General features: G+C 69.6%; 77 protein-coding genes and 1 tRNA gene. 43 read left to right on the top strand and 35 right to left on the bottom strand.

Going from position 1 to position 84,935, the window contains the following annotated elements:
• Window positions 1-34: 34 nt before the first annotated feature.
• From ACFQ7F_RS12025 to ACFQ7F_RS12015, 3 genes are read right to left on the bottom strand one after another with little or no spacing between them, the layout of a single operon-like run.
• Window positions 35-799 (bottom strand): amino acid ABC transporter ATP-binding protein, encoded by a 765-nt coding sequence (locus ACFQ7F_RS12025; protein ID WP_383269511.1) that lies wholly within the window; start codon window positions 797-799, stop codon window positions 35-37.
• On the bottom strand, window positions 799-1,737 hold the full coding sequence (locus tag ACFQ7F_RS12020) for an amino acid ABC transporter permease (protein WP_383269509.1): 939 nt from the start codon (window positions 1,735-1,737) through the stop codon (window positions 799-801). The genes ACFQ7F_RS12025 and ACFQ7F_RS12020 overlap by 1 nt, the downstream gene beginning before the upstream one ends.
• Window positions 1,738-1,766: 29 nt before the next feature.
• Window positions 1,767-2,729, bottom strand: coding sequence for an ABC transporter substrate-binding protein (locus ACFQ7F_RS12015; RefSeq protein ID WP_383269507.1), 963 nt, complete (start codon window positions 2,727-2,729; stop codon window positions 1,767-1,769).
• 583 nt (window positions 2,730-3,312) lie between these two features.
• On the opposite strand from ACFQ7F_RS12015, the gene ACFQ7F_RS12010 reads away from it, so the two are divergent.
• The 4 genes from ACFQ7F_RS12010 to ACFQ7F_RS11995 all read left to right on the top strand — a co-directional run bounded on the left by ACFQ7F_RS12010 (window position 3,313) and on the right by ACFQ7F_RS11995 (window position 6,544).
• Window positions 3,313-4,527, top strand: a complete 1,215-nt coding sequence (locus ACFQ7F_RS12010) for an NADP-dependent malic enzyme (protein ID WP_383269506.1) — start codon at window positions 3,313-3,315, stop codon at window positions 4,525-4,527.
• A gap of 208 nt (window positions 4,528-4,735) precedes the next feature.
• A complete protein-coding gene (locus ACFQ7F_RS12005) occupies window positions 4,736-5,698 on the top strand; it encodes a zinc-binding dehydrogenase (protein ID WP_383269504.1) in 963 nt (320 codons plus the stop codon).
• Between the two features lie 70 nt (window positions 5,699-5,768).
• Complete coding sequence (locus ACFQ7F_RS12000) at window positions 5,769-5,978, top strand: helix-turn-helix domain-containing protein (protein WP_160507185.1); 210 nt, start codon at window positions 5,769-5,771, stop codon at window positions 5,976-5,978.
• Window positions 5,978-6,544, top strand: a complete 567-nt coding sequence (locus tag ACFQ7F_RS11995) for a Clp protease N-terminal domain-containing protein (protein WP_383269502.1) — start codon at window positions 5,978-5,980, stop codon at window positions 6,542-6,544. The genes ACFQ7F_RS12000 and ACFQ7F_RS11995 overlap by 1 nt, the downstream gene beginning before the upstream one ends.
• Window positions 6,545-6,676: 132 nt before the next feature.
• On the opposite strand, the gene ACFQ7F_RS11990 is transcribed toward ACFQ7F_RS11995, so the two are convergent.
• The gene (locus ACFQ7F_RS11990) at window positions 6,677-7,789 is read right to left on the bottom strand and encodes a helix-turn-helix transcriptional regulator (RefSeq protein ID WP_383269500.1); all 1,113 of its coding nucleotides are present in this window, start codon (window positions 7,787-7,789) and stop codon (window positions 6,677-6,679) included.
• A gap of 1 nt (window position 7,790) precedes the next feature.
• The gene (locus ACFQ7F_RS11985; protein WP_383269499.1) at window positions 7,791-8,693 is read right to left on the bottom strand and encodes a DUF4097 domain-containing protein; all 903 of its coding nucleotides are present in this window, start codon (window positions 8,691-8,693) and stop codon (window positions 7,791-7,793) included.
• Between the two features lie 134 nt (window positions 8,694-8,827).
• Between ACFQ7F_RS11985 and ACFQ7F_RS11980 the strand changes: the two genes are divergently transcribed.
• On the top strand, window positions 8,828-9,667 hold the full coding sequence (locus ACFQ7F_RS11980; protein ID WP_383269497.1) for a hypothetical protein: 840 nt from the start codon (window positions 8,828-8,830) through the stop codon (window positions 9,665-9,667).
• Window positions 9,668-9,815: 148 nt separating this feature from the next.
• The gene (locus ACFQ7F_RS11975; protein ID WP_383269495.1) at window positions 9,816-10,094 is read left to right on the top strand and encodes a hypothetical protein; all 279 of its coding nucleotides are present in this window, start codon (window positions 9,816-9,818) and stop codon (window positions 10,092-10,094) included.
• Between the two features lie 9 nt (window positions 10,095-10,103).
• Here ACFQ7F_RS11975 and ACFQ7F_RS11970 read toward each other — a convergent pair whose 3' ends face one another.
• On the bottom strand, window positions 10,104-10,286 hold the full coding sequence (locus tag ACFQ7F_RS11970) for a DUF6104 family protein (RefSeq protein ID WP_161252429.1): 183 nt from the start codon (window positions 10,284-10,286) through the stop codon (window positions 10,104-10,106).
• Between the two features lie 122 nt (window positions 10,287-10,408).
• Here ACFQ7F_RS11970 and ACFQ7F_RS11965 point away from each other — a divergent pair, with 122 nt between their 5' ends.
• From ACFQ7F_RS11965 to fxsT, 7 genes are all read left to right on the top strand, one after another.
• A complete protein-coding gene (locus ACFQ7F_RS11965; RefSeq protein ID WP_383269493.1) occupies window positions 10,409-10,759 on the top strand; it encodes a CU044_2847 family protein in 351 nt (116 codons plus the stop codon).
• Window positions 10,756-12,849, top strand: a complete 2,094-nt coding sequence (locus ACFQ7F_RS11960; RefSeq protein WP_383269491.1) for a trypsin-like peptidase domain-containing protein — start codon at window positions 10,756-10,758, stop codon at window positions 12,847-12,849. The genes ACFQ7F_RS11965 and ACFQ7F_RS11960 overlap by 4 nt, the downstream gene beginning before the upstream one ends.
• 120 nt (window positions 12,850-12,969) lie before the next feature.
• A complete protein-coding gene (locus ACFQ7F_RS11955; RefSeq protein ID WP_383269489.1) occupies window positions 12,970-13,983 on the top strand; it encodes an AAA family ATPase in 1,014 nt (337 codons plus the stop codon).
• Window positions 13,984-13,990: 7 nt separating this feature from the next.
• A complete protein-coding gene (locus ACFQ7F_RS11950; RefSeq protein WP_383269487.1) occupies window positions 13,991-17,143 on the top strand; it encodes an SAV_2336 N-terminal domain-related protein in 3,153 nt (1,050 codons plus the stop codon).
• 136 nt (window positions 17,144-17,279) lie between these two features.
• On the top strand, window positions 17,280-17,543 hold the full coding sequence (locus ACFQ7F_RS11945) for a hypothetical protein (RefSeq protein WP_383269486.1): 264 nt from the start codon (window positions 17,280-17,282) through the stop codon (window positions 17,541-17,543).
• Window positions 17,540-18,820 carry an aKG-HExxH-type peptide beta-hydroxylase gene (locus tag ACFQ7F_RS11940; protein ID WP_383269484.1) on the top strand — a complete coding sequence of 427 codons (1,281 nt, stop codon included), beginning with the start codon at window positions 17,540-17,542 and terminating at the stop codon, window positions 18,818-18,820. Before ACFQ7F_RS11945 ends, ACFQ7F_RS11940 begins: the two co-directional genes overlap by 4 nt.
• Window positions 18,821-18,874: 54 nt before the next feature.
• Window positions 18,875-21,901 (top strand): FxSxx-COOH system tetratricopeptide repeat protein, encoded by a 3,027-nt coding sequence (fxsT, locus tag ACFQ7F_RS11935; RefSeq protein WP_383269482.1) that lies wholly within the window; start codon window positions 18,875-18,877, stop codon window positions 21,899-21,901.
• Window positions 21,902-21,986: 85 nt separating this feature from the next.
• Here the strand turns inward: fxsT and ACFQ7F_RS11930 are convergent, their stop codons facing one another.
• From ACFQ7F_RS11930 to ACFQ7F_RS11915, 4 genes are all read right to left on the bottom strand, one after another.
• Window positions 21,987-25,790, bottom strand: a complete 3,804-nt coding sequence (locus tag ACFQ7F_RS11930) for a multifunctional oxoglutarate decarboxylase/oxoglutarate dehydrogenase thiamine pyrophosphate-binding subunit/dihydrolipoyllysine-residue succinyltransferase subunit (protein WP_383269481.1) — start codon at window positions 25,788-25,790, stop codon at window positions 21,987-21,989.
• 259 nt (window positions 25,791-26,049) lie between these two features.
• Entirely contained in the window at window positions 26,050-27,135 is a 1,086-nt protein-coding gene (locus ACFQ7F_RS11925) for an ATP-binding protein (protein WP_383269479.1), read from the bottom strand.
• Between the two features lie 13 nt (window positions 27,136-27,148).
• Entirely contained in the window at window positions 27,149-27,889 is a 741-nt protein-coding gene (locus tag ACFQ7F_RS11920) for a response regulator transcription factor (RefSeq protein ID WP_383269477.1), read from the bottom strand.
• Window positions 27,890-27,954: 65 nt separating this feature from the next.
• Window positions 27,955-28,659 carry a spermidine synthase gene (locus tag ACFQ7F_RS11915; protein WP_383269475.1) on the bottom strand — a complete coding sequence of 235 codons (705 nt, stop codon included), beginning with the start codon at window positions 28,657-28,659 and terminating at the stop codon, window positions 27,955-27,957.
• 180 nt (window positions 28,660-28,839) lie between these two features.
• Between ACFQ7F_RS11915 and ACFQ7F_RS11910 the strand changes: the two genes are divergently transcribed.
• Both ACFQ7F_RS11910 and lon read left to right on the top strand, forming a co-directional pair.
• Window positions 28,840-29,652, top strand: a complete 813-nt coding sequence (locus ACFQ7F_RS11910; protein WP_383269474.1) for a rhomboid-like protein — start codon at window positions 28,840-28,842, stop codon at window positions 29,650-29,652.
• 89 nt (window positions 29,653-29,741) lie between these two features.
• Window positions 29,742-32,156, top strand: coding sequence for an endopeptidase La (gene lon, locus ACFQ7F_RS11905; RefSeq protein ID WP_383269472.1), 2,415 nt, complete (start codon window positions 29,742-29,744; stop codon window positions 32,154-32,156).
• 84 nt (window positions 32,157-32,240) lie between these two features.
• Here lon and ACFQ7F_RS11900 read toward each other — a convergent pair whose 3' ends face one another.
• Complete coding sequence (locus ACFQ7F_RS11900; RefSeq protein WP_383269470.1) at window positions 32,241-33,083, bottom strand: lysozyme; 843 nt, start codon at window positions 33,081-33,083, stop codon at window positions 32,241-32,243.
• Window positions 33,084-33,361: 278 nt separating this feature from the next.
• Between ACFQ7F_RS11900 and ACFQ7F_RS11895 the strand changes: the two genes are divergently transcribed.
• On the top strand, window positions 33,362-33,886 hold the full coding sequence (locus ACFQ7F_RS11895; protein WP_383269469.1) for a MarR family winged helix-turn-helix transcriptional regulator: 525 nt from the start codon (window positions 33,362-33,364) through the stop codon (window positions 33,884-33,886).
• Between the two features lie 107 nt (window positions 33,887-33,993).
• Here ACFQ7F_RS11895 and ACFQ7F_RS11890 read toward each other — a convergent pair whose 3' ends face one another.
• On the bottom strand, window positions 33,994-34,839 hold the full coding sequence (locus ACFQ7F_RS11890; protein WP_383269467.1) for a protein phosphatase 2C domain-containing protein: 846 nt from the start codon (window positions 34,837-34,839) through the stop codon (window positions 33,994-33,996).
• Between the two features lie 356 nt (window positions 34,840-35,195).
• On the opposite strand from ACFQ7F_RS11890, the gene ACFQ7F_RS11885 reads away from it, so the two are divergent.
• The 5 genes from ACFQ7F_RS11885 to ACFQ7F_RS11865 are packed head-to-tail and all read left to right on the top strand — an operon-like array spanning window position 35,196 to window position 40,996.
• Window positions 35,196-38,162 (top strand): nitrate- and nitrite sensing domain-containing protein, encoded by a 2,967-nt coding sequence (locus ACFQ7F_RS11885; protein ID WP_383269466.1) that lies wholly within the window; start codon window positions 35,196-35,198, stop codon window positions 38,160-38,162.
• An 8-nt stretch (window positions 38,163-38,170) separates the two neighbouring features.
• Window positions 38,171-38,704, top strand: coding sequence for a roadblock/LC7 domain-containing protein (locus ACFQ7F_RS11880; protein ID WP_383269513.1), 534 nt, complete (start codon window positions 38,171-38,173; stop codon window positions 38,702-38,704).
• On the top strand, window positions 38,701-39,105 hold the full coding sequence (locus ACFQ7F_RS11875; RefSeq protein WP_383269464.1) for a DUF742 domain-containing protein: 405 nt from the start codon (window positions 38,701-38,703) through the stop codon (window positions 39,103-39,105). The genes ACFQ7F_RS11880 and ACFQ7F_RS11875 overlap by 4 nt, the downstream gene beginning before the upstream one ends.
• Window positions 39,086-39,715, top strand: a complete 630-nt coding sequence (locus ACFQ7F_RS11870; protein ID WP_383269462.1) for an ATP/GTP-binding protein — start codon at window positions 39,086-39,088, stop codon at window positions 39,713-39,715. The genes ACFQ7F_RS11875 and ACFQ7F_RS11870 overlap by 20 nt, the downstream gene beginning before the upstream one ends.
• A gap of 45 nt (window positions 39,716-39,760) precedes the next feature.
• Window positions 39,761-40,996, top strand: a complete 1,236-nt coding sequence (locus ACFQ7F_RS11865) for a styrene monooxygenase/indole monooxygenase family protein (RefSeq protein WP_383269461.1) — start codon at window positions 39,761-39,763, stop codon at window positions 40,994-40,996.
• Window positions 40,997-41,673: 677 nt separating this feature from the next.
• Here the strand turns inward: ACFQ7F_RS11865 and ACFQ7F_RS11860 are convergent.
• A complete protein-coding gene (locus tag ACFQ7F_RS11860) occupies window positions 41,674-43,074 on the bottom strand; it encodes a hypothetical protein (protein WP_383269460.1) in 1,401 nt (466 codons plus the stop codon).
• Window positions 43,075-43,334: 260 nt separating this feature from the next.
• Between ACFQ7F_RS11860 and ACFQ7F_RS11855 the strand changes: the two genes are divergently transcribed.
• On the top strand, window positions 43,335-43,487 hold the full coding sequence (locus ACFQ7F_RS11855) for a hypothetical protein (protein ID WP_383269458.1): 153 nt from the start codon (window positions 43,335-43,337) through the stop codon (window positions 43,485-43,487).
• 949 nt (window positions 43,488-44,436) lie between these two features.
• Window positions 44,437-44,769: a divalent-cation tolerance protein CutA gene (cutA, locus tag ACFQ7F_RS11850; RefSeq protein ID WP_383269456.1), complete on the top strand. Its 333-nt coding sequence runs from the start codon at window positions 44,437-44,439 to the stop codon at window positions 44,767-44,769.
• Between the two features lie 4 nt (window positions 44,770-44,773).
• Here the strand turns inward: cutA and ACFQ7F_RS11845 are convergent, their stop codons facing one another.
• Complete coding sequence (locus ACFQ7F_RS11845) at window positions 44,774-46,114, bottom strand: XRE family transcriptional regulator (protein WP_383269455.1); 1,341 nt, start codon at window positions 46,112-46,114, stop codon at window positions 44,774-44,776.
• Window positions 46,115-46,403: 289 nt separating this feature from the next.
• Between ACFQ7F_RS11845 and ACFQ7F_RS11840 the strand changes: the two genes are divergently transcribed.
• Both ACFQ7F_RS11840 and ACFQ7F_RS11835 read left to right on the top strand, forming a co-directional pair.
• A complete protein-coding gene (locus ACFQ7F_RS11840; RefSeq protein ID WP_383269453.1) occupies window positions 46,404-46,754 on the top strand; it encodes a hypothetical protein in 351 nt (116 codons plus the stop codon).
• The gene (locus ACFQ7F_RS11835) at window positions 46,751-47,017 is read left to right on the top strand and encodes a hypothetical protein (RefSeq protein WP_383269452.1); all 267 of its coding nucleotides are present in this window, start codon (window positions 46,751-46,753) and stop codon (window positions 47,015-47,017) included. Before ACFQ7F_RS11840 ends, ACFQ7F_RS11835 begins: the two co-directional genes overlap by 4 nt.
• A gap of 35 nt (window positions 47,018-47,052) precedes the next feature.
• On the opposite strand, the gene ACFQ7F_RS11830 is transcribed toward ACFQ7F_RS11835, so the two are convergent.
• From ACFQ7F_RS11830 to ACFQ7F_RS11815, 4 genes are all read right to left on the bottom strand, one after another.
• Window positions 47,053-48,237 (bottom strand): NlpC/P60 family protein, encoded by a 1,185-nt coding sequence (locus ACFQ7F_RS11830; RefSeq protein WP_383269450.1) that lies wholly within the window; start codon window positions 48,235-48,237, stop codon window positions 47,053-47,055.
• A gap of 160 nt (window positions 48,238-48,397) precedes the next feature.
• The gene (locus tag ACFQ7F_RS11825; protein ID WP_383269448.1) at window positions 48,398-48,685 is read right to left on the bottom strand and encodes a hypothetical protein; all 288 of its coding nucleotides are present in this window, start codon (window positions 48,683-48,685) and stop codon (window positions 48,398-48,400) included.
• 24 nt (window positions 48,686-48,709) lie between these two features.
• Entirely contained in the window at window positions 48,710-49,438 is a 729-nt protein-coding gene (locus ACFQ7F_RS11820; protein ID WP_383269447.1) for a TetR/AcrR family transcriptional regulator, read from the bottom strand.
• 93 nt (window positions 49,439-49,531) lie between these two features.
• Window positions 49,532-50,155 carry a TetR/AcrR family transcriptional regulator gene (locus ACFQ7F_RS11815; protein WP_383269446.1) on the bottom strand — a complete coding sequence of 208 codons (624 nt, stop codon included), beginning with the start codon at window positions 50,153-50,155 and terminating at the stop codon, window positions 49,532-49,534.
• 138 nt (window positions 50,156-50,293) lie between these two features.
• On the opposite strand from ACFQ7F_RS11815, the gene ACFQ7F_RS11810 reads away from it, so the two are divergent.
• Together ACFQ7F_RS11810 and ACFQ7F_RS11805 are read left to right on the top strand one after the other, a co-directional pair.
• Entirely contained in the window at window positions 50,294-51,340 is a 1,047-nt protein-coding gene (locus ACFQ7F_RS11810; RefSeq protein ID WP_383269444.1) for an aldo/keto reductase, read from the top strand.
• Window positions 51,341-51,426: 86 nt separating this feature from the next.
• Window positions 51,427-52,259, top strand: a protein-coding gene (locus tag ACFQ7F_RS11805; RefSeq protein ID WP_383269442.1) for an IS5 family transposase whose coding sequence is annotated in 2 segments (ribosomal slippage) — window positions 51,427-52,098 and window positions 52,101-52,259 — 831 coding nt in all. Because the reading frame shifts where the segments join, the coding sequence is not laid out codon by codon here.
• Window positions 52,260-52,275: 16 nt separating this feature from the next.
• Here the strand turns inward: ACFQ7F_RS11805 and ACFQ7F_RS11800 are convergent.
• Complete coding sequence (locus tag ACFQ7F_RS11800; protein ID WP_383269440.1) at window positions 52,276-53,214, bottom strand: diiron oxygenase; 939 nt, start codon at window positions 53,212-53,214, stop codon at window positions 52,276-52,278.
• Between the two features lie 218 nt (window positions 53,215-53,432).
• Here ACFQ7F_RS11800 and ACFQ7F_RS11795 point away from each other — a divergent pair, with 218 nt between their 5' ends.
• Window positions 53,433-54,545 (top strand): ferritin-like domain-containing protein, encoded by a 1,113-nt coding sequence (locus tag ACFQ7F_RS11795; protein ID WP_383269438.1) that lies wholly within the window; start codon window positions 53,433-53,435, stop codon window positions 54,543-54,545.
• A 52-nt stretch (window positions 54,546-54,597) separates the two neighbouring features.
• Here ACFQ7F_RS11795 and ACFQ7F_RS11790 read toward each other — a convergent pair whose 3' ends face one another.
• From ACFQ7F_RS11790 to ACFQ7F_RS11760, 7 genes are all read right to left on the bottom strand, one after another.
• The gene (locus tag ACFQ7F_RS11790; protein WP_383269436.1) at window positions 54,598-56,058 is read right to left on the bottom strand and encodes a penicillin-binding transpeptidase domain-containing protein; all 1,461 of its coding nucleotides are present in this window, start codon (window positions 56,056-56,058) and stop codon (window positions 54,598-54,600) included.
• Complete coding sequence (locus tag ACFQ7F_RS11785) at window positions 56,055-57,434, bottom strand: FtsW/RodA/SpoVE family cell cycle protein (protein WP_383269434.1); 1,380 nt, start codon at window positions 57,432-57,434, stop codon at window positions 56,055-56,057. The genes ACFQ7F_RS11790 and ACFQ7F_RS11785 overlap by 4 nt, the downstream gene beginning before the upstream one ends.
• Before the next feature lie 63 nt (window positions 57,435-57,497).
• Window positions 57,498-57,857, bottom strand: a complete 360-nt coding sequence (locus ACFQ7F_RS11780) for an SH3 domain-containing protein (protein ID WP_383269432.1) — start codon at window positions 57,855-57,857, stop codon at window positions 57,498-57,500.
• A gap of 176 nt (window positions 57,858-58,033) precedes the next feature.
• Window positions 58,034-59,335: an ATP-binding protein gene (locus ACFQ7F_RS11775; RefSeq protein WP_383269430.1), complete on the bottom strand. Its 1,302-nt coding sequence runs from the start codon at window positions 59,333-59,335 to the stop codon at window positions 58,034-58,036.
• Entirely contained in the window at window positions 59,332-60,129 is a 798-nt protein-coding gene (locus tag ACFQ7F_RS11770) for a hypothetical protein (RefSeq protein ID WP_383269429.1), read from the bottom strand. Before ACFQ7F_RS11770 ends, ACFQ7F_RS11775 begins: the two co-directional genes overlap by 4 nt.
• Before the next feature lie 99 nt (window positions 60,130-60,228).
• A complete protein-coding gene (locus ACFQ7F_RS11765; protein ID WP_383269427.1) occupies window positions 60,229-60,882 on the bottom strand; it encodes a class F sortase in 654 nt (217 codons plus the stop codon).
• A 77-nt stretch (window positions 60,883-60,959) separates the two neighbouring features.
• Complete coding sequence (locus ACFQ7F_RS11760; RefSeq protein ID WP_383269425.1) at window positions 60,960-61,295, bottom strand: hypothetical protein; 336 nt, start codon at window positions 61,293-61,295, stop codon at window positions 60,960-60,962.
• Between the two features lie 262 nt (window positions 61,296-61,557).
• Between ACFQ7F_RS11760 and ACFQ7F_RS11755 the strand changes: the two genes are divergently transcribed.
• Entirely contained in the window at window positions 61,558-62,361 is an 804-nt protein-coding gene (locus tag ACFQ7F_RS11755) for a nuclease-related domain-containing protein (protein ID WP_383269424.1), read from the top strand.
• Between the two features lie 29 nt (window positions 62,362-62,390).
• Here ACFQ7F_RS11755 and ACFQ7F_RS11750 read toward each other — a convergent pair whose 3' ends face one another.
• The 3 genes from ACFQ7F_RS11750 to ligD all read right to left on the bottom strand — a co-directional run bounded on the left by ACFQ7F_RS11750 (window position 62,391) and on the right by ligD (window position 64,730).
• Complete coding sequence (locus ACFQ7F_RS11750; RefSeq protein WP_383269423.1) at window positions 62,391-62,819, bottom strand: nuclear transport factor 2 family protein; 429 nt, start codon at window positions 62,817-62,819, stop codon at window positions 62,391-62,393.
• Between the two features lie 130 nt (window positions 62,820-62,949).
• Window positions 62,950-63,831: an ATP-dependent DNA ligase gene (locus ACFQ7F_RS11745; protein WP_383269421.1), complete on the bottom strand. Its 882-nt coding sequence runs from the start codon at window positions 63,829-63,831 to the stop codon at window positions 62,950-62,952.
• Window positions 63,828-64,730 (bottom strand): non-homologous end-joining DNA ligase, encoded by a 903-nt coding sequence (gene ligD, locus ACFQ7F_RS11740; protein ID WP_383269419.1) that lies wholly within the window; start codon window positions 64,728-64,730, stop codon window positions 63,828-63,830. The genes ACFQ7F_RS11745 and ligD overlap by 4 nt, the downstream gene beginning before the upstream one ends.
• Window positions 64,731-64,803: 73 nt before the next feature.
• Here ligD and ACFQ7F_RS11735 point away from each other — a divergent pair, with 73 nt between their 5' ends.
• The 3 genes from ACFQ7F_RS11735 (at window position 64,804) to ACFQ7F_RS11725 (ending at window position 67,907) form a co-directional block, all read left to right on the top strand.
• Window positions 64,804-65,817 (top strand): Ku protein, encoded by a 1,014-nt coding sequence (locus ACFQ7F_RS11735; RefSeq protein WP_383269417.1) that lies wholly within the window; start codon window positions 64,804-64,806, stop codon window positions 65,815-65,817.
• A 259-nt stretch (window positions 65,818-66,076) separates the two neighbouring features.
• Window positions 66,077-66,349, top strand: a complete 273-nt coding sequence (locus tag ACFQ7F_RS11730) for a type B 50S ribosomal protein L31 (RefSeq protein ID WP_383269416.1) — start codon at window positions 66,077-66,079, stop codon at window positions 66,347-66,349.
• A 178-nt stretch (window positions 66,350-66,527) separates the two neighbouring features.
• Window positions 66,528-67,907, top strand: coding sequence for a DUF1254 domain-containing protein (locus ACFQ7F_RS11725; RefSeq protein WP_383269414.1), 1,380 nt, complete (start codon window positions 66,528-66,530; stop codon window positions 67,905-67,907).
• Here the strand turns inward: ACFQ7F_RS11725 and ACFQ7F_RS11720 are convergent.
• The 4 genes from ACFQ7F_RS11720 to ACFQ7F_RS11705 are packed head-to-tail and all read right to left on the bottom strand — an operon-like array spanning window position 67,904 to window position 70,089.
• Window positions 67,904-68,521, bottom strand: a complete 618-nt coding sequence (locus ACFQ7F_RS11720) for a hypothetical protein (RefSeq protein WP_383269412.1) — start codon at window positions 68,519-68,521, stop codon at window positions 67,904-67,906. The genes ACFQ7F_RS11725 and ACFQ7F_RS11720 overlap by 4 nt on opposite strands.
• 56 nt (window positions 68,522-68,577) lie before the next feature.
• Entirely contained in the window at window positions 68,578-69,351 is a 774-nt protein-coding gene (locus ACFQ7F_RS11715; RefSeq protein ID WP_383269410.1) for a rod shape-determining protein, read from the bottom strand.
• Window positions 69,348-69,707: a TraR/DksA family transcriptional regulator gene (locus tag ACFQ7F_RS11710; RefSeq protein WP_383269408.1), complete on the bottom strand. Its 360-nt coding sequence runs from the start codon at window positions 69,705-69,707 to the stop codon at window positions 69,348-69,350. Before ACFQ7F_RS11710 ends, ACFQ7F_RS11715 begins: the two co-directional genes overlap by 4 nt.
• A 28-nt stretch (window positions 69,708-69,735) precedes the next feature.
• The gene (locus tag ACFQ7F_RS11705; protein ID WP_383269406.1) at window positions 69,736-70,089 is read right to left on the bottom strand and encodes a TraR/DksA family transcriptional regulator; all 354 of its coding nucleotides are present in this window, start codon (window positions 70,087-70,089) and stop codon (window positions 69,736-69,738) included.
• A 311-nt stretch (window positions 70,090-70,400) separates the two neighbouring features.
• Between ACFQ7F_RS11705 and ACFQ7F_RS11700 the strand changes: the two genes are divergently transcribed.
• Both ACFQ7F_RS11700 and ACFQ7F_RS11695 read left to right on the top strand, forming a co-directional pair.
• Window positions 70,401-71,408 carry a HAMP domain-containing sensor histidine kinase gene (locus tag ACFQ7F_RS11700; protein ID WP_383269404.1) on the top strand — a complete coding sequence of 336 codons (1,008 nt, stop codon included), beginning with the start codon at window positions 70,401-70,403 and terminating at the stop codon, window positions 71,406-71,408.
• A complete protein-coding gene (locus ACFQ7F_RS11695; protein ID WP_383269402.1) occupies window positions 71,408-72,100 on the top strand; it encodes a response regulator in 693 nt (230 codons plus the stop codon). Before ACFQ7F_RS11700 ends, ACFQ7F_RS11695 begins: the two co-directional genes overlap by 1 nt.
• A gap of 40 nt (window positions 72,101-72,140) precedes the next feature.
• Here the strand turns inward: ACFQ7F_RS11695 and ACFQ7F_RS11690 are convergent, their stop codons facing one another.
• Window positions 72,141-72,569: a VOC family protein gene (locus ACFQ7F_RS11690; RefSeq protein WP_383269400.1), complete on the bottom strand. Its 429-nt coding sequence runs from the start codon at window positions 72,567-72,569 to the stop codon at window positions 72,141-72,143.
• Window positions 72,570-72,700: 131 nt separating this feature from the next.
• On the opposite strand from ACFQ7F_RS11690, the gene ACFQ7F_RS11685 reads away from it, so the two are divergent.
• Together ACFQ7F_RS11685 and ACFQ7F_RS11680 are read left to right on the top strand one after the other, a co-directional pair.
• Window positions 72,701-73,693 carry a helix-turn-helix transcriptional regulator gene (locus ACFQ7F_RS11685; RefSeq protein ID WP_383269398.1) on the top strand — a complete coding sequence of 331 codons (993 nt, stop codon included), beginning with the start codon at window positions 72,701-72,703 and terminating at the stop codon, window positions 73,691-73,693.
• 146 nt (window positions 73,694-73,839) lie between these two features.
• Complete coding sequence (locus tag ACFQ7F_RS11680) at window positions 73,840-75,069, top strand: VanZ family protein (protein ID WP_383269396.1); 1,230 nt, start codon at window positions 73,840-73,842, stop codon at window positions 75,067-75,069.
• Window positions 75,070-75,195: 126 nt separating this feature from the next.
• Here the strand turns inward: ACFQ7F_RS11680 and ACFQ7F_RS11675 are convergent.
• Window positions 75,196-75,267: transfer RNA gene (locus ACFQ7F_RS11675), tRNA-Arg, on the bottom strand.
• A gap of 215 nt (window positions 75,268-75,482) precedes the next feature.
• Between ACFQ7F_RS11675 and ACFQ7F_RS11670 the strand changes: the two genes are divergently transcribed.
• The 7 genes from ACFQ7F_RS11670 to rho all read left to right on the top strand — a co-directional run bounded on the left by ACFQ7F_RS11670 (window position 75,483) and on the right by rho (window position 84,895).
• The gene (locus ACFQ7F_RS11670; RefSeq protein ID WP_383269394.1) at window positions 75,483-75,947 is read left to right on the top strand and encodes a response regulator; all 465 of its coding nucleotides are present in this window, start codon (window positions 75,483-75,485) and stop codon (window positions 75,945-75,947) included.
• A gap of 219 nt (window positions 75,948-76,166) precedes the next feature.
• Window positions 76,167-77,285, top strand: a complete 1,119-nt coding sequence (nrtL, locus tag ACFQ7F_RS11665; RefSeq protein ID WP_383269392.1) for an ArgS-related anticodon-binding protein NrtL — start codon at window positions 76,167-76,169, stop codon at window positions 77,283-77,285.
• 44 nt (window positions 77,286-77,329) lie between these two features.
• Window positions 77,330-78,721, top strand: coding sequence for a diaminopimelate decarboxylase (lysA, locus tag ACFQ7F_RS11660; protein ID WP_383269390.1), 1,392 nt, complete (start codon window positions 77,330-77,332; stop codon window positions 78,719-78,721).
• 138 nt (window positions 78,722-78,859) lie between these two features.
• The gene (locus ACFQ7F_RS11655; protein WP_383269388.1) at window positions 78,860-80,152 is read left to right on the top strand and encodes a homoserine dehydrogenase; all 1,293 of its coding nucleotides are present in this window, start codon (window positions 78,860-78,862) and stop codon (window positions 80,150-80,152) included.
• A 6-nt stretch (window positions 80,153-80,158) separates the two neighbouring features.
• Window positions 80,159-81,217 (top strand): threonine synthase, encoded by a 1,059-nt coding sequence (gene thrC, locus ACFQ7F_RS11650; RefSeq protein ID WP_383269386.1) that lies wholly within the window; start codon window positions 80,159-80,161, stop codon window positions 81,215-81,217.
• A gap of 287 nt (window positions 81,218-81,504) precedes the next feature.
• On the top strand, window positions 81,505-82,422 hold the full coding sequence (thrB, locus tag ACFQ7F_RS11645; RefSeq protein WP_383269384.1) for a homoserine kinase: 918 nt from the start codon (window positions 81,505-81,507) through the stop codon (window positions 82,420-82,422).
• A 373-nt stretch (window positions 82,423-82,795) separates the two neighbouring features.
• On the top strand, window positions 82,796-84,895 hold the full coding sequence (gene rho / locus ACFQ7F_RS11640; protein WP_383269382.1) for a transcription termination factor Rho: 2,100 nt from the start codon (window positions 82,796-82,798) through the stop codon (window positions 84,893-84,895).
• Window positions 84,896-84,935 lie beyond the last annotated feature (40 nt).

The following is an 84,935-nucleotide window of genomic DNA, read 5'->3' as shown; positions in this document are numbered from 1 at the left end:
TCCAAGATCCGTACCGCCCCTTCCTGTGACTGGACTACAGCACCTTTGACAGGAACGACTGCGTCCGCTCCTGCTGCGGGTTCGTCAGGACCTCGCGCGGGTGGCCGGACTCGACCACCACGCCCTCGTCCATGAAGACCAGGCTGTCGCCCACCTCGCGGGCGAAGCCCATCTCGTGCGTGACGACGATCATCGTCATGCCGGACTCCGCGAGATCGCGCATGACGTCGAGGACGTCACCGACCAGCTCCGGGTCGAGCGCCGACGTCGGCTCGTCGAAGAGCATCAGCTTCGGTTCCATCGCGAGCGCGCGGGCGATGGCCACACGCTGCTGCTGGCCGCCCGAGAGCTGCGAGGGGTAGCTCTTCGCCTTGTCGGCCAGGCCGACCCGCTCCAGAAGCTGCCCGGCACGCGCCTTCGCCGCCGACTTCGTCTCGCCCTTGACCTGGACCGGCGCCTCCATGACGTTCTCGAGGGCCGTCAGGTGCGGGAAGAGGTTGAAGCGCTGGAAGACCATGCCGATGTCCCGGCGCTTCAGGGCGACTTCGCTGTCCTTGAGCTCGTACAGCTTGTTTCCCTTCTGCCGGTAGCCCACCAGCTCGCCGTCGACGTAGAGCCGCCCGGCGTTGATCTTCTCCAGGTGGTTGATGCAGCGCAGGAACGTCGACTTGCCGGAGCCGGACGGGCCGATGAGGCAGAAGACCTCACCCGACTTGACCTCCAGGTCGATGCCCTTGAGGACCTCGACGTTGCCGAAGGACTTGTGGACGCCCTCGGACTTCACCATGGCGGTCGTCATCAGTGACCAACTCCCGAGCGGTTGCCAAGGGACAGCATGTTCGCCTTGATCTTCTGGAACGGCGTGTTCGGCAGGGTGCGCGACGAACCGCGAGCGTAGTAGCGCTCCAGGTAGTACTGGCCGACGCTGAGGATCGACGTCATGATCAGGTACCAGCACGCGGCGAGCAGCAGGGTCTCCACCGTCGCGCCGGACGATGTGCCGATGTCCTGGGCGTACCGCAGGAGTTCGTAGTACTGGACCGCGGCGACCAGCGAGGTCGTCTTCAGCATGTTGATGACTTCGTTGCCCGTCGGCGGCACGACCACGCGCATCGCCTGCGGAAGCACGATCCGGCGCAGTGTCTTGCCGTGGCTCATGCCGAGCGCGTGCGATGCCTCGGTCTGGCCCTCGTCGACCGAGAGCAGGCCGGCGCGGCAGATCTCCGCCATGTAGGCGGCCTCGTTGAGACCCAGGCCGAGCAGCGCCGTCAGGAACGGCGTCATGAAGTCCGACCACTCGTCCTTGTAGACGGGGCCGAGGTTCACGTAGTCGAAGACGAAGCCGAGGTTGAACCAGACGAAGAGCTGGACCAGGACCGGCGTACCGCGGAAGAACCAGATGTAGAACCAGGCGATCGACGAGGTCACCGGATTCCTCGACATCCGCATCACGGAGAGCAGGACACCGCCGACCACGCCGATGAGCATCGACAGGGCGGTCAGGATCAGGGTCTCGCGGACGCCCCGCAGGATGCGGTCGTCGAAGAAGTTGTCCGGAATCGCGTTCCAGTTGATGTCGCCCTGGGAGAACGCGTAGACGATCGCGGCGAGCGCGCCGATGGCGACGATCGCGGCGACATACCGGCCGTAGTGCCGGACGGGGATGGCCTTGATGGCCTCGGGACGGGAGGACGGGGGTGTGTCCTCCGGACCCTTCTTTGAGATGTCGGTAGTCACAGGAGTGGCCTTTCAGCGACGAGACGTGGTCACTTGCCGCCGTTGACCTTGGCTGCCTTGACCGAGCCGTCCTCGACGCCCCACTTCGAGATGATCTTGTCGTACTCGCCGTTCTTGATGATCGCGTCGAGCGCGGCCTTGATGGCGTCACGCAGCTCGGGGTTCTTCTTGGAGATCGCGATGCCGTACGGAGCGGCCTCGACCTGCTCGCCGACCAGCTCGAAGTCCTTGCCGCCGCCCGAGGTCTTCACCGCGTACGCCGCGACCGGGAAGTCCGATGAGCCCGCGTCCGCGCCGCCGGAGCGCAGCCGGGTCTGGGCCTGCTGGTCGTTGTCGAAGGACTCGATGGCGATCTTCTTGCCGCCCTTGCACTTCTTCGACTCGGCCTTGGCCAGGTCGTGCGAGACGGTGCCGCGCTGGACGACGATCTTCTTGCCGCAGAGGTCGGACCAGGTCTTGATGCCCTGGTCGTCACCCTTCTTGGTGTAGATCGAGACGCCCGCCGTGAAGTAGTCGACGAAGTCGACGCCGGTGCCGATCTTCTTGCCGGTCTCCTCGTCGACGCCTTCCTGGCGGTTCTTGGTGTCGGTCATGGCCGACATCGCGAGGTCGTAGCGCTTGGAGCGCAGGCCGCCGAGGAGGGTGTCGAAGGTGCCGTTGTCGAACTGGAACTCCACGCCGAGCTGCTTGCCGAGCGCGTCGCCGAGGTCGGGGTCGATGCCGACCGTCTTGCCGGACTTGTCCTTGAACTCGACGGGCGGGTAGGCGATGTCGGAACCGACCTTGATGACTCCGGCGTCACGGATGTCCTTGGGGAGCTTGTCGGCGAGCGGCGCGTTGCTCACCTTCTCGCCGCCCTCGTCCTTGCTCTTGGTCTGGTCGCCGCAACCGGACAGCAGCAGCGCGCCGGCGACCGCGATCGCGCCGACCGTGGCCGTCCGGGACTTCGCGGACTTACCTGCGGTGGTACGACAGATGAAGCGTGCGGTCATGAGGGTCCTCCGGCGGATGAGGGAGTTGCCGAGCGGTCGTGCACACACCTTCGGGTGTCGCGACCTCGTGTGATGACGGCATCTTGCCATTCGGGCCGTCCGATTCTGGGTGCCCGAGATGTCAAAATCGGATAACGGGTCATCCCGGAACCCAGACAGGTCGGGACAACCGGGCCGTACCGGCGCGGAACGTAGTACCGCCATTTGAGATCTTCCGTGAATCTCGGGTCAATCTCGCGATGCGGACCGGCTGCGTGCGCTCTTCGGAAATTCCGGGCATGGGGCCATCGTTCGTTCTCGTGACGGCGTCGTCCGTTCTTGCGGGACCACTGCTCCGTTCTTGTGGGACCACTACAAGGACCAGGGGCACCTCAGGTAACCAATCCCACTCGCCCGTGCCCGGCACCGTCAGGTAGAAAGGTGCGTTACACCCCTCATCCGGGGCCCAGAGCGCGTGTGCGGCGCGCTCGCGTGTCTGTACCTCCCTCCGCCGACAGGCGGGGAACAGATGCGGTGCCCGCCCACTTCTCAACCAGGAGTGGACACCCTCAACTGATGATTTAAGACTTAAGGGGTAAGACAAGTGGCAGCGGAGATCGTCAATCCTCGCAGCGACAGCAGTACGGGTCACGAAGGCGCTGAAGAGCCCTTCGATCCGGCGTTCGCGCTGCACCGTGGCGGCAAGATGGCCATTGAGGCCACTGTGCCGGTGCGGGACAAGGACGACCTGTCCCTGGCGTACACGCCCGGCGTCGCGAAAGTGTGCACCGCGATCGCCGAGCAGCCGGAGCTGGTGAACGACTACACATGGAAGTCGAACGTCGTGGCCGTGGTCACCGACGGAACGGCCGTGCTCGGTCTCGGTGACATCGGCCCCGAGGCCTCCCTCCCCGTGATGGAGGGCAAGGCCATCCTGTTCAAGCAGTTCGGCGGCGTGGACGCGGTTCCGATCGCGCTCGCGACGACGGACGCGGACGAGATCGTCGAGACCGTGGTGCGGCTCGCGCCGTCCTTCGGCGGCGTGAACCTCGAGGACATTTCGGCCCCGCGCTGCTTCGAGATCGAGCGCAAGCTCCAGGAGCGGCTCGACATTCCCGTCTTCCACGACGACCAGCACGGCACCGCGGTCGTGACGCTCGCCGCGCTGCGGAACGCGGCACGGCTGACCGGGCGCACGCTCGGCGAGCTGCGTGCCGTGATCTCCGGCGCCGGTGCGGCCGGTGTCGCCATCGCCAAGTTCCTGCTCGAAGCGGGCCTCGGTGATGTGGCGGTCGCCGACCGCAAGGGCGTCGTGAGCCGGGACCGGGACGACCTCACCCCGGTCAAGCGGGAGCTCGCGGAGATCACCAACAAGGCCGGTCTCAGCGGTTCGCTGGAGAGCGCGCTCTCGGGCGCGGACGTGTTCATCGGCGTCTCGGGCGGCACCGTCCCCGAGCCGGCGATCGCCTCCATGGCGCCGAACTCGTTCGTGTTCGCCATGGCCAACCCGAACCCCGAGGTGCACCCGGACATCGCCCACAAGTACGCGGCGGTCGTCGCGACGGGGCGTTCGGACTACCCGAACCAGATCAACAACGTGCTTGCCTTCCCCGGCATCTTCGCGGGCGCGCTGCAGGTGCGGGCCACGCGCATCACCGAGACGATGAAGATCGCCGCGGCTGAGGCGCTGGCAGGCGTGGTGGGCGAAGAGCTGTCAGCCGACTACGTGATTCCCTCGCCGTTCGACGAGAGGGTCGCACCGGCGGTCACCGCGGCTGTTGCGGCGGCCGCTCGTGCCGAAGGCGTGGCTCGCCGCTGATCCCTGGCTACCTGGATCTTTGGGCCCCGTCACTTTGTGGCGGGGCCCAAGCGTTTCCCGCCCGCTCACCCGTTCCGGTCTCTTGAACGGGTGGGCCTCTCCCGTTTCGGGCGGTCGCCGTCGGCGGCTGACGGTGTGATTCGGTGCGGGGTGTGTCACAGGCGCTCCTGGTTACGTGCGGGTAGGGCGCCCGCCTATCGTCTGCCTCATGTTCGCCGCCTACGCCGCCCGCATCGACCGTGACCAGCCGCTCAGTGGCCTTGAGTTGGGGGAGCGTCCCGCCCCCGATGCCAGGCCCGGCTGGTCGACCGTGAACGTCCGGGCCGCCTCCCTCAACCATCACGACCTGTGGTCCCTGCGCGGGGTCGGTCTCCCCGAGGGGAGGCTGCCGATGATCCTCGGCTGCGATGCCGCGGGCATCGACCAGGACGGCAACGAGGTCGTCCTGCACTCCGTCATCGGTCAGACCGGGTACGGGGTCGACCCCGGCGAGGGCCGCTCGATCCTCACCGAGAAGTACCAGGGGACCTTCGCCGAGCAGGTCTCCGTACCCACGTGGAACCTGCTGCCGAAGCCCGAGGAGCTGTCCTTCGCCGAGGCGGCGTGCCTGCCTACCGCGTGGCTCACCGCCTACCGCATGCTCTTCACCAATGCCGGTGTGCGCCCGGGGGATTCGGTCCTCGTCCAGGGCGCCGGTGGTGGCGTCGCGACGGCCGCGATCGTGCTCGGCAAGGCGGCGGGGCTGCGGGTCTTCGCCACGAGCCGCGACGAGGCAAAGCGGAAGCGGGCCCTGGAGCTCGGCGCGGTGGAGGCCGTCGAGTCCGGTGCGCGGCTTTCGCAGCGGGTGGACGCCGTCATCGAGACGGTGGGTGCGGCGACGTGGTCGCACTCCATCAAGTCCCTCAAGCCGGGCGGCACTCTGGTGATCTCGGGTGCGACCAGCGGGGACCGGCCCTCGCACGCGGAGCTGACGCGGGTCTTCTTCCTGGAGCTGAAGATCGTCGGTTCGACGATGGGGTCCAAGGACGAACTGGAGGACCTGCTGTCCTTCTGCGCCGCCACGGGCGTACGTCCCGTCATCGACGAGGTCCTTCCGCTGGACCGGGCGCGCGAGGGCTTTGAGCGCATGGAGTCCGGCGAGCAGTTCGGAAAGATCGTGCTTGAGGTCTGAGGCTCTGAAGCCATCACGCGATGTCAACTGCGGTTGACGTGTCCCCGGCTGTCAATGTAAGTTGACATGCATGACCGAAGCTACGGATCTCGCCGAGCGCGCGGGTGATCGCGATCCACGAGTCGGACTGCGGGCCGTCTCCGCGCTGCGGAGGCTGGTGGAGCAGTTGGAGGCCGTGCAGGTGCGCAGTGCGCGTCAGCAGGGCTGGTCGTGGCAGGGGATCGCCGCGGAGCTCGGAGTGAGCAGGCAGGCCGTGCACAAGAAGTACGGGAGGCAGTGATGTTCGAGCGGTTCACGAAGGACGCCCGCGCCGTGGTCAAGGGCGCGGGCGAGCATGCCGAGGGCGAGGGTGCCGAATCCGTCGACGACGGGCACATGCTGCTCGCGCTGCTCGACCGCGAGGCGAGCCGGGCGTCCTTCGCCCTGGCCTCGCTCGGGGCCACGCGCCGCCGGGAGTCGATCGAGGGGGCGCTTGGCGAGGCGCGGCGCCGCGGAGGCCTTTCGCAGGCCGACACGGAGGCGCTGGCCGGGCTCGGCATCGACGTGTCCGAGATCGTCTCCCGGGTCGAGGAGGCGCATGGCGTGGGTGCGTTGGCGGGCGGCGGGCGCAAGGCCGGGCGGCCCGGCCGCGGCTGGACCGGGCACCGGCCCTTCACCCGCGAGGCCAAGGACACCCTGGAGAAGTCCCTGCGCATCGCCACCGCCCGCCGGGACCGGCACATCGGCGACGAGCACATTCTGTTCGCCCTGACCGTCCGCCCCGGGCCCGTCGGTGAGGTGCTCGCGGACCACGGGGTGACCCATGAGTCGGTGGAGAGGGTGCTGTACGGCGCGGGCGCCGCGTAGACCGACCGGACGACCGGTCGTCCGGACGACCGGACGACCGGACGACCGGGTGGACCGGGTGGTCCGCGTGGCCCGGATGGACCGCGTGGCCTGGGTGGACCGGCGACCCGGGTGGTCTGACGGCCGCCCGAATCACGCCTTCGGTGTGCGCAGTGTCGCGGCGATGTGGGCCGCCGCCGACGACAGGTGGCGGCGGGTGTCGCGGAGTTGGTCCTCCGTCACGCCGCGGTCCCTTGCCGCGTCACGGATGTCGTCCCTGAAGCGGTCCAGGAGGCGGTCCAGGTCACGCGCCGGGTTGCCGGTGGTGTCCTCCTGGGCCCAATCCGGGATGTACTCCGTGGGGACCTCGTCCTCGCGGGCGCCCGTGAACTGGGGCTCCTCGGCGGTGGACCGCGCCCCCTTGCGGCCCCAGTCCTTGCCCGCGTCGCCTGCGTTGTCCGCGCTCTTGCCGAACTCGCCGAATTCCTTGGCCAGCTCCGTCAGCCCCTCACGGACCCCCGTCGGCCAGTCGCCCCGCGCGAAGTGGTCCTGCACCTGGTCCTGGACGCGCCGTGCGATGCGCTGCACCTCCTCCTGCGCCTGGGCGCGCGCGGTCTCCTGCGCGTCTTGGGCCTGGCGGCGGGCGCGCTGGGCGTCCTCACGGGCCCTGCGGGTCTCGTCCTTCGCCCGCCGCGCCTGCTCCTTCCACTCCTGCTTGGCGCGCTTGAACTCCTCCTTGGCCTGGCGCCAGCCCTCCTTGTCGCCCCAGGAGCCGTCGAAGAAGTCGGCGGGGTCGGGGAAGGGCCTGCCGGAGCCTGCACTGCTCCTGTCATCGGAGGTGCCGGACGTGCCGGACGTGCCGGATGCGCCGCCGGACGCGCGAGCCTCCTTGGCCGCCTCCCGCATCTCGCGGCGGAGCTCACCGGCCGCGCCCCGCACGCCGTCCCGGATCTCGGCGGCGAGCTCGGCGACGGAATCGCGGATCTCCAGCTCCAGGTCGGCCAGCTCACCGCTGCGGTCGGCCAGTTCGGCGCGGCCCGCGTCCGTGATGGCGTACACCTTGCGGCCGCCCTCCGTGGTGTGCGTGACCAGGCCCTCGGCCTCCAGCTTCGCCAGGCGCGGGTAGACCGTGCCCGCCGAAGGTGCGTAGAGACCCTGGAAACGCTCCTCCAGGAGGCGGATCACCTCATAGCCGTGGCGCGGGGCCTCGTCGAGGAGCTTCAGCAGATACAGGCGCAGTCGGCCGTGGGCGAACACGGGGGCCATCTCAGAGCACCTTCTTGTCGGTCGGGGCGGCGTCGTCGCCCGGGGGAGTGTCCTTGGGGGACGCGGCCGGTGGGGCCTCGTCGAATGGATCTTCCTCCGTCGGTGGCCTGCGCAGCAGCGCGATGGACCCCGAGACCGTCGTCGCCTTGAGCTTTCCGCTGCCCGTGCCGAGGCGGCCGGTGATCCTCTTCGCCCCCCACTGGCCGCTGACCCGCAGATCCTCGAACGCGTTGGACACCTTGCCGCTCGCGGTGTTCGCCTCCACGTCCGCGTCCGTCGGATGCGGAAGCCGGATCGCGATCTCGCCGGAGACGTTCGTCAGGCCGATGTCGGTCGGGGCGCCCGCCGGGTCGAGGTCCACGATCATCGAGCCGCTCACCGATTCGGCCCGAACGGAGGAGCCCGCGCCCTCGAAGACGGTCAGGTCCCCGGAGACCGAGTGGAACCGCAGGTCGCCCGTGATGCCCTGCGCCTCCAGGCTGCCCGAGACCGTGTCGGCGCGGACCGGGCCCGAGAGGCCGACGAGGGTCGTGTCGCCGGTGACGCCCTTGACCTCCGTGTGCCCCTGGATCCCTGAGACCACGGCGTTCGCCCCGACCACGCCCACCTCGACGCGGGTGCCCGCGGGGACGGCCAGGGAGACGACCACGCTGCGGCGCCAGCCCTTGCGGTCGAGCCACTTGAGGAAGCCCCGCCAGGGCAGGTCGTCGTACGCCACCGACAAGGTGCCGTCCGCATGCGTGACCGTCAGCGGCGGCCCTTCGATCTCGGAGACTTCGAGCCGGGCGGAACCTTCGTCCGTGCCCACGACGTTCACTGTTCCGTTGACGACGCGCACGTGGAGTGTCGTCACGGGGGCGTCGAACGTGAGCTTCCGGGGCTCGGCGACGGACCACTCTGACATCGGGCTGACCTCCTCGGTGAGCTGTCAACGCGCCATATCGCGTCTCTGAGATACACGATATATCGCGGTCATGGAAAGTCAAGGCGTCCTGGCTTCTCTGCGCTAAATATGCTGATTTGACCTAGCGTGGGGCCATGCCGTCCGAAGCTTCCGAACACACCGCCGCCGGTGCGCTGCTGCTCTGCCGGGCCGAATCCGATGTGGTCGAGCCCGCAGCCCGCCTGTTGCGCGAACGGATGCTGCTCGCTCCGGCGGGACGCGGGTGGAGCGTGCTCGTGCCCGAGGGCAAGCCCTGGGTGCACGGCGACGAGCCGGTGGACCGGGTGCTCGCCGGGTGGGCCACCGCCCTCGCCGTCGGGTCGACCTGGCCGGTGCTCGCGCTGTGGTGGGACTCCGACCGCTCGGGCTGCACTCTCGCGGCAGGCTTCCGGCGCACCGTCGAATACGTATGGCTGGCGAACGGGACGCCCGTGGGCGAGGACGAGGCGCTGCGCACCTTTGCCGCGCGGCTCGGACTCGACCCCGTCCTCGATCTGCAGTCCCTGGAGCCGCTGGGACGCCCCGACACGGACGCCGACGCCCGCGCCCGGCTCCTTGCCCTGCTCGCCGTCCTCACGCGGGCGGGAGTGGCGCTGCCGACCGGCCTTGGACCGGGGGAGCCCGCGGACCGGCTGCGTGCGGTGGCGCGGACGGTGCAGGGAGTGCGGGAGATCGAGTGGTCGGGTTGGCGGGACGCGGTACGGGCGGAGCTGGACGTGGTCGAGCGCGGGCGCTTGGGGCCGTGGCTGCGGGGCCCCAGGGCCCGCGCCCTCGCCGCGGCGCAGGTGGCTGCCGGGCTGCCGCTCCTGGCGTGGGCCGTGTGGCGGCGCAGCGGGGGATGGGCGGTGGCGGGCACGCTGCTGCTGGTGCACGGCTCTGTGGGGTTCGCCTACGACAGGGTGCGGGCGGCTGACGCCGGGCCCGGGCGGGGCTGAGGGAGAGCGTCCTGAGCTTCCCGGCCCTCGACCGCCGGGCGAGCTCGACTTCCGTCAGGCGTCGGCGGTCGGGCTCTCGCCTCGGGATCGAGCAGGCCGTCGTACTGGACACCGGCCTCGGGGCACCGACTTCGCGCGGGCACGCGAAGTGGCCGCCGCGCATGTCGCGAGCTATGTGGCCAACGCGCCCCATCAAGCCGCGAACGTACGGCGGATGGGGTTCGGTGACGAGGACACCGTGGGTGGGCCGAGTCGCCGGCTTGTGGACGCGATCGTCGCCTACGGAGACGTCGACGCCCTCCACGCGCGCGTGCGGGAGCACTTCGCTGCGGGCGCCGACCATGTCTGCGTACAGGTGCTCGGGACGGAACCGGGTGCGCTGCCGCTGCCTGAGTGGCGTGCGCTCGCCCCCGCGCTCACCGAGTGATGCGCCGCGCTACTCGTCCTCGTCCTCGTCGTCCAGACGGGCCAGCCAGGTCGCGAGGCGCTCGACCGGGACCTCGAAGTCGGGGTTGAGGTCGACGAAGGTGCGGAGCTGCTCGGCGAGCCACTCGAAGGTGACCTCCTCCTCGCCGCGCCGCTTCGCCAGCTCCTCGATGCCACGGTCGGTGAAGTACAAAGGGGGCTCCGCTGAACTCGAAAAGGCTCTGACTCGGTCAGGATAAGGGGCATTCCCTCGCTCTTGCCCCCTGCATGGAGTTAGCCTGCTTCTCCTTGTCATGGGGGAAACGGGGGTCTTTTGTGACGGATGGGATCGCACAGATTCGGCTCGACGACGGCACCGCCGTCTGGGCGCGCATCACCGAGGCACAGGAAATCGACAGCGGCGGCGGCTTTCGGGACACCGGGGTCGGTGACCGCGTCATCGACATGGCGAGCGGACTCGGCGACATCGTGAGCGGAGTGGTGGGCTCCCTGCGTTCCGGGCTCGGGCCCACCGGCTCCGTCGAGGTCGCCGTGAACTTCGGCATCGAACTGTCCGCACAGTCCGGCAAGGTCATCAGCGTCCTCGCCGACGGCAGCGGCAAGGCGTCCGTGTCCGTGTCGCTGACCTGGACGGAACCCGCGGCCACGGCGACTGGCGCGCAATGAGCGCCTTCCAGGGGATAGTGCGCCCCTCGCTCGCGCGCATCGTGGCGCCTGGCGGGGGGTATGAGCAGCACGGTGACCACTACTGGGGTTCGGGTTTCTTCATCGCCCCGGGCTGGTTGCTGACCTGCGCGCATGTCGTGGGAAAGGGGGGAGCCGCAGTGTGGCGGAACGAAGAAGCCGTCGGCGTCGTCTGGCAAGGCGGTACCGCCACGGGCAGGGTCGTCCTCGCCAAGCCCCGGCCTTCGGTCCCCGAAGAGAACCGGCCGCGCTGGGAGCTCCCCGACATCGCCCTGGTCCACGTCCCGGATGCGCGCGACGCCCCGTGCGTCTGGCTGAGCGAACGGCCCCCCTCCATCCCCGCCGAGATCAGCCTGCACGGCTGGTCGCGGGAGACCGGTGACCTCGGAGTGCGCGACGGGCTCGGCACGGCCCAGGCGCTCGACACGAGGGCTCTCCTTCTGACCGGCGTCCTGCCGGTCGAGGGAGTCTCCGGCGGGCCCGTCGTCGACCGGGAGTCCGGAGCCGTCGTCGCCCTGGTCAAGGGCGTCGGCCGCAGAGAGGGCGCCGCCGTCCCGGTCACCGCCCTGCACGAGCTGTACGACCTCCCGGGCGGTGATGTGCTGCACACGGTCCTGCGTGAACACGACCGCCATCACCTGCGGCGCTACCGCGCGGGCGGGCCCGGTGACTGGACACGCACCCAGCTCCAGCTGCGCACCCGCGGTGCGCCCGGACTCACCCCGGACCTGCGGGTGCACCTCTACGGCCTCCTCGCCGAACTCCCGCCGCCCAGTGGCCCCGGCGAGGTCATGGACCTCGTCCATGAGGTCAAGTGCCGTGTGCTCGCGGACGATTACCGCTCACCCATCGAATACGACCCGCGCACTTGGCGGGAGGGTGCCGGGCTCCTGCACGACCTGCCCGACATCCGGGGCACGGCGAACTCACGCGAACTCGACCTAGACGCCGTGCTGTTGTACGCCGCGAAGGTTGCCCGGCACACCACGCTCACCCGCCGTGACACGGCCCCCGCGGACGTACTGCGCGACCTCGCCGACTGGCTGACATACCGGTCAGGGATGGCCCGCGGTCCGATCGCCGAGGAGATCGCCCTCGCCCTCGCCCCGATCCTGACCGGCAACGGCAACGGCAACGGCAACGGCACCAGCACCGGCACCCATGCCCCGCCTGTCGCCACCGTGCGGGAGAACCGCCCCCAGGCCCGTGCGGACGTCCTCGTCGAGATCGGCGACCCCGACTACGGCGACCGCTACCCGTGGAGCGTCAAGCTGCTGTTCGACGGCCGCGACGTGACCCCGCTGGACGGCGACGACCGCGGCGTGCCGCGCTCCCGGCTGCGCGAGACCCTGCGCGAACCTCTCGCCGACGCGCTGCGCCTGGGTGACAGCGGGGAGAACCTCGCCGCCGTCGAGGCTCTGCTGCCCCGGCAGTTGTTCGACGAGCCGCTCGACGCCTGGCGCCTGATACCCGACGGGGCCGACGAGGACGTGTACGACGAGTGGGACCCGCCCTACATGCCCCTCGGCCGACGCCGGGTCGTCGTCATACGCGACCGCAGGCGCAACGTGAGAGACGCCATTCCCGAGTGGCGGCGGATGTGGAGCGCCGCCACCGACGGCCCGCTGGCCGCCGTGCCGTTGCGCGACGAGGCCGCGATGTCGGGCCACGCCCCGTCCGTACGCCGCGAGAGCAAGCCCGCGGCGTTCGGCAGGCTCATGGGAGCCGAGCGCGGTTCCGTGCCCGTCTACTGCGGGCATGTCGGCCATGGCGACGGCTTCGCCGCCATGGCCACCGCGCTCGCCGCCGGACACCCGCTGGTGCTGTGGCGTCGCAACGGCCAGAACCACAGCGACTGCCAGGAGTTCCACCGCCGGGCCGGCGGCTTTCTGGCCAAGGCAGGCAGCGCCGCCGGACTCCGCGACCGCATCCAGGAACTGCGCGTCCACGCCAGCGCACCGGAGCTGGCCGTCGACTCCGGATGGGCCGACGGCGTCGCCTTTCTGTTCGACCCGCCCGACCGCCCGCCCTACGGCACCGAAGCCGTCTCCCCGCCGCCCATGGAGACCTGATGCACCGTCAAACTCCTGAAGTGGCCCGGAAACTGGCTCGGCGGTCCGGGCCGAACCACGGTAGTCTCATCGTCGCCTGTACCCGCTGCGCGGCCTCACCAGAGCCGGGAGGAGCCCAAGGTGAATGACTGGCGGATCTACCGAGGTGTCGGTGAGCCGCACGACGGAGTGCAGCGGTTACCCTCTCCACCCCCCTGGCGTGACTTCACGGCCTCGGAACGGGACGCGGCCCCGGGCACCGACCCGAGTACGGCCCGCAGGCTCGGCTTCCAGCGCACCCTCGTCGAGAACTACGCACCCAGGCCCGCCGAGACCGACGCCGTCAACGCCGCGCTGTACCTGCGCCGCCCGCTCCTGGCCACCGGCAACCCCGGCACCGGAAAGTCGACCCTCGCCTACGCCGTCGCCCACGAGCTCGGCCTTGGCCGGGTCCTTCGCTGGCCCATCGTGAGCCGCTCCACCCTCCGGGACGGGCTCTACCGCTACGACGCCATCGGCCGCCTCCAGGACGTCCAACTGGAGCGCGCCCAGGGCGACTCGGGGAGTCAGGCCCCCGCGCCCGGCATCGGCTCGTACATCCGTCTCGGGCCGCTCGGCACCGCGCTGCTCCCCTCCGACCTGCCACGCGTGCTGCTCATCGACGAGCTCGACAAGAGCGATCTCGACCTCCCCAACGACCTCCTTAACGCCCTGGAGGAGGGCGAGTTCGCCATTCCGGAGCTCGAACGCATCGCGGACCGTGAACCCTCCGTCCAGGTGCTCACCGACGACGGCCGCAAGGTGACCGTCACCGGTGGCCGGATCGCCTGCACCACGTTCCCGTTCATCGTGCTCACCTCCAACGGCGAGCGGGACTTCCCGGCGCCCCTGCTCAGGCGCTGCATCCAGCTCGAACTCGAGCCGCCGGGCGAGGAACAGCTCAAGTCCATGGTCGAGGCCCACCTCGGTGGCGCGGGCGCCACCGAGGGCCGCGACCTGATCGACCGGTTCCTGGAGCGCGAGCCCGGCGAGGTCATCGCCGCCGACCAGCTTCTCAACGCCCTCTATCTCACCCAGCACACCCCGCACGCCGAGCGCCTCACCCGGGAGCGGATCGCCACCTTGCTCATGCGGCCCCTCGACCGTTCGAGGTGATGGCCGGATGCCGCGGACGCATCTGGGAGAGCTCATCGGCAGGCTCAGGGACGGCGGCCTCGACCCCACCGCCGAGGAGGTGGCCGACGCCGTCTGGCTCGCCCAGTGGTTACCGCGCGCCTCCCGGCCCGGCGAGCCGGGCGCCCCGTCGGCCGCCGTCCCGCCGCGGTCCGACGACACCCGGGAGGAACCGGAGCGGGAGGGGACCGAAAATCCCCGCGCCGAAGACCCCGAACCCTCACACCGGGTAGCGACGCCCGCTGACGTGCCCCTGCATCTGCCCGGCGGCACGGCGGACGCCGGAGGAGCGGGCCTCGGCCTTCCCGTACGAGCCCCGGCGGCGGCCGCACTGCCCGGACTGCTCGGATTGCAGCAGGCCCTGCGCCCCCTGCGCCGCTACGCCCCGTATCCCGACCACTCCCTCGACGGCGGTATCGACGAGGAAGCCACCGCAGAACGCTCCGCCGCGACAGGCCTCCTCATCCCCGTCCTGCGCGCCGCACGCCGCCGGAACGCCGACGTCCAGCTCCTGATGGACACCGGGCCCGCGATGGCCGTATGGGAGCAGTTGGTCGAGGAACTGCGACAGGCCTGCGAGCAGTCGGGTGCCTTCCGCGACGTCCAGGTCCACCAGCTGTACGACAACGGAGACGGCAGCCTGCTCGTCGGCACCACCACGGGACCGCACAGCCGCACCCGTCTGCGCTCGGCCAATCAGCTGCACGACCCCGCGGGCCGCCGCCTCACCCTGGTCGTCAGCGACTGCGTGGGCCCGTTGTGGCAACGCGGCGCGGTCCAGCGGCTGTTGCACTCCTGGCCGGTCGGCTCGCCGATCGCCGTGGTCCAGCCGCTGCCCTCCCGGCTGTGGACGCGTACGGCGCTGCCCGCCGAGCCGGGAGTCCTCACGCGCGGGCCGGAACCGGGCGGACGCACCGTCTTCGATCCCGACGACGAGCCGTGGGAGCCGCGGCCCGCGGGCGCCAAGGCCGTCCCCGTACTGCAGCCGACCCCCGAGGCGTTCGCGGCCTGGGCGCGGCTGCTGTCCGGTCAAGGCGGCCCGGTGCGCGGCTGGGCGGCCTGGGTGGGACCGGCGTCCGACGGCTCCGGCATCCCGCTCGCCCCCGCGCCACCCGCGGGTCGCAGCGACGACGAACTGCTGCGGGCCTTCAGGGCCACCGCGTCGCCCGGCGCTCTGCGGCTCGCCGTCTGCCTCGCGGCGGCCCCGCTCTCGCTGCCCGTCATGCAGCTCGTCCAGCGCACCATGCTTCCCGACACCGGGCCCATGGAGCTGGCCGAGGTCCTGCTCGGCGGGCTGCTCAGGCAGCTCCCGGGGACCGAGGCCCGGCCCTGCTTCGTCTACCCCGCACGCGTCCAGGAACTGCTCCTCAGCTCCCTGGGCCGGGCCGCCGCCGGACTTGTGCTCAAGCACTGCTCCGCCTATGTGGAACGCCACTTCGACCGGGGCACCCGCAACTTTGCCGCCATCGCCGCGGCCCGGCTCGACGGACACGGCGGGCAGGACGGGCAGGGCGGGCAGGACGGGCAGGATCGGGGCCCGGACACCGCACCCGGTACCGACGAGGGACTCGATGAGCTCGCCGGCACGACGCACGCCGGGGTCGAGTCCGAGCTGTTCGCCACGGTCCCCGCGCGCGTGCTGCGCTTCTACCAACCGGATCTGGTGGCCGCCGAGCCCCTCCTGGAGGCCGAGCGCCTCCTCGCCCGGTGGCACGACCAGGCGGACCCTTCCGTGCTGCTCCGGGCACGGACACAGGCCGAGGCGGCGCTGCACGGCAGCGGCGCCGCCGGGGATGCCGACAGCGGCGTACGGGCGCGTCTCGTTCTCGGCCGGGTGCTGCGCGCCGAGTCCACCACGTCCCGCGTGCGCGGGGCCGGGCGCCGCCTCACCCTGCTGCACGAGGCCGCCGCCGTACTCGACGAAGCCCTGGGCGCGGCTGCCGACGGCAGCGTGGCCCATGCCGATGTCGCGCTCGAACTCGCCTCGGTGAACCACGAGTTGTGGCATGCCACGCAGGACGCGCACTTTCTGCGGCAGGCACTCGCCGCGCTGCCCGGGGATGCCGCACAGTGGCCCGCGGACCGCCGCCGCGCCCTGCTCCTTCGCCGCGGGCGACTTCTGCTCGCCGACGGGAATCCGGCCGCCGCCGCCCGTGATCTCCGGGTCGCCTGCGACCTGTTGGATGCCGAGGGTGCTCCTGACGGCGTCCGCTGCCCTGCCCTGCTCGACCTGGCCGAGGCCCTGCGGGGCATCGATACTCCCGAAGCGACCGCCGCCGTGTTCGCCAGGGCGGAGCAGGCCGCCGGTACGGACCCGGTGCTGCGCCTGCGCTGCCTCTCCGCTCAGGCGGCCTTCCACGAAGCGACCGGCGACCACCAGAACGCCGACCGTGCCTACGAAGCCGCCGCCGGCCTCGCACCGCCCGACAGCGCCCGCCGCAGTGGACTGCTCACCCTCTGGGGCGAATCGCTCCTGCGCCGCGCCGCCGCTGACACCGGCGCGGCGATCGTCGACCGCGCCGAGAACGTGCTGCGCGAGGCGCTCACGGCGCTGCCCGCGCGTGCCCCCGACCGCGGCAGGCTGCTCGGCCTGGTGGGCGGCGCGCTCGCCCAGCGCTTCCGCCATCTCGGCTTCCTGCCCGACCTGTTCGAGAGCCGCCATCTCCTCGGCCAGGCGATCCGGGGCACGCACGACGCGGGGGTTCGCGCCGAGGGGCGGCTCCAACTCGGCCGTGTCATCGTCGAGTTGAGGCGCCGTACCGGCACGCCGGTACTCGCCGATGCCTTGCAGGCCTATGAGTACGCCGAACAGGAAGCCCGCATTGCCTACGGCCGCGCACCGGGGTCGGTGACGGCCGCGCGTGCGCTGCACGGGCAGGGCGGTGTGCTGGAGCTGATGGGGCGCTCGGCGGCCGCGCGCAGCGCGTATCGGTCGGCCGCTGACGAGTGGCAGCAGCTGGTTGGCGTGCTGCGTGAAGTTGACTGGCGGGAAGTCGAGTTGACGCGGACGAGGCTTGCGGCCGCGGAGGTGGGCCGGTCGGCGTTCCCCGGCGGTGTCGACGGCTTGTCCGGCAAGGACTGGGACCGGGCGTCCCCACCGTGGTCACCCTGGGGAGGGGTGCGGGCCGTGATCACCGCGTAACACGCGGGCGCGTGGCCGGAGTTAAGTCGAACATGTTTCTGTTTCACCGGCCTCGGGAAGAACCGTGCAGCCGTGACGGTCGTACGGGGCGGGCGGCGTGAGAGGGGAGATGATGGTGTCGGAGCGGGGGAAATGGGTGACCGGCCCCGAAGGGGGCCCCGGGCGAGCGCCGCTCCTGCCCGATCTGGCCCATGTCGACCTGCGGACATTGCGTGCCATGAACGATCCACGGCTCGCCGAGGCGGTCGACCGGGTGCTTGGGTATTCATCGGAGCTCAGTGAGACCTGGTACACCGGTGACGACGGCACAGACACCGACCGCGACCGGGCAGCGGTCGCCGACCGCATGTTTCCAGCCAGAAGCGGTGTTTCGCCGCACGGTGAGGAAAGGACGGGGTGACGTCGGCGCCGGTGTCCTCCGAGGTTCTCGCGCAACTCGCCAGGACCAGGCCGGCCCCGGCGGGTACGGCGGCACTGAGTGCAGGGCTGCACGCCCGCCGCTTGGTGCTCCTCAAGGCACTCCTCGCCCGGATCGACCGGGGAGGCGACCGACTGGGCTCCGCTGCGCGCCACCGGTTCGACCGCGACTGGGCCGTGCTGGAGCGGGCCGAGCAGTCCGACGCCGCAGCCGCCCGGGGGGTCGTCGACTACCCCATGACCGGCGCCTGGCTCGCCGAGACCCTCGCCGCGCCCGACGGACCTGCCTTCGAACGCCATCTCGCCCACCTGGGCGCCGTCGCCGCCGCCGCTGCTCTGCGCGCCGGGTGCCGGGTGGCCATGGATGTCGACGTTCCCTCCGGGGTGCTGGCCCTGACCGGCGTCGGCGTGCTGCGCTGTCCCACGGGCCGCGCTCGTCTGCACATCAAGTCAGGTCTGATGCGCATCACCGGCAGCGGATCTCCGGGCGGCGTCCTGCTGCATGTGCCGCCGGGTGTCCAGCGACCGCGCGGCGGTGGCGTCCTCTGGGCCGGGCTGCGCACCCTGCTCGGGGGCGCGGTGGTCATCGACGACCTGGACCCCTATCGCGTACCGCCCTCCGGCATCGGTCCCGATGCCCTCCCGGCCGTCGAGCGATCCACTGTCAGGGACCAGGCCTGGGCCTTGCGCTGGAAGGGCGCCCAGCAGCTGCTCGCAGCGACTGACCCCGACAGGGCGGCCGAGGTCCGAGCTGTCCTGCGCGCCGTCGTGCCGCTCGCCGCCGGCGCCGGGCGCGACGACGGCAACCCGATGAGCGCCACGCTGCGGGCCGCCCCTGGGGCCGTACTGATGTCACTGCCCGCCGGACCCGCACAGATGGCGGAGGTACTCGTCCACGAGGCGCACCACACCAAACTGGCCGCGCTCCATGAACTCGTACCGTTGTGCGAGCCCGAACGTGGCGCCGTGCACCGGGTCGGCTGGCGCCCGGACCCCCGCCCCATCGCGGGGGTCCTCCAGGGCGCGTACGCCCATCTGGCGCTCGCCGACCTGTGGCGGCGGGCGCGCGCCGGGACCGCGACGCCCGAACCGTGGCGGCGGCGGGCCGCAGAGCAGTTCGAGACATACCGCGAACAGGTCGGAGGTGCCTTGTCTATCCTGCTCGAATCCGATGAACTGACCTTCGAGGGGCGGGAGTTCGTTCAAGAGATGGGCAGGCATCACGCGAGCCTCGGCCGGGCCTCCCGGGTCTTTGGGTGACACTGTGTCAAGTTGCGGTGACGTTGTGCAGGTACGGTTCGATAGGGAGTGCTGATGGCGGAACAGCGGCGGTCGGGCGGTGCCGGTACGTCAGATCGAGGCGGTAACGCTGAGCCGGAGCGATTCCTGGTGGTCTTCCCCGGCTATCACCGGCCCTGGGCCGCCTGGATCGCGCACCGGCTGGAGAGCCATGGTCACCGGGCCACGCTGCAGCGCTGGGACCCGCGCCGTGACGATCCGCTCGAAGACGCGCTCGGCGACCTGTTGCTCGCCCGGGGGCGAGTGCTCCTCGTCCTCAACGACTGGTTCTTCGAGCTGGGCCCACGGCCCGCCAGCGAATGGAACGATGTCCTGCGCGGTTTCGTGGCCGCGAACGCCGATCGGTTCGCCGCCGTCAACCTCACCAATCGCCCCCTGCTGCCCTCCACAGCCGTACTCGAACCGGCCACCCTGTGGGGGCTGGGCGAGGAGGAGGCCGAGGAGCGCCTCCTCAGCAGGCTCGGTCTGGAGCCCGGTACCGCTGCCCGGCGGACCACCCCCGTGCGCAGCGTCCGTTTCCCGGAGACCCAGCCCGAGATCTGGGGCGAAGTGCCGCGCCGCAACTCCCGGTTCACCGGGCGTGACGACCTGCTCCTCGAACTCCACCAGCGGCTGACCGACGCCGAACGAGGCAATGCGGCCTGCACGCTCGTAGGCATGTCCGGCATCGGCAAGACTCAGGTCGCCGCCGAGTACGCCAACCGCTTCCGCCCTGACTACGACGTCGTCTGGTGGGTCAACTCCGACGACCGCAATGTCCAGCGCGACCGGTTCGGTGAACTGTCCGCCGCACTCGGGCTGCGCAGCGGCAACGAGCCCGGCGAACGCATCCGCGCCGTACGTGACGCACTGCGCAGGGGCGATCCGCACTCCCGCTGGCTCGTCATCTTCGACGGCTGGGACGACACGGACGGTGCGAACGTCCTGCTGCCGAACGGTCCCGGACACGTGCTGATCACCTCGCGCAACCGAGGCTGGGGCGAGCACACCGATGTACTCGAAGTGCCCGGCTTCGACCGGTCCGAGTCAACCGGCTATCTGATGCGCCGTGCCCCGCACGTGACCGCCGAACAGGCCGATGAAGTGGCCATCGAGTTCGGTGATGTCCCTCTCCCGCTGGTACAGGCGGCCTCGTGGCTCGGTGAATCGGGCATGGAGGTGCCGGAGTACCTGCGGATGGTGCGGGAGCGGCGCCTTTCCACCGCCGACGAGCTCTCCACGGGTGACGGTCTGCCCCACTCGTCGCTGACCTCCTGGTCGATACTGATCAACCGGCTCCGCCGCTCCCAGCCGCAGGCCATCGAAGTCCTCAACCTGTGTACGTCCTTCGCCCCCGGCCGCATCCCGCTCGGCCTGATCCGCGCCTACCCACAGGCCGATCTGCCCGAGGAACTGCGCTGGATGGCCACAGATCTGCCCGCCTGGACGCGAGCCCTGGACACCCTCGTCAACTACTCGGTCCTCAGCCGCGAGAACCGCGGGCCTGCCAACACCGACATGGGCCCGCACCAGGAGTCCGTGCACATGCACCGGCTCGTCCATGACATCGTCACCCGGCTCACCGACGACGAGGGCCGGGAGATCTACCGCAGGGCCGTCCGCAGGCTGCTCGCCGAAGCGGACCCCGGCAACCCCATGGACAGCAGGCACTGGCCCCGGTACGCGGAGCTGCTGCCCCACCTGGAGCCTTCCGGAGCACTCGAAAGCACCAGCGACCGGGTCCAGGTCGCCATCCTCAACTGTCTTCGCTACTGCTTCCGCAGCGGCGAGTTCAAGGCCGGGCTGCAGCTGGCCGAGCAGATCCGCCACCGATGGTCGGGATTCATGGACCCGTTGGCCCGGCCGATGCTGGAACTCGCCACTCAGGAGAGCAACATCCTGCGGGCCAGCGGCCGCTTTCGCGACGCCTACGAGCTCGACCGGACTCTCATCGAACGGCTGCGTGTCGCCGAGCCGCGCAACGAGCACGCCGAGCTCCTCACCAACAACACCATCTCCAGCAGCCTGCGCCACCTCGGGCAGTATCAGGAGGCCATCGAACTGCAGTCGGCGGTGCTGGAGAACGCCCAACGCCTCCTCGGTGAAAGCGAGTACCTCACTCTCGTCGCGCGGCACAACCTCGGTGTGGGCCTGCGGCTGCTCGGCCGCTACCAGGAGGCGTACGACCTCGACGTCGAGACCCTCGCCCGGCGCGAGAGCGTCCTGCGCGCCCGGCACGTCAACACGCTCAACTCCGCCAACGCCTGCGCCCACGACCTGCGCCTGCTCGGCCGCTACCGTGACGCGGTGGCGCGCCAGGAATCAGTGCAGCGGCTCCATGTGCAGGTGCTCGGGCCGCAGCACCCGCAGACCCTGTCCGCCCGCGCCCAACTAGCACTCTGCCGCCGCCGCGAGGGCGGCTTCCAGCAGGACGTCGGGACCATGATGGCCAGCCTCCTCGACCAGCTGGAGCAGGTGCACGGCCGGAGCCACTACCGCACGCTCTCGTTCATCACGGACTACGGAAACTACCTGCGCGAGCACGGGGATCTGAGCCAGGCCAGAGATCTGATCGCCGAGGCGGAGTCCGAATACCGGGCTCTGCTCGGTCCCGCACACCCCGTCGCCACCGGCATGGTCGCCAACACCGGGCTGATCATGCAGGCGGCCGGTGAACGCGCCGAGGCCATGGCGATGTTCGAGTCCGCGCTCGGCGGACTCACGGCCACGCTGGGCGCCGACCATCCCTGGGTGCTCGGCTGCGCGCTCAACGCGTCCGGTGCACGCAACTTCAACGGCCGCATCGTGGAAGCCGCCGAGCTGAGCCGGGAAACCCTGCGGCGGGCCCGCCACACGCTCGGCGACGAGCATCCGCTGACCCTGTCCTGCCAGGTGGCGCTCGCCGCCGACCTGCGGGCGCTGCGGGAACGGGAGGAGGCCGAAAAGCTGGAGGGGGACGGCCTGCTGGCGCTGACCCGGACGCTCGGAGCTCAGCATCCGCACACCCTCTCGGCACGCCAGCGCAACCGCCCGTACTGGGACTTCGAGGCGTACCTGGGATAGCCGCCCCGCGCAGAAGCCGAAAGGGCCCGGCACCCCCTGGGGAATGCCGGGCCCTTTCAGGTCCGTACGGTCAGATCCAGCTGGATCAGGCCTCGAAGACCTCGCGAAGCAGCTGCTCCTGCTCCTGCTCATGCCGCTTCTTCGAACCCACCGCCGGGGACGAGCCGTGCGGCCGCGAGATGCGGCGCAGGCGCTCGCCGTGCGGGATGTCCGCGCCGACCGCCAGGTCCAGGTGGTCGATGAGGTTGAGGGCGATGAAGGGCCATGCGCCCTGGTTCGCCGGCTCCTCCTGCGCCCACAGGTACTTCTCGGCGTTCGGGTACTTGGCGATCTCCGCCTGGAGCTCGGCACCCGGCAGCGGGTACAGGCGCTCGATGCGGATGATCGCGGTGTCCGTGACCTCGCGCTTCTTCCGGTCGGCCTCGAGGTCGTAGTACAGCTTGCCGGAGCAGAAGACGACCTTGCGGACCGCCGACGCCTCGACCGAGTCGTCGCCGATGACCGGGCGGAAGCCACCCGTGGTGAACTCCTCCGTCTTCGAGGCCGCCGCCTTGAGGCGCAGCATCGACTTCGGGGTGAAGACCACCAGCGGCTTGTGGTGCGGGTTGTGCACCTGCCACCGCAGGAGGTGGAAGTAGTTCGACGGAAGGGTCGGCATCGCGACCGTCATGTTGTTCTGCGCGCACAGCTGGAGGAAGCGCTCGATACGGGCGGACGAGTGGTCCGGTCCCTGGCCCTCGTAGCCGTGCGGGAGAAGCAGCGTGACGCCGGAGTGCTGGTTCCACTTCTGCTCGGCGGCCGAGATGTACTCGTCCACCACCGTCTGCGCGCCGTTGACGAAGTCGCCGAACTGCGCTTCCCACATCACCAGGGACTCGGGACGGGCCAGTGAGTAGCCGTACTCGAAGCCCATGACCGCGTACTCGGAGAGGAGCGAGTCGTAGACGTTGTAGCGGGCCTGGTCCTCGGAGAGGTACAGGAGCGGCGTGAAGTCCTCGCCCGTCTCACGGTCGATGAGGACCGCGTGACGCTGACCGAACGTGCCACGGCGCGAGTCCTGGCCCGAGAGCCGGACCGGCGTGCCTTCGAGGAGCAGCGAACCGATGGCGAGGGTCTCGCCCATGCCCCAGTCGATCGTGCCTTCCTCGACCATCGACATGCGGCGCTGCAACTGCGGCAGCAGACGCGGGTGGACGGTGACCCGGTCGGGGATGTTGACCTGGGACTCGGCGATCCGCTTGACGACCTCCTGGGTGATGGAGGTGTCGACGTTCACCGGGAACTCGGCCTCCGGGGCCGGGACCTCGGCCTCGGCGGGCTGCGAGATGGCCTCGCGGACCTCCGTGAAGACCTTCTCCAGCTGCCCCTGGAAGTCCTGCAGGGCCTGTTCGGCCTCTTCCAGGGTGATGTCGCCGCGACCGATGAGGGACTCGGTGTAGAGCTTGCGCACCGAGCGCTTCTTGTCGATCAGGTCGTACATCAGCGGCTGCGTGAACGCCGGGTTGTCCGACTCGTTGTGACCGCGGCGGCGGTAGCAGATGAGGTCGATGACCACATCCTTGTTGAACGCCTGGCGGAACTCGAAGGCGAGTCGCGCGATGCGCACGACGGCCTCGGGGTCGTCGCCGTTCACGTGGAAGATCGGCGCCTCGATCATGCGGGCCACGTCGGTGGCGTACATGGAGGAGCGCGACGACTCCGGGGCGGCGGTGAAGCCGACCTGGTTGTTGATGACGATGTGAACCGTGCCGCCGGTGCGGTAACCCCGCAGCTGCGACATGTTCAGCGTCTCGGCGACCACACCCTGGCCCGCGAAGGCCGCGTCACCGTGCAGGGCGACCGGCAGGACCGTGAAGTCCGTGCCGCCCTTGTTGATGATGTCCTGCTTGGCGCGGACGATGCCCTCGATGATCGGGTCGACCGTCTCCAGGTGGGACGGGTTCGCCGCGAGGGAGACGTTGATCTGCTCGCCGTCCAGGCCGGTGAAGGTGCCCTCGGCGCCCAGGTGGTACTTCACGTCGCCGGAGCCGTGCATGGACTTGGGGTCCATGTTGCCCTCGAACTCGCGGAAGATCTGGGCGTACGACTTGCCCACGATGTTCGCGAGGACGTTCAGGCGGCCACGGTGGGCCATGCCGATGACGACCTCGTCCAGGCGGGACTCCGCGGCGCTGTCGATGACGGCGTCGAGCAGCGGGATGACGGACTCGCCGCCCTCCAGGGAGAAGCGCTTCTGACCGACGTACTTCGTCTGCAGGAACGTCTCGAAGGCTTCGGCGGCGTTCAGCCTGCGCAGGATGCGCAGCTGCTCCTCGCGCTCGGGCTTCGTGGCGTGCGTGCGCTCGATGCGGTCCTGCAGCCACTTGCGCTGCTTCGGGTCCTGGATGTGCATGAACTCGATGCCGGTGGTGCGGCAGTACGAGTCGCGCAGGACGCCGAGGACGTCGCGCAGCTTCATCATCGACTTGCCGGCGAAGCCGCCGACCGCGAACTCACGCTCGAGGTCCCACAGGGTGAGGCCGTGCTCGGTGATGTCCAGGTCGGGGTGCTTGCGCTGCTTGTACTCCAGCGGGTCCGTGTCGGCCATGACGTGGCCGCGGACGCGGTAGGAGTGGATCAGCTCGAAGACGCGGGCGGCCTTCGTGACGTCGTCGTCGTGCGAGGCGTCGATGTCCTTGAGCCAGCGGACCGGCTCGTAGGGGATGCGCAGCGCCTTGAAGATCTCGTCGTAGAACTCGGACTCGCCGAGCAGCAGGTTCGCGACGTTGCGCAGGAACTCGCCGGACGCGGCGCCCTGGATCACCCGGTGGTCGTAGGTCGACGTGAGCGTCATGACCTTCGAGATGCCGAGCTTGTTCAGGGTGTCCTGGGACGTGCCCTGGAACTCCGCGGGGTAGTCCATCGAGCCGACGCCCATGATGACCGACTGTCCGGGCATCAGGCGGGGGACCGAGTGGACCGTGCCGAGGCCGCCGGGGTTGGTCAGCGAGACCGTCACGCCGGTGAAGTCGTCCATCGTCAGCTTGTTGTCGCGGGCGCGACGGACGATGTCCTCGTAGGCCTGCCAGAACTCGAAGAAGTTCAGCGTCTCGGCCTTCTTGATGCCCGCGACGACCAGCTGGCGGTCGCCGTTGGGCTTCACCAGGTCGATCGCGAGGCCGAAGTTCACGTGCTCCGGCTTGACCAGGGTCGGCTTGCCGTCCTTCTCCACGAAGGAGTAGTTCATCGACGGCATGGCCTTGATGGCCTGCACCATCGCGTACCCGATGAGGTGCGTGAAGGAGATCTTCCCGCCGCGGGCGCGCTTGAGGTGGTTGTTGATGACGATGCGGTTGTCGAAGAGCAGCTTCACCGGAACGGCGCGGACCGACGTGGCCGTCGGGACCTCCACCGAGGCGTTCATGTTCTTCGCGACCGCGGCGGCGGGGCCGCGCAACGTCACGTACTCGGGCCCTGCGGGAGCCTCTGCCGCGGGCTCCGCCTTGGCGGCGGGCTTTGCGGCTGCGGGCTTCGCTGCGGGGGCCGGGGCCGCTGCTGCGGGCTTTGCCGCAGGAGCCGCAGGAGCCGCAGGAGCGGCGGGTGCGGCAGCGGGCGCGGCGGGAGCAGCCGGAGCGGCTGCGGGTGCAGCGGGGGGTGTGGTGGCCGCAGCCCCCGCGGCTGCGTCACCCGCCGGCTTGGCCGGAGGGGTGGCGACGGACGCGCCCGCTCCTGGCTTGTAGTCGGCGAAGAAGTCCCACCAGGCTCGGTCGACCGAATTCGGGTCCTGGAGGTACTGCTGATAGATCTCGTCGACGAGCCACTCATTGGGACCGAAGGCCGCAGCAGGGCTCTTGCCTTGCCCGTCTTGGTCGGTCGAGATGCTCGAGCTACTGGGGGACTGTGACGACACGGCGGTAACCGCCCTCTTCCGCTTCACAAGGTGATGGACAGCGGGAATTAAGGCTACGCCTCCATCGGCGCCAGGTGCAGACCGGCCCCGTCATCCGTCGCGTAAGTCACATTGGACGGATGGTTTCGGCGACGTAAATGGCGGGAAACAAGCGGAGTTCTGCAACGCCAGATGGCCGCGCGGGCCAGGCCCAGCGCGGCGGCGTCACCCGGGCGCGCTTCCGATGCGCCCGCGAATCGCTTCCTTTTCGAACCCTACGTCAACTTCGCACTTCGGGCAGGCCCGGAAGGGTGACCTGGATGCGGCAGCCACGAGGGGATTCGGCCACACCGATGTGTCCGCCGTGCAGATCGACCGCCCAGCGCGCGATGGCGAGCCCGAGGCCGGTGCCGCCGTCGCTGCCGGGTCCCTGTGGCGGGGTGTTGGCGTGGCTGCCGCGGTTGAAGCGCTCGAAGACCCGGTGCCACTCGGACTCGGGGATGCCGGGGCCCTCGTCGAGGACCTCCAGGTCCAGGGACTCGGGGTAGAGGCCGCGCCGGGCACGCACGGTGACGCGGCCGTGCGGCGGGCTGTGCTTGACCGCGTTGTCGATGAGGTTGGCCACGACCTGGTGCAGCCGCTCGGCGTCCGCGTGCGCGGTCAGCTCGGGCGGCGTGACGTCCAGGTGCAGATGCACGTCCGTACGCGTGTGACTGCCGGAGCCCGACGCGATGCCCGCGCGGGCGGAGGCCACCATGTTGGCCTCCTTCAGGACGCCCGACAGGTAGGGCCACACCTCGAAGCGGCGGGCCCGCAGCGGTACGACGCCGTTGTCCAGGCGGGAGAGGTCGAGCAGGGTCTCCACGAGCCGCCCGAGGCGCTCCGTCTGCTTCAGGGCCGTACGCATGGTCTCCGGGTCGGCGGCGGAGACTCCGTCGACGACGTTCTCCAGGACCGCGCGCAGGCCCGCGATGGGGGTGCGCAGCTCGTGCGAGACGTTGGCGACCAGTTCCTTGCGCTGCTGATCCTGGGCCTCCAGATCGTCCGCCATGCGGTTGATCGTGGTGGCCACGTCGCCCAGCTCGTCACGGCGGTCTGCGCCGCGCACACGGCGCGTGTAGTCGCCGTGCGAGACGGCGCGCGCCACGGAATTCATCTCGTCCAGGGGCGCCGTGAGGCTGTGTGCCACGAACTGCGTGATCAGCAGCGTGGCGATCACCGAGAAGACGGTGATGAAGCGCAGCTCCGTCTCCGTCTCCATCGCCACCATCAGCAGACCGGTGGTGATGAAGACCGAGACGACCACCAGGGTGCCGAGCTTGGTCTTGATGGAAAACGGCCGCAGGCCGCCGAAGGGTCCACTCATCGAATGGCCCGCCTCACGGGGTCGGGGTCTCCAGGGCGTATCCCACGCCGTGCACCGTACGGATCCGCTCGGCGCCGATCTTCCGGCGCAGGGCCTTGATGTGGCTGTCGACGGTCCGGGTGCCCGACGCGTCGGCCCAGTCCCACACCTCGGCGAGCAGCTGCTCGCGCGAGAGCACCGCACGCGGCGTATTGGCCAGGCAGACCAGCAGGTCGAACTCCGTCGGCGTCAGATGTACGTCCTCGCTGCGGACTCTGACCCGGCGCTGTGCATGGTCGATCTCCAGCTCGCCGAGCCGCAGGATCCCGCTGCGCGGAGTGGTCGCCGCGAGCGCCGCCCGCTCGACCCTGCGCAGCAGGACGTGCACGCGGGCCGCGAGCTCCCGCATGGAGAACGGCTTGGTCATGTAGTCGTCGGCGCCGACGCCGAGCCCGACCAGCATGTCCGTCTCGTCGTCGCGAGCCGTCAGCATGAGGACGGGAACCGGCCGCTGGGCCTGTACCCGACGGCACACTTCAAGCCCGTCGAAGCCCGGCAGCATGATGTCCAGGATCAGCAGATCGGGCTGCCAAGCCTGTGCGGTGTCGACCGCCGAAGGGCCGTCCACCGCCGTTTGCACTACGAAACCCTCGGCACGTAGCCGGGCAGCGATGGCGTCGACGATCGTCGGGTCGTCCTCGACCACCAGAACCCGGCGCTGGGCGCCTGGCATCGCCGCCGTCGCACCGTTGTGGGAGGTGTGTGTCTGCTCCATCGCCCGCCCCTGACACTGATCGCTTGTGTTCGGTCAGCAGAGTACGGGTCGCGAAGGCACCTCGGCTACGCAGCCCTTACGCCGAGATGAACCACGTCGGGTACGCCTCGGGCAACGGGGATCTCTTCCGTCCGTACCGCCTGGAACCCGGCATTCCGTAGAGCATCGTCGAAAGCGGACGAGGGCTGGGCGGACCATACGGCGAGCACTCCGCCGGGGTTGAGGCGAGCCTGACAGGACGCCAGACCGGCGGGAGAGTAGAGGGAGTTGTTGTCCTCCGTCACCGTCCAGCCAGGACCGTTGTCGATGTCCAGACAGAGGGCGTCGTACGTTTTTCTGGTGCTTTTGGAGGAGCCTGCGCCAGACAGATGCGCTACGAGGTCTGTGTGCAGGATCTCCGTACGCGGATCGGCGAGCGCGGCACCGGAGAGCCCGGCCAGCGGGGCATCCGCTCCCGAGCGGTGCCAGTCGATGACGGCCCGCTCGCGCTCCACCACGGTGATACGGCCCCAGCGCCGGTCGGCCGCAGCGTGGGCGAGGGAGAAACCGACGCCCAGGCCGCCGATGAGGATGCTCGGCTCCGGGCGGCCGTCGAGGGCGTCGTACGCCGCGTCGACGAGCAGCCGCTCCGAGCGGCCGTCCGAGGTGTCCATGAGGAAACAGCCGTTGGCGATGATCTGCAGAAGCGCACCGTGGCGCCGCAGTACGACTTCGCCGTACGGCCCCTCACGCCGGTCGATGACGACGGGAGCGGTGGTGTCGGTGCGCATGCCCGCCAGCGTATGAGTGCGGGCCCGGCCTCGGGGGGAGACTCGGAACGCGGCGCGGCCCGATGCGGACGCATCCGTGACCTGTGAGGTTGATGTGATTCGCGCTACACGTGGTCCGGATCATAGACAGCGCTCGAAAAAGCGGCCAAGGGTGGAACGGAACAAAAGGAGCGCCTCACCGTGAACCGGAGTGCGTCGGCTGCCCCCGAGGCAACCGAGGAGATCGCCCCGCCCGGCCTCGACGGCATCCCGCGCCAGCGGGAGCGCGAGCCCGAAGCGGCCGCCGTCGCCGGGCCCCAAGAGGCGTGCGCGGCAACCGCGGCCGAGGGCGGCGCCGCCTCCCCGGGCCGTCTGCGCCGCTTGAGCCGCCTGAGACGCCCGCACCCCTGGCGCCTGCTGCCGACTCCCACGGGTACGCCCTTCACGTTCGGCTATGCCGCGATCCTCACCGCGACGTCAGTCCTGACGCAGCGCGCGGACCCGTCCCTCATCGCGACCCTGCACCAGCACTCCAGCACGGACGTGGCGCACCTGACGCAGGAGCCGTTCCTTGTCCTGGTGGCCAGCGCGCTGTGGATCGCGGGCGGCATCGCGTCGCCGTACGCGATCGGCTTCCTGCTGGTCCTCACGGCTCTGGAGCGCCGCATCGGCGCGCTGCGCACGGCGGGCGTCTTCCTGCTCGGCCACATGGTGGCCACCCTCGCGACCGAGGTCCCGGTCGGCCTCTCGGTCCTCGCGGGTCATCTTCCCGACAGTTCCCTGCACCGGCTCGACTACGGCATCAGCTTCGGCGTCGCCGCGAGCGTCGGCGCGCTGGCAGGACTGTTCAGGCCGTGGCTGCGCTGGCTGGTGCTCGCCGGATTCGGCGGCATGCTGCTCGACGACCTGATCGCGTTCACGGACCCGATGACGAACTGGGGCCATCTGCTCGCGCTCTCGCTCGGTGTCGCCACATGGCCGCTGCTGCGGCGCCGCCCGCGCGCATTCAACTGATCGCTCACAGCGAACACCCCCTGGGGAACATTCAAGGACTCACGAGCATTGAGTCCACATAGCTCAACTTGAATGCCGAAGGGGAGATCATGACTACTGAGTCCAAGGCGTCCACACCACTTACGCTGCCCGTGCTGCCGCTCGACGACGAGGTTGTCCTGCCCGGCATGGTGGTTCCGTTCGACCTGTCCGACACCGACGTACGCGCCGCCGTCGAGGCCGCCCAAGCGGCAGCTCGCTCCACTGGCAGCAGCAAGCCGCAGGTCCTTCTTGTTCCGCGCATCGACGGGACGTACGCCGCGACCGGCGTCCTGGGCACCGTCGAGCAGGTCGGGCGTCTCTCCGACGGCGACCCCGGCGCCCTGATCCGCGGCCGTTCCCGGGTACGGATCGGTGCCGGGACGACCGGGCCCGGTGCCGCGCTCTGGGTGGAGGGGCTCAAGGTCGACGAGACCGTGCCCGATCCCCTCCCGGGGGCTGTTGCCGAGCTGGTGACGGAGTACAAGGCCCTCGCCACGAGCTGGCTGAAGAAGCGGGGCGCCTGGCAGGTCGTCGACCGCGTCACGCAGATCGACGACGTCTCCGCCCTTGCCGACAACTCCGGATACTCCCCCTTCCTCTCCACCGAGCAGAAGATCGAGCTCCTGGAGACCGACGACCCGACCGCCCGCCTGAAGCTCGCCACCGAGCAGCTGCGCGAGCACCTGGCCGAGCAGGATGTCGCCGAGTCCATTGCCAAGGACGTACAGGAAGGCGTCGACAAGCAGCAGCGCGAGTTCCTCCTTCGGCGCCAGCTCGACGCCGTGCGCAAGGAACTGCGCGAGATCAACGGCGAGCAGGACGGGGAGGAGTCCGACGACTACCGCACCCGCGTCGAGGCCGCCGACCTCCCCGAGAACGTCCGGGAAGCCGCCCTCAAGGAGGTCGACAAGCTGGAGCGTTCCAGCGACCAGTCGCCCGAGGGCTCCTGGATCAGGACCTGGCTCGACACCGTCCTCGAACTCCCCTGGAACGAACGGACCGAGGACGAGTACGACATCAAGGGCGCCCAGAACGTCCTGGACGCCGAGCACGCGGGCCTTGAAGACGTGAAGGAGCGCATCACCGAGTACCTCGCGGTGCGCAAGCGGCGCGCCGACCGGGGCCTCGGGGTCGTCGGCGGCCGTCGTGGCGGCGCGGTTCTCGCCCTGGTGGGGCCTCCTGGCGTCGGCAAGACGAGTCTCGGCGAGAGTGTCGCGCACGCCATGGGCCGCAAGTTCGTGCGGGTCGCGCTCGGCGGCGTACGCGACGAGGCGGAGATCCGCGGACACCGTCGTACGTACGTGGGGGCGCTGCCCGGCCGCATCGTGCGGGCCATCAAGGAGGCCGGTTCCATGAACCCGGTCGTGCTCCTCGACGAGATCGACAAGGTGGGCTCCGACTTCCGCGGCGACCCGGCCGCCGCCCTCCTCGAAGTCCTCGACCCGGCGCAGAACCACACCTTCCGCGACCACTACCTGGAGGTCGAGCTCGACCTGAGCGACGTGGTGTTCCTTGCCACGGCGAACGTCATCGAGGCCATCCCCGAGGCGCTGCTCGACCGCATGGAGCTGGTCAGGCTCGACGGATACACCGAGGACGAGAAGGTCGTCATCGCCCGCGACCACCTGCTCCCGCGCCAGCTGGAGCGGGCGGGCCTGCAGACGGACGAGGTGACCCTGGACGAGAGCGCGCTGCGCAAGCTCGCGGGGGAGTACACCCGGGAAGCGGGCGTACGGAACCTGGAGCGGTCCGTCGCTCGGCTGCTCCGCAAGGTCGCGGCCAAGCACGAACTGGGCGAGCAGGAGCTGCCGTTCACGGTCGGCGAGGGCAATCTGCGCGACCTCATCGGGCGCCCGCACCACGTGCCCGAGTCGGCGCAGGACCCGGCCGAGCGGCGCACGGCGGTGCCGGGCGTGGCGACCGGCCTCGCGGTCACCGGCGCGGGAGGTGACGTCCTCTTCGTCGAGGCGTCGCTCGCCGACCCGGAGACCGGCGCCGCAGGACTGACCCTGACCGGTCAGCTCGGCGACGTGATGAAGGAGTCCGCGCAGATCGCCCTCTCCTTCCTGCGCTCGCGCGGCGCCGAACTGGAGCTGCCCGTCGCCGACCTCAAGGAACGCGGCGTGCACATCCACTTCCCGGCGGGCGCGGTACCCAAGGACGGGCCGAGCGCGGGCGTCACCATGACGACCGCCCTGGCGTCGCTGCTCAGCGGCCGTCTGGTCCGTACGGATGTGGCCATGACCGGTGAGGTCTCGCTGACCGGGCGCGTCCTGCCGATCGGCGGCGTCAAGCAGAAGCTGCTCGCCGCGCACCGCGCCGGGATCACCACGGTGATCATCCCTAAGCGGAACGAGGCCGACCTGGACGACGTCCCGGCCGAGATCCTGGAGAAGCTGGACGTGCACCCGGTGACGGATGTCCGCCAGGTGCTCGAACTGGCCCTGACCGAAGCCGAGGTGCGGGTTCCGGCCGCCGCGTGACGGAGGCGGCCGGTGAGTGAAGGCCCGGGACCCCGTAAGGGGTTCCGGGCCCTCGTGCGCGAGAGGGGCGGTTCAGCGGGCGGCTCAGCCGTTGGCGAGCGCCTGCACCCTGTCGAGCGCGCCGTTGAACTTGTTGTGGTCGCCGACCGTCGGACCCGTGGAGGTGTACTGCCACATCGTCTGGACGCCCCAGCCGGCGGGCAGCTCACCCGGAGAGGTGTTGTAGCGGGCGATCCAGAGCGGGTTGTTGGCGGCGAAGCCCCCGTAGTTGCCGGTGCACTGCTTCCACCAGCTGGTGGCCGTGTAGATGACGGCGTCGCGTCCGGTGCGTGCCTTGTACTGGTTCAGGAAGTCTCGGATCCAGCTGACCATCGCGGACTGGGACTTGCCGAAGCAGGCAGCCCCGTACGGGTTCCACTCGATGTCGAGCGCGCCCGGCAGCGTCTTGCCGTCACGCGACCAGCCGCCGCCGTTGTCCACGAAGTAGTTGGCCTGGGTGGCGCCGCTCGTCGTGTCGGGCGTCGCGAAGTGGTAGGCGCCGCGGATCATGCCCACGTTGTATGAACCGTTGTACTGCTGGGCGAAATAGGGGTTCTTGTAGTACGTGCCTTCGGTGGCCTTCACGTAGGACCACTTCACGCCGCTGTTCCAGAGTGTCGACCAGGCGACGTTGCCCTGGTGGCTGCTGACGTCGACGCCTTCGGTCTGTGCGGCGTCGCGACCGGGCGGGAGACTGCCCTGCCCGTCGTGCTCGATGACGCCCTGGCCCATGCGGGCCGTGCCGCGGGCCGGTATGTCGTCACCGCCGGCGGCCTGTGCGGCGCCTGGCAGGGTCAGGAGGAGGGAGAGGGCGGAGAGGACTGAGAGCAGGATTCCGGCCGCTGACCAACGAGAGCGGCGGGGGGTTCCGGGTCTGTGCACGGGCATGCGTGCCTCCGTTAGGCCTCGGTTGAGCTCGATGGAGCTCGTGGGGGGACCTGTCGACACGTTCGTGGTGTGAACATGTCATGTACGACGCTACGCACGTAGACCCGTGGCTGGGAAGGGGTCCTGATGCCTGCCGTTGGTCTACTCCTGCGGCGGCGTCCTCGGCGTGGTCCCACAGGGCGTTACGAAATACTGGTCGAGCTGCGGCGATGGACCGACGCGGACGTCTGCCGCCGTACGGGGCGGAAAGTTTTCATGATCAGGAAAGAAAGCGTGCCATGGGTGCTGAAGTGCACGAGGGCGAGAACGACGGCGGAGCCGACGTGGACAACGCGGGAGCCGACGTGAGCGGGGAGGGCGTGGAGAGGCTGGTCGACCGTGAGTTCCTCTCCCTGGAGCGGGAGCTGACGCTGCTTCTGCGCCGGGCGCGTGCCTCGTCCGGAGAGATGGCGCGCCAGGTCCACCCCGATCTGGAACCCGCCGCGTACGGACTCCTGGTCTGCCTCGACGACTCGGGGCCGCAGCGGGCCACGGATCTCGCCGCGTACATCGGCGTCGGCAAGGCGACGATGAGCCGGCAGCTGCGGGCCCTTGAGGAGCTGGGCCTCGTCGCCCGCGAGCCCGACCCCGCCGACGGCCGTGCCTGGCTCGTCCACCTCACCGAGGAGGGCGGGACGCGGTTCCGCGAGGTGCGGGCGGGGCGCAGGGAGCGGTACGTGCGCCGGCTCTCCGGGTGGGACCGGGCCGAGGTGGCGGAGCTTGCGCGTCTGCTGCGTCAGCTGAACGAGTCCGCAGAGTCTTGAGGGGCGACGAGCCTGTCGGGCCCCGAAAGGGGCGCGGGGAACTGCGCGACCAGCCACGACGCGCCCGCGGATGAGATCCGGACTCTTGCCGGGACGGAAACCCCGGGTCACAACTCCGCGTAAACGACCGCCGCGTCGTCATGCCGCTTACCTCGGGGGAACGCCGCGCGATCGGCGTCCGCGCGCTCCAGCTCCCGCACCCGGTCCACCAGGCGCTGCGGCCCGTCCTTCCGCAGCAGCGCGAAGCACTCCGTCCAGTCACCGGCACGGAACGTCTCCACCCAGCGGCCGGCCCCGTCCGTCAGGGCCGCCACCGCAGAGACCTCCGCGCGGGGCGACGTGCCGGTGACCGCCCGTGCCGCCGCCGACGGATCCGCCGCCGCCGTGAAGAAGCCGTCCTCCGCGTTCCGCAGGGCCTCGACGGCGGCGCCGTACGCGCGGCCCGCGACCTCGCGTTCGGCGGAGCCGCGGGGCAGCGCGCGGACCGCGTCGCGCACCTCTCGGACCCTCGGCGGCAGTTCCGCGAGGCGCTCGTCGAGCACCGGCGTGACCGAGCCGTCGGGGCCCGCGAGCAGGAGTGCGGAGTCGGACAGGACGAGGTGTTCGACCCGTTCGTCGTCCCAGCGCACCAGAACCACGGTTGCCTGAGGCGTACGCGGGTGAGAAAGGTCACAGGTTTGACCATGGGCATCCGCGGTGCGCACGATCGCCGCCGAGAGGACCTCAGTGAGCGTCATATCCCGTCGCGAAACGGACAGTTCCCCCAGTGCGCCCCCGAGTCGCGCCGTGAACCAAGGGACGGAATGCAGGCAGCCGTCATCTCCGGCAGGCGGAGTCACCCCGTCGAGAAGGACGAGCGATCCGCCCTGCCCGGATGCGGGAAGCATGACCGCGACATAGTCCTCATTGGGGCGTGAGGGGTCTCCGGGTTCGGTGGCGAGTTCGATACGCATTCCGTCAGTCTGCACGAGGCCTTCACAAGGTCACCCGGCGGCCGTCGGCAGGCGAGGATCGGCCCGGAGCAGCAGGTCAGACGCCGGATTTCAGTCGGAATGATCGCTTCCAGCGGTGTGTGGCGGCGCATCCTGCCAAAGCCTGCGGTCGGCGTCCAACCGGCCCGCCGTGGCCGGGACTTTCGGGCCAGTCAGGGACTTGCTCGCCAACTCCCCGCCGATGTTCACTCCTTCGGGTGGCCAGGCATGTGATGCACGACTGCCACCCATCGGCACTGGAAGGGTCTGGAGCCGGACCGGGGGGCGCGTGCGTTGACGGATCGTCACCCGGGCTCATGGGCAGACGAAGAACAAGAATGCGAGCACCGGTGCAGAAGATGCGGCCTGGGCGCAAGGGCAAGCAGACGGCTCCTGAAGGGGCCACGCCGGGCGCGACCACTCCTATAGAGCGCTCGCCCGAGAACGCGGCGGGCTCGCCCGAGAACGCGGCGGGAGCGAACGCGGCGGCAGGGAACGCGGCGGCAGGGAACGCGGCGGCAGAGAACGCGGCGGGAGCGAACGCAGCGGGAGGGAACGCGGCGGGCGAGAACTCCGCGGAGAACCCTGCCGCGCAGTCCGTCGACGCAGGCCCCACGAAGCCTGCCAAGCCCGCGAAGCCCGTACAGCCCGTGAAGCCGGTCAACTCCAGGCCCACCGCGCGCGTACGCAATCGGCTGATCATCGCTGTCGCCGTCGTGGCCGCCGCGATCGCAGCCGCCGGAGCACCCGCCATCGTCGCCGCATCCGGAGAACTGAGCGACGCGCAGAACCTGGTGACCCTCGCCGAGCGCACCCAGGACGCCGTGTCCCTCGGTCACTCGCTGGCCGACGAGCGCGACGAGGTCACCTCGTTCATCGCGGCGGGCCGCCCGCAGGGCAAGGGGCTCGCCGAGAGCCGCAGTGCCCGGGTCGACCGTCAGGTCGCCGAGCTGCGGACGGCCGACGGGTCGGTGTCCCTGCGCAGCGAACTCGACACCATCGGCGCCGTACGCAGAGCGGCGCTCACCGGCAAGAGCACTGCTCTGGAAGCCCACACGGCGTACTCGAACGTCATCACCGAACTGCACGGCCTCACCCGGGAACTCGCCGAGAAGACCCCGCCCCGCGCGGGCTCCGGCGCCTACGCGCTCGCCGACCTCGACCACGCCGTCGAGCAGGCGGCAAGCGCCCGCGGCCTGCTCCTGGCCACCCTCGCCGTCCCTCGCTCCACGCGGACGAACACCGCCCTCGACCCCGTCACCGGCCTGCCCACCACGGTGGTAGACGACGCGTCCTCCGCCTACGGCAAGCGCCGCGACGGCCTCAGCGCCGCCGCCCAGCAGGCCCACGTGCGCGAAAAGGCGGCCGTCGCCGACTTCCGGGACTCGGCCACGGACGATGCCCGCACCACGTATGACTCGACGGTCACGGGCAACGAGGTGACGACGGCGGAGAAGTACCTCTCCCGACTCACCGACCAGCCCACGCTCTCCACCACCGAGCAGGGCTACGACCGCAAAAAGCTCGACACCGCGCTCTCCGCCCGCATCGAGATGATGCGCGGCGCCGAGTCCGCGCTCACGGTGCAGCGCACCAAGGACCTCGCCAAGCTGCGCGACGACGACGTGACGGCGCTCGAGATCCGCGTCGCGCTCATCGGCGTCACGCTGCTCGTCGCGGTCGGCGTCTCCATGGGGATGGCCCGCAGCCTGACCCGCCCCCTCGCCGTCCTGCGCATCGGCTCGGCCCGTCTCGCCACCGAGCCCGCGCCCCAGGAGCCGATCCGCTTCACGGGCCGCGACGACGAGTTCGCCCAGGTCGTACGGTCCGTCAACGCGCTGCACGAGCACGCGGCCGCCCTGACCGAGCGCCTGACCACGCTCGAAGCGGACCGCAAGCACCTCATCGGCCAGCGCACGTCCATGGCCGACGAGCGCGAGAAACTGCGCGCCGAACTGGCCGAGGCCGCTGCCCATTTGGAGCGGGTGCGGCAGTCCATCCACGGCACGTTCGTCAACCTGGCCCTGCGTACCTTGGGCCTCGTCGAGCGGCAGCTCGCCGTCATCGAGAACCTGGAGGACCGCGAGCAGGACCCCGACCGGCTCGCCACGCTCTTCAAGCTCGACCACTTCGCCACCGTCATGCGCCGCCACAGCGAGAACCTCCTGGTCCTCGCCGGGGCCGAGCACGGCCACCAGCACCCGGGCCCGGTCCCGCTGGTCGACGTCGTACGCGCCGCCGTCAGCGAGATCGAGCGGTACGAGCGGGTGCGTATCGCCACGCTGCCGCCGCACGCCCACGTCGCGGGCTTCGCCGCGGACGACATCAGCCACCTGGTCGCCGAGCTCCTGGAGAACGCGACCTCGTTCTCGCCGCCGGACGCCTCCGTCGAGGTCTCGGGCTGGCTCCTGGAGAGCGGCGAGGTCATGCTCTCCGTGCAGGACGAGGGCATAGGGGTCACACCGGACCGCATGGACGAGCTCAACACCCGCCTGGCCCAGTTCCGTCCGGACGACGCGTACGACCAGGAGAGCGGGGACGGGCTCGGGCTCGGCCTCTATGTCGTGGCCCGGCTCGCCGCGCGGCACGGCGCTCGGGTCCGTCTGCGTGAGCAGAAGCAGGGCGGCATCGCGGCGGTCGTGGTCCTGCCGAAGTCGATCCTCGCCGCGGCGCCCGCGGTGGGTGCGCCGCCGGTCGGTGTTCCGGTCGCCGGTGCGGCGCCCGCGCTGCATCTGCCCGGTTCCGAGGCCGAGGCGAACTCCAACGTGCTGCCGGGGCGTTCGGCGGGGGCTGCGGCGGGGACCGCGGCGGTGACCTCCGGCGCGGATCCGCTGATCGCGGCCGCGGAGCAGGCCGTACGTGCGGCTGAGCCCGAGCCGGAGGTCGAGGCCGAGCCCGAGGCTTCGCCCGAGACGACCATGGAGCTTGCCCCTCCGCCGGTTCCGGAGGTCGCGGAGACCCCGGAAGCGGAGACCCCGGAGGCTCAGACGCCGGAAGCCGCGCCCGCCCCCGAAGACGCCCCCGCCCCCAAGTGGGAGCGCGTCACCGACAAGGGGCTCCCCAAGCGCACGCCCAAGATCACCGCACCCGAGCCCACCGTGCCCAAGGCACGCAGCGGCTCCGTGGACGCCGAAGCGCTGCGCAAGCGCCTGGGGGGATTCCACCAGGGAGGCATAAGCGGCCGTCGGGACGTAGAGGCCGAACTGAACGACCGCAACGCAGTGACCACAGAGACCACAGCGACCAAAGAGACCAAAGAGACCGAAAACAACATGGGGGACACAGTCGAGGAGGCAAGTAGTTGACTGCGCCCATGCGCCCGCCCAGTTCTTCGCCCGGCAGTAGTTCCACCGCAAGCTCCGGCAGCGGTGAGAGAACCGCGGGGTTCGGACTGAGCAGCGAAGCACGCAACCTGCACTGGCTGCTGACGAACCTCGTCGAGGAGGTGCCGGGTCTCCTGTCGGTCGCCGTCGTCTCCTCCGACGGGCTGCTCCTGCTCTCCTCCGACCCCGCACGGAACAACGAGAAGGCGGCCGACAACAGTTCGGGCCCCAAAGGGTCCAGCGCGGACCTCGCCACCATCGTGTCCGGCCTCGGCTCCCTCTGCATCGGCGCCTCCAAGCTGATGGATTCGGGCCCGGTCAAGCAGACCGTCGTCGCCATGGAGGAGGGCAGCCTCTTCGTGATGTCGATCAGCGACGGCTCGCTGCTCGGCGTGCACGCCACCCCGGACTGCGACATGAGCGTCGTCGCCTACCACATGGCGCTCTTCGTAGGCCGCGCCGGGCATGTCCTCACCCCCGAACTCCGCAGTGAACTGCGCCAGTCGATGGAGAGCGTCCGATGAGCAGTAGGCCCGGCAAGCTGCCCCAGCGGGGCGGCGACCGCAAACCCGCCCGAGTACGCCCGTACTCGCTCACCGGCGGGCGCACCCGATTCGGTCACGTCCTGCTCGTCGAGACGTTCGTGGCCGCGCTCGAAGCTCCCGAGGAGCGCCGCGAACTGCCGCAGGGCGACGCCATCGCCCGGGTCATGCCGGAGATGCGGGCCATCGTCGAGATCTGCCGCCGTATGCGTACGGTCGCGGAGATCGCCGCGCTTTTGAAGATGCCGCTCGGCGTGGTCCGTGTACTGCTCAGCGACCTCGCAGACCAGGGAAAGATCCGCGTGTACGGGACGGGCCACGGCCCGGGACAGCCGGACCGCGCACTGCTGGAAAGGGTGCTGAGTGGACTCCGCCGTCTCTGACCTCCGCCACCCGGGCCCCGACCCGGACGAGAACCTCCAAGCCTGGCAGACGGACCGCACACGTGCCCCGATCGCGACGAAGATCGTGGTGGCGGGCGGGTTCGGCGTCGGCAAGACGACCCTGGTCACCGCGGTCTCCGAGATCACGCCCCTCCAGACGGAGGCGATGATGACGCAGGCGAGCGAGGACACGGACGACCTCACGTCGACGCCGGACAAGACCACGACCACGGTCGCCATGGACTTCGGCCGGATCACGCTCGACGACGACCTCGTGCTCTACCTCTTCGGTACGCCGGGTCAGCAGCGCTTCTGGTTCATGTGGGACGACCTGGTGCGCGGCGCGATCGGCGCCGTCGTGCTCGCCGACACCCGCCGGCTCGCCGACTGCTTCCCCGCCCTCGACTACTTCGAGAGCTGCGGTCTGCCGTACATCGTGGCCGTCAACCACTTCGACGGCACCGAGGAGTTCGCACCGGCGGACGTCCGCGACGCGCTGACGATCCCGGCGCACATACCGGTGCTGATCATGGACGCGAGGCAGCGGATCTCGGCGATCGAGTCACTGCTCTCGCTGGTCGGCCACGCCCTCGAAACAACCCCCGAATAGCTCTTTTTGTTTTTGAGCACGTCAGTACGTAGGAGAAGTAGCCGCATGCGGAAGATACTCGTCGTCGGAGCCGGTCAGGCCGGACTCCAGATCGCTCTCGGACTCCAGACGCAGGGGTACGAGGTCACCCTGATGTCCAACCGCACGGCGGACGAGGTCAGGTCCGGTCGTGTCATGTCCACGCAGTGCATGTTCCACACGGCGCTGCAGCACGAGCGCGACCTCCAGCTGAACTTCTGGGAGTCGCAGGCCCCGAAGATCGAGGGCCTCGGCGTCTCGGTCGCCGGCCCCGACTCGTCCCGCGTCATCGACTGGGTCGGCAAGCTGGACGGGTTCGCCCAGTCCGTCGACCAGCGCGTGAAGATGGCGGGCTGGATGGAGACGTTCGCGCAGCGGGGCGGCCAGCTGGTCATCCACGGCGCGGCGGTCTCGGACCTCGACTACTTCTCCCGCACGTACGACCTGGTGCTCGTCTCCGCGGGCAAGGGCGAGCTCGTCTCGATGTTCGAGCGGGACGCATCGCGCTCCCCCTACGACGTGCCGCAGCGCGCGCTGGCCGTCGCGTACGTCCACGGCATGGGGTCGCGGCCCGAGCACCCCGAGTTCGACGCGGTGCGGTGCAACCTGGTGCCGGGCGTGGGCGAGCTGTTCGTCATGCCGACGCTGACGACGTCCGGGCGCGCGGACATCCTGTTCTGGGAAGGCGTGCCGGGAGGCCCTCTCGACGTCTTCCAGGGGATCAAGGACCCCTCCGAGCACCTGGCGCTGACGCTGGAGCTCATGGAGAAGTTCACGCCGTGGGAGTACGCGCGGGCGACCAAGGTCGAACTGACCGACGCGGGCGGCACGTTGTCCGGCCGGTACGCACCGACGGTCCGCAAGCCGATCGGTCGGCTCCCCGGCGGCGGTCTTGTCCTGGGCGTCGCGGACGTGGTCGTCGCCAACGACCCGATCACGGGGCAAGGCTCCAACTCGGCGTCGAAGTGTGCGGCGTCGTACCTCTCCTCGATCGTCTCGCACGGCGACAAGCCGTTCGACGAGGAGTGGATGCAGTCGACGTTCGACGGTTACTGGGAGACGGCTCAGCACACCACCAAGTGGACGAACGCGATGCTGTCGCCGCCGCCGGAGCACGTCCTGAACCTGATCGGCGCGGCGGGCCAGCTGCAGCCGGCGGCGGATCGTTTCGCGAACGGCTTCAACGACCCGTCGGACTTCGAGAACTTCTTCTACGACCCGGAGAAGACGGGCGCGTACCTGGGCTCGATCTCCGGGGCGTGATGGTCGTCTGACCTGCGGTGTAGCCGTCGATATTTATCGTCGTTGATCGTTGTGGGGCGCCCTGCGGCGGCCCACAGACGGCCCGACACTCCCCTGGCTGAGCGGCGGTATGGGGCCAGGACGTGCACATATACCTTCGCTCCGTGCATAGAAGCCGCTTATTGGACATCAGGCCGTGCGCTTTGTGTCCGCATTTAAATAGGTATCGCCATGATGCGCGTCACTCCAATGTGAGCGCACCACTCTCCCCTCAGGCGGGGTTCAACGCTCACGCCCCCATAAGTGCGCTAAATCCATTCACGGGCGCACAAATGTTGCGTACCTATTGATGCATCACTTAGCAATGCGACATTATTATTCACAAGCGCACGCGTGATTATTGTTACCTCGCCCTATGTGATGCGCAAATATGAGGGCAATGTAACGAGAATGCTCAAATGAGGACTGCAGGGGCACCTCCCTTTCGTCATGTACGGGTTTCAACATTCACAACGGAACAAGCTCTAATCAGCCGGAACTGACTACAGCTCCCTTGCGTGGCGAGACTCGGCCAGCGCCGCGGGCTTCGAGGGTCCGCGATGATGCATCAGATGGAGTGCGGTAACAACAATGTTGTGGCCTCATCCACACTTGCGGACGTTCCTGTCCCGACTTCCTTCACAGGACACGTACGTAATCTATGGAGTTGGAGTCGGTTGGTGTATCTGCTGGCATAGAAAGCACGGAACGCCATCCAGTGTGGTCTGGCGAGGGCACTGGGAAGGTTCGAGCGGGAAGAATGTCATCACCATCTGCTCAAATAGTTCCCACTCGTGCGGCAGAAGCACAAGTCTGGGTCCTTCACGGTTTCTCCAAAAGGGTTCTTCCTTTAGGTCCATCGCGCGGAGGAGCCTTGCGAGGTTCAGCGCGTCTTGTGTGGAGATTCCCCTTTCGGTTCGAAGGATATGCGAGACCCTTTTTTCGCTGAAACCCGTTATCGACGCCAATTCAGAGACAGAGGGGTTTCCCACTCGTTGTCGTAGGCGTTCAATCCACTCGGGCCAAGATTCGCTCTCTCGCGGCCTGTCGTCGATAACGCGAGGATGGAAAACGATTCGCTTCGGTAGTGCCGTGGGTGGCAGGGTGGCCACCTTGGCCTTGAATAATCTTTCCGTCGCCCAGTCGATTTCGCGTATCGCGTCTTCATTTGGGCGGACGCCGCGAAGGGTAAGAATCTTGTGGACCAGGCTTCGAATGACCATATTGGCCTTCCGTAGAGGCCCCTCGCCTCCTAGTGAGGACAACACCTCGGCGGGGCTAACGTCCACTCCCCATTCCGCACTGACTCTGTCGGCCAGACTCCCCAACGGTGGGGCACCAGCCAGCCCCCGCAGGCGCGATGTCCACTCAATCCACGTCTCTTCGTCGCGCGGCACGGTTTCTAGTACGACCTGCACCAGCGAAGGCGCGTCGCTGGAGACGGGCGGACCAGGCACAACACTGGTGTCAGCAGCCTTACTTTCCAGTGCCCGAAGGTACAGCCCCAACAGGAGCGCCTGAGCGCTCTCTGTTAGGGGACCGATCTTCTCGCTATACGATTTCGTGAGGTCATCGATGAACTCCCTGGTGGGCAACAAATCGCCCGTAACGTAGAAGCCAACGGCGTACGGGGACTGCCCAATCCTCTCGGCATAATCGTCAAGTGATTCGCCAAGTCGGGAGAACATGCCGTGGAGCGTCTCGCCGAGATCTCTGCGGGCCTCATCTTTCACATGAGCGCACATCCCCTGCGAGCGAGGAAGAATCGTCTCGTTGGCGTCTCCTCCGGAAGGTGGGGCAGCCCGACGGTTCAACCGCTCGAATATCATCACCGTGGGGCGGGGTTGGGCCTGGGTCCAAAGATTGAAAAGCTCGCTGTCAAAGGCTTCCCAGTCGTTTGCAGGGTTGCCCTTGCTCGGCCGCTGATCCAACTCGGCCAGTGCGTAAGCGATAGCACCCGCAGACCGGTAACTGAGCGTATCGCCCACCAACAACCGGCGCACTGAAGCCGTACTCACTTTTGTTCCGCGTTCGGCGGCCGTGCGCGCGATCTTCGCCAAGGACGGCATGCCGGCTCGCCTCCGCAGCTCCTGAAGCCACTCCAGCCATGTGCGCAGCGGCCCGCCTGGGATGTGCGCAGGGATTGCCACTGCCCTACTCGCCGACCCTGCCAATGCCCCTCCCCTGCCGTGGTAGCGGCGCAATCTGAGTCACCACGATTCACCACGGTTCTTTGTGGCTCACAGCGTATCGCCGCAGAACATCGCTCCACCTCATACCTCAAGCTCAACTCACCTACACAGAAGGAGAGGTGAGCGGCGTGAAGCTCGATAGGGAGTGGTGGCGCACAGTCCGGTACGCCATCGAGGAGGAGCACCGGACGGTGCGCCTGATCGGCATCTTGATGACGGTGGGCGCCATCACGGTTGTGCTAGTCGCGATCACGAATGGGTTCTCGGTGACGATCGGCTGAGCAAGTCTCCCCGTTGAGGGTCACACAGGCAGGGGCCCGGCGAGAGTGCCGGGGCTCCTCCAGGACGGTACATTCGAACACTTGAACTAGAAGCCTGATGCCGTGGAGGTCCCTCCGTGGGCCCCGAAGGCGGGGCTCCTCCCTACGTCCAGTACTACAGCGATCACGATTTCCTGAAGGTGAACGTCCGAGTCGTCGGCAACATGTACCGCGCTGTGGCTACGGAGCGCCGGGACTATCGCAACGGCCGTCAAGCGCTGCATCTAGCTCTGTGGCCCGCTCTAGGCGACGGGCTAGTCCACTGTGTTGACCTTGTATCTAGTCGCAGTTTGATCCGGATCGAGAATCGATCGATGGAGGCTGGTGGCGTTCGGGCGGGCTGGCTGCGACTGTCGAAGTCGAGTCCAGGCTGCGGTGTCTGTGGTCCGCAGAGCCACCTACGAAGCTGATGAAGCGGAGGACTACGTGCCGCAGGTCAGCGCGCGAGGTACGTAGTTGCAGATCTCTCTAAAGCAAAGCTGATGCGGGTCTTTGGCGTCGGCCGCTCCACGATCGGTCGAGCGCTCATCGAGATGGGCCCGAACCGCCGACGGCACGTTCGCGCGCTCCCGACAGGACAGGGGGCCTCGTAGTCTGGAGTAGCTGCTGGCCTTCTACGACTTCCTCACCGAGCACGTGGGGGCGCCAGAAGGGAACCAGACCACTTGCCCCGTCCGCCGGGAGCGCCGTGCCGCTCCGTGCTCCATGCCCTCGCTCACCGCGTCGACCAGCCACATTCCGCGGCGGAGCCCTGTTTGCGGATGGTCGGGCGCGAGGCCTGGTCGTAGACCCGGGGCACGTACGTCGCCTGAGGCGACCGCAGGTTGGGCGTGCCCGGCGGCATTGGTGGTGACCTTGCCAGCTACGTGCGAAAGCTCATCGTCGAATTCTCGAGGCTAGGCTCAGCACCATGGCTGACTTCATGCAGGTGTCGACGGCGACCGAGACCCGTGATCAGGCAGTAGAGCTGGCTCGGTCGGTGGTAGCTGATCGGCTCGCCGCCGGGGCGCAGATCGTGGGGCCGGTGGTATCCGTCTTCTGGCATGCGGGGGAGTTCGGTACTGGGGAGGAGTGGCAGCTTCTGTTGAAGACGCGCGCCGACCGGTACGCCGAGTTGGAAGCTCACCTGCTGGAGCATCACCCGTGGAAGAACCCGGAGATCTCAGCCGTTCCGATCGTCGCCGGGGCGGATGCCTATCTGCGATGGGTGGCCACGACTACCGGTCCACTCCCTTCCGAGTAGCGTCTCAGGCCCTCGCCTTCTCCAGTACATCGGCAACCTCGGGAAGCGTTCGGTGGTCGCTGAGGCGTCGCAGGACCGGAGCGAGGCGCTGCCGTGGGCGGACCGACGCCACCCCGGCGGACAGGTCCAGGGCTCGGCTGGTGGCCCTGGCGGACTGTTCCACCTCGCCTGCGGTGAGGTACGAGTCGGCCAGCCACGACAGGTACAGGCTCTTGTCCCGCGCGTGCGTGTCTTCGTACTTCGCGAGCGCCGCTTCCAGCGTGGGGACAGCGCGCAGCGGGCGCCGTAGCTCCGTCCAGCATCGGCCGCTCATGATCTGTAGCTCGTTCTGGTCGACCCACGCGACCCAGTCTGGTTGTGGAGATTCACCGATCTCGTCGAGTGCTGATTCTGCGGCGCCGAGAGCACGTTCGGTCTCAGCCGGGAGCCCTGCCACCGCGTAGGCCCATGCGCGGCGCTCGTGCAGCAGCGCGCGGACGCCTGGGGCAGCGCCGGGTCCAGCCGTGTCGCATGCGCGGGAGGCTATTTGGATTCCGGCTGCTCGGTCTCCGTTCACCGCCTGGTAGGCGAGGAACGCGAGAGCGTTGCCCGCAAGGGCGGTGTCCTTGGCGTCGACCGCCGCTGTGTGGCTGTCCTCGTACAGGCTGGTGGCGTCGTGGTGCTTACCTCCGTCGAATGCAGCCCAACCGGCTTGCTGCGCCTGCTCGGCGAGCACGGAGAGCAATGACCTGCCGGTCTCTTCGGCGTAGGTGCAATCTCGGAGCAGGGCCTTCGTGGCCTGGTACTCACCGAGGTAGACGCGGTAGGTGTCTCCACCGCCCAGTACGTCGTCGAGGCGGCGCAGACGTGCTGCGCGCTCGCGTAGCTGCTGGGGGAATTCCTTACTGACTCGGCGTCCGGTGACAGGTCGGGTGAGGTCGGGCATGCCAACTGCCAGCCCCGTAAATGTCGATACCTTGATGAACTCCCTACGCCGCACTTCGTCTCCGTCTCTGTGGGTGGCGGTGGCGGTGGCACGTGCAGGCAGGGGCAGTTCACGGCTCGGGGTGTCCGGGGTCTCCCACTTCCGAGGAGCAAGGCCCAGTGCCGCTCCGGGAATGCGTAGGGCATCGGCGATCTGCGCGATTTTCTCAAACGTCGTGACACTGCCAAGACCGCGCGCCAAGGCCCCGACGCGCTCCGGCTTGATGTCGCATTCGGCCGCGATTTTCGAGTAGCTGATTCCTGCCTCGCTCCGTGCGAGGCGGAACACCTCGCCGAAGTCGTGGGCTGCGATCGCGGCGCTCATACCCGCGTGATCCAGCAGTTCGCGCGGTAGCGCGGTCATTGGTTCGTAACCGGTCATGAGGTGCCCCGTCGCGCCTGATGGTGACAGTGTGTCGCATCGGCCGAACAGTCAGCCTACCCATCATGGGGATACCCACGGACGGGAAGGCAACAGCCTTACCCTGCGGGACGGTTGGAGCGATCAGACCCCCGCGACCGAGCGACCGGTCCGGGGGCATGGCCTACCTGAGAGTGCAGGTCGACATGCCGGACTGTATCGCCCGGATCTTCGAGCCCTTGTTGCGGCTCCTGCTTCCCCGGCCGGGGCGCCACCGGCCTCGCCTGATGCATGGCGTGGAGGTGACGGCATGACCTCTCGCGTGCAGAGGGCGCGGCTGTTGCCGTGGTCGACGGTGGACGGTAATCCCTGCTATCTGGTGGGGAGTGCTACCGGTCGCCTGTCCAAGGTGGCTGACAACATCGAGAGCGTCCAACTCGGAATGGCGGGTGTCCTTCTGGGGCACGCCCGCGACATGCTCGCCAACCCCAGGTCCACGCCTGAGGAAGTCCGTTTCGTGGCCGCCCGGTTGACGGAATCCCTGGGGGAGGTTCGCCGGATCGCGGAGAGCCGGGGAGACCGATTGTCCGAACTCGACTGCGACGATGCGGACGACAGTGACGACGATCGCCCGCAGTTTGCGGCGGAGGCGTTCGGGTGAGCGCGGGCAACTCGCACCGGGGCCGGTTCCTGCCGATCGAGTGGACGCTGACGGCCATGCCCGCCCTGCACATGTGCCACGTCGGCAAGTGCTTGGTGTGCGGTGAGCACTCGACGGACACGGCCGATCCGGATGAGGCGCAGCTGTGGTGCCTCAGGCACGCGGGCATGACCCGGCATCCCGGCTATGAGATGTCGGCGTTCCAGTTCTTCTCCGCCAGGATCACTGACCCTGTGGTGGGCGAAAGCAGCCTGTCGACATAGAGCGGGGTGGGGGGCGGGTGGGGCGCAACCGGCCCCTAAGCGGCCGGCGCCCCCGCTCGCCCGTGCCCCGCGTCCCCGCCCCTCATCGCCCCGCGAGGCAGCTTCGGTGGGGTGTAGCCCTTCATGGAGTTCGCCGAGGGGTCGGGACGTACCGCCCCCAGCAAGGGGTTCGCCGCAATCGGGGAGACCTTTACCCGCGACCCGGGTCGCGGGGCCTGGATGACCATGCCGTCGCCCAGGTAGATCGCCACATGCGTGGCCTTGGGGAAGTAGACGATCAGGTCGCCCGGTCGCAGCTTCCGCAGCGAGACCCGCCGCAGCTGCGCCCACTGCTCCTGCGATGTACGCGGGATCGTCTTTCCGGCCTTCGCCCACGCCTTCGAGGTGAGTCCCGAGCAGTCGAAGGACTTGGGGCCCTCCGCGCCCCACTTGTACGGCTTGCCGATCTGCCGCACGGCGTAGTCGAGGGCCGAATCCCCTCGCTTGGACGGCGGCCTGGACGGTGCGGACCCCGGAGCGCCAGGGGAGCCAGGGGAGCCCGGAGATGCGCTCAGTGAGCCCGATGCCAGGAACTTGCGCTGTGCGTCGGCCATCCCCTCCTCCTCCGCCCGCGCAAGATCCGCAAGCTGCTCCGTGCTCAGCGAGGCGAGCAGTTCTTCGACCTCCTTCAGCTGCCCCTGCACCGTGTTCCGTTCCTGCTTCTGCTGAGCGGCGAGCCTGGCTTGGGTCTCCAGGGCGCTCTTGGCCGCGGCGGCGAGCGCGGACGCCGTCTTCTCGCCGCCGACGAGGCGCTGAACCGTCGCGGCCCGCTCCGCCGCCACCCGCCCGATCACATGGCCCTGGTCGAGGGCCTGCTGCGGGTCGCGGGCGAGGAGGAGGCGTACGTAAGGGGAGATCTCCGCGGTGCCTTGGTACTGCTGGCGGGCGAAGCGGCCCGCCGCGCCCTTGCCCGCGTGCACCGATGTGCGGGCGCGGGCCAGGCTGCCGTTCAGGCGGGTGACCTCGGCGCGCTGCTCCTTGAGCTTCTCCGCGGTCGCGTTGTACGTCTCGGTCGACTCCTCGGCCTTCCGGTACAGCTCCTGAAGGTCTGTCAGGAGCTCGGAGACCGGGCGCTCGGTGGTGCCGTCGGGCTCCGGTACGGCGTACGCCGGAGACGCCGTCGCCAGCAACGCCCCGACCGCAGCACCCGTACCGACCCACCGCAGCAGCCTGCCTGACATGCCATCACCTCCGGCGCGCGGCGGTAGGTCCGCCCCGCACCGCGAGCATCAGCCGCCCCGGCGCGGCCCGCCTCCCGAAGGTGCGCGGGCGGCGCAATGCGGTCACTCGTCCAGGGCTCCACGGCGCGCCGCCCTTGCCCCGGCGGAAACCCGACGAAGCTCAGCCCGCCTCGCCCGCGCCGCCCGGCTTCGACCACGGCCACTTCAGGCCGGACCCGGCCTTGTCGCCCTCGGGGTCGAACTCGTACTTCCAGCCCTGGTGCAGCCCAAGGCGCCGCCCCGGGGCCTTGGCCACCCGGCGGTACACGAGCACGGTCTCCGGTCCGCCCGCCTCGTCCGGCACCGGGACCCGGTACACCTTCGGGGGGTGGCCGGTCGGGCCGAGCAGGATGGGCAGTACGCGGCCGTCCAGGGGGCCACCCACGAAGGGGGTGTCTTCGCTCTTCACCCGTCCAGTGTCACAGCACCGGCGTCAGAGCAGGTGCGCCGCGTCGCTCACCACGGGAAGGACTCGCCGGGCGAGCGAGCCCGCGGGGCCGTCCGCCGTCTCCATGGCCAGCGCGCCCCGTACCGCCTCCGCGGTCTGCGGGTCGCGGCCCGCGGAGGCCACCAGGACCGCCATGAACTGCTCGACCAGCCAGTCCCGCAGCTCGTCCAGCGACGGCTGCTTCTCCTCGTCGAGCCAGATCAGGGACGCCGCCTCGACGGAGGTGATCCACATCCGCACGGTCATCCTCAGGCGCGGGCCCGTGGCGCCCACGACCTCAAGGTGGGCGAGGATGTGATCGGCGGCCGTCCTGCGCACCTCGTCCACGATGGCGGTCGTCCGCGAGGTCTCCACGACGCTGCCGCCCTGAAGGAGCGCGCTGAAGCCCGCGTCGTGCTGGTCGACGAAGGCGAGGTAGCGGTCGAGGGCGTTGGCGAGGCGCTGCGTGAGCGGGCCCTCCGGCGGCTCGGCGAAGCACTGCTCGAGCTCGTCGGCGGCGGAGCGCAGCGCGGCCTCGTACAACTGCTGCTTGCCGCCCGGGAAGTAGCGGTAGACGAGGGGGCGTGAGACTCCGGCGGCCTCCGCGACGTCGTCGAGGGAGACCTCGTCGGGCGCGCGCACCGCGAAGAGGGAGAGGGCGACCTCCTTGAGCTGCCGCTGCCGCTCTTCGACACTGAGGCGCCGGTACGCGCGGGTGGGAGCAGGCGAGGTCATGCCACGCAGCGTATCCGCCCTGTCGAACAAGCGCGCCGGAACCCTCCGTACCCTCTTCGCTACGACAGGAGTCCCGAGCCCTAGGGCCTGTCTTCAAATTCCTGTCTGCCCCGCGAGTCCGGCCGGAGCCCCGGCGCCCCGCAGCAGCGTGTCCACGACGCGGGTGGCGAGCGCATCCGTGTCGCCGCCTCCCGCGCCCTCCTTGGCTGCCTCGTGGATGAGGGCGTAGTAGACGCGCCGGGTCCAGTCGAGGTCGATGTCGGGGCGGAGCACGTCCGCCTCTTGGGCGCGGCGGAAGAGCCGGACGCAGGTGGCCCGGACCTCGGCGTGGATGCGGGCCGCCTCGGGGTGGGCGTCGTCGGCCGCGCGGTTCATGGCGAACGACCAGTCGGTCTTCACACGGAGGACGTTGGCAGTGACCTGGTAGAGGGCGACGAGTGGCGGGGCGGCGTCCGGGCGGGCGGTGTCTACGGCGTCCGCGAACTGGCGGGCGGCCCAGTCGGTTAGCTCGTCCAGGAGCGCCTCACGGGTGGCGAACCGGCGGTGGACCGTGGTTCGGGCGACGCCGGCGGCCCGGGCGAGTTGCTCCATGGTCGCCGCCGGGTTGGTGGCCAGGACGCGCTCGGCCGCTTCCAGGATCGTCTGCACGGTCCGTTCGGTGTCGGCCCGGAGGGGCCGTTTCGCCTGCTGTTCCGTCTGTTGCTTGTGCGTCGTCACACCGACATGCTACATCCGCACTCCCTCGGAGCTTCTACTTGCAACATCTCTGTTGCATGTCTTAGATTCATGGCGTCGGAGAGGTAGCAACTCCGCGCCCCGTCTGCGGGGAGAGGCGACATCAAGGAGCAGTGAGTGATGCAGCAGAGGAAGCTGGGCGGCACCGGCATATCGGTCAGCAAGTTCGCGCTGGGCACCCTGCGCCTGGGCGCGTGGGGGAACACGGATCACGACGATGCGGCCCGGCTGATCCACACGGCCCTGGACGCCGGGATCAACCTCATCGACACCGCCGACCAGTACTCGGGCGGCGAGGCCGAGGAGATCGTGGGCAAGGCAATTCGAGACCGCCGCGACGAGGTCGTGCTCGCGACGAAGGGTCACTTCCCGGTCCGCTTCAAGGACGAGGACCCCAACCGGCAGGGAAACTCCCGCCGTTGGCTCACCAAGGCCGTCGACGACAGCCTGCGCCGCCTGGGAACCGACCGCATCGACCTCTACCAGGTGCACCGCCCGGACCCGAGCACGGACATCGATGAGACGCTCTCGGTCCTGTCCGACCTGGTGCGCGCGGGCAAGATCATGGCCATCGGGACCTCGGGCTTCCCCGCCGAACAGCTCGTCGAGGCCCAGTGGACCGCCGACCGCCGGGGCCACATCCCCTTCCGCACCGAGCAGCCCCCGTACTCCGTCTTCGTGCGCGGGATCGAGGCGGACGTGCTGCCCACCGCGCAGAAGTACGGGCTCGGCGTGCTGACCTGGAGTCCGCTCAACAGCGGCTGGCTGACCGGGCGGTTCCGCCGCGGCGAGCCGATCGAGATGAACTGGTTCCGGCAGGCGGTCGCCCACAAGTTCAACCTCGACCTGCCGGGCAACCAGCGCAAACTCGACGCCGTCGAGCGCCTGTCGGCCTTGGCGGACGAGGCGGGAATCTCCCTGACGCACCTGGCGCTCGCCTTCGCGTCGACCCACCCGGGCGTCACCTCGGTGATCCTCGGCGCCCGCACGGTCGAGCAACTCACCGACCAGCTCGCCGCCGCCGAGGTCCGGCTCGACGACGAGATCCTCGACCGCATCGACGAGATCGTCGCCCCCGGCGTCATGCTCAACCCCGCGGACATCGACTACAGGCGACCGGCGCTGACCGACTCCGAGCAGCGCCGCAGGCCCGCCCGCCACCGCTGACGGCAGTCCGTTCGCGACGAGTTCCTGCGGCACACACCGGAGCAGGGCCCGTCAAATGATCTTGGTTTTTGGAACATGGCCGGGTAATGCGTCGCCATGAACTGTCTGATGAGGAATGGGAGTTCGTCCGTCCGCTGCTGCCTGAGTCCTTGCGGGGGCGGAAGCGGTTGGACGACCGAACCGTGCTCAATGGGATCGTGTGGAAGTTCCGGACGGGCACGGCCTGGCGGGATGTGCCCGGGCGGTATGGCCCATGGGCCACGCTGCACAGACGGTTTCGCCGATGGGCTCTGGACGGCACCTCCGAGCGGATGCTCGAGGCCGCCCAGGCCCGGGCGGATACGGCTGGGGAGATCGACTGGCTGGTGTCGGTCGACTCCACCGTCGTACGGGCTCGCCAGCATGCCGCCGGAGCCCGAAAAAAGGGGATCCGCAGCCCCGACCTCGGACGCTCCCGGGGCGGCCTGACCAGCAAGATCCACCTGGCCTGCGACGCCTTCGGTCGCCCACTCGCCGTCGTGGTCACGGGCGGGAACACCGACGACTGCACCCAGTTCACTACCTTGAGGGAGGTGATCCGGGTGCCTCGCCTCGGCCCGGGCCGACCCCGGGTGCGGCCCGCCCACGTGCTGGGCTACAAGGGCTACAGCTCCCGGGCGATACGGACCTGGCTGCGGCGGCGGGGTATCAGCCACACCATCCCCGAGCGCGCCGACCAGGTCCGCAACCGGCTCCGGCGCGGCAGCCGATGCGGGCGCCCCCCCCGGCCTTCGACAAGCAATTCTACAAGCGGCGCAACGTCGTGGATCGGTGCTTCAACCGCCTCAAGCAGTGGCGTGGCATCGCGACCCGCTATGACAAGACCGCCGAGTCCTACAAGGCAGCCGTCAACCTCGCCTCGCTCCTGATGTGGGCGTGACATGTGAAGACAACTCCTAGGCCAACAGCCCCGAGCTCTTCCACAGCCGCCGCCCGGCGCCCCGCAGCACCCCGATGTCGTCCAGGAAGTCCGTCAGGCGCTTGGCTCCTGTCTGCATGATCTCGCGGCGGTGGGCGCTCGCCTTGACCTGGGCCATGGCCTCCCGCCTGTCCAGGCCTACGTTTGTGTAGACCTCGGGGTTGATGAAGGCGACGGAGAAGACGCGGGCGAACTCGCCGGATGTGAGGCGGGTGAACTCCTGGGACCAGCGTGGCGCCGTCACCATCTGGCGCCGCAGCTCCTCACGGGCGTACCGCACATGGCGCGCCTCCTCCACGACGTGGATCCGCGTGACGCCCCGCACCAGGGTCTGGACGCGCTCGTCCGGGAACGTGAGGCGCTGCATCCAGTCGAGGATCTCCTCGCCGAGCAGCGTCGCCGTGAAGGAACCGGGTGTGGTCGAGATGGTCTTGAAGAGGCGGCCGAGGTTCCGGTGCACGGTGCTGACCGGGTAGTACGGGGTGTCCCCGCGGGTGATCAGGCGCGCGAACATCTTCGAGTGCCGGCACTCGTCCTCGATCTCCGTCAGCGCGTACCGCACGTGCGAGCTCGTGGCCGGCTTGTCGTAGATGTGCCGTACGAGCAGCTGCATCAGGATCAGTTCGAACCAGATGCCGAGCGATGCGAGCGCGGCGGCCTCGTGCTGGGAGAGCGCGATGCGCTGCTCCTCGCTCATCCGCTGCCACATCGGCGTGCCGTACAGGGACAGCAGCTCCGGGGGCCAGAACCACTTGCCCTCCTCGAAGGGCGCCTCCCAGTCCAGTTCCTTGTCGGGGTCGAAGGAGTGCTTGGCGGAGGAATCGAGCAGCCGCTCGGCCACCTGCTCCCGGTCCTTGAGCAGTCCCAGCGCGTCCCGCAGCCCTTCGATCGCCGCGTCCTCCGTGATGGTCGTCATGGTTCTGCCCCTGCCTCGTCGTCAGAGTTACCGGCGGTCACGAATTATGAGACTGCCTGTCAGCAAGGCCGTCAATCCCTTGCGCACGACTTGTTGACCTCGCGTCTACGAACGTGTGAGCCTGCCAATTACCAAGCAGTACAAGGCAGTCGAAAGCAGTACTACGGCAACACCAGGTGATTACGGAGAAGACCGAGGCCAATTCTTAGGAGCCGTCAGTGTCGACGCACGAGCTGTACACGCACGCCCCGGACGGGAACATCTGGCAGATACCGGCGAACGGCGCGGCCCGCTTCAGCTGGGAGTACGACGAGGGCCGCGCCCGGCTGCTCGCCCTCTACCAGAAGGGCAAGGACAAGCAGTGGGACGGCGTCAAGCGCATCGCCTGGGATCTGGAGGTCGACCCGTACGACCCCCTGGGCACCCCCGACGAGTCCATGTCGCTCTACGGGACCCGCCACTGGGCGAAGATGACCGACCGCGACAAGGGCGAGCTGCGCAAGCACTACGCCTCCTGGCAGTTCAGCCAGTTCTTGCACGGCGAGCAGGGCGCGATGGTGTGCGCGGCGCGCATCGTGGAGTCCGTCCCCGACCTGGACGCCAAGTTCTACTCGGCGACCCAGACCATGGACGAGGCGCGGCACGCGGAGGTCTACGGCCGCTTCCTGCACGACAAGATCGGCATGCTCTACCCGATCAACGACAATCTCCAGGCGCTGCTCGGCGACACCCTGCGCGACTCCCGCTGGGACATGCCCTACCTGGGCATGCAGGTACTCATCGAGGGCCTCGCGCTCGCCGCCTTCGGCATGATCCGCGACACGACGGACAAGCCGCTGCCGAAACAGATTCTCGCGTACGTCATGCAGGACGAGGCCCGGCACGTCGCCTTCGGCCGCATGGCCCTGCGCGACTACTACAAGCAGCTCTCCGACGCGGAACTGCGCGAGCGCGAGGAATTCGTCATCGAGGGCTGCTACTTGATGCGCGACCGGCTGCGCGGCGTCGAGGTCCTGGAGAACTTCGGCATCCCGAAGGCGGAGGCCGAGGAGTACACCGAGAACTCCGAGTTCCTCGCCCTCTTCCGGCAGTTGCTCTTCAGCCGCATCGTGCCGTGCGTCAAGGACATCGGCCTGTGGGGCAAGCGTCTCCAGGAGGCGTACGTCGACATGGGCGTGTTCGAGATGGGCAACGCCAACCTCGACCAGCTGATGGCCCAGGACGAGGAGATCGCCGAGAAACTGGACGCGGAGCGGTTCGCGGCGGAGGAGTGCGAGCGGGTGGCGGAGGTCGAGAACATGATCGCCTCGGGCGGCGCCCCGAACCCCTGATATCCCGAACCTCTGACATCCCGGCCGCGCACGATGGGGGTGGCAGCCCGCTCTACGAACCGTCGAGCACCGCCTCCATCACCGCCTTCGCCACCGGCGCCGCGCTCCCGCCGCCACTGATGTCGCCCCGGTCCGCCGCCGCGTCCTCGACCACCACCGCCACCGCCACCGACGGCTGTCCTTCGCCCGACTTCTGGGCCCAGGAGATGAACCAGGCGTACGGCGTACCCGAGTTGTCGATGCCGTGCTGGGCCGTGCCCGTCTTGCCGCCGACCGTCGCGCCGGGGATCGCCGCGTTGCCGCCGGTGCCCTCCTCGACCACGTCGGTCATCAGCTCCCGCATCTGCATCGCCGTGGCCGGGTTCATCGCCTGGTGGAGGGAGTTGGTGCCGGTGTTCTCCACCACGTCGCCGTCGTCGGTCGTGGTCTCGTCCACCAGGTGCGGGGACTCGACCTGACCGCCATTGGCCACCGCCGCCGACACCATCGCCATCTGCAGCGGCGTCGCCCTCGTGTCGTACTGACCGATCGAGGAGAGCGCCAGCTGTGCGTCGTCCATCGAGGTGTCGAAATTGCTCGCCGCCACCGACGACGGGACCTTCAGGCCGCTGTCGTTGAAGCCGAAGTTCCGTGCCGTGCCCAGCATGTCGCTCAGGCCGGTGTCCGCGCCCAGCTTGGCGAAGACCGTGTTGCAGGACCACTCGAAGGCGTAGCGCAGGGGTGCGTTCGTGCAGCCGTCGACCTCGTTCGTCAGCTGCGTGCTCGTGCCGGGCAGCGTGTAGGGGTTCGGTGACTTGGTGGCGGCGTCCAGGTCCGTGACCGTGCCCGCGTCGAGGGCCGCCGCGGCCGTCACCACCTTGAACGTGGAACCCGGCGGGTACGTCTGGCGGATCGCCCGGTTCAGCATCGGCTTGCTTGAGCTGCCGTTCAGCGAGGCCCAGGACCGCGCCACCGACTCACTGGTGCCTGAGAGCCGCTCGGGATCGTACGAAGGGGTGCTGACCAGGGCGAGGATCTTCCCGGTCGACGGCTCGATCGCGGCGACCGCGCCCTTCTTGCCGCCGAGCCCGGCATACGCGGCCTGCTGCGCCGACGCCTTGATGGTGGTCCGCACCTTGCCGCCCGGGTTCTGGGTGCGGCTGATGTCGTTCCACAGGGGGAGCGGGGCGAGCATCGGGTCGGTCCCGGAGAGGATGTCGTCCTCGGCGTTCTCCAGGAGGGTCGTGCCGTAGACCTGGGATGCGTAGCCGGTCACCGGGGCGTACAACGGGCCGTTCTTGTACGTCCGTTCGTAGCGCAGCTGCTCCCCGGTGTCCTTGGATCCCGTGACCGCGCGGCCGTCGACCATGATGTCGCCGCGCGGCTGGCCGAAGCGGGTGATGGCCTGGCGGCGGTTGGCCGGGTTGTCGTCGAGGCGCCCGGCCTGGACGACCTGGACGCGGGTCGCGTTCACGAGCAGGGCGATCAGGAGCAGTGCGCAGAACGCGGCGGCATGGCGGATGTACCGGGTCACGCGACCTCCTTCAGGGGCCCTGCCTTCAAGGGGCCTACGGGCTGGCCGCGCGCCGAATCGCTGATCCGGATGAGCAGCGCCACGATGATCCAGTTGGTGACGACCGACGAACCGCCCTGTGCCAGGAAGGGCATCGCCATACCGGTCAGCGGAATGAGCCCGCTCACCCCGCCCGCGATCACGAACACCTGCAGCGCGACGATCGAGGCGAGCCCCACCGCGAGCAGCCGCCCGAAGGAGTCCCGCAGGGCGAGCCCCGCGCGGTAGCCGCGTTCCACCAGAAGTGCGTAGAGCAGGAAGATCGCCGCGAGGCCCGCGAGCCCCAGCTCCTCGCCCGCCGTCGCCAGGATGAAGTCGGACTTGGCGGCGAAGCCGATGAGGATGGAGTGCCCGACCCCGAGCCCGGTCCCGAGCATCCCCCCTGCCGCGAACGCGAAGAGGGACTGGGCCAGTTGGTTGGGGCCCTCGCCCGCGTCGATGGAGGCGAAGGGGTGCAGCCAGTCCTCGACCCGGCTGTGTACGTGGGGTTCGAGCGAGCCCACCGCGAACGCGCCGACCCCGGCGAGCACCAGGCCGACCGCGATCCACCCGGTGCGCCCCGTGGCGACGTACAGCAGGACCACGAAGAGCCCGAAGAAGAGCAGCGAGGTGCCGAGGTCCCGTTCGAGGACGAGGACCCCGACGCTGAGCAGCCAGATGGCGACGATGGGCCCGAGCACGCGCCCGGTCGGCAGCTGGAGCTTGGTCAGCCGCCAGATCGTACGGCCGGTGTAGGCGAGGGCGTTGCGGTTGGCGGACAGGTAACTGGCGAAGAAGATCGCGAGCAGGATCTTCGCGAACTCGCCGGGCTGGATGGAGAATCCGCCGACCCTGATCCAGATCCGGGCGCCGTTCACGGCCGGGAAGAAGATCGGCACGATCATCAGGACGAGCGCGGCGACGACGCAGATGTACGCGTACCGCTGGAGGACTCTGTGGTCGCGCAGGAAGACCACCACGGCGATGAAGAGCGCCACACCGACGGTGGACCAGACGAGTTGCGTGGGCGCCGCCTCGTCGCCGGGGGTCTCCAGGTCGAGTCGGTAGATCAGGACGAGGCCCAGGCCGTTGAGGAGCACGGCGATCGGAAGCAGCAGTGGATCGGCGTACGGCGCGCGGAAGCGGACCGCGAGATGGGCCAGGAGCGCGAGCACGCCGAGCCCGGCGCCGTAACCGGCGGCGCCGGGCGGGACGGTGCCGTTCTTGGCGAGGCCGACGTCGCAGTAGCCGTAGACCGAGAGCAGGACGGCCATGACGGTCAGGGCGACTTCGGTGCCACGGCGCCGGGGTACGCGAACAGCGGGGACGGGCGGGGGCGCCGCTGCTGTTCCGGTCATGCTCGGAACGTAGCAAGCGATAGGCCATGATGTCCGTTTATGTCACTGTGCGCTGGTGGTGCGTCAGCACCAGCGCGGCGCGGGCCCGATGTTGGAGATGTAGTGCGCGGCGCCCCATGCCCAGGTGCCGTTGGTGAGCAGGTACCAGCGGTTGTTGCCGCTCACGTGGCTGCCGGTCGTCTTGCAGTAGATGGAGACGACCCTGCCGTACGGCACGCTGCGGACGACGCGGCTGCCCCGGGTGGGGGCGGTGCGCAGGAGCAGTCCGTTCTTGGCGGTGACGCGGCCCTTGTAGATGCGCGGGTTGCTGTTGGCGTCGTCGGCCGCGGTGGCGGCGGGGGCGGTGAGGGTCAGGGCGGCGAGCGCGCTGCCGGCGACGAGTATGCCGAGCCGGGTGCTGGTCGCGGTGGGCCGAAGGGACATCGGGGTCTCCTCTGGGAGGCGGATGCGATGCGGCCCTGAGGTTCTGAGACCTTGAGGCCCCGAGACCTTGAGGCCTTGAGGCTGTGAAAGTCGGGGCATAGGCCGCAATTCACAGTAAAATCGGCACGCTGTGCGCGCAAAAGGTCACGCGGCGTCAAACCGCCCTGAAGCTGCCCTCAAGCCGCCCCGTCGGCGCCCCTGACTTCGCTCTCCGCCGACTCGTCGTACGGCAGCGTCAGCGTCGCCACCGCCCCGCCGTCCGCCGCGTTCGTGAACGTGAGCCGCCCGCCGAGGACCGCCGTCTGGCCGAGCGCGATCGTCAGACCGAGCCCGTGCCCCCGGGACGTCCCCTCCGTGCGGAACCGCTGCGGCCCGTGTTCCACCAGGTAATCCGGGTATCCGTCGCCGTGATCGCGCACCGAGACCACGGGCCCGTCGACGGTGAGGACGACGGGCCGCCGCCCGTGCTTGTCCGCGTTGGCGATGAGATTCCCGAGCACCCGCTCCAGGCGCCGCCGGTCGGTCACCACACAGACATCGCGTACGACGACGAGCTCGGCACCTACTCCTGAACCCCGCGCCGCACGCTCGGCCAGTGGGGCGAGATGGTGGTCGTCCAGGTCGACGCGCTCGCTCTTCGCGTCGAGCCGGGAGATCTCCAGGAGGTCCTCGGTGAGGGTGCGAAGGGCGGCGACCCGGTCGAGCACCAGCTCCGTGGGACGCCCCGGCGGCAACAGCTCGGCCGCCGCGTGCAGACCGGTCAGCGGCGTGCGCAGCTCGTGCGCCACGTCAGCGGTGAAGCGCTGCTCGCTCTGGAGCTTGCCCTGCAGCGAGGACGCCATCGTGTCGAGGGCGCCCGCGACCGCCGCCACCTCGTCCTGGCGGCGCGAGAGCTCGCGGGTGCGCGGGTCGTTCACGCGGGCGTCGAGGTCGCCCGTGCTGATCCGGCGCGCCACCCTCGCCGTCTGGTGCAGGCGCCGCGTCACGCGCGTCACCGCGAACGCCCCGACCAGGAGCGTCGCCCCGATCGCGAGCGCCGATGAGCCGAGGATGGCCCGGTCGAGTCCGTCGATGGTGCGGGCGCCCTGGGAGTAGTCGACCTGGACGGCGATGGCGCGCCGGTCCGTGGTGGGCCCGGCGGCCCACATCGTCGGCCGGGACTCCTGTGTGTCGACCATCGTCCCGCGCTCCCCGCCCGCCGCGAGGTCCCGCAGCCGCGCGGGAAGGCCCGCAGGGTCGACCCCCGCGTCGGGGCCGAGGTCGTCGCCCGCCTGGTACGCGTCGGTGGCGTCGTCGAGCCGGGTGAGGGCGTGGTCGCGGGCCTGGCCCACGGTCTGGTTCGTCACCGAGACATGGACGAGCGCGCCGAGCAGCGCGGCGAGCGCGCAGCACATGACGGTGATGAAGACCGCGGCCTTCCAGGTCAGCGTCGCCGTCCAGGCGGGGAACCGAAGCCCGCGCGGCAGCCGGTGACTCATGGGCTGTCGCTCGGGGAAGTGGAGGAGGGCACGGGGCGCAGGCCGGCCGCGGGCTCGGGCTTGCGGGAGGGCTTGCTGGACGGCTTGCCCGACGGCGCGTTCGGGGAACGCACGATCTCGTCGGTCGTCGGCAGCATGGTCTTCTGGTGGGAGTCCCAGGACCAGACGGTGCGGTACTCGTACCCCGGCATGCCGGAGACCGCGCGGACGATCACCTCATGCCCGGCGAGCTCGACGCCGATCACCGCGTCCCCCATCTCCATGATCTGCGTCAGCTTCCGCTTCTCCACGGCGTAGGCGCGGATGTCGAGATTCTCGGAGTGCCCCTGGGACAGCCGGATGCCGACGATGAGGTCGTCCTTGCCGTCGCCGGTGAGGTCGCGGTAGTAGGCGTTGAGGACGGGACATTTGTCGTCGGCGGAGTGGTGGCCGGCGCTGGTGTCATGGCCGGGTCCGCACGTGGCGAGCCTCTGGGCGGTCTCTTTGTAGACCGCGTCCGAACGGCTGTACATCCCCGGATTCTTGTCGAAATCGACCTTGGCGACGGTGACCGGATCCACCTTGCGCAGGTCCCCGCCCGGTACGCCCACGCCCTTGACCGGCACGCTTTCTATCGTGCCGTAGTCCTCGGCGGGCGCCGACGGAGGCGGCAGCTTCGGCCACAGGCGCGTCGGCGCCTCGGCGGTGGGCGCCGATCCCGCGCTGCGCAGCTCGCCCGGGTCACCGCAGCCGCCGGCCAGCAGGGCCCCGGACGCGACGAGGCCCGCGGCGAGCGCGATACGGCTGCGGTGCACTGCACTCCTGCCTGCCGGTGGAGCGGCCCTGGGGCGGCTCGGCTGCGGCGCGAGGTTCGGTTGCGCCGCCGCGGGATCCGGCTGTGGAGCGGGATCAGGCTACGGCGCGAGGTCGGCGTAGAGAATGATGTTGTCGGTGCGGTGGCCGCCCTTGATCGGCCCACCGCAGGTCAGCAGGCGCAGCTCGGGTCGGTCGGCCGCCCTGTACACCTTATGGGTGGGAAAGTTCTTTTTGTTCACCTGCTCGATCTCGCGCACCTTGAACGTCGCGGTACTCCCGTCCGCCCGAGGCACCTCGATCTTGTCCCCCATTCTGACCTTTGCCACGTTCTTCATCAGCGCGGGCCCCTTCGCGGTGTCGTAGTGCGCGACCAGGACGGCCGCCCCCTTCTCGCCCGGGGTGACGCCGCCGGTCCACCAGCCCGGCTCGTCCGCCTTGTCCACGGGCGGCACATCGAGCGCACCGTCCGCGCCCACACCGAGGTCGAGCATCGACGTGGCGTCGACACCGGCCGCGGGTATCCGCAGGCCTGTGGGCCGGGACTTCTCCAGCGGGGCGTGGGGGGCGGCGGCCGGTGCGGCGGCGGCGTTGTCGACCTTGACGTCGGGCGCGGGGTCGCCGGAACCCTGGCCGCAGGCGATCAGGCCGACGCCGAGGGCGGCGGTCAGCGTGGCGGCGGCCGCGATGCGGGTGGTGGTGCGGCGGCGCTTGGCGGGGACGGGGGTGGGGGCTTCTTCGGTGGGGGTGCTCACGGGGGCGCTCCTGGGGGTGGCCTTGCGGTGCCGTGCTGCGGGGGAGGGGGAGGGGGAGGGGGAGTGGAAGGGAGGGCTCAGGCGTCGGTGCGGCCGCGACGCAGCATGGAGTACCCGAGCCCGGCCGCACCGGCCGCCGCCATGGCGCCACCGGCGGCGATGAATACGGGGTCGCCGCTGTGGAACCCCTCGATGCCCGCCTCGACGCTGCCTTTGGGCGCGACCTGGGTGACCGGCGCGATCGGAGCGACTGGAGCGACCGTCTTCGTGTCCTTCGTTCCCTTCGAGCCCTCGGCGTGCACCGGTGAGTCCGCGGCGGCGACGGCGGCGACGGCCGGCATGAGGAGCGCGCTTGTGGCGACGGCGGTCACGGCGGTGGTGCGGAGGATGGCGCGGCGGCGGTGGGTGCTCACGGGCGGTCCTAACGGCTGGCGGCCAACAGCTGACGGCGGGTGGCCGTCGGCTGGTCGCCGCAGGGGGAGCGGCGAAAGGGGCACCTCTGAAGCTAGATGTCCGCCATTGCGGCGATTCGTCGACTATGTAACAGCGGGCCATCACTGCGAAAGCGGTGCTGTCACGGATGGCTCAACTTCTTTCCGCACTTTCTTCCGCGTCGCACAGCTTCTTGCCCCAGGCATGTCCTTGCTGCTCCCATGGGCGGTGGGGTGATGGTGCATGAGCGGATTGCGCGTCATACCGGCCTGGCGGCACGGGCAGGAGCGGCTGTACGTCTGCCTCGCGGACGGCAGGAGCCTGGCGTGGTACGAGAGGCAGTCGTCCCGCGTGAATCTGCTCAGCGAAGAGCACAGGGATGCCGTCCTGCGCGCCCTGGCCCCCTTCCTGACCGGTGGTTACTCGGTCGGCCCGCCGCCCGTCCCCACCCCCGCCGAGCTGGCCCGCCTCGCCCTCCATCCGGACGACGACCTGGCCCCGAACCGCCCCGGCGAGGCCCTCCTGGTCGCCTTGGACCGTGACCCGGCCCCCGCCCGCCGATTGCGCGCCGATCCGCGGCAGCGGGCGCTCGTCGCCGAGCAGGCCATCGGCGATGTGCTCGACGGCCTCGAAGGCGCCGGCTGGCACACCCTGCACTCGGTGCCGCTGCCGGGCGGCGCCCGCATCCACCACCTCCTGATCGGCCCAGGCGGCCTGTTCAGCGTCCACACGCTCGCCGCCCGCAAGCAGCGGGTCCGCGTCGCCGATCCGATGGTGACGGTCGGCCGCGCGGACCCGCGTCCACTCGTGAGGGAGATCCGGGCCGGCGCGGACCGGGCGTCCTTCGCGCTGACGGCCGAGATCCGCCCGGTCCTCGCCCTCTCCGGGTCGACGGACCTCGACGTCGTCGCCCCGCCGCGTGAGGTGCGGATCGTGCGCGACGTGGAGGTGGCGGCCATCGCGAGCATCGGCGGCGTACTGAAACCGGCCGATGTCGAGGCGCTGCACGCGATGGCACGCGACCGGCGTACGTGGCTGCGGGTCTAGAAGTTCAGGGGGTCTAGAAGTTCAGGAGGTCAGAGGTTGTCGCCCCAGCCACCCTGGATCATGGTCTGGAACGCCCAGGCCCCGCCCCGCTTCAGCAGGATGTCGGCGTACCGCAACTGCTGTGTCTCGCCGTTCGCGGTCATCACCGAGTCGGTGAAGACCACGGCCATGGCGGGGGAGAGGAAGACGGGCGTGCGCGTGGACTCGAAGGTGATGTCCTCGCTCCCGTCGCCCATCACGTGCGTCATGGTCGCGACGAACTGCTTCCGGTCCCACTGCGCGGAGCGCCCGTCGCCCGCGGAGTCGTCGCTGACCAGGTTGAGCGGGAAGACGGCCAGGTCGGCCATGCGCTCCACGTCGCGCCGTGCGCTGTGTGCGTCGTACTCGGCGAACCAGGCGGCCAGGCTCGCGCGGTCCTCGTCGGTCGGGACGTATCCGGTCTCGGGCAGAACGGTCATGCACACTCCTGATCAAGTTTGATTAGTGCGGCTGCGTGAAGAAGATATGCTCAATTTCCGCCGTAGTCAAACTTGATTAGCCAACTTGGTTAGCCGTGACGCCGCCTGTCATGTCCGTACGGCGGCGGGCTCAGCGGAAGCGGACGACCACCGCGGTGGCGTGCCGGGTCGTGTTCTGCCGCACCTCCACCGTCACGGGCGGCTCCGTCGGCAGGGCGGCATAGGTGACCTCGCCGATCCCGATGGCGATCGCGGTCCCTTCGCCCCTGGCCTCCGGCAGCGCGGCCCCGGCCGCAGTCCGCAGCGCGGGGGCGAGCGGTGACGACACCACGGGCGTGCCGTCCCCCGGCAGGACGAGTACGAGCGCCTGCGGGCGGCCCCTGCTCCCGGTGAACCCGACCACGACCGCGTCCCGGGTGTCGCTGTGCCGCAGCTTCAGCCACGCGCGCGCCGCACCCCGGTAGGCCCCGTCGAGCCGCTTGATCACCAGCCCCTCGATGCCGGTGGCGGGCAGGGTCTCGTACCAGGTCAGGGCCGTTTCGCGGTCGGTCGTCATCGGTACGGGCTGTAGTGGCGGGCCGAGCGGTCCGAGGATGCGTACGAGGCGTGCGCGCCGTTCCTCGTAGGGCAGGGCGCGGCAGTCGTCGCCCTGATCGGCGAGCAGATCGAAGGCGGCGTACGAGGCGGGGAGCGTGCGCGCGAGGTGCGTGGCGTGCGAGCGGGTGGCGGCGGCGCGTTGCTGGACGGCGCCGAAGTCGATGCGGCCGTCGGCCCAGACGACCACCTCGCCGTCGAGCACGGTCCCCTCGGGCAGCTGCTTCGCGGCCTCGGCGAGATCGGGGAACGCGGTGGTGACGAGGCGGCCGGAGCGGGCCTGCAGCCGTACGCGATGACCGTCGGCGAAGACGAGCAGGCGGTGGCCGTCGAACTTCGGCTCGTAGGCCCAGCCGCCGCCCTGCGGCAGCGCGGTGACGGAATCGGCGAGGGCGACCCGGAGGGGCGGGGCGATCACGAACCGGCCTCGCGGGGGAGGGGGCGGGCCCGGTCCGGGTCGGTGAGCGGGCTCAGGAGATCCCCGTACTCCTTGAGGCGGGGCGCGATGTCGCCGGCCAGGAAGACGAGGTCCGCCGGGTTGCCGCATGCCTCGACCTCCTCCCAGGTCACGGGGGTCGAGACGGTCGGTTCCTCGCGGGCGCGGAGGGTGTAGGGGGTGGCGGTCGTCTTCGCGGCGGCATTCTGGCTGAAGTCGACGAAGACCTTGCCTGGGCGCAGGCTGCGCGTCATCCGGTGGACGACAAGGTCGGACAGCTCGGCCTCGGCCTCCTTGGCGAGCTCCTTTGCGTACGCGGTGACCTGCTCGGAGGGCGTCGGCTCCAGGGGGCAGAGCAGATGCAGCCCCTTGGAGCCCGAGGTCTTCGCGTGGACGCTCAGACCGTCGGCCTGGAGGCGCTCGCGCAGCCAGAGGCCTGCCCGGCAGCACTCGACGATGGTGGCGGGATCGCCGGGGTCCAGGTCGAGGACGAGCCGGTCGGCCATGGCGGGCGCGTCGGCCTGCCACTGGGGCGTGTGGAACTCGGTCACGAGATTGGCGGCCCACATCAGGCTGGCGAGATCATCCACGACGACTTGCCGGGCGGTCCCCTCCGAGCGCGAGCGCGGTACGTCGGCGGTGTGCACCCAGGTGGGGGTGCCGGGCGGCACGTTCTTGGCGAAGAAGTGCTGGCCGTCCGGCCCGTCAGGGAAGCGGAGGAAGGAGAGGGGCCGGTTACGGAGATGGGTGAGGAGAGCCCCGGCCGTACTGGCGTAGTAGTGCAGCATCTCGCCCTTGGTGAAGCCGGACGCGCTGTACAGAACCTTGTCGAGATTGCTGAGGGCCAGCCGCCGCCCCTCCACCTCGGTGATCGGCGTCATACGATGAGAATCCCACGAATGGTGATGAACCACCCGAATTTCGACACTCGGCTGCTGCTGAGAGGTGCCTGACGTGCGATCCATATGGAACGGTGCGATCTCCTTCGGCTTGGTCAGCATCCCGATCAAGCTCGTGAACGCCACCGAGAACCACTCGGTCTCCTTCCGGCAGATCCATACGGAGGACGGGGGCCGGATCCGCTACCGCAAGGTGTGCGAGCTGGAGGAGCGGGAGGTGACGTCCGCCGAGATCGGCAAGGGGTACGAGGACGCGGACGGCTCGATCATCCCGATCACGGACGAGGATCTGGCGGCCCTGCCGATTCCGACGGCCAAGACGATCGAGATCGTCGCCTTCGTGCCGGCGGACCGGATCGATCCGATGCAGATGGACACGGCGTACTACTTGGCGGCCAACGGGGTGCCCGCGACGAAGCCGTACACGCTGCTGCGGGAGGCGCTGAAGCGGAGCGAGAAGGTGGCGGTCGCCAGGTTTGCGCTGCGGGGGCGGGAGCGTCTCGGGATGCTGCGGGTGGTGGACGACGTGATCGCGATGCACGGGCTGCTGTGGCCGGACGAGATCCGTACGTCGGAGGGGGTGGCCCCGGATTCCCAGGTCAAGGTGCGGGACGCGGAGCTGGACCTGGCGGACGCGCTGATGGACACGCTGGGGGAAGTCGAACTGTCCTCCCTCCACGACGACTACCGCACGGCGGTGGAGGAACTCGTCACCGCCAAGGCCGAAGGCACGGGCCCGGCGGAGCCGCCCGGGGAGGCGGCGGAGGGGGACGGGGGCAAGGTGATCGACCTGATGGCCGCGCTGGAGAGCAGCGTTCGCGCGGCGAGGACGGGCCGGAGCGAGGGGAAGTCGGCGGAGGTGACGCCGCTGGCGAGGAGCGCGCGGAAACGGGCTCCGGCGACGACGCCGAAGGAGGTAGGGGGCAAGAAGTCGACGGCGAAGAAGACGGCGTCGTCAAAGAAGGCGGAGCCGAAGAAGTCGACGTCGAAGGCGGCCACGAAAAAGACGACGGCGAAGAAGCCCCCAACAAAGAAGACACCCACGAAGAAGCGTGCATCGTCGGCGTAGAACGCCCCTCCACTACACAGGCCCCCCACCACTCACTCCGCCCTCGCGCGTGCTCCCGCCCCACCCCGCCCGCGCCAGCCACCCACCCACCCTGATGACACGGGGCAATCGGGTGGGTGGGTGGGAAAAGCTTGTTCGTTGGGGCCGAAGATGCGGGGTGAACGGGCGGGTGGGTGGGAGAGGCCTGTTAGGGGCCGGAAATACCCCGCGTGGCGCCCCCAGGCTCGCCCCAGCGCCCGTACCCGGCGAACCTTGAGAAATGACTCAGGACAAGAACAGGGACAGCAACTACCGCCCCGTGGTCTTCCGGGACCGCTCAGCGGGCTACGCCTTCCTCACCCGCTCCACCGCAGAGAGCGACCAGACCATCGAGTGGGACGACGGCGAGACGTACCCGCTGGTGGAGGTCGAGATCTCCTCCGAGAGCCACCCCTTCTACACGGGCAGGGCCCGAGTGGTGGACTCCGAGGGCCAGGTGGCCAAGTTCGAACGCCGCTTCGGCGATCAGGCACCCCCGGCCACACCGGAGTGACCAGCCGCTGCCCCTCACCCCGCCCGCGCCACGCCGCGTAACCCGCAGGAGTGGCAGGAGGACCACGGCGCCCCGACGATGTCCGTAGAACCTTGATCACGAACGCCGAACGAGCACGACGAACGAGCACGAAGAGCGAAGAACGACGGACGAGCTTGATCACGAGAAGGCGGCGGGCATGACCGACGGCACGATCGATCTCCAGGCGCTGGCGGCCGAGGCGTACATCTACGGCTACCCGCTGGTGCTCAACCTCGACGAAGTCGACCGCTTCTCCCGCAAGGGCATGGGCTCGCTGGCCCCCGCGCCGTTCAACGAGTTCAGCCACGCAGAGAGACTCGCGGGGCCCGACACCCCCTCCGCGGACGCCAACCACGACACCGTCTACTCGGTGGCGCAGCTCGATCTGTCCGGCGGCGCCCTGCTCCTGACCGTGCCGGACACCGACGGCCGCTACTACGTCCTGCAGTTCGTGGACGCGTGGACCAACAACTTCGCGTACGTGGGCCGCCGCGCCACCGGCACGGGCGCCGCCAGCTACCTCCTCACGCCGCCCGGCTGGGACGAGGAGGTCCCGCTGGGCGCCACCCGCATCCCCGTGCCGACCGAGGTGGCGACGATCGTCGGACGGTGGGCCTGCGCGGGACCGGACGACGTGGCGGCGGTGCAAGCCCTCCAGGAGGACACCCACCTGGAGCCGTACTGGACGGCTTCCGGAGAGCCCCGCGGCCTGCCGACCCACACGTACATCTCCGACGACGAACCGGAACTGCTCTTCTACGAGAAGCTACGGATCAGGATGGCGTCCTTCCCGCCCGCTCCGGCGGACCTGACGTACCAACAGCGGTTCGCCCGACTGGGCCTGTTGGACACGCAGAGTCCCTACACGCATCCTGAGCCGGACCTCGCCGAAGCACTGCGCGCGGGATACGCGGCAGGCAAGGAGAAGGTCGAACAAGCATCGAGTCACGAGGGCAATAGCGAGGGCCATCGCGAGGGCGATGAGGAGCAGAACGGCTGGCAGCTGAGCTACCACGCCTTCGACTACAACATCGATCACTTCGAGGTGGGCACACTCAAGGACCCCCAATGGGTCTGCGCCGACCGGGAGTTGGGCCGCATGCTGCGCGCCACGTCGGCCCACACCGCGCTCTGGGGCAAGCACGGCTACGAAGCGGCGTACGCGATGGCGTGGCACGACAGCGACGGCAGCCCCCTGGAGGGCGAGCAGTCCTACACCCTGCGCTTCGAGAAGCCGCCGCCCGTGGACGCGTTCTGGTCGGTCACGGTGTACGACCTGCCGGACCGGCACCTGGTCGCCAACCCCATCGACCGCTACTCGATCGGCGACCGCACCCCGGGCCTGAGCTACGACGACGACGGCTCCCTCACCCTCCGCCTCCAGCCGCAACGCCCCGCCGACCCCGCCGACGACAAGACGGCCGCGAACTGGCTGCCCACCCCCGACGGCCGCTTCCGCCCGGTCCTGCGGATGTACACGCCCCGCGCCGCGATCTTCGACGGAACATACGAGCTGCCGCCGATCCGCCGGAGCTAGGGCCGTCCAGTACGAGCCCAGGCCGCCCCCCACTGGGCGAGGTTGCGCCGCTCCAGCCTGCGGTGGGTATAGGCGTACGCGGCGGTGCCCATGATGGGGACGGCGATGGCGGCCAGGACGACGTAGCCCTTGGTGTGGTCGCGGACCTCGTCCTCGGTCAGGGGCGGGTCGGTGAGTTCTCCCTCGTCGCTGACCCATACGGGGATGGTGTTCCCGGCAGGCAGGGCGGGTTCGACGTCCGCTTCCGCGGTGCGGATCTGTCCGTGGCGGTCGGTGAAGCGGACGGTGGCCGGGTACCGGGCCTTCTGCACCTCTGCCGACCAGGGCTTGGGGTGGCGGGGCGCGTCGTGGACGAGGACGGCGTCGGTGCGGTGCCGGGTGTCGGCCTGCTGCCGGGCGGTCTGTTCGGTGTGGCGGCGGGCCGCGTCGCCGACCAGGACGACGGCGGCCGGGGTGGCGGTCAGGACGGCCAGGAACAGGCCGACTGCGATCCACGCCTGTACGAGGTCGGTACGGCGGCGCAGAGGGTTGCGACGCCAGCGCCACAACAGGGTGTGCGGTGTGCGCGGGGGCTGTTCGGGGGGCGGTTGTGCCGGGGGTACGGGGCCGGCCACGGGGGTCTCTCCTTGAGCGCTGGTGATGGAGCGGAGGCGCGCCTATGAGGCGGGGCCTATTGGGGGTGCGCGGTGCCTCCGCCGGCGGAGGGATGGGCGCGCGCCGCCCGGAGAAGCTTCGCGGCACCGCGCACCGCTGCGGTGTGCGGTGCGGGCACGGGCAGGACGGGAGCGTGCAGTTGTCCGGCGAGGCCGCAGCTGACGTCGGGGAGCAGGGCGCCGCCACCGGCGAGCAGCGCGCCCCGCCGGACGGCTTCGAGGGTCCGGGATGTGCGGTCCTGTTCGAGCATCGCGGTCACCATCGCGACGACGCAGTCGATGATCCGGGAGGGTGGGGACGAGGCCATGGGCGGGGAAGAGGCCACACCGTCCACGTCGCTCGTTCCCAGGGCGGTATGGCGGGCATCGACCACCGCGCCGTCAACGAGGAGCGCGACCTCGCTGAGGTGAGCACCGATGTCCACGACGAGCAGGGGACGGGTCAGATCGGCGTCCGCGGCCGAGGCCACGGCTCGCGCGGTGGGGATGGTCAGAACGCTGCGCGGACGCAAGACCTCGACGGCGACGCGGGCTTCGGCACGGTAGGCGACTCCGCCGAGTACGGGTGCGGTCAGGATGAGCAGGGGCCGGCTGAAGCGGGGCAGCCGATGACCGAGCAGCCGGTCGAGCATGCGGGCGGTGCCGGGGGTGTCGACGATGGCACCGCGCCGGATGGGGTACACGGCACCGCCGCCATGGAAAGTCACCGTGGGAACGTCGAGGATCATCCGGCGTCCTGACGTCCAGGCACGGGTCCGCGCGCTGCCCAGGTCGAGGGCGATGCCGGTCATCGGGCGACCCCTTGGACCTGCTGGCAGCGGGCGCAGAAGCCGGCCTGCGGCACGATCATCAGGCGCTCGCGGGCAATGGGCCACAGACACAGGTGGCAGGCGCCGTAGTCGCCGCGGTCCATGCGCCCCAACGCGGCTTCGACGTCGGCGAGGACCATGCGGGCGGAGGCGGCCAGCTTGACGCGGACCTCGGTCCTGGCGGCGCTCTGCCGGTCGAGGAGCGTGTCCGCGCGGGTCATCGCGGAGGCGGAGAGCTGCTGCAACTGGTCCCGGCGGAACAGGAGCTGCTCGTGCAGGTTCTCGCGCAGCGCGGCGAGGTCGTCGGCCGACAGGTCGATGATCTGGTGGTTCATCACTTCACCCCTCGGGCAGGGCGTGCGGTGGTCAGCCGGTCTTGCGCTGGCAGGGAACACAGAACTGCGTGTACGGCAGGATCTCCAGGCGCTCGACAGGGATGGACTTGGAGCAGCCCGGGCAGGTCCCGTAGCTGCCGTCCTGGACGCGTACGAGAGCGGCCTCGACCTCTCGGAGTACCCGCTCGATGGTGTCCCTCTGCGCTGCCATCACCTGCGCCTCATCCGCCTCCTCCACCGCCTGTGCCTCCCGCCCGGCATCGCCGATGGCCTGGAGCTGCGCAAGACGGGAGGCACGTTCGTGTTCCAGGCGCCGACGGGCCTCGCGCGGGGTCACACGCTCGGGGCGGGCCTCGACCGGGGGAGTGCGGGTGTCGAGCGACATGGCGGATCCTTCCTTCGACAGGCTTTCAACGGGCTTCCAACAGGCTTTCGCTCCCACGGTCGCCGGTACGCCGCGCAAAACCCATCGGGCGCGATACCCATCTCCGGCGTCCCCAGGACCCCATGGCGGCGTGGGCGGGCCGAGGTCGGAAAATGGGCATTGGGCCCCATCGACGGACGGAAGGGAAACGGGCAGTCTTGACGGTGAACCGGTCAAGATCAGGTGAACCGGTCAAGATCACGCGCGTACGAGAGCACACGCACACCTGCAAGCCCGCACCTGCAAGCGCGCACAAGAAAGGCGCCACCCCGTTGTCCCTGTTCTGGCGGATCTTCGCGCTCAACGCGGTAGTGCTGGGAAGTGCCACCGCGCTGCTGTTGTGGGCGCCGGTGACCGTCTCCGTGCCGGTGGTGCTTACCGAGGCGGTCATCCTCGTGGTCGGCATGGCAGTCATGCTGGTCGCCAACGCGGCCCTGCTACGGATCGGCCTCGCCCCGCTGGACCGGCTCACCCGGCTGATGACCACCGTCGACCTGCTGCGCCCCGGACACCGACTGCCGGAACAGGGCCGCGGCGAGACCGCCGAGCTGATCCGCACCTTCAACGCCATGCTGGAACGGCTTGAGCAGGAACGTGCCGCCAGCAGCGCCCGCGTACTCCTGGCGCAGGAATCCGAACGGCGCCGCATCGCCCAGGAACTCCACGACGAGGTCGGCCAGACCATGACCGCGGTCCTGCTCGCCCTGAAGAGGGCGTCGGACGAGGCGGACGAACCCCTGCGCGGTGAGCTCCAGCAGGCGCAGGAGATCACCCGGGGGAGCCTGGACGAAGTACGCCGTCTGGTGCGCAGACTGCGGCCCGGCGTCCTTGACGACCTCGGTCTGATCAGCGCCCTGACCTCCCTGACCACCGAGTTCGCCACGCACGCCGGACTACGGGTGGTACGCCGTTACGACGCGGACCTGCCGCCGCTCGACGAGCAGGCGGAACTCGTCGTCTACCGGGTGGCGCAGGAGGCCCTGACCAACGCGGCCCGCCACGCCGAGGCAGGCAAGGTCGAGCTCAGCCTCTGCCGCACCGACGGCGCAGTCGCGCTGACCGTCGCGGACGACGGCCGCGGGACCGGGGTCGCCCACGAGGGGGCGGGAATCCGCGGGATGCGCGAACGGGCTCTGTTCATCGGGGCAACGCTGGACGTCACGTCAGAGCCGCGGACCGGTACGCAGGTCCGGCTCACGATCCCGCTCCCTGCCCCCGCCCCTGACCCCATCGCCCTCACCTCCACCGCCACCCCCACCCCCACGGCCGGGAAGCACTGATGAGTACAGCCGCCGACACGTCGAAGTCGAACACGTCGAAGTCGAACAAGACCCGCATCCTCCTCGCCGACGACCACGCGCTGGTACGTCGCGGAGTGCGGCTCATCCTCGACGGTGAGCGGGACCTGGAGGTCGTCGCCGAGGCGGGGGACGGAGCGGAGGCCGTCGCCCTGGCCCGCACGCACGAGGTCGACCTGGCCGTCCTGGACATCGCGATGCCCCGGATGACCGGCCTGCAGGCCGCACGCGAACTTGCCGCGCTGAAGCCCGGCGTACGCGTGCTGATGCTGACGATGCACGACAACGAGCAGTACTTCTTCCAGGCGCTGAAGGCCGGCGCCAGCGGATACGTACTCAAGTCGGTGGCCGACCGAGACCTGGTGGCCGCCTGCAGGGCAGCGATGCGGGACGAGCCGTTCCTGTACCCGGGAGCGGTCACGGCCCTCATCCGCAACTACCTCGACCGCGTCCGCCACGGCGAGGAGCCACCGGACCAGGTCCTTACGGCGCGCGAGGAGGAGGTCCTCAAGCTCGTGGCGGAGGGCCACTCCTCCAAGGAGATCGCCGAGATGCTCTTCATCAGCATCAAGACGGTCCACAGGCACCGGGCGAACCTGCTGCACAAACTGGGCCTGCGCAACCGCCTTGAGCTCACGCGCTACGCGATCCGGGCGGGCCTGATCGAACCCTGAGAACCCTGACTGGGGGCGGACCCCGCCCGGATCCCGGCGCTCAGCCGTTGTACGGGGCCGCCACGTCCAGGACCCAGGTCACGCCGAAGGGGTCGGTGAGCATGCCGTACAGAGGTGCCCACTGCGACGCTTCCAGGGGCTGCGCCACGGCCGAACCCTCTCCCGCTTCCAGCTTCTGCCAGAGGGCACTGATCTCGTCCGTGTCGTCACCGCGCACCGAGACGAAGAAGGGGTTGCTGCCCTGGTCCCAGGGCAGCTGGGAGGGCACGTCGTAGGCCATGACATGGAAGCCGTTGTCGCCAACGACCTCGCCCCACACCACCCAGTCAGCCTCGTTCTCGTTCCGGATGTTGCCCATGTCCTTGTACGTGACGGCGGTGATGCGTCCGCCGAAGACGGACTGGTAGTAGTCAAGGGCCGCTCGTGCGTCGCCCCGGAAGTTCAGGTGGGTGGTGGTCGTGACGGACATGGCCTACTCCTTGTGTGCGGTCTGGTAGATCGGGATCGGGATCGGGATCCGGATCTGGATCTGAATCTGAAACCCACCGTTCCAGGGGTAGCGGACAGGTTGTGTCCTGTACTTCGGGCAGAGTGATGGGCATGCAGAAGACGTCATCGCGACTGCTCGCACTGCTCTCCCTGCTCCAGGCGCATCGCGACTGGTCGGGTGACGACCTGGCCGAGCGGCTCGACATCACCCCGCGCACGGTGCGCCGGGACATCGACCGCCTACGGGAACTCGGCTACCCGATCCGCGCTTTCAAGGGCCCCTTCGGCGGCTACCGCCTGGATGCCGGCTCGCAACTGCCCCCGCTGCTGTTCGACGACGGCCAAGCCGTGGCCCTGGCCCTCGCACTGCAGTCCGTGGCCACCAACAGCACGATCGGCGAAGACGCCGTACGGGCCCTGTCCACGGTTCGCCAGGTCATGCCGCCCCGTCTGAGCCGGCGCATCGACATGCTGCAGGTAACGGCGGTCCAGCCACCCGAGGCCACCGGCAACGCATCCCAGGCGGGCACGCAGCTCCTGATGGAACTGAGCCGAGCGATCCACGCGCACGAGGAACTGCGCTTCGACTACGGCGACTTGGCCGAGGCACCCACCGCCGCCACCCCCGCCGAGCACCCCCGCAGGACGCACCCCCACCACCTCATCACTTGGCGCGGCCACTGGTACCTGCTCGCCTGGGACCTGGACCGCGACGACTGGCGCACCTTCCGCGCCGACCACATACGACCCCGCACCCCCACGGGCCCGCGCTTCACCCCACGCGACCTCCCCGGCGACGACGTAGCCGCGTTCGTCACCGGCCGCTTCCGTGGAACTGACGGCGCCACGGCCGACTGGCCCTGCCGAGGCGAAGTCCTCCTCAACCTCCCGGCGCAGGCTGTGGCCCCCTTCGTACAGGACGGAATCGTCGAGGAACTCACCCCCGACCGCTGCCGCCTCACCCTCGGCTCATGGTCATGGACAGGCCTCGCCGCAACCATCGGCCGCTTCGACACCGACATCCAGGTCATCGGCCCACCACAACTGACGACCGCGTTCGCCGAACTCGCCGAGCGCTACGCCAGGGCCGCGAGTCTCTCCTGACCGCACCTCAAGGCGCCCGCCTGTCCCGCCGCTTCACCACCCACCAGCTCAACGCCTGGGGAATCCCGTCCGACACCCCACTCAGGCAAAGTCGCAGCTCACACCTCTATACATGCCGTGTATAGGCGTTGTGTATAGTCTCGCGCATGACTTCTGCGTACCTCTTGCCGATGAAGACGGCGGCAGCGCTTTTCCCGCTCCTCGCGCTGGTGCTGTTCCTCCCGACGGCGGTCGTCCTGTACCGCCGCCACGGCACCATGTCGCAGTGGCGCGCCCTGTCGCTCCTCGGCTTCCTCTACTACGCGATCACGGCCCTGTGCATGACGCTCGTCCCGCTGCCCAAGCGGACAGCGGACATGTGCAAAGCGTTCGCGGCGGTCGCCCACCCGCAGTGGATACCGGGCAACACCTTCAGCGACATCTGGAAGGAGGCGCACCACAAGGTCACGCTGAACGCGCTGGTGTTCCAGAACCCCGCGGTCAGCGGTGCGGTCCTGAACCTGGCCCTGCTGCTCCCGCTGGGCGTCTTCGTCCGCTGTCACCTGCGGCGCGGCTTCGCCGCTGCGGCCGTCGCGGGCTTCGGCGCCTCGCTGTTCTTCGAGGTCACGCAGGGCACCGCGCTGTGGGGCACCTACCCGTGCCCGTACCGTCTGTTCGACGTCGACGACCTGCTGCTCAACACCGCGGGAGCGCTGCTCGGCTGGTACGTGGCCGGGCCGCTGGCCCGACTGCTCCCGACGCGGGAGAAGCTGGACGACGCGACGCCGGTCCGACAGTCCGTCACCCCCGGACGGCGCCTGGTGGCACTCCTTGTCGACCTGACCGGAGTCTCGGCCGTCACCGTCCTCGTGGTCCTGGCCACGGCGGAAGACGTGTACAGCGCATCCCATCCCATACCTCAGGTGATGGTCGCGGTCTTCGCCGTGTGGTTCGTCGTACTGCCCTGGCTGACGAGGACGACCCCGGGCAAGCGGCTTCTCCTGCTGAAGCTGGCGTCGGCCGAAGGCGACGGGCGGCCGGCGCTGTGGCGGATCGGAGTCCGCGCGTCGCTCCTTGGCGTGGTGACCCTCCCGCTGATGGCGACCCTCGTGGCCGCCTCGATGGTTCTGCTGTACGGGCCGTCGTGGGTGGTGCGCCGCGTCCGGGACGCTTCGGCGGCGGACGTGCAGGCGATCCAGTGGGAGCTGATCGACCACTTTCCGCAGGTGCTGCTGATCGTTCTCGTCGTGGTCCTGCTCGGCGGGTACGTGCTGATGACCCGGAGGCGGAGGCCGGACCTCTGGCCCCACGAGCGGGCGTCCGGGGTGCACACGGTGGCGCTGGCGCACACGCGCGCCGACACCGGTTCCCACGTCGAGCACGCGGACGCTCCGTAGGCCCCGGGACCCGTCGCGATCAGTGCGCGACAACGACAAAGAGCGGGACCCAGTGAGACTGGTTCCCGCTCTTCATGCTTGGCACTTGCGCCGATCAACCGCATCATCGTGCTGGTTGAGACGAAGTGCCCCCGGCAGGATTCGAACCTGCGCACCCGGCTCCGGAGGCCGATGCTCTATCCCCTGAGCTACGGGGGCGTGTCAGCGCTGCTTGCGCGGCGACGTGTAGAACCCTACCAGCTCCTAACGGCTCCCCATGAACAGGGATTTCCGCACCTCGGCGGCCGTCATGACCGCCGCTTCCGCACCCTGCGTCCCAGAGGTCGCCCTCGGCTCCGCCGCCCGCTACCCCGCAAGGTGCGGAAGTAGGGAAAACCCGGACGCGGCGGCGGGCGCGGACCTACTCTCGAGTTGTGTCAGGCGTGTCCGGCCGCGTGCTTGTTGTGGACGACAACAAGGTCATCCGGCAACTGATCAGGGTCAACCTCGAGCTGGAGGGCTTCGAGGTCGTGACCGCGGCTGATGGTGCCGAGTGCCTGGATGTGGTGAACCAGGTCAGACCTGATGTCGTCACCCTCGATGTCGTGATGCCCCGCCTTGACGGGCTGCGCGCCGCCGCTCGGCTGCGCTCCGATCCGCGGACCCGAAATCTGCCCATCGTCATTGTCAGTGCCTGCACTCAGTACGAGGTGGAGAGCGGGCTTGAAGTCGGCGTGGACGCGTTTCTCGCCAAGCCCTTTGAACCCTCCGAACTGCTCGGGATAGTACGGCAGTTGATGGAGCACGGGGGTGGTGGTGCCGGGGGCGGGCGTGGTGCCCTCGGCAGTGACTGCGGGGCCGCCGGAGAAGCCGAGCGCGCCGGTCGCTCCGGCGGCTGATCCGACGGCTGGCCCAGCCGTCGCGGCGGGTACGCGGCAGTAACTGACAGGCGCTGGTGCGGACGCCGCTCACCCCGCCGCCCGGTCGCCGCTCGCCCCGCCACCGGACGCCGCTCACCCCACCGGCAGGTGCCCGCGCAGGCCCCTCCCCGTCCACATCCCGGACCATCCGGGAAACCAGGTCGCGTGCCCACCCCCCTCCTCCCATACGCTTGACCCGTGACCCCCGTCGAGCTCTCCCGCACCGTGCTGCGCGCCATGCGCCGTGCCGTCGACGACGGCGAGCTCAGTGCCCTTGGTGACGTGAGTGACGTGGACATGACCCGGCGCGTCGTTGTCGAGCGGCCACGGCCCGGCGGGGCCGGGGACTACGCCACCAACGTCGCCCTGCAGGTCGCCCGTGCCGCAGGGCAGACGCCCCGCCAGGTCGCCGAAGTGCTGTCCCCGCGGCTCGCCCGGGAGCCCGGCATCGCCGCCATCGACATCACCGGGCCCGGCTTCCTCAACATCACCCTCGACCGGGGCGGCGACAGGAGCGATGAGGGTGGTCCCTCCGCCGCCCTCGTCCGCGACGTCCTCACCCGCGGCGCCCACTACGGCCACGCTCAGCCAGGCACCGCCAGTACCGCCAGCACCGGCGACAGCGAAGCCCTCACCCTCCACTTCCCCCGCGAAGTCCGCGCCGCCGTCCTCGCCGACTCCCTCCGCCGCATCCTCATCTCCCAGGGCGCCCTCGCACAGGACGTACGGAACACCTGCGACGAGGCCCCCGACACCCGCTGGGACACCCTCGGCGTCCACGTGGACGGACATGGACGGCCCCCCGCCTCCATCAACACCCTCCGCCCCGTCCCCGCCCCGGCCGACCCCACCTTCCTCGGCCGCGACGCCGCCCGCTGGGCCCTGCTGCACCCGGCCGCCCACGACCGGCCCCGCATCAGCGACGAGCACCTGCTCCAGCGCGCGAGCAACCCCCTCTTCCGCGTGCGGTACGCCCACTCCCGCACCCGCGCCCTCACCCGTAACGCCGCTGCCCTCGGCTTCGCCGGCGCCCCCGGGGACGTAGAAGAAATAGCGGCGCGGGACCTGCTGGACGCAATCGCCGCGTATCCGCGACAGCTCGCCGCCGCCGCCCGCCACCGTGCCCCCGACCGCCTGGCCCGGCAGCTCGTCGTCATCGCCGATGCCTTCCTGGCCTTCCAGCCGACCGTCCTTCCGCTGGGTGACGAGAAACCCTTGGCCGCCCACCGTGCCCGGCTCGCGCTCGCCGAAGCCGCCGGGACGGTGCTCGCAGGCGGCCTGTCCCTGCTCGGCATCAGCGCCCCTGACTACTTGTGACCACGTGAAGACGTGAAGACAGACGTGAGAGAGACGACCGCGACATGAGCCGTTCCGCACACCCCGCCGGGCCCCGCCACGCCGACGTACTGCCCGAAGGGCACTACACCGCCCCGGCCGCCGATCTGAACTCCCTCGACCCCAAGGTCTGGGCGCAGACCGTCGATCGCTCCGCGGACGGTGTCGTCACCGTCGGCGGGATCGAAGTGACCCGGCTCGCCGAGGAGTTCGGCACCCCCGCCTACTTCCTCGACGAGGCCGACTTCCGCGCCCGCTGCCACGCCTGGCGCGGCGCCTTCGGCTCCGACGCCGACGTGTTCTACGCGGGCAAGGCCTTCCTCTCGCGTGCCGTCGTCCGGTGGCTGCACGAGGAAGGGCTCAACCTCGACGTGTGCAGCGGTGGCGAGCTCGCCACCGCTCTCGACGCCGGTATGCCCGCCGACCGCATCGCGTTCCACGGCAACAACAAGACCGAGGACGAGATCGAGCGGGCGATCGGAGCCGGCGTCGGGCGCATCGTGCTCGACTCCTTCCAGGAGATCGTGCGCGTCGCGCACATCGCGGACCGGCTCGGTGTCCGTCAGCGCGTGCAGATCCGCGTGACCGTCGGCGTCGAGGCCCACACCCACGAGTTCATCGCCACCGCCCACGAGGACCAGAAGTTCGGCATCGCCCTCGCCGGGGGACAGGCCGCCGAGGCCGTGCGCCGGGCCCTGCAACTGGACGGCCTTGAGCTCACCGGAGTGCACTCGCACATCGGGTCGCAGATCTTCGACATGGCCGGGTTCGAGGTCTCGGCGCGGCGCGTGGTGCAGCTGCTCGCCGAGGTCCGTGACGAGCACGGCGTCGAGCTTCCCGAGATCGACCTCGGCGGCGGGCTCGGCATCGCCTACACCTCCGACGACGACCCCCGCGAGCCGCACGAGATCGCCAAGGCGCTCGGCGAGATCGTGACGCGGGAGTGCGAGGCCGCCAATCTGCGCACTCCCCGTATCTCCGTCGAGCCGGGGCGCGCCATCGTCGGGCCCACCGCCTTCACCCTCTATGAGGTCGGCACCGTCAAGCCGCTCGAAGGACTGCGTACGTACGTCTCTGTCGACGGCGGCATGTCCGACAACATCCGTACCGCGCTCTACGACGCCGAGTACAGCGTCGCGCTCGTCTCGCGGACGTCCGACGCCGAGCCCATGCTCGTCCGCGTCGTCGGCAAGCACTGCGAGAGCGGGGACATCGTGGTGAAGGACGCGTTCCTTCCGGCCGACCTCGCTCCCGGCGATCTGATCGCCGTGCCCGCGACCGGCGCGTACTGCCGCTCCATGGCGAGCAACTACAACCACGCCCTTCGTCCGCCGGTCGTGGCCGTGCGGAACGGTGAGGCGCGGGTCATCGTCCGGCGCGAGACGGAGGAAGATCTCCTGCGTCTCGATGTCGGCTGAGGAAAAATCGGCCGAGAATCAGCGAGCAGCCAAGTATCGGCCAGTGAAATGTATGTCTCACGATCCGGACCGTGGATAGAAACTGGGATCCGGTGGGTGAGACTGGTCCCACTGTAGATGTATGAGAAGTGAGGTCGGATGATGCGTACGCGTCCGCTGAAGGTGGCGCTGCTGGGCTGTGGGGTTGTCGGCTCAGAGGTGGCGCGCATCATGACGACGCACGCCGACGACCTCACGGCCCGGATCGGTGCCCCGGTGGAGCTCGCCGGTGTCGCCGTCCGCCGTCCGTCGAAGGTGCGCGAGGGGATCGACCCTTCCCTCGTCACCACCGACGCCACCGCGCTGGTCAAACGCGGTGACATTGACGTCGTCGTCGAGGTCATCGGGGGGATCGAGCCCGCCAAGGGCCTCATCACCACCGCCTTCGAGCACGGTGCGTCCGTGGTCTCCGCGAACAAGGCGCTCATCGCCCAGGACGGCGCGGCGCTGCACGCCGCCGCCGAGGAGCACGGCCGGGATCTTTATTACGAGGCTGCTGTCGCCGGTGCCATTCCGCTGATCCGGCCGCTGCGCGAGTCCCTCGTCGGCGACAAGGTCAACCGGGTTCTGGGGATCGTCAACGGGACCACCAACTACATCCTCGATGCCATGGACACCACCGGTGCCGGGTATCAGGAAGCCCTCGACGAGGCCACCGCTCTCGGGTATGCCGAGGCCGACCCGACCGCCGACGTCGAAGGCTTCGACGCCGCCGCCAAGGCCGCCATCCTCGCCGGTATCGCGTTCCACACGCGCGTGCGTCTCGACGACGTGTACCGCGAGGGCATGACCGAGGTGACCGGCGCCGACTTCGCGTCCGCGAAGCGCATGGGCTGCACCATCAAGCTGCTCGCCATCTGTGAGCGGGCCGCCGACGGCGGGTCCGTCACCGCGCGCGTGCACCCCGCGATGATTCCGCTCAGCCATCCGCTCGCGTCGGTCCGCGAGGCGTACAACGCCGTGTTCGTCGAGGCCGAGGCCGCCGGACAGCTCATGTTCTACGGTCCCGGCGCGGGCGGCGCTCCCACCGCGTCGGCCGTTCTCGGCGACCTCGTCGCCGTCTGCCGGAACAAGCTCGGCGAAACCACCGGGCCCGGCGAATCCGCGTACACCCAGCTGCCCGTGAACTCCATGGGCGCGGTCGTCACGCGCTACCACATCAGCCTCGACGTAGCCGACAAGCCGGGTGTACTCGCCCAGGTCGCGACGGTCTTCGCCGAGCACGGCGTATCGATCGATACGGTCCGTCAGACGGGCAAGGACGGCGAGGCCTCCCTCGTCGTCGTCACCCACCGCGCGCCCGACGCCGCCCTCACCGGCACCGTCGAGGCGCTGCGGAATCTCGACACCGTGCGTGGTGTCGCCAGCATCATGCGGGTTGAAGGGGAGTAGTCAGCAATGACCCACCAATGGCGCGGAATCATCGAGGAGTACCGGGACCGTCTTCCCGTCTCCGACACGACTCCGGTCGTGACGCTCCGCGAGGGCGGCACGCCGCTCGTCCCCGCGCAGGTGCTCTCCGAGCGCACGGGCTGCGAGGTCCATCTCAAGGTCGAGGGCGCCAACCCGACCGGGTCCTTCAAGGACCGCGGCATGACGATGGCGATCACGAAGGCCAAGGAGGAGGGCGCCAAGGCCGTCATCTGCGCCTCCACCGGCAACACGTCGGCCTCGGCCGCCGCCTACGCCGTACGCGCGGGAATGGTCTGCGCGGTCCTCGTGCCGCAGGGCAAGATCGCACTCGGCAAGATGGGCCAGGCGCTCGTCTACGGCTCGAAGATCCTCCAGGTCGACGGCAACTTCGACGACTGCCTGAACCTCGCCCGCGCCCTCTCCGAGAACTACCCTGTGGCGCTGGTCAATTCGGTCAACCCGTTCCGCATCGAGGGCCAGAAGACGGGCGCGTTCGAGATCGTGGACGCACTCGGCGACGCCCCCGACATCCACGTCCTGCCGGTGGGCAACGCGGGCAACATCACGGCCTACTGGAAGGGCTACAAGGAGTACGCCGCCGACTCGATCTCGACGCGCACTCCTCGTATGTGGGGCTTCCAGGCTTCCGGTTCCGCGCCCATCGTGCGCGGCGAGATCGTCAAGGACCCGTCGACGATCGCCACCGCGATTCGCATCGGCAACCCTGCTTCGTGGCAGTACGCCCTCGACGCGCGCGACGAGTCGGACGGCTTCATCGACGAGGTGACGGACCGTGAGATCCTGCGCGCCTACAAGCTGTTGGCGTCCCAGGAGGGTGTCTTCGTCGAGCCGGCGTCGGCCGCTTCTGTCGCCGGTCTGCTGAAGGCGGCCGAGCAGGGCAAGGTCGACAAGGGGCAGCGGATCGTCTGCACCGTCACCGGAAACGGCCTCAAGGACCCCGACTGGGCCGTCGCGGGCGCTCCGCAGCCCGTCACGGTCCCGGTCGACTCGGCCGCCGCGGCCGAGCGCCTGGGTCTGGCGTAACCGTCTCCGGCATGGCATAGCCAAGCCGGTCAGGGATACCCGCAGCTGACGGCGGGCATATCCGCCTGGAAAACCCGCAACTCCGCATAGGGGGTGCACAGGGGGCTTACGACACGCATCGTGCGCCTCCTGTGCGCCCTATGTCGCCACAGAACCTTCCTTCGATAGGCTGTACCCAACCCGCCCCGCCGCATATGCCGCGGTGCTGCCGCAGAGCGGCCTTCGGGTAGTGCCTCATCACGTGGCAAGTCCTCAAAAGATCGCAGCTCAAGGAGAGTCATCGAGCGATGGCCGGTCCCGCGTTCCGCGCCGCCGCCGTCCGGGTGCGCGTCCCCGCCACCAGCGCCAACCTCGGCCCGGGCTTCGACGCCCTAGGCCTGTCGCTGGGTCTGTACGACGACGTCGTCGTGCGGGTGGCCGACACCGGACTGAACATCGACATCGCAGGTGAGGGCAGCGAGACGCTCCCACGCGACGAGTCGCATCTGCTGGTACGTTCCCTGCGCACCGCCTTCGACCTGCTCGGCGGACAGCCGCGCGGGCTCGAAATCGTCTGCGCCAACCGCATTCCGCACGGCCGGGGCCTCGGCTCGTCGTCGGCCGCCATCTGCGCGGGCATCGTCGCCGCGCGGGCCGTGACGATAGGCGGTGACGCCCGGCTCGACGACAGCGCCCTGCTCGAACTCGCCACCGAGATCGAGGGCCACCCCGACAACGTCGCCGCCTGTCTGCTCGGCGGTTTCACGCTCTCCTGGATGGACGGGGGGGCGGCGCGGGCGATCAGGATGGACCCCGCTGATTCCATCGTTCCGGTGGTTTTCGTACCCGGCAAGCCCGTCCTCACCGAGACGGCGCGCGGACTGCTCCCGCGCACTGTTCCGCACGTCGACGCGGCCGCCAACGCAGGCCGCGCCGCACTGCTCGTCGAGGCCCTGACCAGGCGCCCCGAACTGCTGCTTCCCGCAACCGAGGACCGGCTCCACCAGGAGTACCGCGCGCCCGCCATGCCGGAGAGCGCCGCTCTGGTGGAGCGCCTGCGCGCGGACGGTGTCCCGGCGACGATTTCCGGCGCGGGGCCCACGGTCCTCGCGCTGGTCGATGAGAGTGCGGCGGACAAGGTCGCACGCCTCGCGGGCGAGGGCTGGGCGGCCAACCGTCTGACCCTCGACGCGACCGGTGCGAGCGTGCTGCCGCTGGCGCCTTGACACCCGATAGCCGGATTAGGAGAGGGGGAATGTTTGTTGGACCCGGTAGTGTTAACCTCAAGTCTGCACCCGACCCCACCATGGCGAGGTGCTTCGTGTCCCCGTCCGGGACATCCATCCTTCCGGGAGCCTCCCAAACTGCTCTGTGCCTCGCACTGAGCGGTGCCGAGCACGCTCCGGAACCGGCGTGACCGAGTCGAGTGACACCGCACATGAGTGGCACCTCACCGGGACTCGCCATCACCAGTGAATTCTTCCGCCGCGCGTTGGCGGACCACCGCCCCGGCATGGTCCACACACCAGAGGACCTCCGGACAGCACAACCGGTCGCCGAGCCAGACAGGCCGACGTCCGCTCCAGGGAAGGACCCTTCGTGAGCGACACCACCGATCTGATGGGCGTGACTGCCGACACGCCCGCGACGGACGCCTCTGCGGCGCCTGCCACCGGTGCTTCGGCCGGGTCCCGGCGGCGCCGCGGCACCGGCCTCGATGGCATGGTGCTGGCGGAGCTGCAGCAGGTCGCATCCGGCCTCGGCATCAAGGGCACTGCGCGTATGCGCAAGAGCCAGCTGATCGAGGTCATCAAGGAAGCCCAGGCCGGCGGGGGATCCCCCGCTAAGAGCGCCGCGTCCGCTTCGTCCGCCGAAGCAGAGACGAAGCCCAAGCGCCGCGCCACCTCGAAGGCCCGGACGGGCGAGGACACCTCGGCGAGCTCCACGAGCACGGACAAGAGCGCCAAGGCGAGCAAGGCCGACAAGGCCGAGCCGGCCGCGGGCGCCAAGGCCGAAGAGGCCGCCCAGCAGCAGATCGACATCCCGGGCCAGCCCGCGGGTGCCGACAAGGGCGAGCGTCGCGGCCGTCGCCGTGCCACCGCCGACGCGGGCAGCCCCGAGACGGTCACCGCCGAGGCGAAGAGCGAGCCGAAGAACGACGCGAAGAACGACAAGAACGACGCAAGGACGGACGCGCCGTCCGAGGCCAAGGGTGATGGTTCCGGCGACAACAGCGCCGACGGCCGCCGTGACCGTCAGGGCCGTGACCGCCAGGGCCGTGGCCGCGACCGTGACCGCCGTGGCAACAAGGGCGACGATCAGCAGCAGGGACAGGGCGGCAACCGCCAGCAGGGCGGCGGTCGTCAGGACCGGCAGGACCGCGGCGACCGCCAGGACCGCGGTGACCGTCAGCAGCGGGACCAGCGGGACAACGGACCGCAGGACGACTTCGACGACGAGGGTGGCCGCCGCGGCCGCCGTGGCCGTTACCGCGACCGCCGTGGCCGTCGTGGCCGCGACGAGTTCGCGCCGAACGAGCCGCAGGTCGCCGACGACGACGTACTGATCCCCGTCGCGGGCATCCTGGACATCCTCGACAACTACGCGTTCATTCGTACGTCGGGATACCTCCCCGGCCCGAACGACGTGTACGTGTCGCTCGCCCAGGTCCGCAAGAACGGTCTGCGCAAGGGTGACCACGTCACCGGCGCCGTCCGTCAGCCCAAGGACGGCGAGCGCCGCGAGAAGTTCAACGCGCTCGTGCGCCTCGACTCGGCGAACGGCATGGCGGCCGAATCCGGGCGCGGGCGACCGGAGTTCAACAAGCTGACGCCCCTTTACCCGCAGGACCGGCTCCGTCTGGAGACCGACCCGGGGGTGCTCACCACCCGCATCATCGACCTCGTCGCGCCGATCGGTAAGGGCCAGCGAGGCCTGATCGTGGCCCCGCCGAAGACCGGCAAGACCATGATCCTGCAGGCGGTCGCCAACGCGATCACCGTCAACAGCCCCGAGTGCCACCTGATGGTCGTCCTGGTCGACGAGCGTCCGGAAGAGGTCACCGACATGCAGCGGTCGGTGAAGGGCGAGGTCATCTCCTCGACCTTCGACCGTCCTGCCGAGGACCACACCACGGTCGCCGAGCTGGCCATCGAGCGCGCCAAGCGTCTCGTCGAGCTGGGTCACGACGTGGTCGTGCTTCTCGACTCGATCACCCGCCTGGGCCGTGCGTACAACCTGGCGGCCCCGGCCTCGGGGCGCATCCTGTCCGGTGGTGTCGACTCGACCGCGCTCTACCCGCCGAAGCGCTTCTTCGGTGCGGCGCGCAACATCGAGGACGGCGGCTCGCTGACCATCCTCGCCACCGCGCTCGTCGACACCGGTTCGCGCATGGACGAGGTGATCTTCGAGGAGTTCAAGGGCACCGGCAACATGGAGCTCAAGCTCGACCGGAAGCTCTCCGACAAGCGCATCTTCCCGGCGGTGGACGTCGACGCGTCCTCCACCCGTAAGGAAGAGATCCTCCTCAACGCGGAGGAGCTCGCGATCGTCTGGAAGCTGCGCCGGGTGCTGCACGCGCTCGACTCGCAGCAGGCCATCGAGCTGCTTCTCGACAAGATGAAGCAGACGAAGTCGAACGCCGAGTTCCTCATGCAGATCGCGAAGACGACGCCGACGCCGGGCAACGGCAACGACTAGTCCTCTCCGACACACAGAAGGCCGCCCCCGTCACTCGACG

Source organism: Streptomyces sp. NPDC056486, from assembly GCF_042795295.1.
Taxonomy (GTDB): Bacteria; Actinomycetota; Actinomycetes; order Streptomycetales; family Streptomycetaceae; genus Streptomyces.
The sequence above is the reverse complement of the archived record's forward strand: the minus strand, read 5'-3'. Positions and strand labels throughout refer to the sequence as shown.

Bases quoted from the DNA above. Each gene is read 5' to 3' on its own strand.
- ACFQ7F_RS11920 (WP_383269477.1), bottom strand. From the start codon at position 27,889: ATGGAGCAGACACACACCTCCCACAACGGTGCGACGGCGGCGATGCCA.
- ACFQ7F_RS11875 (WP_383269464.1), top strand. From the start codon at position 38,701: ATGAGCAGTAGGCCCGGCAAGCTGCCCCAGCGGGGCGGCGACCGCAAA.
- ligD (WP_383269419.1), bottom strand. From the start codon at position 64,730: ATGACGCCGATCACCGAGGTGGAGGGGCGGCGGCTGGCCCTCAGCAAT.
- ACFQ7F_RS12005 (WP_383269504.1), top strand. From the start codon at position 4,736: ATGTTCGCCGCCTACGCCGCCCGCATCGACCGTGACCAGCCGCTCAGT.
- ACFQ7F_RS11685 (WP_383269398.1), top strand. From the start codon at position 72,701: ATGCAGAAGACGTCATCGCGACTGCTCGCACTGCTCTCCCTGCTCCAG.
- ACFQ7F_RS11655 (WP_383269388.1), top strand. From the start codon at position 78,860: ATGATGCGTACGCGTCCGCTGAAGGTGGCGCTGCTGGGCTGTGGGGTT.
- lon (WP_383269472.1), top strand. From the start codon at position 29,742: ATGACTACTGAGTCCAAGGCGTCCACACCACTTACGCTGCCCGTGCTG.
- ACFQ7F_RS11890 (WP_383269467.1), bottom strand. From the start codon at position 34,839: ATGCGTATCGAACTCGCCACCGAACCCGGAGACCCCTCACGCCCCAAT.
- lysA (WP_383269390.1), top strand. From the start codon at position 77,330: ATGAGCCGTTCCGCACACCCCGCCGGGCCCCGCCACGCCGACGTACTG.
- ACFQ7F_RS11950 (WP_383269487.1), top strand. From the start codon at position 13,991: ATGCCGCGGACGCATCTGGGAGAGCTCATCGGCAGGCTCAGGGACGGC.
- ACFQ7F_RS11785 (WP_383269434.1), bottom strand. From the start codon at position 57,434: ATGACCGGAACAGCAGCGGCGCCCCCGCCCGTCCCCGCTGTTCGCGTA.
- ACFQ7F_RS11725 (WP_383269414.1), top strand. From the start codon at position 66,528: ATGACCGACGGCACGATCGATCTCCAGGCGCTGGCGGCCGAGGCGTAC.
- ACFQ7F_RS11695 (WP_383269402.1), top strand. From the start codon at position 71,408: ATGAGTACAGCCGCCGACACGTCGAAGTCGAACACGTCGAAGTCGAAC.
- ACFQ7F_RS11960 (WP_383269491.1), top strand. From the start codon at position 10,756: ATGAGCGCCTTCCAGGGGATAGTGCGCCCCTCGCTCGCGCGCATCGTG.
- ACFQ7F_RS11780 (WP_383269432.1), bottom strand. From the start codon at position 57,857: ATGTCCCTTCGGCCCACCGCGACCAGCACCCGGCTCGGCATACTCGTC.
- ACFQ7F_RS11715 (WP_383269410.1), bottom strand. From the start codon at position 69,351: ATGACCGGCATCGCCCTCGACCTGGGCAGCGCGCGGACCCGTGCCTGG.
- thrB (WP_383269384.1), top strand. From the start codon at position 81,505: ATGGCCGGTCCCGCGTTCCGCGCCGCCGCCGTCCGGGTGCGCGTCCCC.
- ACFQ7F_RS11755 (WP_383269424.1), top strand. From the start codon at position 61,558: ATGAGCGGATTGCGCGTCATACCGGCCTGGCGGCACGGGCAGGAGCGG.
- ACFQ7F_RS11925 (WP_383269479.1), bottom strand. From the start codon at position 27,135: ATGAGTGGACCCTTCGGCGGCCTGCGGCCGTTTTCCATCAAGACCAAG.
- ACFQ7F_RS11995 (WP_383269502.1), top strand. From the start codon at position 5,978: ATGTTCGAGCGGTTCACGAAGGACGCCCGCGCCGTGGTCAAGGGCGCG.
- ACFQ7F_RS11690 (WP_383269400.1), bottom strand. From the start codon at position 72,569: ATGTCCGTCACGACCACCACCCACCTGAACTTCCGGGGCGACGCACGA.
- ACFQ7F_RS11915 (WP_383269475.1), bottom strand. From the start codon at position 28,659: ATGCGCACCGACACCACCGCTCCCGTCGTCATCGACCGGCGTGAGGGG.
- ACFQ7F_RS11680 (WP_383269396.1), top strand. From the start codon at position 73,840: ATGACTTCTGCGTACCTCTTGCCGATGAAGACGGCGGCAGCGCTTTTC.
- fxsT (WP_383269482.1), top strand. From the start codon at position 18,875: ATGGCGGAACAGCGGCGGTCGGGCGGTGCCGGTACGTCAGATCGAGGC.
- ACFQ7F_RS11880 (WP_383269513.1), top strand. From the start codon at position 38,171: ATGCGCCCGCCCAGTTCTTCGCCCGGCAGTAGTTCCACCGCAAGCTCC.
- ACFQ7F_RS11845 (WP_383269455.1), bottom strand. From the start codon at position 46,114: ATGACCGGTTACGAACCAATGACCGCGCTACCGCGCGAACTGCTGGAT.
- ACFQ7F_RS11775 (WP_383269430.1), bottom strand. From the start codon at position 59,335: ATGAGTCACCGGCTGCCGCGCGGGCTTCGGTTCCCCGCCTGGACGGCG.
- ACFQ7F_RS11840 (WP_383269453.1), top strand. From the start codon at position 46,404: ATGACCTCTCGCGTGCAGAGGGCGCGGCTGTTGCCGTGGTCGACGGTG.
- ACFQ7F_RS11705 (WP_383269406.1), bottom strand. From the start codon at position 70,089: ATGTCGCTCGACACCCGCACTCCCCCGGTCGAGGCCCGCCCCGAGCGT.
- ACFQ7F_RS11820 (WP_383269447.1), bottom strand. From the start codon at position 49,438: ATGACCTCGCCTGCTCCCACCCGCGCGTACCGGCGCCTCAGTGTCGAA.
- cutA (WP_383269456.1), top strand. From the start codon at position 44,437: ATGGCTGACTTCATGCAGGTGTCGACGGCGACCGAGACCCGTGATCAG.
- ACFQ7F_RS12015 (WP_383269507.1), bottom strand. From the start codon at position 2,729: ATGACCGCACGCTTCATCTGTCGTACCACCGCAGGTAAGTCCGCGAAG.
- ACFQ7F_RS11990 (WP_383269500.1), bottom strand. From the start codon at position 7,789: ATGGCCCCCGTGTTCGCCCACGGCCGACTGCGCCTGTATCTGCTGAAG.
- ACFQ7F_RS11750 (WP_383269423.1), bottom strand. From the start codon at position 62,819: ATGACCGTTCTGCCCGAGACCGGATACGTCCCGACCGACGAGGACCGC.
- ACFQ7F_RS12025 (WP_383269511.1), bottom strand. From the start codon at position 799: ATGACGACCGCCATGGTGAAGTCCGAGGGCGTCCACAAGTCCTTCGGC.
- ACFQ7F_RS11830 (WP_383269450.1), bottom strand. From the start codon at position 48,237: ATGTCAGGCAGGCTGCTGCGGTGGGTCGGTACGGGTGCTGCGGTCGGG.
- ACFQ7F_RS11900 (WP_383269470.1), bottom strand. From the start codon at position 33,083: ATGCCCGTGCACAGACCCGGAACCCCCCGCCGCTCTCGTTGGTCAGCG.
- ACFQ7F_RS11865 (WP_383269461.1), top strand. From the start codon at position 39,761: ATGCGGAAGATACTCGTCGTCGGAGCCGGTCAGGCCGGACTCCAGATC.
- ACFQ7F_RS11980 (WP_383269497.1), top strand. From the start codon at position 8,828: ATGCCGTCCGAAGCTTCCGAACACACCGCCGCCGGTGCGCTGCTGCTC.
- ACFQ7F_RS11885 (WP_383269466.1), top strand. From the start codon at position 35,196: ATGCGAGCACCGGTGCAGAAGATGCGGCCTGGGCGCAAGGGCAAGCAG.
- ACFQ7F_RS11730 (WP_383269416.1), top strand. From the start codon at position 66,077: ATGACTCAGGACAAGAACAGGGACAGCAACTACCGCCCCGTGGTCTTC.
- ACFQ7F_RS11800 (WP_383269440.1), bottom strand. From the start codon at position 53,214: ATGACGACCATCACGGAGGACGCGGCGATCGAAGGGCTGCGGGACGCG.
- thrC (WP_383269386.1), top strand. From the start codon at position 80,159: ATGACCCACCAATGGCGCGGAATCATCGAGGAGTACCGGGACCGTCTT.
- ACFQ7F_RS11810 (WP_383269444.1), top strand. From the start codon at position 50,294: ATGCAGCAGAGGAAGCTGGGCGGCACCGGCATATCGGTCAGCAAGTTC.
- ACFQ7F_RS11985 (WP_383269499.1), bottom strand. From the start codon at position 8,693: ATGTCAGAGTGGTCCGTCGCCGAGCCCCGGAAGCTCACGTTCGACGCC.
- ACFQ7F_RS12000 (WP_160507185.1), top strand. From the start codon at position 5,769: ATGACCGAAGCTACGGATCTCGCCGAGCGCGCGGGTGATCGCGATCCA.
- ACFQ7F_RS11895 (WP_383269469.1), top strand. From the start codon at position 33,362: ATGGGTGCTGAAGTGCACGAGGGCGAGAACGACGGCGGAGCCGACGTG.